This is a genomic window from Streptomyces sp. NPDC085927 (assembly GCF_044540975.1).
Lineage (GTDB): Bacteria > Actinomycetota > Actinomycetes > Streptomycetales > Streptomycetaceae > Streptomyces > Streptomyces hirsutus.
In genome coordinates, this window is the sequence record NZ_JBITSN010000001.1 from 111665 (window position 1) to 223713 (window position 112049).

105 protein-coding genes, 4 pseudogenes and 1 riboswitch (2 of these 110 running past the window's edge) are annotated in these 112049 nt (G+C 70.8%); of the genes and pseudogenes, 60 read left to right on the top strand and 49 right to left on the bottom strand.

The genetic code is table 11. The features are described from left to right. Positions 1–116, top strand: partial view of a GntR family transcriptional regulator gene (locus ACIF80_RS00560; protein ID WP_399797548.1) — the 3' portion only. 625 nt of this gene lie to the left of the window's left edge; only the last 116 of its 741 coding nucleotides appear in the window; its start codon lies beyond the left edge, outside the window; the stop codon is at positions 114–116. Between the two features lie 359 nt (positions 117–475). Here ACIF80_RS00560 and ACIF80_RS00565 read toward each other — a convergent pair whose 3' ends face one another. The 4 genes from ACIF80_RS00565 to ACIF80_RS00580 all read right to left on the bottom strand — a co-directional run bounded on the left by ACIF80_RS00565 (position 476) and on the right by ACIF80_RS00580 (position 5085). Then, positions 476–1570: a toll/interleukin-1 receptor domain-containing protein gene (locus ACIF80_RS00565; RefSeq protein WP_399797551.1), complete on the bottom strand. Its 1095-nt coding sequence runs from the start codon at positions 1568–1570 to the stop codon at positions 476–478. Positions 1571–2143: 573 nt separating this feature from the next. Beyond that, positions 2144–3268: an ATP-binding protein gene (locus tag ACIF80_RS00570; RefSeq protein ID WP_399797554.1), complete on the bottom strand. Its 1125-nt coding sequence runs from the start codon at positions 3266–3268 to the stop codon at positions 2144–2146. 246 nt (positions 3269–3514) lie between these two features. Continuing rightward, complete coding sequence (locus ACIF80_RS00575) at positions 3515–4264, bottom strand: transposase family protein (protein ID WP_399797556.1); 750 nt, start codon at positions 4262–4264, stop codon at positions 3515–3517. A gap of 21 nt (positions 4265–4285) precedes the next feature. Next, positions 4286–5085 (bottom strand): IS5 family transposase gene (locus ACIF80_RS00580; protein WP_399799339.1). Its coding sequence is split into 2 segments (ribosomal slippage): positions 4286–4737 and positions 4737–5085, totalling 801 coding nucleotides; the frame shifts between segments, so codons are not numbered across the junction. A gap of 328 nt (positions 5086–5413) precedes the next feature. On the opposite strand from ACIF80_RS00580, the gene ACIF80_RS00585 reads away from it, so the two are divergent. Both ACIF80_RS00585 and ACIF80_RS00590 read left to right on the top strand, forming a co-directional pair. After that, a complete protein-coding gene (locus tag ACIF80_RS00585; protein ID WP_399797559.1) occupies positions 5414–5722 on the top strand; it encodes a hypothetical protein in 309 nt (102 codons plus the stop codon). 632 nt (positions 5723–6354) lie between these two features. Continuing rightward, on the top strand, positions 6355–6795 hold the full coding sequence (locus ACIF80_RS00590) for a DUF6650 family protein (protein WP_399797561.1): 441 nt from the start codon (positions 6355–6357) through the stop codon (positions 6793–6795). Between the two features lie 492 nt (positions 6796–7287). Here the strand turns inward: ACIF80_RS00590 and ACIF80_RS00595 are convergent, their stop codons facing one another. From ACIF80_RS00595 to ACIF80_RS00605, 3 genes are read right to left on the bottom strand one after another with little or no spacing between them, the layout of a single operon-like run. Then, positions 7288–7617, bottom strand: coding sequence for a hypothetical protein (locus tag ACIF80_RS00595; protein ID WP_399797564.1), 330 nt, complete (start codon positions 7615–7617; stop codon positions 7288–7290). A 4-nt stretch (positions 7618–7621) separates the two neighbouring features. Continuing rightward, positions 7622–7933, bottom strand: a complete 312-nt coding sequence (locus tag ACIF80_RS00600) for a hypothetical protein (protein WP_332011114.1) — start codon at positions 7931–7933, stop codon at positions 7622–7624. Continuing rightward, positions 7923–8459, bottom strand: a complete 537-nt coding sequence (locus tag ACIF80_RS00605) for a bifunctional DNA primase/polymerase (protein WP_399797567.1) — start codon at positions 8457–8459, stop codon at positions 7923–7925. The genes ACIF80_RS00600 and ACIF80_RS00605 overlap by 11 nt, the downstream gene beginning before the upstream one ends. Before the next feature lie 427 nt (positions 8460–8886). On the opposite strand from ACIF80_RS00605, the gene ACIF80_RS00610 reads away from it, so the two are divergent. After that, positions 8887–10131 (top strand): hypothetical protein, encoded by a 1245-nt coding sequence (locus ACIF80_RS00610; RefSeq protein WP_399799341.1) that lies wholly within the window; start codon positions 8887–8889, stop codon positions 10129–10131. A gap of 297 nt (positions 10132–10428) precedes the next feature. Here the strand turns inward: ACIF80_RS00610 and ACIF80_RS00615 are convergent, their stop codons facing one another. Next, positions 10429–11358: a phosphotransferase family protein gene (locus ACIF80_RS00615; RefSeq protein ID WP_399797569.1), complete on the bottom strand. Its 930-nt coding sequence runs from the start codon at positions 11356–11358 to the stop codon at positions 10429–10431. Positions 11359–11817: 459 nt separating this feature from the next. On the opposite strand from ACIF80_RS00615, the gene ACIF80_RS00620 reads away from it, so the two are divergent. Further along, on the top strand, positions 11818–12471 hold the full coding sequence (locus ACIF80_RS00620; protein WP_399797571.1) for a hypothetical protein: 654 nt from the start codon (positions 11818–11820) through the stop codon (positions 12469–12471). A gap of 62 nt (positions 12472–12533) precedes the next feature. Here the strand turns inward: ACIF80_RS00620 and ACIF80_RS00625 are convergent. Then, positions 12534–13906 (bottom strand): annotated as a pseudogene (locus tag ACIF80_RS00625) (tyrosine-type recombinase/integrase). Next, a pseudogene (locus ACIF80_RS00630) lies at positions 13903–13986 on the bottom strand (excisionase); the annotation flags it as partial. The pseudogenes ACIF80_RS00630 and ACIF80_RS00625, both read right to left, overlap by 4 nt. Before the next feature lie 165 nt (positions 13987–14151). On the opposite strand from ACIF80_RS00630, the gene ACIF80_RS00635 reads away from it, so the two are divergent. Next, positions 14152–14517, top strand: coding sequence for a hypothetical protein (locus ACIF80_RS00635; RefSeq protein WP_399797574.1), 366 nt, complete (start codon positions 14152–14154; stop codon positions 14515–14517). A gap of 246 nt (positions 14518–14763) precedes the next feature. Here the strand turns inward: ACIF80_RS00635 and ACIF80_RS00640 are convergent. Beyond that, positions 14764–14901: pseudogene (locus ACIF80_RS00640) on the bottom strand (VapC toxin family PIN domain ribonuclease); the annotation flags it as partial. Positions 14902–15056: 155 nt separating this feature from the next. On the opposite strand from ACIF80_RS00640, the gene ACIF80_RS00645 reads away from it, so the two are divergent. Then, positions 15057–15377: a GYD domain-containing protein gene (locus ACIF80_RS00645; RefSeq protein ID WP_399797576.1), complete on the top strand. Its 321-nt coding sequence runs from the start codon at positions 15057–15059 to the stop codon at positions 15375–15377. Between the two features lie 76 nt (positions 15378–15453). Continuing rightward, the gene (locus ACIF80_RS00650; RefSeq protein ID WP_399797578.1) at positions 15454–15618 is read left to right on the top strand and encodes a hypothetical protein; all 165 of its coding nucleotides are present in this window, start codon (positions 15454–15456) and stop codon (positions 15616–15618) included. Between the two features lie 456 nt (positions 15619–16074). On the opposite strand, the gene ACIF80_RS00655 is transcribed toward ACIF80_RS00650, so the two are convergent. Continuing rightward, a complete protein-coding gene (locus tag ACIF80_RS00655) occupies positions 16075–16593 on the bottom strand; it encodes an HAD domain-containing protein (protein ID WP_399797581.1) in 519 nt (172 codons plus the stop codon). Between the two features lie 171 nt (positions 16594–16764). Beyond that, entirely contained in the window at positions 16765–17007 is a 243-nt protein-coding gene (locus ACIF80_RS00660) for a hypothetical protein (protein WP_399797584.1), read from the bottom strand. Between the two features lie 100 nt (positions 17008–17107). On the opposite strand from ACIF80_RS00660, the gene ACIF80_RS00665 reads away from it, so the two are divergent. Together ACIF80_RS00665 and ACIF80_RS00670 are read left to right on the top strand one after the other, a co-directional pair. Continuing rightward, complete coding sequence (locus ACIF80_RS00665; RefSeq protein WP_399797587.1) at positions 17108–17641, top strand: GNAT family N-acetyltransferase; 534 nt, start codon at positions 17108–17110, stop codon at positions 17639–17641. A gap of 46 nt (positions 17642–17687) precedes the next feature. Next, positions 17688–17912, top strand: a pseudogene (locus ACIF80_RS00670) (hypothetical protein); the annotation flags it as partial. Here the strand turns inward: ACIF80_RS00670 and ACIF80_RS00675 are convergent. Next, the gene (locus ACIF80_RS00675) at positions 17902–18927 is read right to left on the bottom strand and encodes a saccharopine dehydrogenase family protein (RefSeq protein ID WP_399797590.1); all 1026 of its coding nucleotides are present in this window, start codon (positions 18925–18927) and stop codon (positions 17902–17904) included. The pseudogene ACIF80_RS00670 and the gene ACIF80_RS00675 overlap by 11 nt on opposite strands. Positions 18928–19033: 106 nt before the next feature. Between ACIF80_RS00675 and ACIF80_RS00680 the strand changes: the two genes are divergently transcribed. Next, positions 19034–20056, top strand: a complete 1023-nt coding sequence (locus ACIF80_RS00680; protein WP_399797593.1) for a helix-turn-helix domain-containing protein — start codon at positions 19034–19036, stop codon at positions 20054–20056. A gap of 111 nt (positions 20057–20167) precedes the next feature. Continuing rightward, entirely contained in the window at positions 20168–20458 is a 291-nt protein-coding gene (locus tag ACIF80_RS00685; RefSeq protein WP_399797596.1) for a hypothetical protein, read from the top strand. A gap of 127 nt (positions 20459–20585) precedes the next feature. Here ACIF80_RS00685 and ACIF80_RS00690 read toward each other — a convergent pair whose 3' ends face one another. The 3 genes from ACIF80_RS00690 to ACIF80_RS00700 all read right to left on the bottom strand — a co-directional run bounded on the left by ACIF80_RS00690 (position 20586) and on the right by ACIF80_RS00700 (position 23298). Further along, on the bottom strand, positions 20586–21578 hold the full coding sequence (locus ACIF80_RS00690) for an NAD(P)-dependent alcohol dehydrogenase (protein ID WP_399797598.1): 993 nt from the start codon (positions 21576–21578) through the stop codon (positions 20586–20588). Between the two features lie 297 nt (positions 21579–21875). Continuing rightward, on the bottom strand, positions 21876–22589 hold the full coding sequence (locus tag ACIF80_RS00695) for a TetR/AcrR family transcriptional regulator (protein ID WP_399797600.1): 714 nt from the start codon (positions 22587–22589) through the stop codon (positions 21876–21878). A gap of 211 nt (positions 22590–22800) precedes the next feature. After that, a complete protein-coding gene (locus ACIF80_RS00700; RefSeq protein ID WP_399797602.1) occupies positions 22801–23298 on the bottom strand; it encodes a MarR family winged helix-turn-helix transcriptional regulator in 498 nt (165 codons plus the stop codon). A gap of 93 nt (positions 23299–23391) precedes the next feature. On the opposite strand from ACIF80_RS00700, the gene ACIF80_RS00705 reads away from it, so the two are divergent. From ACIF80_RS00705 to ACIF80_RS00745, 9 genes are all read left to right on the top strand, one after another. Beyond that, positions 23392–25596, top strand: a complete 2205-nt coding sequence (locus tag ACIF80_RS00705) for an MMPL family transporter (protein ID WP_399797604.1) — start codon at positions 23392–23394, stop codon at positions 25594–25596. A 100-nt stretch (positions 25597–25696) separates the two neighbouring features. Then, positions 25697–27316 (top strand): SDR family oxidoreductase, encoded by a 1620-nt coding sequence (locus ACIF80_RS00710; RefSeq protein ID WP_399799344.1) that lies wholly within the window; start codon positions 25697–25699, stop codon positions 27314–27316. Between the two features lie 202 nt (positions 27317–27518). Beyond that, entirely contained in the window at positions 27519–28892 is a 1374-nt protein-coding gene (locus ACIF80_RS00715) for a cryptochrome/photolyase family protein (protein WP_399797607.1), read from the top strand. 150 nt (positions 28893–29042) lie between these two features. Continuing rightward, positions 29043–29777 carry a GntR family transcriptional regulator gene (locus ACIF80_RS00720; protein WP_399797610.1) on the top strand — a complete coding sequence of 245 codons (735 nt, stop codon included), beginning with the start codon at positions 29043–29045 and terminating at the stop codon, positions 29775–29777. A 109-nt stretch (positions 29778–29886) separates the two neighbouring features. Continuing rightward, entirely contained in the window at positions 29887–33495 is a 3609-nt protein-coding gene (gene uca, locus ACIF80_RS00725; protein WP_399797612.1) for an urea carboxylase, read from the top strand. Beyond that, the gene (atzF, locus tag ACIF80_RS00730; protein ID WP_399797614.1) at positions 33492–35216 is read left to right on the top strand and encodes an allophanate hydrolase; all 1725 of its coding nucleotides are present in this window, start codon (positions 33492–33494) and stop codon (positions 35214–35216) included. The genes uca and atzF overlap by 4 nt, the downstream gene beginning before the upstream one ends. Positions 35217–35620: 404 nt before the next feature. Further along, complete coding sequence (locus ACIF80_RS00735) at positions 35621–36973, top strand: extracellular solute-binding protein (RefSeq protein WP_399797617.1); 1353 nt, start codon at positions 35621–35623, stop codon at positions 36971–36973. Further along, on the top strand, positions 36970–37908 hold the full coding sequence (locus tag ACIF80_RS00740) for a carbohydrate ABC transporter permease (RefSeq protein WP_399797620.1): 939 nt from the start codon (positions 36970–36972) through the stop codon (positions 37906–37908). Before ACIF80_RS00735 ends, ACIF80_RS00740 begins: the two co-directional genes overlap by 4 nt. Further along, complete coding sequence (locus ACIF80_RS00745) at positions 37905–38765, top strand: carbohydrate ABC transporter permease (protein ID WP_399797623.1); 861 nt, start codon at positions 37905–37907, stop codon at positions 38763–38765. Before ACIF80_RS00740 ends, ACIF80_RS00745 begins: the two co-directional genes overlap by 4 nt. Positions 38766–38915: 150 nt before the next feature. Here ACIF80_RS00745 and ACIF80_RS00750 read toward each other — a convergent pair whose 3' ends face one another. The 3 genes from ACIF80_RS00750 to ACIF80_RS00760 all read right to left on the bottom strand — a co-directional run bounded on the left by ACIF80_RS00750 (position 38916) and on the right by ACIF80_RS00760 (position 41190). Continuing rightward, entirely contained in the window at positions 38916–39674 is a 759-nt protein-coding gene (locus ACIF80_RS00750) for a hypothetical protein (protein ID WP_399797626.1), read from the bottom strand. Further along, complete coding sequence (locus ACIF80_RS00755; RefSeq protein ID WP_399797628.1) at positions 39664–40179, bottom strand: SigE family RNA polymerase sigma factor; 516 nt, start codon at positions 40177–40179, stop codon at positions 39664–39666. Before ACIF80_RS00755 ends, ACIF80_RS00750 begins: the two co-directional genes overlap by 11 nt. A gap of 207 nt (positions 40180–40386) precedes the next feature. Further along, positions 40387–41190 carry a nuclease-related domain-containing protein gene (locus ACIF80_RS00760; RefSeq protein ID WP_399797630.1) on the bottom strand — a complete coding sequence of 268 codons (804 nt, stop codon included), beginning with the start codon at positions 41188–41190 and terminating at the stop codon, positions 40387–40389. 100 nt (positions 41191–41290) lie between these two features. Between ACIF80_RS00760 and ACIF80_RS00765 the strand changes: the two genes are divergently transcribed. From ACIF80_RS00765 to ACIF80_RS00785, 5 genes are all read left to right on the top strand, one after another. Beyond that, positions 41291–41800 carry a dual specificity protein phosphatase family protein gene (locus ACIF80_RS00765; RefSeq protein WP_399797633.1) on the top strand — a complete coding sequence of 170 codons (510 nt, stop codon included), beginning with the start codon at positions 41291–41293 and terminating at the stop codon, positions 41798–41800. 192 nt (positions 41801–41992) lie between these two features. Continuing rightward, positions 41993–43294: a hypothetical protein gene (locus ACIF80_RS00770; RefSeq protein WP_399797635.1), complete on the top strand. Its 1302-nt coding sequence runs from the start codon at positions 41993–41995 to the stop codon at positions 43292–43294. 43 nt (positions 43295–43337) lie between these two features. After that, a complete protein-coding gene (locus ACIF80_RS00775) occupies positions 43338–44726 on the top strand; it encodes an FtsW/RodA/SpoVE family cell cycle protein (protein ID WP_399797638.1) in 1389 nt (462 codons plus the stop codon). After that, complete coding sequence (locus ACIF80_RS00780) at positions 44723–46180, top strand: penicillin-binding transpeptidase domain-containing protein (protein WP_399797640.1); 1458 nt, start codon at positions 44723–44725, stop codon at positions 46178–46180. Before ACIF80_RS00775 ends, ACIF80_RS00780 begins: the two co-directional genes overlap by 4 nt. Positions 46181–46251: 71 nt before the next feature. Beyond that, the gene (locus ACIF80_RS00785) at positions 46252–46761 is read left to right on the top strand and encodes a DUF3291 domain-containing protein (protein ID WP_399797643.1); all 510 of its coding nucleotides are present in this window, start codon (positions 46252–46254) and stop codon (positions 46759–46761) included. Here ACIF80_RS00785 and ACIF80_RS00790 read toward each other — a convergent pair. Next, entirely contained in the window at positions 46758–47357 is a 600-nt protein-coding gene (locus ACIF80_RS00790) for a Uma2 family endonuclease (RefSeq protein WP_399797646.1), read from the bottom strand. The genes ACIF80_RS00785 and ACIF80_RS00790 overlap by 4 nt on opposite strands. Before the next feature lie 225 nt (positions 47358–47582). Here ACIF80_RS00790 and ACIF80_RS00795 point away from each other — a divergent pair, with 225 nt between their 5' ends. The 4 genes from ACIF80_RS00795 to ACIF80_RS00810 all read left to right on the top strand — a co-directional run bounded on the left by ACIF80_RS00795 (position 47583) and on the right by ACIF80_RS00810 (position 51308). After that, positions 47583–48527: a diiron oxygenase gene (locus tag ACIF80_RS00795; protein ID WP_399797648.1), complete on the top strand. Its 945-nt coding sequence runs from the start codon at positions 47583–47585 to the stop codon at positions 48525–48527. A gap of 326 nt (positions 48528–48853) precedes the next feature. Next, positions 48854–49507: a TetR/AcrR family transcriptional regulator gene (locus ACIF80_RS00800; protein ID WP_399797650.1), complete on the top strand. Its 654-nt coding sequence runs from the start codon at positions 48854–48856 to the stop codon at positions 49505–49507. A gap of 58 nt (positions 49508–49565) precedes the next feature. After that, the gene (locus ACIF80_RS00805; RefSeq protein ID WP_399797652.1) at positions 49566–49895 is read left to right on the top strand and encodes a hypothetical protein; all 330 of its coding nucleotides are present in this window, start codon (positions 49566–49568) and stop codon (positions 49893–49895) included. A gap of 102 nt (positions 49896–49997) precedes the next feature. After that, the gene (locus tag ACIF80_RS00810) at positions 49998–51308 is read left to right on the top strand and encodes an NlpC/P60 family protein (protein ID WP_399797655.1); all 1311 of its coding nucleotides are present in this window, start codon (positions 49998–50000) and stop codon (positions 51306–51308) included. Here the strand turns inward: ACIF80_RS00810 and ACIF80_RS00815 are convergent. From ACIF80_RS00815 to ACIF80_RS00835, 5 genes are read right to left on the bottom strand one after another with little or no spacing between them, the layout of a single operon-like run. After that, positions 51272–52534 (bottom strand): styrene monooxygenase/indole monooxygenase family protein, encoded by a 1263-nt coding sequence (locus tag ACIF80_RS00815; protein WP_399797658.1) that lies wholly within the window; start codon positions 52532–52534, stop codon positions 51272–51274. The two genes, ACIF80_RS00810 and ACIF80_RS00815, sit on opposite strands and share 37 nt — an antisense overlap. A gap of 55 nt (positions 52535–52589) precedes the next feature. Beyond that, a complete protein-coding gene (locus tag ACIF80_RS00820; RefSeq protein WP_399797659.1) occupies positions 52590–53228 on the bottom strand; it encodes a GTP-binding protein in 639 nt (212 codons plus the stop codon). Continuing rightward, a complete protein-coding gene (locus ACIF80_RS00825) occupies positions 53209–53631 on the bottom strand; it encodes a DUF742 domain-containing protein (protein WP_399797662.1) in 423 nt (140 codons plus the stop codon). The genes ACIF80_RS00820 and ACIF80_RS00825 overlap by 20 nt, the downstream gene beginning before the upstream one ends. After that, a complete protein-coding gene (locus ACIF80_RS00830) occupies positions 53628–54182 on the bottom strand; it encodes a roadblock/LC7 domain-containing protein (protein WP_399797665.1) in 555 nt (184 codons plus the stop codon). The genes ACIF80_RS00825 and ACIF80_RS00830 overlap by 4 nt, the downstream gene beginning before the upstream one ends. Beyond that, complete coding sequence (locus ACIF80_RS00835) at positions 54179–57382, bottom strand: nitrate- and nitrite sensing domain-containing protein (RefSeq protein ID WP_399797668.1); 3204 nt, start codon at positions 57380–57382, stop codon at positions 54179–54181. The genes ACIF80_RS00830 and ACIF80_RS00835 overlap by 4 nt, the downstream gene beginning before the upstream one ends. 430 nt (positions 57383–57812) lie before the next feature. Here ACIF80_RS00835 and ACIF80_RS00840 point away from each other — a divergent pair, with 430 nt between their 5' ends. After that, positions 57813–58598: a protein phosphatase 2C domain-containing protein gene (locus tag ACIF80_RS00840; RefSeq protein ID WP_399797670.1), complete on the top strand. Its 786-nt coding sequence runs from the start codon at positions 57813–57815 to the stop codon at positions 58596–58598. 100 nt (positions 58599–58698) lie between these two features. On the opposite strand, the gene ACIF80_RS00845 is transcribed toward ACIF80_RS00840, so the two are convergent. After that, positions 58699–59193, bottom strand: a complete 495-nt coding sequence (locus ACIF80_RS00845; protein WP_399797673.1) for a MarR family winged helix-turn-helix transcriptional regulator — start codon at positions 59191–59193, stop codon at positions 58699–58701. Between the two features lie 205 nt (positions 59194–59398). On the opposite strand from ACIF80_RS00845, the gene ACIF80_RS00850 reads away from it, so the two are divergent. Continuing rightward, the gene (locus ACIF80_RS00850; RefSeq protein ID WP_399797675.1) at positions 59399–60235 is read left to right on the top strand and encodes a lysozyme; all 837 of its coding nucleotides are present in this window, start codon (positions 59399–59401) and stop codon (positions 60233–60235) included. Positions 60236–60329: 94 nt separating this feature from the next. Here ACIF80_RS00850 and lon read toward each other — a convergent pair whose 3' ends face one another. Continuing rightward, the gene (gene lon / locus ACIF80_RS00855) at positions 60330–62783 is read right to left on the bottom strand and encodes an endopeptidase La (protein WP_399797677.1); all 2454 of its coding nucleotides are present in this window, start codon (positions 62781–62783) and stop codon (positions 60330–60332) included. A gap of 214 nt (positions 62784–62997) precedes the next feature. Here lon and ACIF80_RS00860 point away from each other — a divergent pair, with 214 nt between their 5' ends. The 5 genes from ACIF80_RS00860 (at position 62998) to ACIF80_RS00880 (ending at position 70172) form a co-directional block, all read left to right on the top strand. Next, positions 62998–63702 (top strand): spermidine synthase, encoded by a 705-nt coding sequence (locus tag ACIF80_RS00860; protein WP_399797679.1) that lies wholly within the window; start codon positions 62998–63000, stop codon positions 63700–63702. A gap of 124 nt (positions 63703–63826) precedes the next feature. Further along, positions 63827–64567: a response regulator transcription factor gene (locus tag ACIF80_RS00865; RefSeq protein WP_055574061.1), complete on the top strand. Its 741-nt coding sequence runs from the start codon at positions 63827–63829 to the stop codon at positions 64565–64567. Continuing rightward, the gene (locus ACIF80_RS00870; RefSeq protein ID WP_399797682.1) at positions 64564–65676 is read left to right on the top strand and encodes an ATP-binding protein; all 1113 of its coding nucleotides are present in this window, start codon (positions 64564–64566) and stop codon (positions 65674–65676) included. Before ACIF80_RS00865 ends, ACIF80_RS00870 begins: the two co-directional genes overlap by 4 nt. Positions 65677–65979: 303 nt before the next feature. Continuing rightward, entirely contained in the window at positions 65980–69804 is a 3825-nt protein-coding gene (locus tag ACIF80_RS00875; RefSeq protein WP_399797684.1) for a multifunctional oxoglutarate decarboxylase/oxoglutarate dehydrogenase thiamine pyrophosphate-binding subunit/dihydrolipoyllysine-residue succinyltransferase subunit, read from the top strand. Positions 69805–69983: 179 nt separating this feature from the next. Next, positions 69984–70172 carry a DUF6104 family protein gene (locus ACIF80_RS00880; RefSeq protein WP_381368496.1) on the top strand — a complete coding sequence of 63 codons (189 nt, stop codon included), beginning with the start codon at positions 69984–69986 and terminating at the stop codon, positions 70170–70172. 75 nt (positions 70173–70247) lie between these two features. On the opposite strand, the gene ACIF80_RS00885 is transcribed toward ACIF80_RS00880, so the two are convergent. Next, the gene (locus ACIF80_RS00885) at positions 70248–71204 is read right to left on the bottom strand and encodes a hypothetical protein (protein WP_399797687.1); all 957 of its coding nucleotides are present in this window, start codon (positions 71202–71204) and stop codon (positions 70248–70250) included. A gap of 235 nt (positions 71205–71439) precedes the next feature. On the opposite strand from ACIF80_RS00885, the gene ACIF80_RS00890 reads away from it, so the two are divergent. After that, a complete protein-coding gene (locus tag ACIF80_RS00890) occupies positions 71440–72462 on the top strand; it encodes a DUF4097 family beta strand repeat-containing protein (RefSeq protein WP_399797689.1) in 1023 nt (340 codons plus the stop codon). A 1-nt stretch (position 72463) separates the two neighbouring features. Then, positions 72464–73516, top strand: a complete 1053-nt coding sequence (locus tag ACIF80_RS00895; protein ID WP_399797691.1) for a helix-turn-helix transcriptional regulator — start codon at positions 72464–72466, stop codon at positions 73514–73516. 92 nt (positions 73517–73608) lie between these two features. On the opposite strand, the gene ACIF80_RS00900 is transcribed toward ACIF80_RS00895, so the two are convergent. From ACIF80_RS00900 to ACIF80_RS00915, 4 genes are all read right to left on the bottom strand, one after another. Then, entirely contained in the window at positions 73609–74175 is a 567-nt protein-coding gene (locus ACIF80_RS00900; RefSeq protein WP_399797693.1) for a Clp protease N-terminal domain-containing protein, read from the bottom strand. Continuing rightward, positions 74175–74384, bottom strand: a complete 210-nt coding sequence (locus ACIF80_RS00905; protein WP_055598204.1) for an HTH domain-containing protein — start codon at positions 74382–74384, stop codon at positions 74175–74177. Before ACIF80_RS00905 ends, ACIF80_RS00900 begins: the two co-directional genes overlap by 1 nt. Before the next feature lie 131 nt (positions 74385–74515). Further along, positions 74516–75481 carry a zinc-binding dehydrogenase gene (locus ACIF80_RS00910; RefSeq protein WP_399797696.1) on the bottom strand — a complete coding sequence of 322 codons (966 nt, stop codon included), beginning with the start codon at positions 75479–75481 and terminating at the stop codon, positions 74516–74518. Between the two features lie 201 nt (positions 75482–75682). Next, positions 75683–76921, bottom strand: coding sequence for an NADP-dependent malic enzyme (locus ACIF80_RS00915; RefSeq protein ID WP_399797698.1), 1239 nt, complete (start codon positions 76919–76921; stop codon positions 75683–75685). Positions 76922–77504: 583 nt separating this feature from the next. Here ACIF80_RS00915 and ACIF80_RS00920 point away from each other — a divergent pair. Genes ACIF80_RS00920 through ACIF80_RS00930 form a run of 3 tightly spaced genes read left to right on the top strand, consistent with a single transcriptional unit; the run spans position 77505 to position 80219 of the window. Further along, a complete protein-coding gene (locus ACIF80_RS00920) occupies positions 77505–78473 on the top strand; it encodes an ABC transporter substrate-binding protein (RefSeq protein ID WP_399797701.1) in 969 nt (322 codons plus the stop codon). Positions 78474–78510: 37 nt separating this feature from the next. Further along, positions 78511–79449 carry an amino acid ABC transporter permease gene (locus ACIF80_RS00925; RefSeq protein WP_399797704.1) on the top strand — a complete coding sequence of 313 codons (939 nt, stop codon included), beginning with the start codon at positions 78511–78513 and terminating at the stop codon, positions 79447–79449. Next, entirely contained in the window at positions 79446–80219 is a 774-nt protein-coding gene (locus tag ACIF80_RS00930; protein WP_399797706.1) for an amino acid ABC transporter ATP-binding protein, read from the top strand. The genes ACIF80_RS00925 and ACIF80_RS00930 overlap by 4 nt, the downstream gene beginning before the upstream one ends. An 86-nt stretch (positions 80220–80305) precedes the next feature. Here ACIF80_RS00930 and ACIF80_RS00935 read toward each other — a convergent pair whose 3' ends face one another. Beyond that, the gene (locus ACIF80_RS00935) at positions 80306–81073 is read right to left on the bottom strand and encodes a class I SAM-dependent methyltransferase (RefSeq protein WP_399797709.1); all 768 of its coding nucleotides are present in this window, start codon (positions 81071–81073) and stop codon (positions 80306–80308) included. Positions 81074–81175: 102 nt separating this feature from the next. Here ACIF80_RS00935 and ACIF80_RS00940 point away from each other — a divergent pair, with 102 nt between their 5' ends. After that, positions 81176–81805, top strand: a complete 630-nt coding sequence (locus ACIF80_RS00940) for a CGNR zinc finger domain-containing protein (RefSeq protein WP_399797712.1) — start codon at positions 81176–81178, stop codon at positions 81803–81805. Here ACIF80_RS00940 and sodX read toward each other — a convergent pair. Next, positions 81709–82140: a nickel-type superoxide dismutase maturation protease gene (sodX, locus tag ACIF80_RS00945; RefSeq protein WP_399799346.1), complete on the bottom strand. Its 432-nt coding sequence runs from the start codon at positions 82138–82140 to the stop codon at positions 81709–81711. The genes ACIF80_RS00940 and sodX overlap by 97 nt on opposite strands. Positions 82141–82284: 144 nt before the next feature. On the opposite strand from sodX, the gene sodN reads away from it, so the two are divergent. After that, positions 82285–82680: a superoxide dismutase, Ni gene (gene sodN / locus ACIF80_RS00950; RefSeq protein WP_004983535.1), complete on the top strand. Its 396-nt coding sequence runs from the start codon at positions 82285–82287 to the stop codon at positions 82678–82680. A gap of 324 nt (positions 82681–83004) precedes the next feature. Here sodN and ACIF80_RS00955 read toward each other — a convergent pair whose 3' ends face one another. The 3 genes from ACIF80_RS00955 to ACIF80_RS00965 form a co-directional block, all read right to left on the bottom strand. Then, positions 83005–83550 (bottom strand): GNAT family N-acetyltransferase, encoded by a 546-nt coding sequence (locus ACIF80_RS00955; RefSeq protein WP_399797714.1) that lies wholly within the window; start codon positions 83548–83550, stop codon positions 83005–83007. A 169-nt stretch (positions 83551–83719) separates the two neighbouring features. After that, positions 83720–83935 (bottom strand): hypothetical protein, encoded by a 216-nt coding sequence (locus tag ACIF80_RS00960; protein WP_399797717.1) that lies wholly within the window; start codon positions 83933–83935, stop codon positions 83720–83722. Between the two features lie 27 nt (positions 83936–83962). After that, entirely contained in the window at positions 83963–84547 is a 585-nt protein-coding gene (locus ACIF80_RS00965; protein ID WP_399797719.1) for a dihydrofolate reductase family protein, read from the bottom strand. A 126-nt stretch (positions 84548–84673) separates the two neighbouring features. On the opposite strand from ACIF80_RS00965, the gene ACIF80_RS00970 reads away from it, so the two are divergent. Further along, positions 84674–85315, top strand: coding sequence for a TetR/AcrR family transcriptional regulator (locus ACIF80_RS00970; RefSeq protein WP_399797720.1), 642 nt, complete (start codon positions 84674–84676; stop codon positions 85313–85315). Here the strand turns inward: ACIF80_RS00970 and ACIF80_RS00975 are convergent. The 4 genes from ACIF80_RS00975 to ACIF80_RS00990 all read right to left on the bottom strand — a co-directional run bounded on the left by ACIF80_RS00975 (position 85306) and on the right by ACIF80_RS00990 (position 89589). After that, positions 85306–85935, bottom strand: coding sequence for a hypothetical protein (locus ACIF80_RS00975; RefSeq protein ID WP_399797723.1), 630 nt, complete (start codon positions 85933–85935; stop codon positions 85306–85308). The two genes, ACIF80_RS00970 and ACIF80_RS00975, sit on opposite strands and share 10 nt — an antisense overlap. A gap of 165 nt (positions 85936–86100) precedes the next feature. Then, entirely contained in the window at positions 86101–86709 is a 609-nt protein-coding gene (locus ACIF80_RS00980) for a GNAT family N-acetyltransferase (protein ID WP_399797726.1), read from the bottom strand. 262 nt (positions 86710–86971) lie between these two features. Continuing rightward, positions 86972–88051, bottom strand: a complete 1080-nt coding sequence (locus ACIF80_RS00985; protein WP_399797728.1) for a family 2 encapsulin nanocompartment cargo protein polyprenyl transferase — start codon at positions 88049–88051, stop codon at positions 86972–86974. Positions 88052–88182: 131 nt separating this feature from the next. After that, positions 88183–89589 (bottom strand): family 2B encapsulin nanocompartment shell protein, encoded by a 1407-nt coding sequence (locus ACIF80_RS00990; protein ID WP_399797730.1) that lies wholly within the window; start codon positions 89587–89589, stop codon positions 88183–88185. A 308-nt stretch (positions 89590–89897) separates the two neighbouring features. Between ACIF80_RS00990 and ACIF80_RS00995 the strand changes: the two genes are divergently transcribed. The 5 genes from ACIF80_RS00995 to ACIF80_RS01015 all read left to right on the top strand — a co-directional run bounded on the left by ACIF80_RS00995 (position 89898) and on the right by ACIF80_RS01015 (position 94193). Continuing rightward, positions 89898–90476 carry an N-acetylmuramoyl-L-alanine amidase gene (locus ACIF80_RS00995; RefSeq protein ID WP_388437251.1) on the top strand — a complete coding sequence of 193 codons (579 nt, stop codon included), beginning with the start codon at positions 89898–89900 and terminating at the stop codon, positions 90474–90476. A 173-nt stretch (positions 90477–90649) separates the two neighbouring features. Beyond that, positions 90650–91132, top strand: coding sequence for a DUF6010 family protein (locus ACIF80_RS01000; RefSeq protein WP_399797733.1), 483 nt, complete (start codon positions 90650–90652; stop codon positions 91130–91132). Positions 91133–91379: 247 nt separating this feature from the next. Next, a complete protein-coding gene (locus tag ACIF80_RS01005) occupies positions 91380–92318 on the top strand; it encodes a 1-aminocyclopropane-1-carboxylate deaminase/D-cysteine desulfhydrase (protein WP_399799348.1) in 939 nt (312 codons plus the stop codon). Positions 92319–92619: 301 nt separating this feature from the next. Then, positions 92620–93033, top strand: coding sequence for an anti-sigma regulatory factor (locus ACIF80_RS01010; RefSeq protein WP_004925829.1), 414 nt, complete (start codon positions 92620–92622; stop codon positions 93031–93033). 17 nt (positions 93034–93050) lie between these two features. Then, complete coding sequence (locus ACIF80_RS01015) at positions 93051–94193, top strand: RNA polymerase sigma factor SigF (protein ID WP_399797736.1); 1143 nt, start codon at positions 93051–93053, stop codon at positions 94191–94193. 49 nt (positions 94194–94242) lie between these two features. Here ACIF80_RS01015 and ACIF80_RS01020 read toward each other — a convergent pair whose 3' ends face one another. Continuing rightward, on the bottom strand, positions 94243–94686 hold the full coding sequence (locus tag ACIF80_RS01020) for a hypothetical protein (RefSeq protein WP_399797739.1): 444 nt from the start codon (positions 94684–94686) through the stop codon (positions 94243–94245). Positions 94687–94745: 59 nt separating this feature from the next. Between ACIF80_RS01020 and ACIF80_RS01025 the strand changes: the two genes are divergently transcribed. Continuing rightward, positions 94746–95714, top strand: a complete 969-nt coding sequence (locus tag ACIF80_RS01025; protein WP_399797741.1) for a diacylglycerol/lipid kinase family protein — start codon at positions 94746–94748, stop codon at positions 95712–95714. Positions 95715–96033: 319 nt separating this feature from the next. Continuing rightward, on the top strand, positions 96034–96291 hold the full coding sequence (locus tag ACIF80_RS01030; RefSeq protein ID WP_030219886.1) for a WhiB family transcriptional regulator: 258 nt from the start codon (positions 96034–96036) through the stop codon (positions 96289–96291). Between the two features lie 245 nt (positions 96292–96536). On the opposite strand, the gene ACIF80_RS01035 is transcribed toward ACIF80_RS01030, so the two are convergent. Continuing rightward, positions 96537–98012, bottom strand: a complete 1476-nt coding sequence (locus ACIF80_RS01035; protein WP_399797744.1) for a PAS domain-containing sensor histidine kinase — start codon at positions 98010–98012, stop codon at positions 96537–96539. A gap of 634 nt (positions 98013–98646) precedes the next feature. Between ACIF80_RS01035 and nagB the strand changes: the two genes are divergently transcribed. From nagB to ACIF80_RS01070, 7 genes are all read left to right on the top strand, one after another. Further along, complete coding sequence (gene nagB, locus ACIF80_RS01040) at positions 98647–99432, top strand: glucosamine-6-phosphate deaminase (protein ID WP_399799351.1); 786 nt, start codon at positions 98647–98649, stop codon at positions 99430–99432. 237 nt (positions 99433–99669) lie between these two features. Further along, positions 99670–100434 carry a GntR family transcriptional regulator gene (locus ACIF80_RS01045; protein ID WP_399797747.1) on the top strand — a complete coding sequence of 255 codons (765 nt, stop codon included), beginning with the start codon at positions 99670–99672 and terminating at the stop codon, positions 100432–100434. A gap of 266 nt (positions 100435–100700) precedes the next feature. After that, positions 100701–100967, top strand: a complete 267-nt coding sequence (locus ACIF80_RS01050; RefSeq protein WP_399797749.1) for a DUF3311 domain-containing protein — start codon at positions 100701–100703, stop codon at positions 100965–100967. Next, on the top strand, positions 100964–102613 hold the full coding sequence (gene mctP, locus ACIF80_RS01055) for a monocarboxylate uptake permease MctP (RefSeq protein WP_399797751.1): 1650 nt from the start codon (positions 100964–100966) through the stop codon (positions 102611–102613). Before ACIF80_RS01050 ends, mctP begins: the two co-directional genes overlap by 4 nt. Positions 102614–102693: 80 nt before the next feature. Then, entirely contained in the window at positions 102694–103239 is a 546-nt protein-coding gene (locus tag ACIF80_RS01060; protein WP_399797753.1) for a GNAT family N-acetyltransferase, read from the top strand. A gap of 102 nt (positions 103240–103341) precedes the next feature. Continuing rightward, positions 103342–103435: riboswitch (cobalamin riboswitch) on the top strand. Positions 103436–103581: 146 nt separating this feature from the next. Further along, positions 103582–106026 carry a ribonucleoside-diphosphate reductase subunit alpha gene (locus ACIF80_RS01065; protein WP_399797755.1) on the top strand — a complete coding sequence of 815 codons (2445 nt, stop codon included), beginning with the start codon at positions 103582–103584 and terminating at the stop codon, positions 106024–106026. Beyond that, positions 106026–107045 (top strand): ribonucleotide-diphosphate reductase subunit beta, encoded by a 1020-nt coding sequence (locus tag ACIF80_RS01070; protein ID WP_399797757.1) that lies wholly within the window; start codon positions 106026–106028, stop codon positions 107043–107045. Before ACIF80_RS01065 ends, ACIF80_RS01070 begins: the two co-directional genes overlap by 1 nt. Positions 107046–107117: 72 nt before the next feature. Here the strand turns inward: ACIF80_RS01070 and ACIF80_RS01075 are convergent, their stop codons facing one another. Further along, a complete protein-coding gene (locus tag ACIF80_RS01075) occupies positions 107118–107369 on the bottom strand; it encodes a hypothetical protein (protein ID WP_399797759.1) in 252 nt (83 codons plus the stop codon). A gap of 94 nt (positions 107370–107463) precedes the next feature. On the opposite strand from ACIF80_RS01075, the gene ACIF80_RS01080 reads away from it, so the two are divergent. Continuing rightward, positions 107464–108426, top strand: a complete 963-nt coding sequence (locus tag ACIF80_RS01080; RefSeq protein ID WP_399797762.1) for a GlxA family transcriptional regulator — start codon at positions 107464–107466, stop codon at positions 108424–108426. Between the two features lie 19 nt (positions 108427–108445). Here the strand turns inward: ACIF80_RS01080 and ACIF80_RS01085 are convergent, their stop codons facing one another. From ACIF80_RS01085 to ACIF80_RS01100, 4 genes are all read right to left on the bottom strand, one after another. Continuing rightward, positions 108446–109816: a cytochrome P450 gene (locus ACIF80_RS01085; protein WP_399797764.1), complete on the bottom strand. Its 1371-nt coding sequence runs from the start codon at positions 109814–109816 to the stop codon at positions 108446–108448. Continuing rightward, positions 109813–110898, bottom strand: coding sequence for an epi-isozizaene synthase (gene cyc1, locus ACIF80_RS01090; RefSeq protein ID WP_399799353.1), 1086 nt, complete (start codon positions 110896–110898; stop codon positions 109813–109815). The genes ACIF80_RS01085 and cyc1 overlap by 4 nt, the downstream gene beginning before the upstream one ends. A 311-nt stretch (positions 110899–111209) precedes the next feature. After that, entirely contained in the window at positions 111210–111860 is a 651-nt protein-coding gene (gene def / locus ACIF80_RS01095; protein ID WP_399797766.1) for a peptide deformylase, read from the bottom strand. A gap of 114 nt (positions 111861–111974) precedes the next feature. After that, positions 111975–112049: the 3' end of a tetratricopeptide repeat protein gene (locus ACIF80_RS01100; RefSeq protein WP_381366514.1), read on the bottom strand. 906 nt of this gene lie beyond the right edge of the window; only the last 75 of its 981 coding nucleotides appear in the window; its start codon lies beyond the right edge, outside the window — the gene reads right to left on this strand; it ends in the stop codon at positions 111975–111977.

Genomic DNA, 112049 nt, shown 5'->3' on the forward strand with positions numbered 1-112049 from the left:
ACGGGGTCCCGATGCTCCACGTCATCCGCGTGACCCTCACCGAGTCAGACAAGCCCCTCGCCCTGGAGGAGTTCCACCTTCCAGGCGACGAGCTGGAGCTGTCGTTCAGGCTTTAGCACACCCGAGTTGGCTCAGATTTTCTCTACGTCATCAAGGCCCGCGCACGGCGCGGGCGCGCGCCGCCTTGTCGGCGGGGCCACCGCCCTGTCTTCGCCAGCGGCGGCCCCGCCCGGCGGCGCGCTAGCGGCAGCGGGCTCGAAGTGGGAGACACCCTCTGTGGCTGGGGCGGTCGGCTCCACGGCTTTAGGCAGCCACTTTGGGGCGAGCCTCTAAGATCATGGCCCCAACGTCGTGCTTTAACGGGCAGGTCCACAGACTGCCCGACGCGCCGGAAGCTTACGGGGCCATGATCACTCGCCCCAAAGCAGCTCCCGCCCAAAGCCGCTCCGCCGGCCTAGGGATTCATCTATAGGAGTTACTGGCCCCAGCGGTCCACAATTCGAACAGCATCTTGAATCTTCGTGATGCCGATCCTGGCAGGCTTCAGGGACTTCCTTAGTGCGGAACTCATTACCTCGACTGACGTCATGTTATTGAGGAGAGTGGCCATGGACTCCACTACTTCGCGGAGATCCTCTGTTCCCTGCGACGGAGTCACAATCTTCATCAGTGCTTCTCTTTGCTCTTGGTCCTGGAATTGAGAAATCTGATCCTTGATGGAATTAATCAAGGCGTCGGCCTGCTCCACTGACTCTGCGAGCTTAACGCCTGAAGCTTGCAGGGACTCCGATGGGGATTTCAATTTTTCGGCAACTGAGATGGAAGTGACACGCATTTGCTGCGCTGACAAGCCAGGATTAAATCGGGATGTGTTGTCCTGAACAGCTTCGCTCCAAGACGTCAGGTCTGCGAGAACTTGCACGGTTTCTTGTTCGATGTGCGGGAACATTTCCTCTAGTTCCGCCACGTCGGCAAGGAAGTCCGCATCTTCGTCGGGTTCGCTACCTGGACTGTCGCCCGACCTCTCCCTGTGGGCGGGTTCAGGGGCGGCTAGCTCCGCCCTGGAGATCACGGAGATCAGTTCGTCGGCTAGCCCATTGACTGCCCTTCGCCACTCTTGTGTCCCTGGGCCAGCCAAGAAAGCTTCCTCTAGGTTCCGATACTGCAGAGACTCGATGGTCGCAACTTCCGGGATTGGATGGCCTTCCCTTATCAAGTTGGAGCCAGCGATAACGACAGGCAAGATGAGATACTGCGCCCCGATCCTCTTTGCGCTTTGATTGAAGGCGTTAAGTTCATCTCTGCATGCCGGTCGATTGAAGTACTGCATTGTGATTACCGGCATGAAGATACCGGCATTCTCTAGCTCGCCGTCAATCTGTGATCTCCAGTTATCGCCCCAGCCGATACTTTCGCGATCAAAAAAAGCGATAAGTTCATTCCCTGTCTTCATCGAGTAGAAGCCCTTCAGGTCGTCCACTAACGACTTTACGGCATCATTGAATAGATTGTTATCCGCGTGTGCGTAGCTAATGAAGAGTCTGTTTGCTTGAAAGATTTCAGTGCTCATTTTTTCATCAATCGTTTCTGCTCATTCGGGATCTAGCGGGTCAGTGCATGGACACTAGCTCAAGCGGTAGGTCGATTTTTCTGTTTTGGGGAAAGATCTTGAAGGCCCCGCCTGATGAGCAATCGAACGAAGGCGGCAGCACCCTGGTGATCGCGACCGCTCATTATTCTGGGCCGTCCCTGGGCCGTCCGAGGATGACCAACGCTGACAGACGGCACCCACGGGTGACCGCCCCCACCCCGCTCCGGCCTGGGCCACCGGAGTCGATCTGCGACGCTGGTAGCGCCATGCCTAAGCCCGGAGAACTGACAGTAGCTGGGCAGCGAAAAGCCCCCTACCAGCGCGTTTGGCGCGGATAGGGGGGTTCGGGTCACTGGGCCGTCTCTGGGCCGTTAGGCTCGTACGGGGCCGGCAGGAGCACTCGATCCACGGCTTTTCTCGTACGCTCCTAGCTCGACGGCAGGTCCACAGACTGCCCGACGCGCCGGAAGCTTACGGGGCCATGATCACTCGCCCCAAAGCAGCTCCCGCCCAAAGCCGCTCCGCCGACCTCACTAGCCAGTGCACCTACTACTAGCCGATGTGTTTACGGTGCAATATTGAACGCCCGGCGGCCAGCATGCTGTGAATGGCTGGCCCCGTAATTGGAATGGAAGCCTCGCCTCGCCGTCTGACGATCGAAATGAAAGCTCCTTCCACCTTTCCGCCGACAATCGCGCCGTGGACCAGGAACGGCTTATTTTCCTCTGCTTGCGATGGGACGAGCACGGTCAGTACCCACCCTCCATTATGCGGAGAAGCTCGGATTTTGAGCCCATCAATTGGCGGGAATACGCGACTGTCGATGACAGCCCTGTAGCGCGCAACCTGTGCCAATCTTTCGGGAATGGGGCTGCACTTGGAGATTGACTCGCCTTCTCGGTTTTTCTTGGTCCTGTAACCGATGGCGAGAATTCCCCCTGTCTCGCTATTGGCGAAGCGTGAAACATCCTGGGCAAGCTCGATCTTGTCTTTGATGCTTTCCAGGTCATAGCCCTGCGACTTCACTTCCAGCCAATCCGACTCGTCAAGTCCAACAAGTGAGTCGGGTGCACCGCCATGGCAAAGGCCCTCCACGAAATCGGGCCGTATGGGGACGCCGGGTGCCATAATTGCTGACCTAGCGAGCACTAAGGCCAAGTCACGAACGCTCGAAAGTAGACCTCTGGCGTGAGGGAGAAGGATTTCAAATTCCCATCCAGGCGGTATTTTTGGGCCGGGGTCCTCCCAGTATTTGCATTGGATGAGGCGTGCCCCTCGAATTGCAAGGTGAGGAGAAAAGGTTTCGGTTGCGTAAGATGGATCGTCTGTCTCGCAAGGAATGAAAAAAGAGGCAATAAGGTCTCCCGAGTTGTTTACGTCAATTGTGATGAACTCTGGCCAGACGTTGCCGCGCATGCAGAATGTCAAATTTCCGGTCGTACCCTCTAGTAGCTCAGCCGCCTGTTCGGGAGTGATGGTGCCTTCCCTGGGGGCTGTCGACTTGGCATCGAATGGCGGTATCTTTTTCCCTTCCAGTTTGGCAATTGCCCGCCGGAGGCCGGGGAGGTTGATTTCCTTGCAGTCTTCGTACTCGTACATGTATCCGAGGCCGCAAGGTTCGATTTCGGTACCGTCAACTCGAAGTGTTCGAGTTGATTCGTTTATTTTGATCGCCATTGCATGATTGTGGCATATCCGTCGCGCGAATGTAGTCGAATTTATGTGGCTGCTACCCCTGCCGTGGCGGAGGTAAGCAGACTCTCGAGGCCCCGGAACGCCGGAGTCGTCGGCTGAGGCGCACGCGGGTGGGTCGAGGTGCCTGCTGCTGACCGGTCATGAGTCCTGTACGGATCAAGGCTGGGCCGTCGCTGGGCCGTCCGGCGCTCCCCGAGGCCACTCGACGACGACCGACAGTGAGGGTTTTCAGCAGTGCCGCTCCAGGGTGAGGACGGCCTTGGTGATTGACGTCATGCGATTTGGGCTGCATCGGGCTCTGCGGAAGATTCGCCAGGATTTCAGGCGGGCGATTCCTCGTTCGACGGGCACGCGGGCGGCGGACAAGGCCCGGTTGACCGTCTGCTCGGTCGGGGTGAGTTCGCCCTGGGGCGGCCGGCGTTTGGGGGTGGTGACCCACTCGCCCGCGCCGATGTAGGCCATGTCGGCGAGGACGGGGACGCCCTGGCGCTCGCAGATCCTGATGATCTTGTGGGTGCGGGCGGCGGTCAGGTCGTGCGTTCGGCCGGGCAGGGCGGGTGAGAGCCACAGGGTGCGACCGGCCGGATCCGCGATGAACTGCACGTTCACCCCGTGCCGCTTGTGCTTCGTCGAATAGTCCGCGCGTCCGTCGCCGACCCGGTCGCACTCGGCGAGCGTGCCGTCCAGGAGAACGTAGTCGGGGTCTGTCTCGCGTAGGACCTTCAGCAGGCCCGGCGCTTTGTCGGCCAGGTGCTCGACGACCGTGGTGACGTAGGCGTGGGCGGTGCCGACGGAAATACGGAAACCCGCGGCGAGTTGAGCCAGGGGGTCGTGCCGGCGCAGGTATGCCAGAGCGATCACCGCACGCTCGGACGGCCGGAGTTTGCAGCGTCGGTCACCCTCACGGGTGACGATCAGCATCGTCACCCACTCCACGAGTGCGTGCGGCAGGTCGAGTGCGGTAGGATACGGGACCAACAGGGCTCCTAAGAAGTCATCTCATTTGGTGAGTCTGCGGTAGCAGATCAGGGTGCAGGCGATGCTGGTGAAGGCCAGGAAGTGGTCGGCCTTGCGCTCGTAGCGGCGGTGCAGACGGCGGCAGCCGGCGAGCCAGGCCATGGTGCGTTCGATGGTCCACCGGTGCCGTCCGAGCCGCTGCGAGGTCTCGACGCCCTTGCGGGCGATGCGGTGCCGGATGCCCCGGCGGGAGAGCCATTGCCGCAGGTGGCGGTAGTCGTAGCCCTTGTCGGCGTGGAGCTTGCCGGGCCTGCGGCGGCGTCGGCCGCGGCGGGAGCGGATCGGGGGTATGCCCTTCACCAGCGGAATCAGGGCCTGGCTGTCGTGGAGGTTGGCGCCGGAGATTCCGACGGAGATGGGCAGACCGGTCCGCTCGGTGATCAGGTGGATCTTCGACCCGTACTTGCCCCGGTCGACAGGATTCGGACCCGTCAGGTCCCCCTTTTCAGGGCCCGCATGTTCACCGAGTCGATCGCACAACGGGACCAGTCCAGCTCGCCCCGGGAGCCGAGCTCGTCGAGGACCAGGCGGTGCAGCTTGGCCCACACCCGGGCCTTGGTCCACTCGGTGAACCGGCGGTGGGCCGTGGCCCCGGAGGGCCCGAACGACGCGGCGGGCAGCTGCTGCCACGTGCACCCGGAGGTCGTCACGAACACGATCGCGGCCAGCACCTCACGGTCACCGTGCCGGCGCCGGCCGCCGCCCTGGGGCCGCGAAGGCGCCTCCGGCACCACGCGCTGGAACAGTTCCCACAACTCATCCGGCACCAGCCGCTCAACGATCCCTGCCACGGCCGACAGCCTACCGAGCCAAATGAGATGCCCTCTAAGTTGGAGAGTTGAGACCTAGACACCTCTCTCAACGGCACGGGAGCCCTGTCCGTTGCCTACGGTCCCGCCGTCACCCGTCCGGGGGCCACCCTGAAAACCCTCAGTGACAGTCGCGAGTCAGCTGTCAGCGACGAAAACCCAGGTCAGAGCCCTGCGACCGCACGGGTTTCCCCCTGGGGGTGGCGGTCGGGCAAGATGGGGTGTTTCTTCCGCCAGGTCAACTCGGGTTGGTTTTCCCAGGAAGGTCCACGGGGCCAACCGCCTTCAGTAGGCTCCGTCCATGGAGCAGCACGTTGAACTCATCAACGGCCAGTGGATTCGTACCCAGCAGATCCTCTACGGCAGCGATGCAGACCTTGCTGCGGCCGGCATCAGGACGCGCGACGTCATCTCGATGAATTGGTACCGCATCCTGGACATGGATCGCGCGCCCTCCTGTGACGTGAAGGGCTGTAACGAACAGCCTGACTATCGGGTGACCAAGCGTGTGGGGCTCTTCAAGCGACCCAAGCAGTACTTCGGTTGCTCTGAGCACCTCGACACCTGCCGCGCAGCCATGGCCTTCGGACACAGTGGCGACCCCGCCTAACCGAACGAGTTCGGGTGAGTGTCTAACTGCGTGACAACGCCGACGCACAGCGGCGGACAAGCACGGACGCCTGCGGACCATGACAGCAGGTGAGAAGCACACCAGCCCAAGGTCGAGCGCTTGCCCAAGTTGCTTCGGGACGAAGAGGTCATCGCCCAAGGTCTCGCCGCCGCGCTTCCGACAGCGCAACTTGCTCTGGTCGACGACATGGCAGCGTGGCTGAGGCCGGTGGAGGTGCGGCGAGGCACACGCGTGCGTGATCGGTCGGCGCACCCACCGTCCTGGCTGACTGTCTTCGGCTGAGCATCAGACACTCCCGGCGCAGCTCCGCTAAGGGGCGTACGAGGCGAAGGGGCCCGTGCCATTCGCGTGCCAGATCCTGTGGGGAACCACGGGGAACAGCGGGAACTCGCCCCGGGTCCGACCAGGATTCCAACACCACTCCGCCGCACGTCAGCGTCGAAACCGCCGCCAGGAAAACCGAGCTTCCCAAGCTGAGAGCGCGAGCACCCCTGCTCAGGTCGTCCTCGGGCAGATGGCCTCGCCAACTGCGTCGGCTGATGGCGATCGTATTCGTGCCACACCGACCATCCATGGCTGATAGACATGAGTCGTCAACGGGAGGGGAACCGATGGGCATCCGACCAACTTCGTTCAGCGCCTTTGGTTTCGGCGTGAACTGGGAGTTCACGAAGTCGGACAAGGACATCGCGCAGGAGGTGATGGACTTCCTGGCCGACAAACGTGTGTTGACGATCGGGTACGCGCGCCCCCAAGCCGAGGCTGCTGCCTGCCTCGCGTCTGCCGCCGAGTGCCGCGCTCGCTTGTCCGAGTACCTAGACCAGCTGAAGAAGCCGGGAGGTGACCTGCGCATCTGGCTACGCGCTATGCGTCAGGCATTCGTGGACTTCATCGAAGCTGGCGGTCTTCACGGCAGGCGCTTCGGTCCGGAGGCCTACGACGCGTTCAACGAGGCCTTGGCCCAACTGCGGAACCAGGTCCAGCAGCAGGCAGACGAGGTCTCCGGGCGTTACAAGCTCACCGGCCTCAACCTTCCTGGGGCTGAGTTGTAGTCCGCGGATTGATGACCTAGCTCGGAACGAGGCCGGCCGAAACCGCCCCGAGAGGCCCCCGGCCGCCACGTGCCACAACCGTGCCAGATGCAGGGGTCAGCAGCGGTCAACAAGGGTGGCTAGCGGGTACATCCGTGCCCGCTAGCTCGACCAGCGAAGCCGCAGGTCATCCCCCGTACGTCCCAGCCTCTCTCCTAAAGCGGGTGTCACTCAGGAGCGCACCTTCAAATCCTGGCGGCTGACGTCCTGCTGTGCAGGGCCTGATACGAGGCCCGCATCCATCCTCGAAGCAAGGTTGGTCTGCCGTTCGTCCGGGCTGCGGCGCTGGGGCGCCGGTCCCGGCCGAGCGGCAGACCAACGACGAGGGACATGCTGTCCAGTAGAAGGCCCCGCACGTTGTCCGCCTGGGAACGGCAACGCACGGGGCCGGGCCGACCGGGTGCGGGAGCATGCTCGTACCGCAGCCGGACGGGGTTTCTCGGGTTGAGGCGGTCAGGCAGCCGGAGAATTGTGGCGAGCACTCCCCGCCTCAGGCGTCAACGTCTCGGCATCCATCGGCATCTCCGCCGAGAGGCCCGACACGATCAGTTCCGCGAGCAACAGGGCCGCTTCGGGGAGGACGATGCCCAGGCGTACCAGGCCGTCGCCGGAGACGTTCACGTCTGCCGTGAGGCCGGGGAAGTCCGGCTCCAGGCCGAGGGCGGTCAGTTGTGCGGCCAGGGCGCCGGCTCCGCGGCGTGCCTGCGCCCAGCCGCGGACGTAGGGGATGCCGGGCATCAGGTTCTCGGCGCGCTTGGCGACGACTCCGCGTCGGTCGGTCATGACGTCAGTCCTCTCCTGCTCGGTATTCGGCGGCTCCTTCGCTGTTCTCCTCGAGACGCCGCAGTCCCGCAGCAAGCGCCAGCCGCAGCAGTTCCGCCAGGCGTTCCGCGGTGGCCGGCGAGACCCGGCCCAGTTCGACCAGGCCATGGCCGAATGCGTTCAGGTCGGCCCGTAGGTAGGGGAAGTCCTTCTCCAGACCAGCACGAACCAGAGCGTCCCGGAGGGCGGTAGTGGCGTTGCGCGCGGCGTACCAGTCGTCGCTCTCCAGGGGCGACCACGTGGCCGCGTCGCGCCGGTGGGTGGTGTCATCCCGCATCGATCGGAGTCCCTCCGAAGAAGGGAGCCGCGAGGGCAGCCGCGGACGGGTAGCGCTCGCTGTACCGGTCCACACGAGCGAGCAGTTCGGTGGAGGCGACCAGCAGGGTGGCCAGAGCGACCGGGCGCAGCGGGTTGGCGATGGGACGCCGGGCCGGCGCCCGGAGCCACTGGTAGCGGTCACCGCTCAAGGGCATGGGTCCCGGAACGACGACCACCGACCCGCGGCTCAGGTAGCGGAACGTGGGTGGAGTCCCCTCTTCCTGGGCGAGGTAGTGAGCGAAGGATTCCTGACTCCGCGAGCCGAGGAAGAAGCCCACTCGTTGGGCCTTGTGGTCCAGTGCCACCGGGCCGAAGGGCAGACCTTGGCGCAAGAGTTGATCGAAGGTCTCCATTCCGAGCCGCTGTTCGACCGTCACCACGTCGAAGAAGCGGCCGGCCGGCAGGGCGTACGGTGCGCGGGGGTCGTCCGCCCAGACCGCCCGGCATGCGGCCGGGTCGTCCGCCGCCGCGGAAAGCCATTCCATGCCCCTCGTGGTCATCCTCTGCACGGCATCTCACCTCGGTCAGACTCGGTCGCGGCCTCGATGCCGCCCTGTGTCCAGACTCAAGGCCAGCCCCCTGGCCTGGGCAGATGACGAGAGGTGACGGGGGATGACACGTCACGCCTGTGCGTGTCATCCCCCGTCATGAGTCAACCGCTCCCGATCTCCGGTTACTTGCAGCGGTCGGCGCTGAACCGCGCGTACATTCGGAGGTGGGGCGCGGAGTCATGGGTCCCAGCGGTCACATCAGTGCACGCGCGGGGAAGGAAGGGCCACGTCTTCCATGCAATCGACCGGCGTTCGTTTACGGGAGGTCCGGACGGACCGGGGCTGGAGTCAGCCGCGGTTGGTGCGCGAACTGCGTCAGGTCGCGGCTCGACGCGGGCACCAGCTCCCGGCAGATGCCAGCGTGAAACGACGCATCGCCAGTTGGGAGAACGGACACAGCGTTCCGGACGACTTCTACGGTCCGCTCCTCTGCGAGGTGTTCGGGCTGAGTGCCGTAGAACTCGGGTTGAACCACGAGAGCGGGCGGGATGCGTCGCTCATGGATGTCAGCTATCCGGCGAGTCCTGATGATGCGATCGAAGCAGTCGGTCGGCTGTGGCGTGCCGATCTCAACCGGTACGAACCCCTTCTGCAGGCCGAGCCGTCCGAGCCCGCCTGGAACGAAGCGTCTCTCCGGTGGCTGGTGGCGCCCGAGCCGGCGATCCCACGGCAGCGCCAGGCTGGTACGCGCGTCGGTCTCGGGGACGTGGCCGCCATCAAGACCACCGCGGACATGTTCGCCGAGTTGGACGACCGTTTCGGCGGCGACCATGCGAGGCATGCGGCCATCCAGTACCTCAGTACCGAAGTGACGCCGGTCCTGCACGGGAAGTACACCGAGCAGGTCGGCCGTGCCCTGTTCTCCACCGTGGCGGAAGCGACGCTCCTCGCCGGTTGGATGTCGTACGACGCCTGCCGCCACGGCTTGGCGCAGCGGTACTTCCTCCAGGCTCTGCGGCTGGCCCAGGACGCCAACGACCGCCGGCTCGCAGGAAGCATCCTGTCGGCCATGAGCCATCAGGCGACGTTCCTCGGTCGCTACACGCAGGCCGCCACGCTCGCCCGCGCCGCACTCATGGGGATCTCTCCCGTGGCCACGCCGACGCTACGCGCCCAGTTCCACGCCATGGAGGCCCGCGCTCTTGCCCGGACCGGCGACGTCCGGGCCTGCGAGGCCGCCTTGACCGCGGCCACGAAAGCGTTGGAGAGCCGGAACACGGACGACGAGCCGGAGTGGATCAGCTACTTCGACGAAGCCGAGCTTGCCGCCGAGGCCGCCCACTGCTTCCGCGACGTCAACAGTGCCCGCCAGGCCGTCGCCCACGCCGAGAACGCCATGAGCGGTAGCCATGTGCGGAGCGACTTCTTCGCGACCATGGTCCTCGCCGACGCCCACCTACGAGCCGGGGACATCGAAGAGGCGTGCCGCGTGGCCCTCGATGCACTTGACCTGGGGGAACAGCTCAAGTCGGCCCGGTGCGTCAGCTATCTCGCCGAGTTCGGGCAGAACCTCTCCCGGGTGGGAAACACCGCCGCCCAGGACTTCCGCGAGCGAGCGGCGGAGCACCGGCTGTGGCAGGCGGCGGACAGAGTGTCCAGCGTCTGAAGAGGCACTGGACAGCGGGCAGGCAGTCACCCGGACACAGGACTACGCCTTGCACGTCTGGCAGTGCTTGAGCCCCTGTGCTTCCGCGTCCTCCCGGGACATCTGCTCAATCCCTCCGAACGTCTCCGGCTTGCCGTTCAGAGCAGGGCAGGAAGTGTCGGTGTGGTACCTGTTGCGATGGATACCGATCCGTACGTGCACTTCGTTCATGGGAGATCCGTTCTGCTCGCGTGAGTTCATGTCACCGTCGATGCGGTCGACTTCGTCAACGAGCGCGAGTGGCCACGGCAACGACTCTCAGAAGGGCCGCCAGTCCTTCCGGCTTCCGCCCGTCCGCAGAGCGCGCAAGCGCCGGCCGAACTCATCCGCGGAGCGCTCACTGGTAGCGACCTGGTGGCCGATCCAGGCGACCATCATCAGCTCTCGCAGGTCGGCCAAGGTCTCGTATCCGGGCCAGTTCATCAGGTCGAAGCCGTACCGGTGGACGAACTCCGCGTACTCCGCCTTCGAGTGCCAGCCGTAGCGGTCGTAGTAGAGCGCCGTCAGGATCAGGTCCCACTCGCGTGGGGCGAGGGCGAAGCCGTCCAGGTCGATGAAGACCGCGTGGCCGTTCCGGTGGCGGAGGACGTTCCCGATGTTGGCGTCTCCGTGGATCATCCCGAAGGGGAGGACGAAGTCCAGGCGGTCGTAATCCTTGGCGAGCCCGGCCGCCCGAGCTTCCAGGAACTCCCGGTCCTCCCCCGCGATGGCGTCCAGTCCTTCGAGGGACGCCGTCAGTTTGGCCAGCGGATCGAAGTACGGCAGGCCGAGGGACTCCGGCTCTTCGAGCCAGTGGAGGCGGCACAGCAGGTCGGCCAGTTCGCCGACGGTGGCGTACTCCTCGTTCTCCTGGACGCTCTCCCAGAAGGTCACCACCAGGCCGCCGACGACGAGCGGCTGAGCAACCCGCGCCGGCACGCGCGTGGCCGGGAAGTGCTCCGTCTCCAGCCACCGTGCCACCTTCACCGCCCGGTCCATCTCGGCGCGAACCGACGGATCACGTGCGATACGCACGATGACGGGTGACGAGGGCAGGCGGTACACCGCGTTCGACCCCAGGCGCAGCAACTCGGCCCCGCTGGAGTCGAGTCCGGCCGACGAACAGGCCTCTCGAAGGACGGGGGCCAGAGCCTCCGCGGTGAACTCCGCGCCGTTGCCGTCCGCTCCCCCGCCGCTGCCCGAGATCATGCTTCGACGATACGGCCCGGACCCACCGCCCGACAGGCCGCCCGCGTAATAGGGACGTGATGATCTTGCTCAGGCTTCTGCCGCAAGGAGGCTCCGTCGCAGTTCAGGGCACCAATCGCCTCTCACTCTCACCCGGGCTCCGGAGCCGTGTGCGCAGGTTCGAATCCTGCCGGGGGCACTTCGTATGAGGTGCCCAAAGACCCCGTCACCAGCGGAAACGCTGAGGCCGGGGTCTTCGCGTATGTACAGGCGTATGTCGCCCGGAGCGGCCGTATGTCGGGGTCTGTGGACGAGGCATGGACGGGATCTTGGGGCATCGCCGCAGGTGGTGACCCTCGTGGGAGCCGAGCAGAGCCACCCCTCGTTATCGTCGTCCTGGCCTACATCTGCACCGCGGGTGGGTATGAGGCCGGCGAAGGATGAGCTGTCGTCGCCACCAGTCGCCGGACGGGCAGACGAATGGACGAGTTGGGGGATCTCGTGGATGTGACCACGCTTACCGTCGCGCTCATCGGCGTCGTAGGAACGCTGGGCGGAACACTGGGCGGGGCAGCGCTCAGCCAGCGCGCGAGCCGAGAGCAGAACGAGCGTGCCGATCGTCAGCGGACGGAAGACCGCCAAGACCAAGCACAGCAAGCCAGACGTGAGCTCTATGCCCGCCTGAACACCACGGCTCGCGCTTACCGGGTCGCCGCCCGAGACGCGATCCGGGCAGCCGAACGCGGCGAAGATGTCGAGCCGACAATTCTCGACGCCGCTAAAGAGGCCTGGTCAGAGGAATATTCTCAGGCACAAATGGCTCTGCCCAAGGATGTTCTCGAAACCGCCTCGACCCTTAACAGGGCGCTCGGAGTCGGGTACTCCGTGGTCAAGCAGTTGCCGAGCAGCCCCAACCTGGACGAGGCATACAGTCGTGCGAAGGCGTGGTTCAGTGGCCCGCTCTCCGACGGCGTGTACTTGCTGCGGGTCACCTTGCGACATGACCTCGGCGTCGAGGTCGAGCCCGACTTCGAACGAACCCGCATCCAGATGCTCGCTGCGCTCGACAGCGAGCGGAGAAACCTTGAACGCCTGCTCTCCTCCGAACAGGCCCAGGCCGCCAGGCCTGCTTAGCGCCCCGCGCAGACGACGAGGCCCCTGGGGGCACCAGGGGCCTCGGACACGGTCAAGGGCAGTCACTCGTACTCGCGCAAGAGGTCCTCGATACGCCGGTTGGTGACGTCCTGCCGTCCGTCGAGGCACTTCGCGTACCGGGTCAGCAGGGCCTCAACACTGTTGCCGGCACGCTCGGCCACCTCGGTCGGGTCGACACCCGCGTTGAGCCACGTCGACAGTGCCGAGTGCCGGAGGTCATACGGGCGGCTCGCGAGCGGCGAGGCAGCGACGGCAGGCGGAAGCGCAAGTAGCCGGGCCTCCTGCCACACGCGGTAGTACGTCGAGGACGGGACGACCGAGCCCTTCTCACTGAAGAACAGCCGCCCGTCGTCGGCAGTGCCGAAGGTGGCCAGGTGCTCTCGGAGCACGGCGACGAGGTGGGGCGGGATCGGCACCCGCCTCACGTCCTCGGTCGGTCGGTTCTTCAGCCCGCGGTCGTCGTGGGTCTCCCCCGAGTCGGTCCACTGCTTGCCGACGGACGGACGGGTCCGGTGGAGCAGCGCCGAGCCTCAACCTGCTCGGGAAGGTTCAGGTCCGTCTCGGCAAGGCCGACCGCTTCAGCCGGCCGGAGGCCACCGAAGTACATGGCGGCGAACAGACCCACGAGGCGCCGACCACGGGCACGCCGATACCCGCCCACGTAGGAAACCGCCGCCAGGAGGTTCCGCGCCTGCTCCGGGTTGGCGACGACCCGCGGATCGACCTGGTTGGACACCTTCGGCTTCTGCCAGCGGACAGCCGTGATGGGGTTCTCTCGCAGCTCTCCCAAGTCGACGGCGTAATTCGCGGCGTTGACGAGCGTCCGACGCTTACGCCGCACGGTTTCCGCCGCTGCCGCCGTGTCGTCGAGCTTGAGCTTCAGCGAGTCGAGGACCGCGCGGGCCGTGGCGGGTTCAGCGAGATCGGCGAGCGGCCGGGACACCTTGGACACCCAGTGGAGAACGTTTCGCACGTCGTCCGGGACTTCCCGGTCATCGGGTCCCGGCAGCACAAAGGCCCAGTTGCGCAGTGCTTCGCGGATCGCCTCGTCAGACGGCCGTCCGGCGCGCTCGTCGAGGAGTTCCAGCGTCACGCTGGTGAGGGCTTCGTTGATGCCGTCCCGTGTGTTGGGTGCGGCATGGGGCCACTTCATGGCGAGGTATCTGAGAGCGAAGGCGTACCACGACACGGCCGACTTCTTTTCTTCCATCGAGGCCGGAAGGCCTGACTTCGTGTCGAATTCCTCGCCGTCGCGCATCGCGCGCATGAGCTTTGTGCGGTAGTGGTCGGCAAGCGCCTTGGTGCGGAAAGACTCCGAAAAGACGTTGTCCGCAACAGTCCAGCGGACCCCGTACGAGGACGTCTTGGTGTCCCGCTTGCGAACGCCCCAGACCTTTACGTCGAGAGACTTCACGCCGCCGCCTCCAACTGTCGCAACCACGTGGTGAAGTCGCTCCGCCACACCCGAAGTTCTCCGTTAGGCAGTTTGAAGGCAGGCAACGCCGAGCGGTCCTCGGACGGAATCCGTGGCCGTTCGTGGACAGGATCTTGGAACGTCGGCCCTGTTCGGTGCCCTTGTTCACCAGGGCGGGCGACAGCGTCGGCTCTGGCGTAAATGCGGAACCGTCTGCTCCCTCGGGCCTGGGGCACGAGATGCTCATGACACTTGCGCGCGCATTTCCCGATGATCCCACCGGATGGTGGATCTTCCTGGGCACCTTCGTTCTCTACGTGGTCGCCCGCTGGTTCTTCGCCTGGCGGCAGGCCCGGCGCGAGGGCGACGGCCACCCCGTGCGCGCCGCGTTCGCCGAGGAGGATGATCCCGGCACGGCAGTGGGGGGCGGGTTCCGCTCCTACCGCCAGTTCTTCGGCTTCGTCGGCAGCGCCGTCGCAGTAGTCCTGGTCGCCGCGCTGACAGAGGGCCGACTCCGCCTCGTGCTGTTGTGGATCATTATTCCGCTGCTGGTCATTGCGCTGTCGTACCTCGACTTCCGTCAGGCCCGAAAAGCGCGCTCAAGAGCTTGACAGGGGCAAGGATCAACACGGGACGCCGCCCAGCCCCACTCGTACTCGCGCAACGTTTCCTCGATAAGTGGCTGAGCGAGAGCGCCGGACCCTCCGTCACACCGCAAGCGCACCAGAACCGGCGAGGGAGACCGGGGAATCATGGTGAACGCATCCGAGCGCCAGGAGGCCACACTTCGGCCGTTGGCCCAGGTCAACCCCGAACCGGCCCCGCATGATCGCAGCTTCCCAAGCTGAGAGCGCGAGTTCGAGTTCAGCCAGCAGGAGCAGGGACATGATCAGGAGACCGGCCGTCATGATCGCCTCATTAGCCGCCCCGTGATCCGGGTGCGTCCAGTCGAGAGCGGCCAGAAGGCCGGACGTGCCCGCGACAACGACGATCACGCGGCAGTTCCGGAGTCCGCCTCCACGGTCTCCCGCCATCGGGGGGAAAGAGGCTCGGGTTCCAACGAGTGAATTTAGCCGTCCGCGAGTAGCGGCCGATGTGACAGCGGGAAGTCCCTTGCACACCCGACAAGCGATGGGCAGGAAGCCTCCCTATGCCGAAGTTCCTCATTCAAGCCACCTACACACCCGAGGGCACCAAGGGGCTGCTCAGGGAAGGTGCGAGCGGCCGTCGCGCCGCTGTCGACCAGGTCGTCACCGGCCTCGGCGGGCAGGTCGAGGCCATGTACTTCGCCTTTGGGGAAGACGACATCGTGCTCATCGTCGACTTCCCCGACCCGGTCTCCATGGCCGCCGTCAGCCTCACCGTCAAGGCCAGCGGAGCCCTCCACACCCGGGCCACCCCTCTCCTCACCCTCGACGAGATCGATGAGGCCGCCCGCCGGCAGGTCACCTTTCGCGCCCCCGGCACGTGAACCCCGGGGGCGGGGGCACATCTGGTCTTCGTAGCTGAACACCCCTGAAGCCGACCGCGCATCCAAGACCCTGGCCATGAGCGCTGACAGTGCACTCGACCTCCATGGCCCGACGACTCGCGCGATGCTCGCCCCGCACCACAGCCGCACCGGATCGAGCGGGGAACAGCAGGGAATCACGGTGGCAGCAAGCGATGCCGACGAGGCCGCAGCTCAGCGATTTTCCCAGGTCAGCGTCTGATCCGGTCGCAAGTGCTCGCAGCTTCCCAAGCTGAGAGCGTCGCTCCGAGTCTGAGCCCACGCGTGGTCTCTCCACGTGCCACCTTCTGTGGGATGATCACGCTGCGCGGGAAGGGGTCGGTGCATGCCTCAGGGCCGGGAGCGATCCCTCGTTGAAAGCCCCGGTTGGATGGTGCTGTGCCTCGTCTGGTCTGGGTGGTCGGCCGTCAGTACAGCTAGTCCGCTGTGGGTTCGCCTTGGGTGGCTGGTGTTCTTCGTTGCCCTTGGTGCGCTCCTGCTGCGTCATGTGGTCAGACACCGCCGGAGACGCAAGTCCCGCCCCTCCTGACATCCACGACTGACATCAACGTCGTCGTACAGCGGCGGATCGAACGGGTCTTCAGCGGGTCGGAGAGCAGCCTCTGTTCATTGTTCCGGCGGATCGCTGGGAGTCGGTATCGAACTCCTGATGCGGTGTTCATCTCGGCGCAACGGTGCGGAGCCAATCGGCGAGCGCGGAGAAGTCCGCGTCCACGAGGCCTCTGGCCGGTTCCACACGATGGAGGAGCGACGGCCCAGGATGTCGGGCAGTGACCCAGAGACGGTCCATGGGGCTGATCTCGTCGTCGACCCAAATGAACGGCCGGCCGTCCGCCCACTCGACAAGGGGACGGGTCTTCCAGTGCAGGCCGTGCGGACCTTCCTCGGCACAGCTGTCCGGCCACTCCACCACGGGCAGCTTCGGCAGTCCGATGCGTGGGGCAACAGCCTCGTTCGCCTCCTCCATCCAGGTCGTGGCCCATACGAGACGGCAGCCCAAGGTCATGAGACGCTCCCCGATCCCGGGGTCGAGCCGCTTCAGCAGTGGGTTCCCCTGGTCGACAGGCGTCGAGGCGTCGGCAAGAGCGGCCTGTGGGTGGCCGGACGACGACCCGAACGGGATGAGTGGGCCGTCGACGTCGAGGAAGAGGAGGGGGCGCTCCGCTGCGCGTGTCACGGCGGCACGATAGCCCGGCGCGGCAGGGAAGCGGCGCCCCGGGCCGGGCGCCTGTAGGCCGCGCGAGGGCGTCCGAGGTCGATCAGGTCATGCCCGAATGCGTTCGAGTCGGCCCGTAGGTAAAGGCCGGCCCGTAACCTGCGTGGCCGTTGGGGCGGTGGTGGATGTGGGTCAGGTGATCTCACGAGGATCCAACGAACTTGGAGATGAGCCCCGATTTGGGTGGAGGTACCGCACCATCACCTGCCCGTGCCGTCGCAGGGCTGAGCGACTGACCGAGATCTCCTCCTGGAGTTCCCGGCGGAGCTCGTCGGTCCAGCCCTCCTCGATGTCGCACTGCCGCAAGGGTTGCTTGAGTGCGGCCACCGCTTCGTCGAGCAGGGTGAGCAGGTCCATGGTCCCTCCGACTTCCACGGGGTATGTGTTCTTCGCGGCAGGAGAAGAGCCGGGGCGCTGTCCGCGCAGGTGAAAGTGGGTTGCCGGCTGGGAAGTCGCGTGGGTAGCGTCGCCGTCCATGACTCCTGCCCTGCGCACCGAGCGGCTGCTCCTGGAGCCGTACGTACCCGAGGACGAAGAGGGCTTCGTCGCGCTGTTCCAGGACACGAGGGTGTCGCGGTGGATGGGGGACGGTCCTGCTTCCGAGGCGGCGGACCGGGCGTTGTTCGGGCGGATCTTCACGGAAGTCTATGCACGGGATCTGTTCGATGTCTGGGCCGTTCGTCGTGACGGGCTCCTGGTCGGGCATGCCGAGATCAAGCCGACGGACGCCGTCGCGGGCCACGAGATCATCTACGCTCTGACGCCCTCGGCATGGGGGTCCGGTCTGGGGACCGAGGTGGCGGAGGCGGTCGTCGCCCATGGCTTCGACACCCTCGGACTGACCGAGGTGCATGCCACCGTGGCCGCGCCGAACGAGTCCTCCCTGATGCTGCTGGACAGGATCGGTTTCGAGCATGTCCGGGACATCGAAGAGGAGGACGGCAGCACCACTCGCGTGCTGGCCCGCCGTCGTACCGCGACGGCCGGCAAGTCGCCCTCGGTCCGGTAGGGGCGAGCAGGCACCCGGATCGCGACCTGCGGACGCGTGCCACGGACACGGCGGATTGATTCCCACGGACTGTGGTCTCCACGGTCACAGGTGCGCCATCGACGCCATGTTCGGCGCCACGGCACTGGCCGCGTCCGGGCGCGGGTGCGGGCCCGGGCGCGGACGCGGGCCCGTCGCGGTCCTCACCTCCGGTGCCGAGAGCCTCACCGCGCTGTGCGGTGGGCGGGTCACTGTCATGAAGGTCTGGGCACGGGGGCCCTTCAGCGGGTGACCGTGAGGTGTGCGGACAGTGCGTTCAGGAAGTCCGGGGCGTCGAAGAGGGCGCCGGCCGAGGCGACGCCGGTCGTCCGCGTACGGCCGGTGAGGATGCGGTGGACCGCTTCCACCGCGAGGGGTGCGGTGACGGCGTAGATGTCGCGGCCGCTCGCCACGGCGCGGCGTTGTTCGCCGCCGGAGCGTACGACGGCGTCGACGAGGAAGGTCTGGGCGGACCGGCCGCTCCCGTCGGAGGCGGTCGGCGCGGGGGTGTCGGGGGACGCGAGGTCCCCGGCCGCCTCGACCGTCATGTAGGTGCGTACGTCGGGGACGGTCAGGTGGCTGGGGACGGTGACGACGTCGGCCATGGTGAACTCCCCGATCACGGACCGGACTCCGAGTGGTTCGGGGAAGGTCCATTTCAGGGTGGGCGGGGCGTCGTCGCGGTATTCCAGCGCGCCGTTCCGGTAGGTGACGCGCCGGCCTTCCCTGCGCCGGTGGGAGACCGCGCCCGCGGCGCGGGTTCCGGGTGTGGGGTGCCAGCTGTTCAGGCCGTACGCGACGTGTGCCTCGTCGGCCGTCGTCCAGTCGCCCATCGCCGTGGTGACCAGGAGGTCGCCGAGGCCGCCGTAGAAGGCCATCGCGGGAAGCACCACCGTGTCCGCGGCGCGGGCGCGGTCCGTGTAGTGCGTGAACGTGTCGAGATTCGCTTCGACCTCGGCCGCCACGTCCACGTACGGGATCCCGGCGCGCAGTGCCGCCTCGATCAGCGGGGCGGCGGTGGAGGCGAAGGGGCCGGCGCAGTTGATGACGGCGGCCGCGCCGGACAGGGCGCGGTCGAGCGAGGCCGGGTCGTCGGCCGAGGCCCGACGGGTGTCGAGTCCCGGGCAGGACTCCGTGAGCGCCCCCAGTCTGTCCGTGTCGCGGCCGGACGGGAGCGGGACGTATCCCCGGTCCCGCAGCTCCGCCACCACGAAGCGCCCGGTGTGCCCGTAGGCGCCGAAGACCGCCACCGTGTGATCCGATCCCATCGGTTCCCCCTCGTTCTCGTTCCGGATTGACCGTCCGTCAGCATCCTTGCTCCGGTGGCCGGTCGGCACGAGTGTCCGGAACGACACGGGCCGTACACTTCCGGACATGGGCACTGTGGGCACGGTGGGTACTGTCGCGCTCGCCGTCACCGACGGGATGCTGCACTTCGAACTGTCCGTGGCCCACGAGGTGTTCGGCGCCGATCTGTCCGGTGTGGTCGACCCCTGGTACCGCCTTGTCGTCTGCGGGCCGGGTGCCGTGCGGGTCGGACGGTTCCGGCTGGAGCCGGACTGCGGGCTCGACCGGCTTCCGTACGCCGGCACGGTGATCGTCCCCGGGTGGGCCGACGTCGACGTGGAGCCGCCCGCGGAGCTGGTCGACGCGGTGCGCGCGGCCCATGAGGCGGGCGCGCGGGTGGCCTCCCTGTGCACGGGCGCGTTCGTGCTGGCGGCCGCCGGTCTGCTGGACGGCCGGCGCGCGACCACGCACTGGGCGCACACCGGGGCGCTGGCCGCCCGTTGTCCCGGGACGGAGGTCGATCCGGACGTGCTCTACGTCGACAACGGCAGCGTGCTCACCTCCGCGGGCAAGGCCGCCGCGATGGACCTGTGCCTGCACCTGGTCCGCCGTGACCACGGTTCGGCGGTCGCCAACACGGTCGCCCGCCGCCTGGTCGTGCCCCCGCACCGGGCGGGCGGCCAGGCCCAGTTTGTCACCGCGCCGGTGCCCGACCGGGACGACCACGCGCTGGCCGGGCTGTTCCCCTGGGTGCTCGAACGGCTCGACCGGCCTCTGACCGTGGAGGACCTGGCCCGCCGGGCGAGCATGAGCTCGCGCCATCTGGGCCGCCGGTTCAGGGCGGTGACCGGCACCACCCCGCTGCAGTGGCTGCTGACCCAGCGGATCCGGCGGGCCCAGGAGTTGCTGGAGACCACCGGCGACAGCGTCGACGCCATCGCGGCGGCCACCGGCATGGGCACCGCGACGACGCTGCGCCGGCACTTCAACCGCGCCCTCGGGGTCCCCCCGGACACCTACCGCCGCACCTTCCGCAGTTCACGGTCCGGCGGGGAACACGACAGTGGGGAACACGGCAGCCGGGAACATTTCGGCTCCGCGTCGCGCTGACCGTGGTGTCCCGCCGGACATCACGGACAGGCAGGACACACCCACCGGGCACAGCGGACAGGACACCAGCCGGAGTTACCGGGCCGGCCGGCGTGAAGGAGTGTGAGACGGATGACGACGACAGGGCGTGACCTGCCTACCGCGACCGAGAGCCCTTCGCTCGTGACAGCCTGCGGGCGCAGGATCGCGGTGCGGTGTCTGCGGCTCGCACCCGCGGACCGGCCCATCAGCAGGGTCACTCTGGACGTCGGCCAGGAGCGGGGAGGCGAGCCGGGGACGTGGGCGGCGCTCACTGCCGACGAGGCGCGTGCCCTGGCCCGTCTGCTTCTCCTGCACGCCGGACTCGCCGAAGGGGACAACGGCCCCGGGGAGCCGTCGCGGCAGGGCCTCGCCTCCTTCTGATCCCAGGACACCGGCTGGTCCCAGGACACCGGCTGGTCCCAGGACACCGGCTCCCGGGACGTCGCCTCCCGGGAACCAACGGTGCGCGCACGCGGTCCGGTGGTCGGCGCGGGACGGGTGGACGTGCTCACGCCACGGTGATCACGGCTTTGCCGCGGGCGTGGCCCCGCTCCACATGGCGCACGCCCTCGGCCGCGTCGGCCAGGGCGTAGCTCCGGTCGACCACCGGGGTGAGCGTGCCGGCCTCGATGAGCGCGGTGACGGCGAGCAGGTCCTCCCGGGTCGGCCCGGCCGGGGCCGCCGGAAGGATCGGGCGCAGCCGCTGCCGGACGACCGCGTCGACCGCGCTCACGTGCAGCAGGGCGCCGACGGCTCCGAACACGCGGCCGGGGGAGCCTCCTCCGTTGGCCACCAGGGTCCCCGTCGGGGTGAGCGTTCGGCGCAGGCGGCTCAGCGGGCGGTTGCCCACGTTGTCCAGGATCACGTCGTAGCGTGCGCGGGCATCGGTGAAGTCCTCACGGGTGTGGTCGACGACGTGTGCGGCTCCCAGTGAGCGCACCAGCTCGACATTGTGGGTGCCGCACACCCCCGTGACCTCCGCGCCCAGAGCCGCGGCGATCTGTACGGCGAACGTGCCCACGCCGCCGGCGGCCCCGTTGACCAGGACCCGCTGCCCCGGCCGCGTCCGGCCCACGGTCCGGATGCCGCGCAGGGCGGTCACCGCGCCCATGGGCACGGCCGCGGCCTGCTCGAAGGTCAGGTTCGCCGGTTTGGGCACCAGCAGGTCCGCCGTGGTGCGCGCGTACTCGGCGAAGGAGCCCACGCAGAAGCCCAGGACCTCGTCGCCGGGCCGGAGTCCGCGCACGTCGGCGCCGACCGCCTCCACCTGCCCGGCCGCGTCGACCCCGGCCACCCGGGACTTCGGGCGGGTCAGCCCCACGCCTCCCGACAGCCGCGCCACGTACGGGTCGCCGCGCATCATGTGCCAGTCGTAGGGGTTGAGCGCGGCCGCGCGGACGCGCACCAGCACCTGTCCGGCCGCGTCGATCCCGGGCCGGTCGGTCTCCGCCAGCCGCAGGATGTCCGGTGGGCCGAACCGCTCCTGAACGATCGCCTTCATCGGGTCTCCCCCGTCCCCTGGTGATCGATGGCGGCTCACCGTTCCCGTCGGAACCGCCCCCGGTCGACCGGCGGTGGACACATTCACGGTGGCGCCATTGGTGTACGGCGTACACCTTGGGCGCACCATAGGTGTACGTCGTACACCCGTCAAGGGGTACGGGAAGAGCCGGCGGGGCGCACCGGACGGGCGGCAATCGACGCGGACGAGCCTGCGGGCAGGCGAGGACGGCGCCGGAGGGGCCTGCCGGCCCGGAGGGACCTGCTGAGAGGTGCCGCTGGGCCCTTCAGCGGTGGGTCAGGGAGTGTCCCGGAGCCGGAGTCTGAGCCGTTCGAGACCGTCCAGCGTCAGGTCCAGAGCGAACTCGAACTCGAACTGGTCGTCGCAGCCGGAGCCGACGACGGACTCCGGGTCGTGGGCGACCGCCGTGGCCAGTGCCGTGATGTGGGGGTAACGCGTGGCCATGTCCTCGGGCGGCATCGCGTCCGGATCCGGCTCGCGGCCGGGGGTGTCCTCGAACAGCTCCTGGGAGAAGCCCAGCAGGCGGCTGCCCATGACGTGCATCGCGTGATGGACCAGGTCGATCGGGAACCCCCCGGACCGGAAGATCCCGATCATCGAGTCCAGGTACTCCATCACCGCCGGGGTGGGGGTGGCCCGCGCCTTCGTCCGTGACTCGATGACCCCGGGCGCCCAGGGGTGACGCAGCAGCATGCGGCGGGCCGACAGCACCCGGCGGCGGACGGTGGTCCTCCAGTCGGCGTGACCGGCCGGCGGGTCGATCTCGCCGACGACGACGTCGATCATTCCGTCCAGCAGCTCGTTCTTGTTGGCCACGTGCTTGTACAGCGCCATGGGCACGACGCCGAGCGCCTGCGCGATCCTGCGCATGCTGAGCGCGTCGACCCCGCCCTCGTCGGCGAGGGTGACGGCGGTGCCCAGAATCCGCTCCCTGTTCAAGGGGGTGCGGGGCTGTGCGGGGGCGTCGGCCTGCGTGCTCGTCTCCACCATTCCCTCTCGTGCGGGCAAGGCCCGGAGCCGGGCCGTCCTCCCCGTGGGACGGGTACGGCGGACGGCGCGCGGCCATGGTAGCTCCCGGCCGCCACGACGAAGCCCGGCAGCCGCACGCCGTCCCGTCACCGTCGGGGGGCGTGTCGTCCCGCCAAGAGGCGTGTCGTCTCGCCAGGAGGTGTGGCGGCCCGCCAGGAGGTGTGGCGTCTCGTCAGGAGGTGTGGCGGCCGAGGAGGACGAGTTCCCGGTTCAGTTCGGCGAGGAAGCAGGTCACCGTCGTCAGTTCCTCGCGGGTGAAGCGGGAGCGGGCGGTTTCGGTGCCCCGGGCCAGGGGACGGAAGAAGTCGGCGGCGACGGCCCTGGCCGCCTCCTCGTAGTGCAGGTGGACCACGCGGCGGTCGCCCAGGGCGCGTACGCGGCGGATGTGGCCCGCTCTCTCCAGGCGGTCGATGCAGGCCGTCACCGCGCCCGAGGTGAGGTCGAGCTGGTCGCGCAGCCGGCCGGGAGTCATCGGGCCGTCGGCCGTGTCGGCGTCCAGGATCGCGACCAGGGCCTGTACATCGGTGAGGTGCAGACCCTGCGCCTGGGCGAACTCGTGGGCGATGCGGTTGAACTCGGTGTTCATCCGGCGCAGCAGCACCGCGAACGTCTGCATCCCTACGGGGTCGTCCCCCGGAAGGGAGGACGAGGGGGTTTCGGTGCCGGACATGTGGTCAGTATATATTGATTCAATCATTGAGATACTTGATGATTGAGATTTACTGTCCTGCTCCTTTCCGTTCCGATGTCGCTTGGGGATCCGATGAGAACCACACCGCGCTGGGGCCGGTGGCTCGTGCCGCTCGTCCTGCTGATCGTCTGGCTGGGTGTGGGCGGCATGCTCGGCCCCTACGCGGGCAAGCTGGGCGAGGTCTCCACCAACGACCAGGCCGCGTTCCTGCCGCAGAGTGCCGAGTCGACCAAGGTCCTCGAAGCGGGTGAGGCGTTCGAGGAGGCCGGGGCGGCCCGTACGGTTCCCGCCATCGTGGTGTGGACGGTCGACAAGGGCGGGGACGCCACGGTCACCGAGGCGCAGCAGAAGGCGGCCACCCGGGCGGTCGGCGGGCTCGCCGGGCGGCCCGGAGTCGTCGGCACTCCGTCGCCCGCCCTCGTCTCCGACGACAAGCAGGCCATGCAGGCCGTCGTCCCGCTGAAGCCCGACCTCGACGACGACCTGTCCAAGGTCCTGGACGAGATCCGGGAGACGGCGAAGAGCGTGCCGGGGACCACGGCGCAGATCGCGGGACCGGCGGCGAGCCAGGCCGATCTGTCGGACGCGTTCGCCGGGATCGACGGACTGCTGCTGGGCGTGGCGCTCGCCGCGGTGCTGGTGATCCTCCTGCTGGTCTACCGGAGCGTCCTGCTGCCGTTCCTGATCATCCTCGGGTCCGTCTTCGCCCTCGGCCTCGCCTGCGCGGTCGTGTACGCGCTGGCCGACCGGGACGTCGTCCGGGTGGACGGCCAGGTGCAGGGCATTCTCTCCATCCTCGTGATCGGCGCCGCCACGGACTACGCGCTGCTGCTGACCGCGCGCTTCCGCGAGGAACTCACCGCGCGCGGGGACCGGGTCGCGGCCGCGACGGCCGCGGTGCGCCGCTCGTTCGGGGCGATCACGGCCAGCGCCGCGACCGTGGCGCTCGGCCTGCTGGCCCTGCTCGCCAGCGACCTCACGAACAACCGCGCTCTCGGGCCGGTCGGCGCCATCGGCATCGTGTGCTCCGTGCTCTCCACCCTCACCTTCCTGCCGGCCGTGCTGGCCCTGCTGGGACGCAGTGCCTTCTGGCCCTCCCGGCCGAAGGAGGCCGAAAGCGCGCCCTCCCCGGACGGCTCCGGGGAGAAGCACGGTGTGTGGCAGCGGGTCGCCGCGACCGTGGACCGGCGGCCGCGCGCGACGTGGGTGGTGACCGCTCTGGTGCTCGCCGTCTTCGCGGCCTTCTCCCCGGCCCTCTCCTCGAAGGGCGTCCCGCTCGACGAGATCTTCGTCGGCGAGGCCTCCTCGGTCTCCGCCCAGGAGGCGCTCGGCGAGCACTTCCCCGGCGGCTCCGGCAACCCCGCCGTCATCGTCGCCGACGCCGGCCGTGCCGCTCAGGTGACGGCCGCGGCCGAGAAGACCGACGGCGTGGCGTCGGCCGCCACGATCTCCCCCTCGGGACGTCCCGGGGGTGAGCCGCTCGTCGCCGACGGCCGCGTCCAGATCTCCGCCACCCTCGAGGCCGGGGCCGACAGCGACGCCGCCAAGGAGACCGTCGAACGGCTCCGCCAGAACGTGCACGCGGTCCCCGGGGCCGACGCGCTGGTCGGCGGCTACACGGCGCAGCAGTACGACACCCAGGAGACCGCCGCCCGGGACCGTACGGTGATCGTGCCCGTCGTCCTGTGCATCATCCTGCTGATCCTCGTCCTGCTGCTGCGCTCGCTGCTCGTACCGGTGCTGCTGGTGGCGACCGTGGGGCTCAACTTCCTGGCGACCCTCGGGGTCTCGGCACTCGTCTTCGAGCATCTCCTCGGGTTCTCGGGCACGGACGCCTCGGTACCGCTGTACGGGTTCGTGTTCCTGGTGGCGCTGGGCGTCGACTACAACATCTTCCTGATGTCCCGGGTCCGGGAGGAGGCGCTCACGCACGGCAGCCGGCAGGGCGTGCTGCGCGGGCTCACCACCACCGGCGGGGTCATCACCTCGGCCGGTGTCGTCCTCGCGGCGACGTTCGCGGCCCTGATGGTGATTCCCCTGGCCTTCCTGGTCCAGATCGCGTTCATCGTGGCCTTCGGCGTCCTGCTCGACACCCTCGTGGTCCGCTCGCTCCTGGTGCCCGCGCTCGTGATCGACATCGGCCCGCGGGCGTGGTGGCCGAGCGTCCTGGCCCGCAAGGGCGACACGGGGGCCGATGCCGGTTCCGGGACCGGAGCCGGATCCGGGGCCGGCGCCGGTCCCGCCTCCGACGCCGGATCCGGTTCCCGGTCCGGCTGAACGGGCGCGGGCACCGCGCTGCCGCCATGATCGGACGAGAGGAAGAGGAAAGCAGCCTCGGGCGAGCGCGGAGGAGACGGACGTGGGCACCGACGCGGGGATGAACGCGGGGACGGACACCGGCCCGGACGGGCAGCGGGACGAGGGCGGCGCCGAGCGGCTGCACTGCCTGGTCACCGGTGCCTCCGGATACATCGGAGGGCGTCTCGTGCCGGAGCTGCTGCGGGCCGGGCACCGGGTGCGGTGCCTCGCCCGCTCTCCCGGCAAGCTCCGCGACCATCCCTGGGCGGGCGACGTCGAGACCGTCCGGGGCGACGTCACCGACCCCGGTTCGGTCGCCGGGGCCCTGCGCGGGATCGACGTCGCCTACTACCTGGTGCACGCCCTCGGGAGCGGCTCCGGGTTCGAGGAGACCGACCGGCAGGCGGCCCGGACCTTCGCGGAGGAGGCCCGGGCCGCCGGCGTACGGCGCATCGTCTACCTGGGCGGGCTGACCCCGCGCGGTGTCCCGGAGCAGTCCCTGTCCCCGCATCTGCGCTCCCGCGCCGAGGTCGGGCGGATCTTCCTCGACGGGCCGGTGCCCGCCACCGTGCTGCGGGCCGCGGTCGTCATCGGCTCGGGGTCGGCGTCGTTCGAGATGCTGCGCTACCTGACCGAGCGGCTGCCGGTCATGGTGACCCCCAGCTGGGTGCACACCCGGATCCAGCCGGTCGCGGTACGCGATGTGCTGCGGTACCTCGTCGGCTCGGCCGGCATGCCCGCGGACGTCGACCGGGCGTTCGACATCGGGGGGCCGGACGTCCTCACCTACCGCGAGATGATGCGGCGGTACGCCGTCGTGGCCGGACTGCGGCGGCGGCTCGTCGTGACGGTGCCGGTGCTCACCCCGAGCCTGTCCAGCCACTGGATCGGGCTCGTCACCCCCGTACCCGCCTCCCTGGCCCGGCCGTTGACGGAATCGCTGCGCCACGAGGTCGTCTGCCACGAGCACGACATCGCCCGGTACGTGCCCGACGCGCCGGGCCGTCCGCTGCCGTTCGACGAGGCGCTGGCCCTCGCGCTGCGGAGGGTGCGGGAGGCGCAGGTCGCCACGCGCTGGTCGTCCGCGAGCGTGCCGGGGGCGCCCAGTGATCCGCTGCCCACCGACCCCGACTGGGCCGGCGGGAGTCTCTACCAGGACGAGCGCCGGATGCCGGTCGAGGCGTCCGTGGAGTCGCTGTGGAAGGTGATCGAGGGCATCGGCGGGGACAACGGCTGGTACTCCTTCCCCCTGGCCTGGGCGGTGCGGGGCTGGCTGGACCGGTTCGTCGGCGGTGTCGGCCTGCGGCGCGGGCGGCGTGACGCCGAACGGCTGCGGGTCGGGGACTCGCTGGACTTCTGGCGGGTCGAGGAGATCGAGCCCGGCCGGCTGCTGCGGCTGCGGGCCGAGATGCGGCTGCCGGGCCTGGCGTGGCTGGAGATGTACGCCGACACGGACGACGAGGGCCGTACTCGTTACCGGCAGCGCGCCCTGTTCCACCCGCGTGGACTGCTGGGCCACGCCTACTGGTGGTCCGTCGCCCCGTTCCACGCCGTCGTTTTCGGCGGCATGGCCCGCAACATCACCCAGGCGGCCGCGAAGGGCATGAGCGCGCACGGGGCCGAGGCGCGCACGGGCCGCCGCGGAAGCCAGGGGCCCGCACGACGCGCACGGCCCGCACGACGCCTGCGGCGCGGATGACGCAGATGACGCCTGCGGCGCGGGTGACGCGGGTGACCCGTGGGGATCAGCCACCGGGACATGGAGGAGTTCCTGCGGCGCGGGTGACGTGGGTGACCCTTCCGGCGGCAGCGCGCTCGGCTCCGCATCCGCGTGCCGGGAACAGCCCGAAGAGACGGCGGGAAAGCAAGCAAGGCCTCATGCACGACCAGGAGCAGCCCTCATGACCGTCGCGGTCGTCCTGTTCACCTCGGACCTGCGTCTGCACGACCATCCGCCGCTGCGCGCCGCCCTCGCCGCGGCCGACGAGGTGGTGCCGCTCTTCGTGCGCGACCCCGGTGTCCACGCGGCCGGCTTCGACGCGCCGAACCGTGCCGCCTTCCTCGCCGACTGCCTGCGGGACCTCGACGCCTCGCTGCGCCGGCGCGGCGGCCGGCTCGTCGTCCGTACGGGGCCGGTGGTCCGGGAGGCCGGCGCGGTCGCCGCGGAGTGCGGGGCCGCGGAGGTGCACATGGCGGCGGGCGTCAGCGGCTACGCCCAGCGGCGGGAGGAGCGGCTGCGGGAGGACCTCGGCCGGCGCGGGGTGGCGCTGCGCGTGCACGACGCCGTGACCACCGCCGTCGCCGCCGGGGCCGTGACGCCCGCCGGGTCCGACCACTACGCCGTGTTCACCCCCTACTTCCGCCGTTGGTCGCAGGAGCGGCTGCGGGGAATCTGCCCGGCGCCGCGCACCGTGCGGGTCCCCGACGCGGTGCGCGGCGAGCCGCTGCCCTCCCGTGACGGCCTGCCCGGCCTCTCGCCCGGCCTCCCCGCCGGGGGCGAGACGCGAGGGCGCGAACGGTTCGCCCGGTGGGCGCGGTCCCGGATGCCGGCGTACGAGGAGGGGCACGACGACATGGCGGGCGACGCGACCTCCCGGCTCTCGCCCTACCTCCACTTCGGGGCCCTCTCGCCGGTGGAACTCGTCCAGCGGGCCCGCTCGCGGGGTGGCGCCGGGGCGGAGGCCTTCGTACGCCAGTTGTGCTGGCGCGACTTCCACCACCAGGTGCTGGCGGCGCGGCCCGAGGCGTCCCGGCGGGACTACCGCCCCCGGCACGACCGGTGGCGGACCGAGGCCGAGGCGGCCGAGGACGTCGCCGCGTGGCGGGAGGGCCGTACCGGTTATCCGGTCGTCGACGCGGCGATGCGCCAACTGCTCCACGAGGGCTGGATGCACAACCGGGCACGGCTGCTGACGGCGAGCTTCCTGGCCAAGACTCTGTACGTGGACTGGCGGGTCGGCGCCCGGCACTTCCTGGACCTGCTCGTGGACGGCGACCTCGTCAACAACCAGCTCAACTGGCAGTGGGTCGCCGGGACCGGCACCGACTCCCGCCCGAACCGCGTCCTCAACCCCGTGCGCCAGGGCCTGCGTTACGACCCGGGCGGCGCCTACGTACGGCGCTGGGTGCCCGAACTGAAGGACGTGGACGGGCGGAACGTGCACGAGCCCTGGCGGCTGCCGGCGGAACGACGTGCCGCCCTGGGCTACCCCGCCCCGTTGCTCGATCTCGCCGACGGGCTGGCCCGCTTCCAGCACGCCCGCGGCCTCGACTGAGCCCGGGACCCGCGCTCCGCGCTCCGGGCTCCGGGCTCCGGGCTCCAGGCTCCGGGCTCCGGGGCGAGGACTCCGGGGTGAGGACTCGGAAACGAGGCGTTCACGGCGCGAAGTCTCCTGGGAAACAAGGGGTTCCTAGCGTCTGCACGCATGGATTCGATGCTGTATACACCGCTGGACACGGGCCCGGTCGGGCCGCTGTCCACGGGTTCGCTGCGCGACCGGGTGTACACGGAGTTGCGGGCCGCCGTGCTCGACGGTGGGTTCGGGGCGCGTGAGCGGCTGAGCGACGTACGGCTGGCCACTCGCTTCGGGGTGTCCCGGACGCCCGTGCGGGAGGCGCTGGCGCGGCTGCTGGCGGACGGGCTGATCGAGCGGGGCGACGGCGGTTACTTCGTCACGGTCCTCGGCCTCGCCCAGCTGAAGGACCTCTACGAACTCCGGATCACCCTGGAGCTGCGCGGTGTCTCCCGCGCGATCGAGGATCCCTCCGTACGGCACGATCCGGCGGTCGTCGCCGCCGAACTGGAGCGCTGGTACGCGATGCGCGAGCGGCCGCCGGCGCCGGATCCGCGTTTCGTGGTCCAGGACGAGCGGTTCCACGCCGAGTTGTCCCGCGCCTCGGGCAATCCGGCCCTCACGGACGCGCTCGTGGCGGTCGGTGAGCGCATCCGCCGGGTGCGGATGTACGACTTCCTCACCGAGGACCGGGTCCGGGCGACCGTCACCGAACACATCGAGATCATGGAACTCGTCCGCGACGGACGGCTCGACGAGGCCTACCGCGCCCTGCACGCCCATGTCGGCGACTCGATGGACGTGGTGCTGGAACGCGCCCGGCGCGCCATGACCCAGATGGCGCTGCACGCCGACGACCACCGCTGAATCCCCGCCGGGCCCAGGGCCCCGCCCTCTCACCTCTGCCAGGCCCGCCGCCCGTGCCACCCGTGCCGCCCCCGCCGTCCCTGCCGTCCGTTCCGGAGGAGCTGCCGTCATGTTCGACACCCTGCTCGTCGCCAACCGCGGAGAGATCGCCTGCCGCATCATCCGCAGCGCCCGCGCGCTGGGGCTGCGTACCGTCGCGGTGTACTCGGACGCCGACGGCGCCGCCCCGCACGTCCGGATGGCCGACGAGGCCGTACGGCTCGGCCCGGCACCCGCCGCCGAGAGCTATCTGCGGGCCGACCTGGTCCTGGAGGCGGCGCTGGCCACCGGCGCCGGAGCGGTCCACCCCGGGTACGGCTTCCTGTCGGAGAGCGCCGCCTTCGCCACCGCCGTGGAGGACGCCGGCCTGGTCTTCGTCGGCCCCGCCCCGGCCCAGCTGGAGGTCTTCGGCGCCAAGCACACCGCCCGGACCGCCGCGCACACGGTCGGTGTGCCGCTGCTGCCCGGCAGCGGACTGCTCGCCGACGAGGACGCGGCGCTGCGCGCGGCGCAGGAGACCGGCTACCCGGTGATGCTCAAGGCGACGGGCGGCGGGGGCGGCATCGGCATGCAGGCGTGCGCCGGGCCGGAGGAGCTGCGGGAGGCGTTCGGCCGGGTGACGCGGCTCGCCCGGGGCAGCTTCGGGGACGGCGGCGTGTTCCTGGAGCGGTACGTCGGCCGGGCCCGCCACGTCGAGGTGCAGGTCTTCGGCGACGGGGCGGGGGAGGTCGTGGTCCTCGGTGACCGCGACTGTTCGCTGCAGCGCCGCAACCAGAAGGTCCTCGAGGAGGCCCCGGCGCCCGGTCTGCCGCCACGGTTGCGCGCCCGACTGCACTCCGCCGCACGGGACTTGTGCGCCTCGGTCGCCTACCGTTCCGCCGGCACCGTCGAGTTCGTGTACGACGCGGAGCGCGAGGAGGCGTACTTCCTGGAGGTCAACACCCGTCTCCAGGTGGAACATCCGGTCACCGAGGAGATCACCGGCGTCGACCTCGTCGCCTGGATGCTGCGCCTGGCCCGCGGCGAGTCGGACTTCCTGACCGTCCCCGGGCCCGGCAGCGGTCCCGGGCCCGGCAGCACCCCCGGCGCGGCCCACATCCACGCGGTCGAGGCGCGCGTCTACGCCGAGGACCCGTCCCGCGACCACCGGCCCAGTTCCGGGCTGCTGACCCGCGTCCACTTCCCCGAGGGCGTACGCGTGGACGGCTGGGCGGAGACCGGGCAGCAGGTGTCCACGGCGTACGACCCGATGCTCGCCAAGGTCGTCGCGACCGGCAGGGACCGCGCGGAGGCGTTCGCCCGGCTCGCGGCGGCGCTGGACGAGACCCGCGTGGACGGTGTGGAGACCAACCTCGGGCTGCTGCGCGCCGCGTGCCGTACGCCGGACGTGCTGGAGGTGCGGCACACCACCGCGACCCTCGCGGGGATCACCGACCCGCGCCCGCGCGTCGACGTCGTCCGCGGGGGCACCCAGACCACCGTGCAGGACTGGCCCGGCCGTACCGGCTACTGGGAGGTGGGCGTCCCGCCCGGCGGTCCGATGGACGACCTCTCCTTCCGGCTCGGCAACACCGCCGTCGGCAACCCCGTGGGAGCCCCGGGTCTGGAGTGCACCCTGGAGGGTCCGGCGCTGCGGTTCTCGCACCCGGCGGTCGTCTGCGTCACGGGCGCCCCCGCCGGGATCAGCGTCGACGGGCGGCCCGCCGCCCAGTGGCAGCCGGTCGAGCTGGCCGCCGGGCAGCTGCTGGACGTCGGCACGCCCCAGGGCCCCGGCATGCGGACGTACGTGCTGGTCCGCGGCGGCCTCGACGTGCCCGGCCATCTCGGCAGCGCGGCCACCTTCACCCTGGGCGGCTTCGGCGGGCACGCCGGCCGTGCCCTGCGCACCGGGGACGTCCTGCACCCGGCCGATCCGGCCGACGGCGCCCCCGCGCCCGCGCCCGTCCCCGTGGCCGACCGCCCTCACTTCACCGCCCACTGGCGGATCGCGGTGAGCGAAGGCCCGCACCCCGCACCGGACTTCCTCACCCGCGACGGACTGAGGACGGTGTACGCCGCCGACTGGAAGGTGTCCGCCCAGTCCGCCCGCACCGGTGTCCGGCTCATCGGCCCGCGCCCCGAGTGGGCCCGCCCGGACGGCGGCGAGGCGGGGCTCCACCCCTCCAACGTGCACGACACCGCGTACTCGGTCGGCGCGGTCAACTTCACCGGCGACATCCCGGCGATCCTCGGCCCGGACGGGCCCAGCCTCGGCGGCTTCGCCTGCCCGGTCACCGTGGTGCGCGGCGAGCGCTGGAAGAGCGGGCAGCTGCGCCCCGGCGACACCGTACGGTTCGTGCCGGTCGGCGAGGACGTCGCCGACCAGCTGCGCCGTACGCCCGCCCTGCTCACGGCGGGCGGCCCGGACGGTGACGACGGTGTCCTCGCCCGCCGCCCGGCCACCGACACCGCTCCCGAGGTCACCTACCGGCGCGGCGCGGACGACAACATCCTCGTCGAGTACGGCCCGATGACCCTCGACCTGGCCCTGCGGATGCGGGTCCACGCCCTCGCCCGGCACCTGGGCGCCCTCGCTCCCCGCGGCCTGGTCGACTCCACTCCCGGCGTCCGTTCCCTGCACCTGCACACCGACCCCGACGTCCTGCCGCTGCGCAGACTGCTCGCGATGCTCCGGGAGGCCGAGGACGAGCTGCCCGCGACCGCCGATCTGACCGTCCCCAGCAGGGAGGTCCACCTCCCGATGTCCTGGAACGACCCGACGGTCGACGAGGCCGTCTCCCGCTACGGCGCCTCCATCCGGGACGACGCGCCGTGGAACCCGTCCAACATCGAGTTCATCCGCCGGATCAACGGCCTGGACAGCGTGGACGACGTACGCAGGACGGTCTTCGACGCCGCGTACCTGGTCCTCGGTCTCGGTGACGTCTACCTCGGCGCCCCGGCCGCGACCCCGCTCGACCCGCGGCACCGCCTGGTCACCACCAAGTACAACCCGGCCCGCACCTGGACCGCCGAGGCCGGCGTCGGGATCGGCGGCGCCTATCTGTGCATCTACGGCATGGAGAGCCCCGGCGGCTACCAGCTGATCGGGCGGACCGTGCCGATCTGGGGCGGGCTGCGGCCACCACGCTCCTTCGCCGACGGCACCCCGTGGCTGCTGCGGTTCTTCGACCGCATCGTCTGGCACCCCGTCGAGGCCGGCGAACTCCTCGACATCCGGGCCGACCTGGCCGCCGGCCGCAGGAGCCTCGACATCCGGCCCGGCACCTTCTCCCTCGCCGAGCACGAGGCGTTCCTGCGTGAGAACGCCGCGGACATCACCGCGTTCCGTACCCGCCAGGCCGCCGCCTTCGAGGCCGAGCGGCAGGCGTGGGAGGCGGCGGGCGAGTTCGCCGACCGCCCCCTGCCCGAGCCGGGCGCCGGCACCGCCCCGGTCGCCGTTCCGCCCGGCGGGAGCCTCGTGGAGGCGCCGCTCAGCTCCACCGTGTGGAAGGTCGAGGCCGGGCCCGGCACCACCGTCGAGCCCGGCCAGCCCCTGGTCGTCCTGGAGGCCATGAAGATGGAGGTGGTGGTCCGGGCGCCCGGACACGGCACCGTGACCGACGTACTCGTCTCCACCGGACAGCACATCGACGCCGGCACCCCGCTGGCCGTCGTCGTACGAGAGGAAGCAGCGTGACCCTCGACCCGACCCCGAGCTGCGTGGAACGCGTCGCCGCCGCGTACCGGCGCATCGCCGGGACCGACCGTCCGGAGATCTGGATCACCCTGCGGGACGAGCAGGACGTGCTGGCCGAGGCACGGGCGCTCGACGAGCGGGTGGCGGCGGGCTCGCCCGGCACGTCGCTGCCGTTGGCGGGCGTGCTGGTGGCGGTCAAGGACAACATCGACGTTGCCGGGCTGCCCACCACGGCCGGCTGCCCCGCGTACGCCTATACGCCGGAGGTCTCCGCGCCGGCCGTGCGGCGGCTGGTGACATCGGGGGCGATCGTGCTGGGCAAGACGAACCTGGACCAGTTCGCCACCGGTCTCGTAGGCACTCGCAGCCCGTACGGCGCGGTCCGCGGGGCGCTGCGCCCCGAGAAGGTCTCCGGCGGTTCGAGTTCCGGCTCGGCGGTCGCGGTCGCGCTGGGCATCGCCGACATCGCGCTCGGCACCGACACCGCGGGGTCCGGCCGGGTGCCCGCCGCCTTCAACGGCATCGTGGGCATCAAGCCCACCCTGGGCCTGGTCCCCTCCGCGGGGGTGGTGCCGGCCGCACGTTCCTACGACGCGGTCACCGTGCTCGCCCGTACTCTGACGGAGGCGCAGCAGGCCATGGCCCGCATGGTGGGCCCGGACGCCGGCGATCCGCGCGGACGCGACTGGCCGGACGACGTACGGCTGGCCGCGCCCGAGCGCCCGCGCGTCGCGGTGCCCCGGGACGAGGACCTGGCCCCGCTGTCACCGGCGGCCCGGGCCGCCTTCCGCGGCGCCGTCGAACGACTGGAGGCGGCCGGGGCGGAGACGGCCGTCATCGACGTCTCCCCGCTGCTGCGGGCCGCGCGGCTGCTGTACGACGGCGCCCTGGTCGCCGAACGCTACGCGGCCGTGGGCGAGTTCATCGCGCGTGACCCGTCGGTGGCGGACCCGACGGTGGCCGGGATCATCCTGGCTGCCGGGGAGATCCCCGCCCATGCGCTGGCGGCGGACCAGGAGCGGCTGGACCGGCACAAGGTGGAGGCCGGCCGGCTGCTGGCCGGCTTCGACGCCCTGCTGCTGCCGACCACGACCGGGCATCCCGACATCGCCGAGGTCCTGGCCGACCCGGTCGGGGTGAACAAGCGGCTGGGCACCTACACCAACTTCGTCAACCTGCTGGACATGGCCGCCGTGGCGGTCCCGGCCGGGGAGGCGGACGGCAGTCCGTTCGGCGTCAGCATCATCACCCGTGCCTTCGAGGACCAGCCGGCGCTCGACGTCGCGGCCCTGCTGACCGGGGAGCAGGCGCCGACTCCGCTGCCCGGTACGGGAGTCGGGCTCGCCGTGTTCGGCGCCCACCTGCGCGGCCAGCCCTTGAACCACCAGCTCACCGGCTTGGGGGCGCGGTTCGCGGGTGAGGTCGTCACCGCCCCGCACTACCGGCTCGCCGCCCTGGACACCGTCCCCGCCAAGCCGGGCCTGGTCCGGGTCGCCCCGGGGGCCGGGGCCGGGATCACCGGAGAGCTCTGGACCCTCTCCCCCGCCGCCCTCGGGCGGTTCCTCGCCGCGCTGCCCGCGCCCATGTCCCTCGGGCGCGTCGAACTCGGCGACGGGACATGGGTCCTCGGTTTCCAGTGCGACCCTGAGTCGGCCGCGGCCGGCACCGACATCACCCGTCTCGGCGGCTGGCGCGCCCACTTGGCGGCCGGGGCCCCCTGAACGGGGCTTGCCCTCCCCGCTCCGCCCCTGCCCTGGTCCGCCCCACTGCCGGACGAAGGCCCCGGGGGTCCTTGAGACCCCGGGGCCTTCGGATTCTCCGGCTCCTGCGGCGCACCCTGCCGGGCGGCGGTCACCGGCCGAGGGCCGCGAGGATCGCCGGCCGGTCCGTCCGGCGATCCGGTGGTCGCCAGTGGTGCCGCACAGGGCTTCCGGCCGGACCGTGCGGCCCCGTCCCGGTGACACCACCGTTCGCACCCCGCTCGCACCCCGCAGGCACGACCGATCGCTCTCCGCCCACACCCTTGCTGTTCACGTATATAAATGCTGTTCACTGTCTTGATGGGGCGGGCCGTCTGTGCGTAGAGTCCGGACACCTCGCCCGTACGCACTGGACGGAGCCACTCGTGTCCAAGCAACTCCGCAAGCCAAGAGGAGGGCGGCAGGCCGGCGTTCTCGCCGCCGTTCTCGCCGTGACCGCTGCCACCGCCACCGCCTGCTCCTCGGGGGGCACAGCTCAGCAGGACGAGTCCCAGCCGCTGGAGGTCTGGATCCGGCAGGACGCCGGGAGTCCCGCCGCGGAGTCGGCCGAGGCCCTCACCAAGGCCTTCAGCAAGGAGAGCGGCATCGAGGCGAAGCTGGTCGCCGTCGGTGTGACGGACTTCGAGACCAAACTTCAGCAGCGCACCGCGCAGAAGAACCTGCCGGACATCGTCATCAACGACACGGGCCAGCTGGGCAACCTGGTGACCCAGGGACTGGTCCGCGAGGTCGACCGCGACGGCGTGGCCGGGAGCGCCGATCTCGCCGACCGCGCCTGGGAGGCCGCGCGGGGTTACGACGGCAAGTACTACGGCGTGCCCTTCAACTCGCAGACCTTCGCCCTGCTGGTGCGCAAGGACTGGCGGGAGGCCGTGGGCGCCGACGTTCCCGAAACCTGGGACGAACTCACCGAACTGGCCGTGAAGTTCACCGAGGACGACCCGGACGGCAACGGCAGGAACGACACCGCCGGCATGGTGATACCCGGGAGCACCACCCGCGGCTACCTGACCTGGTGGTTCTCGACCATGCTGTGGTCCGAGGGCGGCGACTTCGTCAAGGAGCGGGGCGAGGGCTACGCGGCCGCGATCGACGAGCCCGCGTCGGTGAAGGCGGTCGAGAAGCTCCAGGCGATGTTCTGCGACTCCAAGGTCGCGCAGCCGGGCGCCAGCACCGCCGACTCCTCGGCCACCCACACCTTCTTCGAGAGCGGCAGGGGCGGCATCTACCTGACCGGCCCGTACATGCTGCCGCGCTTCGACGGATCGCTCGGCAAGGACAAGTACGAGGTGATCGCGCCGCCGCCGGGTGCCGGCGGCGAGACCGTCCTGGCGGAGGGCGAGAACGTCTACCTGATGGCCGGCTCCGGCAATGAGAAGGGCCAGCAGGCGTACGCCGAGTTCGCCGCCTCCCCGGCAGGCCAGAAGATCGGTCTCGGCGTCGACAACGGCGGCATCATCGTCCGGCTGCCGGTCAACACGACGGTCGACGGGGCCGCCGAGCGCAAGGACCCGCGCTGGGAGACCTTCCAGGAGGTCTACGACAAGTCCGGCCGCAACGCGCCGGCCCTGCCCAACTGGTCCACCGTTCGGCAGATGTCGTCCGAGGGTCTGAACGGCGTCGTCTCCGCATGCTCGCGCGACGCGGGCAAGGCGATGGGTGAGCTGGCGGACGAGCTGGACGCCGAGCTCGAGAAGCAGGGGGCCAAGGGCGCATGACGGTGACCGAGGCACGGACGTCACCGGGCCCGGACACCCGGCGTCCGCTCCGCGCGGGCCCGCCGGCGAAGGTGCGGCTGCGACGGGCCGCGACACCGTGGCTCTTCCTGGCCCCGGCCCTGCTGCTCTTCCTGTACTTCAAGTTCATCCCCATGGCCCAGGCCGTGCGGATGAGCTTCGAGGAGGTCCGTCCGTTCCTCGGCAACACCTATGTCGGCGGCGCGAACTACGCCGAGATCGCGGGAAGTTCCGACTTCGGCGCGGCGGTGTGGCACACCGTGGTCCTGGCCGTGGCGACCACCGCCGGGTCGATCGTGCTCGGTCTCGCGCTGGCGCTGCTGCTGGAGGGGCAGACCCGGAGCCTGTGGTTCGTCCGGTCGGCGATCTTCCTGCCGGTGGTCACGGCCATGGCGGTGGTGGCCGAGGTGTGGCGGGTCATGTACTACCCGGCCGAGGGCGGGGCGCTGAACTCGGTGCTGTCCGTCTTCGGTCTGGGGCCGAGCGAGTTCCTGAACTCGCCGGACAGCTCACTGGCGTCCATCGCCTTCGTCGGCATCTGGCGGGGCGCCCCCTACGACATGATGATCTTCCTGGCCGGGCTGGCCGGCGTGGACCGGGTGCTGTACGAGGCGTCGGCGGTCGACGGCGCCTCGCGCTTCCGCCGGATCTGGCACGTCACGCTGCCCGGTCTGCGGCCGGTGTTCGCGATCCTGCTGACCCTGGCGGCGATCCGGGGCCTGCGGATCTTCACCGAGGTGTTCCTGCTCACCAACGGCGGGCCGGACGGCTCGACGGAGGTGCTGCTGACGCTCACGTACAAGCTCGGACTCGAACGCAACGAGCTGGGTGTGGCGGCGGCCGGAACCGTCCTGCTGTTCCTGGTTCTGCTGGTGCTGACCGTCGCGTCGCGACTGCGCAGGAGGGAGGCCCGATGAGGAACGAGACCGCGCTCGGCCTGCAGGAGGCGCGCGGGCCATGGGCCCGGGCCGCCCGGTTCGTCCTGTACACCGTCCTTTTCGCGATCTTCGCGGGGCCGCTGCTGGCGCTGATGGTCGGCGCCTTCACGCCGACCGTGGACCCGACGCAGTTCACCCTGTTCCCCGACCGGCTGTCACTCGACAACCTGGAACGGGCGATCGACCGCAACGTCCTGGACTACCTCCTCAACTCCTTCATCGTGGTCGGCGTCGGCCTGGCCCTGCAGGTCCTGGTCAGCGTCTTCGCCGGCTACGCCCTGGCCCGTAAGCGCTTCCGCGGTTCGGCGACGGTGCTGGTGGTCGTCCTGGCGACGATGATGCTGCCGGAGGAGGTGCTGGCCGTACCGCTGTCGGTACTGCTGGCGGATCTGCCGGTGGTGCACATCAGCCTGGTCGGCTCGCTGGCCGGCATGATCGTGCCGGTGGCGGCGTGGGGTTTCTCCATCCTGGTCATGACCGAGTTCATGAAGGAGATCCCCAAGGAGCTGGAGGAGTCGGCGAAGCTGGACGGCGCGGGCGAGTTCCGCATCTTCTGGCAGGTCGTGCTGCCCCTGTGCCGTCCCGCCCTGGGCGTCATCGGCATCTTCGGCTTCACCATGATCTGGGACCAGTACATGCTCCCCCTGCTGGTCGCCACGGACCCGGCGCAGTACACCCTGCCGCTGGCCCTGCGTTCCATGCGCTCGGACGACCAGGTGGGCATCGGCGTGCTGCTCGTGGGCGCGTTCCTGGCCATGCTGCCGTCGGTACTCGCCTTCCTGGCCCTCCAGCGCTCGTTCATCCGGGGACTGACGTCGGGGGCGGTCAAAGGGTAGCGGGAGGGGCGGCCGGGGGACCGTCCACCGCTCCCCCGCGCAGGGCGTGCCGATGCGCTCCCGCTCCAGGCCGACGCGGGCGCTCCGGGGCCGGGCAGGACCCGGTCCGGTCGGCTTCCCGGCCGGTCGGCTTGGCGGCTTCGCGGCCGGTCAGCTTGGCGGTCGGGAGGTCGCGGTTCCGGTTTCGGGTTCGGGGTCCGGTCCGTCGGCCGGGTTCGGCGTCGGTGCGGACGGGGCCGGGGTGGCCGTGGAGGTGATCTCGACGTGTTCGCCCTGCCGGACGCGGGTGTAGAACCACCGCGCGTCGTTGACGCTCAGGCCCAGCCAGCCCGTCCTGGCGTCGAGGGCACCGAGGGATCGGGTGTCGAAGGCGAGGGCGCCCGCGTAGACCGGCGGCCGGTCGCCGGTGCGCAGCTCCACCACGTACGGGACCTTGGCCTCGTAGCGGTTCCCGGTCCTCTCGTCGTCCCGCAGCAGCATGACCTCGTGCTTGGCCCTCACGGTCAGTTCGCGGCCGGGCGACAGGAGCGTGCCGAAGAAGTGCGAGTCGACGCGCATGACACGGCCGTCGAACGTGAGGGTGTGCCGGCCCAGATCGAGGACGGCCTCCTCGGTGTCGGCCGGCCGGGCGGTCACCGCCTCGGGTGCCCGGGGGCTGGACGTCGGCGTGCCGATCGTCGCGGACTCGGCCGAGGCGCGCGGGTCGCGGCCGGGCTCCTCGGCGTGCACGGTGAGTCCGATCGTCGTCAGCATGCCGGCCACCGAGGTCGCCAGGCCGAGACGGACGGTGGTCCGGCGACGGCGGGAGCGGCGTCGCGCCCGGGTGCGGACCTCGGCGGCCGGCAGGGGCGGGGGTGCTTGGTTCGCCTCCGCCAACTCGCGCAACGCAGTGGCGAGTTCATCCGACACGGCCGCCCTCCCTCCAGGCCGGCTCCTCGGCCTCGTCCACCGCCAGCTGTTTGGCCAGTGCCGCCCGCCCCCGGGACAGCCGGGCCTTGACCGTTCCCACGGGTGCGCCGGTCTCGGAGGCTACCTGCTCGACGCTGAGGTCGCACAGATGGTGAAGGACGACCGCCATACGCTGGTGCTCGGGCAGTTCGCGCAACGCGGCGACCAGCGCGGCGCGTTCGGGACCGGGGCCGGGGGTCGTTTCCGGCAGCGCGGAATGGCGCACCAGCTCCAGCCAGCGTCGCGCGCGGCGCCAGCGGCTGACCGCGAGACGCATGGCGACCGTACGCACCCACGCCTCGGGTGCCCCGTCGGCCTGAAGCTTGTGACGCCGGTCCCAGGCCCGTACGAACGCCTCCTGGACCACGTCCTGGGCCTCGCCCAGATCCCCCGTGAAGGCGAAGAGCTGACCGGTCAGGCGGGGAAACGCGGCCGCGTAGAAAGCGTCGAACTCGTCCTCGGTCATGCCCTCCACCGGTGTCCGGGAATGTGCGTACGACCGGCCGTCCCTGACATGCACACAGGTTCAACAGATCCCGCACATGGAAGCACAGCCCTGGAGGAAGACGCGGAACACGGGTCCTGGGATCCATCAACCGCCATACGGGTGAATGTCGTTTCGCTGTCCCGCGACCGCCCGCTCAGTCCGTCCGGCCGGCCGGTCCCGCCCCGCTCAGAACCGGGTCCATGTGTTCCGGTCCCGGGCCATCGCGTGCAGGGCCTCCACGTCGGCCGGTTTCAGTACGCCCCCGAGGTCGCCCAGACGTTCCACCTCGCCGTCCGTCAGGACGCGCACCTCGCGCGGCGGGGTCCTCACCGTCACGTGCGACGCTCCGACCAGGACGAGCACCGGGCGGACCTCCGCGGTCAGGACGTACGAGACCCGGTCGGCGTCGGCACGGACGCGGCGCAGCACGGGGTCCGGCTCGCGACGGCCGAGAGTGACCAGCGGGTCGGCGACCGTCACCCGCTGCCTGCGGGCGTACACGGTGTGTACGGTGTACAGCCCGCCGGGGCCGATCACCAGGTGGTGGACGCGGTCGCCGCCGGGGAGCGGGATCGAGTGCAGGACGCGTACCCCCAGGCCGTCCATGCGGTCCAGGGCCTCGCCCACCGTCCGCTCCGCCTCGAGTGCCCGGTGACGCGGGTCGGGGCGGAGGCGGTGGGACGGGCCGGAGTCGCGGTCGAGCGCGACCAGGAGGGCCTCGCCGGGACGGTTCGGGGCGAGGTCGTCGTCGGGATGGAGGGTGAGTCGTGCCAGCTCGGCGGGGGTGGGGACCGGGGGCGGGCCGACCGTGACCGGGCCGGTGAGGAAGGGGCCGAGCGCTTCGAGCACCTCCGCCTCGCGGTCCTCGCCGAGCAGGTTGACCCTGGCCGCGTCACGGTCGTACCAGGCGATGTTCCCGCCGTCCGGGAGACAGACGTACAGCCGCTCCCGGCCGTGCCGCCAGGCCGGTACGACGCGCAGACCGTTCATGCACCATCACCCCGCCCTCCATGGGAACAGGCGGGGTGCTCCGGGGGCAAGAACCCGGCTACCTTGAGAAGACTCGAGCGGTGATGCCGGGGAGGCGCCGTTGCGTACCCGAAGGAAGCAACCCGACGTACCCGCACCGGACACTCCGTGGGACGAGATCGTGCCCGGCCTGTGGATGGGCGGGCACGAGTTCAGGTGCCGGACCGGGCAGCTGGAGTTCGCGGCGGTGCGCCAGGAGTTCGATCTTGTGCAGACGCTGCTGCGGCTGCCGGGACACGGACCGGCCCCCGGGGTCGAGCACCATGTGTGGCCGATCCCGGACGGGCCGCTCGACGGGACCCAGCTCCTGGGGGTCATCCGGCTCGCCGAGGCGGCGTGCGAGGCGCTGGACGACGGCCGCAAGGTCCTCGTGCGCTGCTATCACGGGTACAACCGCTCCGGGCTGGTCGTCGCGCACGCGCTGGTGCACCGGGGCAGCTCCGCCGAGGAGGCGATTCGGCTGATCCGGGCCCGCCGCTCGGGCTGGGCCCTGCACAACGAACTGTTCGTCGACTACCTGCGGGCCGGGCTGACGACGGCCCGGCTGCTGGAGGAGCTGACGGAGCAATAGGGGCGGGACACCGTGGGGTGTGTGCGTCGGCCGTCCTGACGCTTCCTCAGCGCGAGGCTGTCACCAGCGACGACGCGAGGTGATCCGGACGGCCGTCTCCGATGGCGCACCAAGGCGGGCGGGGGTGGAGGGTGGCTCCTAATGTGGCGATTGGTCACTTTGTAACCCTTCGCCCCTATATGGAGGTACTTCATGTCACGGCACTCCCTGCGCTCACCGCTCACCTCGCGCTCCCGTCGCCTCCGCCGTCTGCCGATGACGCTGGCTGTCGGCACCCTGGCCCTCGCGGCCGCCGTCGTCCCCGCCATCGCGAGCGACACACTGGGCGATGGCGACGAGTCGGGCTGGAACCAGCAGGGCGGCAACGGCGACAACGGTGACTGGAACCAGCAGACCGGCGACGGCGGAACGTCCGACCAACAGGGCGGCGACGGCGACTGGAACCAGCAGAGCGGCGGCGGCAACAGCGGGGGCGGCAACGGCGGGGGCAACGGCGACTGGGGCAACGGCAACAACGGCGGAGGCGGCAACGGCGGGGGCAACGGCGGCGGAGGAGGGGGCGGCGGCGGCGGCGATGGCAGCCACGGCAACAACAACGGCGGCAACGGCGGCGGCGGAGGCAACGGCAACAACGGCGGCGGAGGCGGCGACAACGGCGGAGGCGGCGGGGGTAACGGAGGAGGAGGGGGCGGCAACGGCGGCGGGGGCGATGGCGGCCACGGCAACAACGGCGGCGGGGGCGGCGGCAACGGCGGAGGCGGAGGCAACGGGGGCAACGGCGGAGGCGGCGATGGCGGCCACGGCAACAACAACGGCGGCGGAGGCGGGGGCGGGGGCAACGGCGGCGGAGGAGGCGGCAACGGCGGCGGGGGCGGCGACAACGGCGGAGGAGGAGGGGGCGGCGGCAACGGCGGAGGCGATGGCGGCCACGGCAACAACAACGGCGGCGGAGGCGGGGGCGGAGGCAACGGCGGAGGCGGAGGCGGCAACGGCGGAGGCGGAGGCGGCAACGGCGGAGGCGATGGCGGCCACGGCAACAACAACGGCGGCGGCGGCGGAGGCGGGGGCAACGGCGGAGGCGGAGGCAACGGGGGCAACGGCGGAGGCGGCGATGGCGGCCACGGCAACAACAACGGCGGCGGAGGCGGGGGCGGAGGCAACGGCGGAGGCGGAGGCAACGGCGGAGGCGGAGGCGATGGCGGCCACGGCAACAACAACGGCGGCAACAGCGGGGGCGGCGGCAACCACGGCGACCATGGCCGGTACAAGGGTGTCATCACGGCGCCCTCGCTCGCCCTGCGCACCTCGCCGGACCGCGGCGCAAAGGTCATCCGGTACGCCCACAAGGGCGAGACCGTCTCGATCTACTGCAAGGTCGGCGGGGACAACGTCCAGGGCAACCCGCTCTGGTACCTGGTCACCGACGGCAGAACCTGGTCCTGGGGCGCCGCCCGCCACATCAACAACATCGGGCCCGCGCCACGCTGGTGCTGACCGGCACAACACATAAGGGGACACATATAGGTAGGTTCCGGACATGAGCAAGGCCGGAATCTCCCTGGCGACGGCTGATCCGCCCACGCCCACCGCTCCCCTCCCCCGGCGCCGCGGCGTCGAACTCGCCCTCATCGTCCTGGCCGTCCTGCTGTCGGTGTACGGCTACTGCGCCGTCGGCTTCGCCAGGAACGGCTCCGTCCCGCCCGGCGCCGCCGGTTACGGCGCCGGGCTCGGCGTGCTCGCGCTGGTCGCGCATCTGGCGGTGCGTTTCCGGGCACCCCGGGCCGACCCGCTCCTGCTCCCCATCGCCGTCCTGCTCAACGGGCTCGGCCTGGTGCTGATCTACCGGCTCGACCTGGAGACACCGGGCGACGAGGCCGCCCCGACCCAGTTGGTGTGGTCGACGCTGGGCGTGGCGCTGTTCATCGCGGTCGTCCTGCTGCTGCGCGACCACCGGGTGCTGCGGCGCTTCACCCGCGTGTGCGCCGCCTCGGCGCTCGTCCTGCTCACGGTGCCGATCCTCTTCCCCGCGGTGAACGGCGCCCGTATCTGGATCCGGGTCGCGGGATTCTCCATCCAGCCGGGAGAGTTTGCGAAGGTGCTGCTCGCGGTGTTCTTCGCGGCGTACCTGGCGGAGAACCGCGGCGCGCTCACCTACGCCGGCCGCCGGTTCTGGCGGCTGCAACTGCCCACCGGGCGGGTGCTCGGCCCGATCGTCGCCGTGTGGCTGGTGAGCGTGGGCGTGCTGGTCCTGGAACGGGACCTCGGCACGTCGCTGCTGTTCTTCGGCCTGTTCGTCGTCGTGCTGTACGTCGCCACCGGCCGTACCGGCTGGCTCGCCGTCGGCCTGCTGCTGGCGTCACTGGGCGCGGTGGCCGTGGGCCGGCTGGAACCGCATGTGCACAGCAGGATCGAGACCTGGCTGAATCCGTTCGCCTCGATCGAGGCGGGCGAGGGCCCGAACCAGCTGGCGCAGTCGCTGTTCGCCTTCGCGGAGGGCGGACTGCTCGGCACCGGACTGGGGCGCGGGCATTCCGTGCTCATCGGCTTCGCGGTCAAGTCCGACTTCATCCTGGCCACGGCCGGTGAGGAGCTGGGGCTCGTCGGGCTCTCCGCGATCTTCCTGCTGTACGGGCTGCTGGTGGAGCGCGGCTACCGGGCCGGCCTCGCGCTGCGCGACCCGTTCGGCCGGCTGCTCGCCGTGGGACTGGCCGCGATCGTGGCCCTCCAGGTGTTCGTGATCGCGGGCGGGGTGACGGGGCTGATCCCGCTGACCGGGATGGCGATGCCGTTCCTGGCGCAGGGGGGTTCGTCGGTGGTCACCAACTGGGCGATCGTGGCGCTGCTGGTCCGGCTGAGCGATTCTGCGGGCCGCCAGGGGGACGGACGCCCTCCGCCCGTCGGGACGGACGGAGGTGCGGGCTCATGACGCGGTACATCCGGCGGGCCGCCGTGTTCTGTGCGCTGCTGCTGTTCGCCCTGCTGGTGAACGCCACCCGCGTCCAGGTGCTGCATGCCGACGCCTACGACGACAACCCGGCCAACCGCCGTGACACCATCGCCCGTTACCACCAGCCGCGGGGCGACATCCTGGTCGCCGGCCGCCCGGTCACCGGCTCGCGGGACACCGGGGAGCACCTGCGCTACGAACGGACCTACGCCGACGGCCCGTTGTACGCGCCGGTGACCGGCTTCGCCTCTCAGGAGTACGGGACGACCCTGCTGGAGCACACGGAGGACGGACTGCTGGCGGGCACAGACCCGCTGCTCCAGCCGCTGCCGCTGTGGAACGACTTCACCCGCTCCCGCAACGCGGGCGGCGACGTCGTCACGACGATCCACCCGGCCGCTCAGCGGGCCGCGTACGAAGGGCTGCGCTCGCGCAAGGGCGCGGTGGCGGCGGTGGAGCCGTCGACCGGGCGGATCCTGGCTCTGGTGTCCGTCCCGTCGTACGACCCGGAGCTGCTGTCCGGGAACGGGACGGCGGCACGGCAGGCCTGGGCCCGGCTGAACGCCGACCCGGACAGGCCGATGCTGAACCGGGCCGCGCGGCAGACATATCCGCCGGGTTCGACGTTCAAGGTGGTCACCGCGGCGGCGGCGCTGGACGCGGGCGTGGTCACCGACCTCGACGAGCCGACGGACTCCCCCGACCCGTACACCCTGCCGGGAACGACGACACGGCTGACGAACGGGTCCCGGGGCTGCGCGGACGCCTCGGTGCGAGAGGCGTTCACCTGGTCCTGCAACACCGTGTTCGCCAAGGTGGGGGTGGCCACGGGCCTGGCGGACCTGGCGGCCACGGCGGAGGGCTTCGGATTCAACGAGGAGGGGCTGCGAGTGCCGTTCCCGGTGGCGCGCAGCACCTTCGACACCACGATGGACCGGGCGCAGCTCGCCCTGTCGTCGATCGGCCAGTACAACACGCGGGCCACTCCCCTGCAGATGGCGATGGTCGCGGCGGCCGTCGCCAACGACGGGCACGTGCGGGAGCCGTATCTGGTGGAGCGGACGACCCGGGCGGGCGGCGGCACGGTGTCGGCGGCCGGCCCGGGGCCGTCCCGGCGGGCCATGTACCCGTCGACGGCGCTGCGGATGCGGGAACTGATGCGCGGGGTGGTGGAGGAGGGCACGGGCACGAATGCCGCGATCCGCGGTGCCGTGGTCGGCGGCAAGACCGGCACCGCCCAGCACGGCATCGGCAACTCCGGTACCCCGTACGCCTGGTTCGTGTCCTGGGCGCAGAGCGACGGGGACGCGGAGGCGAAGGTCGCGGTGGCGGTCGTGGTGGAGGACGCGGCGGCCGGCCGCCGGGAGATCAGCGGCGGCGGCACTGCGGCACCGATCGCCAGGGCGGTGATGGAGGCCGTGCTGCGGCCGTAGGCATCGCCGTGCGGATCACCTGCTGAGACGGGGGCTGCCGAACCCCGCCCTCCGGACCTACGGTTCGGCCCATGACGGAAGCCGCCCCCGCGCACGAACTCGCCCAGGTCAACATCGCCCGCCTCAAGGCCCCTCTGGATTCCCCGCAGTTGAAGGACTTCGTCGACAGCCTCGACCCGGTGAACGCGGACGCCGAAGCCGCCGACGGCTTCGTCTGGCGACTGCTCAGCGAGAACGGGAACGCCACCGACGTGTCCGTCTTCGGCGACCCGTGGTTAATCGTGAACATGTCAGTGTGGCGGGACACCGACGCCCTGACCGCGTACATGTACCAGGGGCGGCACCGGGAGATGCTGGCCCGGCGCAGGGAGTGGTTCGAGCAGGTGCGGGAGGCAATGGTGACCCTGTGGTGGGTCCCGAAGGGCCACTGCCCCACGGTCGCGGAGGCCGAGGCGCGGCTGCTGCACCTGCGCGCCCACGGCCCGACGCCCTACGCGTTCACGCTCCGGACGTCGTTCCCGCAGGGGAGCGCGGAGCCCGTCCCGGGCGAGGTGCCGAACGGGCTGGGCTGCTCGGCCTAGCGACGGCGGTCGACGGCGGTGAGGTCGATGTCGATGGGGAAGGGCACGGCCAGCTTGAGGCGGTTGTGGAAGATGCCCATGGGCACGTACGACTTGGTCGCGTCGTCCAGTTCGTAGACGTAGACCACGGGGAGTCCCCCGTTTTCCTCGACGCGCCAGAAGTGCGCGATACCCGCGGCCGCGTATTTACGGGGCTTGGCCTCACGGTCCCGCTCCACCGAGTCCTTGGAGACGACCTCGATGGCGATCACGACGTCCTCCGGCCGGTACCAAGTCTGACTCGGGCCGGTGTCGGCGTCTGCCCGGAACACCAGAACATCGGGCTCCGGCCGATTGCGCTGGTTGAGCTTGATGGTCATCTCCCGGATGACGTCAAGCTCGTCCGGCACCTGAGCCAGCAGGGCGTTGTCCAGCAGGCGGATGACACGTGAGTGGAAATTGGTCTGCGGACTCACGAAGACAAGGCTCCCGTCGATCAGCTCCGTGTGCGGAGGCAGGTTGGGAAGCGTGTCGAGGTCGTCCGCCGTCCAGCCGTCCTGCGGCGGACGGGGCCACTCGTAGTCGTCGTCCAGTTCGGAGTCACGTGCGGCGCTCATGATTGCCCCCATGCGCTGGAGTCTGACCGGCACCGTCAGCCTACCCAGGGCGAACGCCGATTCGCCGCTCCATGAGGTGATCCGGAGAGCGCGCCGTTGACGCCCGCGCCAGGTCGACCGTCCGCCGACAAGTCGCGCGCAGGGGATTGACGAGCTTGCTGACAGGCAGTCTCATAAGTGAGGTGACCCACCGGTGACCCGCGACGCCCACGAGGTGGAACCGCCATGACGACCCAGCCGCTGACGGATGCCGACGCCCTCGACGGGCTGCGCGACGCGCTCGGCCTGCTCAAGGGCCGGGAGCAGGTGGCCGAGCGGCTGCTCGACGCCTCCGCCAAGCACTCCTTCGACCCGGACAAGGAGCTGGACTGGGACGCGCCCTTCGAGGAGGGCCTGTGGTTCTGGCCGCCGGAGCTGGTCTCGCTGTACGGCACCCCGCTGTGGAAGCGGATGAGCGAGGAGCAGCGCCTCCTGCTGTCGCAGCACGAGGCGGCGGCGCTCGCCTCGCTCGGCATCTGGTTCGAGCTGATCCTGATGCAGCTGCTGGTGCGGCACATCTACGACAAGGCGGCCACGAGCGCGCACGTGCGGTACGCGCTCACCGAGATCGAGGACGAGTGCCGGCACTCCAAGATGTTCGCCCGGCTGATCACTCGCGGCGGCACCCCTTGGTACCCGGTGAGCCCGGTGCACCAGCACCTCGGACGGCTGTTCAAGACCATCTCCACCACGCCCGGCTCCTTCACGGCGACCCTGCTCGGCGAGGAGGTCCTGGACTGGATGCAGCGGCTGACCTTCCCGGACGAGCGCGTCCAGCCGCTGATCCGGGGCGTCACGCGCATCCATGTCGTCGAGGAGGCCCGGCATGTGCGCTACGCCCGTGAGGAGCTGCGGCGCCAGATGGTGACCGCGCCGAAGTGGTCGCAGGAGTTCACCCGGGTCACCTCCGGCGAGTTCGCCCGCGTCTTCTCGGTGGCGTTCATCAACCCGGACGTCTACACGAACGTCGGGCTGGACAAGCGTGAGGCCGCCGCCCAGGTCAGGGCCAGCGCGCACCGGCGGGACGTGATGCAGCAGGGCTCGAAGCGGCTCACGGACTTCCTGGACGACATCGGGGTGCTGCGCGGGGCCGGGCGGCGGCTGTGGAAGTCGTCCGGACTGCTGGCCTGAGCACTGCCGCCCCGGCACCCGCCAAGCGGCTCACGGCCACGCGGCGGAGCCGCACATCGACACAGCCTGGACGACATCGGGGTGCTGCGCGGGGCCGGGCGGCGGCTGTGGAAGCCGTCCGGACTGCCGGCCTGAGCACTGCCGCCCCGGCACCCGCCAAGCGGCTCACGGCCACGCGGCGGAGCCGCACATCGACACGGCCCGGACGACATCGGGGTGCTGCGCGGGGCCGGGCGGCGGCTGTGGAAGCCGTCCGGACTGCCGGCGCAGGCACCGGGCGGGCGCCGGAGAGCAGCCGTCGGGGGCGGGCAGTTACGCTGCGGGGCATGACCCCGTCGGCTCCCACCCCCGCCTACCGGCGCCTCGGCGTCGAGGAGCGGCGCAGACAGCTGCTCGACGCCGCGCTGTCCCTCTTCGCCCACCGCGCGCCCGACGAGGTGTCGCTGGACGACGTGGCGGAGGCCGCCGGGGTGTCGCGGCCGCTGGTCTACCGGTACTTCCCGGGTGGCAAGCAGCAGCTGTACGAGGCGGCGCTCCGGTCCGCCGCCGACGAGCTGCGGGACTGCTTCGACGAGCCCCGCGAAGGTCCGATGCTGCCCCGGCTGGCCAGGGCGCTCGACCGGTACCTCGCCTTCGTCGAGGGGCACGGCACCGGGTTCAGCGCGCTGCTGCAGGGCGGGAGCGTGGTGGAGACCTCCCGCACGACCGCCATCGTCGACGGGGTGCGCCGGGCTGCCGCCGAGCACATCCTCAGCCACCTCGGGGCCGCCGAGCCGGGGCCCCGGCTGCGGATGACCATCCGGATGTGGATCACCGCCGTGGAGGCGGCCTCGCTGATCTGGCTCGACGAGGACAGGCAGCTGCCCGTCGGCGAGCTGCGGGACTGGCTCGTGGAGCAGTTCCTGGCCGCCCTGGAGGTGACCGCGCGGCGCGACGCGGAGACCGGGGTCGTCGTCCGGGCACTGTCGGGGGACGGCTGACCCGTCGGACGGCCGGCCGGTGGACACCCGGCGTAGGAGCATGGCCGACACTGGTGCCGTGAAAAGTCAGGACACCCCCTTCGAGGGCGGACCCATGGACGGGCGCGTCCTGCCCGTGCTGCTGGGCATCACCGGGCACCCGCCCAAGACGTACCGCATCCCCGTCCCGGCCCCGGACGGCGGCCCGCCCACGGTGCTGGTCTACCGGCGCGTGCCCCGGGGGCAGAGCGGCCGGATCGGGCTGACCCAGGGGTGGACGTACCGGTACGACCCGGACGGGCCGGCTACGGCCGACCGCCCGAGGTGGCCGTGGTCCGGGCGCACCCGCGATCCGGCCGCCGAGCCAGACGCCACGCCGCGCGGCAAGCCGGACGACGCCGACGGGTGACACCGTTGCGCCGAACCGCGCACACCCGGCGAGCGGACCCGGCCGGACCGCCGGATGCTCGCGATGCGGAGCGGAGGAGCCGCCCGCGTCGGAGGTGATGACATGTCAGGAATGCTTCTGCGTCTGGCGTGTACGGCGGCGGTCGCGGTCGGCACCGTTCTCGTACCGGGGCCCGCGACGGCCCTTCCGGAACCGCCGGGGAGCACCGCGACGGACCTTTCCGGGGACAGTGCGGCCGCCACGGGGACGGCACTGCCCGACGACCGGTCCGTCGCCGAGCTGCTGACGGATCTTCAGCGGCTGTACCGCGAGGCCGGGAAGGCCACCGAGGCCTACAACGCCGCCGAGGAGCGGCTGGCGAAGCAGCGCGCCGAGACACGGCGGCTGGACCGTGCCCTCGCCGTCGCCCGGCTCTCCCTGCACGACAGCCGGGGCGCGGCCGGGCGGCTGGTCCGGCAGCAGTACCAGAGCAGCACCGGGATCTCCCCGTACGTACGGCTGCTGCTGGCCCGCGATCCGCAGCGCGCGCTCGACCAGGGGCATGTGATCGGGCGGCTGGCACGCAACCGCGCGGACACGGTGGGGCGGCTGACCGGCAGCGAGCAGCGGGCCGAGGTGCTCGCCCGGCGGGCCCGCAAGGCGCTCGACGACCAGCTCGCCCTCGCCGAGCAGCGCGGGAAGCAGCGTGACGCGGTGCGCGAGCGGCTCGACGAGGTCGAGGAGCTGCTCGCCTCGCTCACCCCGGACCGACTGGCGGCGCTCGCCGAGCTGGAGCGGACCGAAGAGGCCGAGAAGCAGGCGGAGTTCCTGGCTTCCGGATCCCTCGGCACGCCGGGCACGCCGGGCGCTCCGGGCGCTCCGGGTGCTCCGGGCGCGTCGAGTGCTCCGGACGCCCCGGGCGCTCTCGGTGCCCCGGGTGTTCCCGGTGCCGGGCGCACGCCCTCCGCGGCGGGCGACCGGGCCCTGCGGTACGCGGTGGAGCAGATCGGGAAGCCGTACGAGTGGGGCGCCGAGGGCCCCGAGGCGTACGACTGCTCGGGGCTGACCTCCGAGGCGTGGAGGGCGGCCGGGACGCCGGTGCCCCGGACCAGTCAGGAGCAGTGGGCGCGGCTGGACCGGGTACCGCTGGACGAACTGCGGCCGGGCGACCTCGTCGTGTACTTCCCCGACGCCACGCATGTCGCCGTCTACCTCGGCGACGGCATGGTGGTGCAGGCGCCGCGGCCCGGCGCGCGGGTGAAGGTCTCCCCGATCGCGGCCAACCCGGTTCTGGGCGCCGTACGCCCCGACCCGGACCGGGAGCCCTTGCGGCACTATGTGCCGCCCGGGCTCCCCGAGGGGGCGACGGAGGGGCCCGACCAGGGGTACGCGCCCGGCTACGCCCCTGCGGCCCCCGAGGCCTCCGCCAGGTAGGCGCCGGCCTTCTCCGGGTCGTAGAAGAAGTTCTCGAGGTCCGCCGGGTCGTCGAAGCAGTTGACGAACCGGTCGGCGACGGGCTGGAGGCCACCGGCGGCACCGAGGACGTCGAGGACGTGCGGGGGCGGCGGGGCCAGCATGGCGTTGGTCCACTTGGTGACGTGCTGGGCGGTGGCCCAGTAGCGGTCGAAGGTCTGCCGCATCCACGCCTCGTCGAACGGCGCCTCGCCGTGCTCGAGGATGGAGGCCAGGTAGGAGGCGGCGCACTTGGACGCGGAGTTGGAGCCCTGGCCGGTGATCGGGTCGTTGGCCACGACCACGTCGGCGACGCCGAGGACCAGGCCGCCGCCGGGCAGTGTGCCGACGGGGTTGCGGACGGTCGGGGCGTAGCGGCCGGCGAGGGTGCCGCCGGCGTCGGTCAGTTCGACCTTGGTGGCCCGCGCGTACTCCCAGGGGAGGAACTTCTCCATGAGTTCCAGGGTCAGGGAGAGGTGCTCCGCCGGGTCCTTGACGTCCTTGAAGACGTCCAGCGGGCCGCCGGGTATGCCCTCCCAGAACAGGATGTCGGCGCGGCCCGAGGTGGTCAGCGTCGGCATGATGAACATCTCGCCGACCCCGGGGACGATGTTGCAGCGGACCGCTTCCGTGTCCGGGTGCTCCGGACGCGGGGCGAGCCCGTGGACGTAGGCCACCGCGAGGGCGCGCTGCGGCTCGGCGTACGGGGAGCGCGACGCGTCGCGGCCGAACATCTGCACGAGCTCGCCCTTGCCGGCGGAGACGAGCACGAGGTCGTACGTACGGGAGAAGTAGTCGAGGTCGCCGACGGCCGCGCCGTGGATGACCAGCTGGCCGCCGCGCTGGGCGAACGTCTCCATCCAGCCCGCCATCTTCACCCGCTGGTCGACCGACTGCGCGAACCCGTCGAGCCTGCCCAGCCAGTCGATCGCGCGCTGTGTCGGGCCCGGGTCGTGCGAGCCGGGAGCCGCGACCGAGACGCCGAGCCCCTGGATCTTCGGGGCCTGGGACTCCCAGAAGTTCAGCTGGAGATCGCGCTCGTGCTGCAGGGCCGTGTGGAACATGCACTGCGTCGACATCACCCGTCCGGTGCGGATCTCGTCCGCGGTCCGGTTGGACATCAGGGTGACCTCGTACCCGTGCGACTGAAGGCCGAGGGCGAGCTGGAGGCCGGACTGGCCGGCTCCGACGACGAGTATCTTCCGCATGCGGGGTTCTCCTGGGTGGACGAGGGCTTCCGGCGGCTGAACAAGCGCTTCCGGGTTACTCCGGGGTTTCCTCGAGCGCGTGACCCACCAGGGACAGGAGGGTCTCGACGACCGAGATCCGGTGTCGCGCGTCCATGATCATGACAGGTATGCGGGAGGGGATGGTGAGCGCCTCCCGCACGTCGTCCGGCTCGAACAGCTCGGTGTCGTCGAAGTGGTTGACCGCGACGACGTACGGCAGTCCGCAGCTCTCGAAGTAGTCGAGCGCCGGGAAGCAGTCCTTGAGCCGGCGGGTGTCGGCCATGACGACCGCGCCGATCGCACCGCGCACCAGGTCGTCCCACATGAACCAGAACCGCTGCTGACCGGGGGTGCCGAAGACGTAGAGCACCAGGTCGTCGTCGAGCGTGATGCGGCCGAAGTCCATCGCCACGGTGGTGGTGAGCTTGTCCGGCGTGGCCGTGAGGTCGTCGGTCCCGGCGCTCGCCTCGGTCATCAGCGCCTCGGTCTCCAGCGGCCTGATCTCGGAGACGGTGCTGACCAGCGTGGTCTTGCCGACGCCGAAACCGCCGGCCACCACTATCTTCGTGGCGATCGGGGCGCGGGTACGGTCCGTCTGCCAGGGCAGCAACGGCTCGTCGTCCTCGTCGAGCGGGGTGACGCCTTGAACGGCCTCAGAGACGGCGGAGTCCACTCAGCACCCTTTCCAGCAGCACGCGGTCCGGGCGGCCCGTGCCGTGGCCGGTTCCCGTTCCGTAGACACGGATCTTTCCCTGGTCCGCGAGGTCGCTCAGGAGAACGCGGACCACGCCGAGCGGCATCTTCAGCAGCGCGGCGATCTCGGCCACCGTTCGCATGCGGCGGCACAGTTCGACGATGGCCCGCAGCTCCGGCATCAACGTCGACTTCAGCGAGCCCTTCGGCAGCTCCTTGCGCTCCTCGGCGGCCTCCAGCTCGGCGGTGCTCGCCACGAACGTCTCGACGAGGAGCACATGCCCGAAGCGGGTACGGCCGCCGGTGAGCGAGTAGGGGCGGACCCTGGCGGGTTTGCGGTCGCCGCCACGGACCGGGAGGTCCTTCCTGGTCTTACCGCTCAACGGGGACTCCCGGTGGACTCGTTCTCCAGGGCTGTGTTCTCCACGGACATGCGCAGCTCGCTGCGGAGTTCGGGGGTCAGGACGTGGCCGGCCCTGCCCACGAACAGCGCCATGTGGTACGCCACCACGCTCATGTCGACGTCCGCGGAGCCGTGCACACCGAGCAGCGAGCCGTCACTGATCGACATCACGAACAGACTGCCCTCGTCCATCGCCACCATGGTGTGCCGGACCTGGCCGTACTCCATCAGCTTGGCGGCGCCGGCGGTGAGGCTGCCGATGCCCGAGACGACGGTGGCCAGATCGGCGGCGGAGCCGCGCGGACCGGCGCGCTTCCCGGCCCGCACCCCCGGCGCCCCGGCGGTGCGGGCGCCCCCGCCCGAGTCCGTCCGGGCCTTCGCGAGATCGGGGTCCGAGGACAGCAGGAGCAGTCCGTCGGAGGAGACCACCGCGACCGAGAGGATGCCGGGCACCTCCTCGACGAGATTGGTCAGCAACCAGTGCAGATTGCGGGCTTCACTGCTCAGTCCGAAGGTACTCGGCGCGGTCAACTGGTTGCCTCCTCGACGGTGCCCCCCGTGGCTTCTTCGGATGTGGCGGTGGCCGTGGCGGACGGCGGTCGGTGCGGTCCCGTCTCCTCGGCGATCTCCACCTCGACGTCCCGGCGTCCGGCTTCCGCCCCCCGACGGAAGCCGCCGAGGCGGCGGCGCAGGGTTTCGGCGTCCACCGAGCCGCTGCGCTGCCGGGGTGTCTCGACGGGTGTGGTGATCTTCGGTGTGCGCTTGGGCAGCCCCTTGGCGGTGACCGGCTCCGGGGCCTCCGGCTCCGGTTCCGGCTGTGCCGCTCGCCCCGGCTCCGGGCCGTCGGGCACGCGCGCGTGCTCGGCGGCGGGGGCCGGGGCGGGGGCGGGGGCGGGGGCGGAGTCCTGCACGGGTACCGGTGCCGGTGCGGGCCTGGCCGGCGGCACGGGCGCGGGCCGGGACCCGGGTTCCGGCGTGGCCTCCGGCCGGGCGGCGGGAGCGGGGACGGCCGCGGCCTGTGGGTCGGCCGTGAGGTCGACGGCCGCCGGGGCGTCGTCGACCGGGTGGCCGGGGTGGGCGGCCGGGGTGTCGGCGCCGGGAGCCCCGGCAGGCCTGGAGGTCCCGGCGGAGGCCGGCCGTGCGGGCTGCTCGTCGGCCGCCTGCGCGGGCGCCGGGATCAGCAGCTCCATGGTGGTCTCGGCGGGCCGCTCGTGCGTCGTGTCCAGACCCTCGGCCGCACCGTCGACGGCGCCGGTCGCTTCGGCCTCGTCGGCCGTCCCGGAGGTGGTCCCAGGGGTGGTCCCGGAGGTGGCCCGGGAGGGCGTCGGTTCCGTGGTGTCGTCCGTCGCGGGCTCCGCGGACCGCTCCCCAGCGGGCTCGTCCACGTGCTCGTCCGCGGCGGTTTCCTTCGCGTCGGATTCCTTCGCCTCGGGTTCCCGTGAGTCGGGCCGCTCCTCCGCGGCGGGTTCCTCCGCCGCGGACTCCTCCTGCCGCCGTACCGTCTGCTCCGCCAGGGCGACCAGCGGGTCGTCGCCCTCCGTGCGGCCGTGCAGCACGTTGGAATTGGCCTCGGCGTCCGCGCCGGGCAGGGAGACACGGGGTGAACCGCCGGCGACGGGACCGGAGGCGGGTACGGCGCCCGGGGTGGCGGCGGCCAGCAGGGGCATGGGCAGGACCACGACCGCGGCGACACCGCCCTGCTTCTGCTTCCGCAGCTGTACCCGTACTCCGTGCCGCCTGGCGAGCCGGGCGACGACGTACAGGCCGAGCCCGAGGCCGTCCTCGCCCTCCTGCTCGTAGGGTGCCTCCGGGTCGAAGTCGGACAGGCGGGCGTTGAGCCGCTCCAGCCGCTCCCCGGTCATGCCGATGCCCTCGTCCTGCACGGAGAGCATGACCTCGCCGCTCTCCAGGAGCCAGCCGGAGATCTCGACGGGCAGGTCGGGCGGGCAGAACGAGGTCGCGTTCTCCAGGAGTTCGGCGAGCAGGTGGCTGACGTCGTCGGCGGCGAACCCGGCGATGTGCGCGTGCGGCGGCAGCGCCGCGATGCGGACCCGCTCGTAGCGCTCGATCTCGCTGACCGCGGCCCGTACGACGTCGACGAGCGGCACCGGGCCGGCCGAGTGCTGGACGTGTTCGGTACCGGCGAGGACGAGGAGGTTCTCGCTGTGCCGGCGCATCACCGTGGCGAAGTGGTCGAGCTTGAACAGGGTGGCCAGGCGGTCCGGGTCGTCCTCGCGCTCCTCCAGGCCCTCGATGACGCCGAGTTGCCGTTCGACCAGGCCGAGGGTGCGCAGCGCCAGGCTGACGAAGGTGCCGCCGATGCTGCTGCGCAGCTGCTCCAGGTGGGCGGCGGACTCGGTGACCTGGGTGCGCAGTTCCTCGCGGGCGTCGGCCATCCGCTGCCGCTGCGCGACGAGGTGCTTGCGGTCGGCCTCCAGCGTGGTGATCCGCCCGGTGAGCTGTGCGGCGTGCGCGTGCAGGGCGTTGACGGAGCGGACGACCTGGGCGAACTCGTCGTTGCGCCCGGTGAACGCGACCGGTTCCTCCCCGGCGGGGTTCTCCGCGCCGGCGAGCCGGGCGGAACCGCGGCGCAGCACGGACAGCGGACGGGTGAGGGTGCGGGCCATGGCGGTGGCGACGCCGACCGTGAGCAGCATGAGGGCGCCCAGGAGGGCGACGCGGATCTCGAGCGCGGTGACGTCGTCGTCGCGCAGCTGGGCGAGGTCCTTGGTGCGCTGGTCGAAGAGGGCGGACTCGACTCCGCGCATCGCCTCGACGCGGGCGGTGAGCGCGGCCGCCAGCTTCTTGGAGCCGGTGGCGAGTTCCTCGTCGGAGAGGGTCGGCTCGTCGGTGAGGTTCTCGAGGTACTTCTCGGCGGCGTCGACCTCGGGGCCGGTGACCGTGGAGTCGTACGAGGCGCGGGCGGTCTTGGGCGCCGTCTCGCGGAAGTCGGCGAGCGCGGCGTCGGAGCGCACGCGGGCCTGGAGGGCGGCCGCGGTCAGCGCGTCGCGCCGCCCGGCGTCGGCGTCCGACGTGGAGGTGGACGTGGTGGGCAGACCGGTGATGGGGTCGATCACGGTCTGGGTGGTGCTCGGCACGCTGAGCGCGGCGAGCAGCAGCCCGCGGGTGGCGGCGGCCTGCTGGACGGCGGTGTCCAGCTCGGCGAGCGCGTAGGAGCCGGAGCCGGCCCGGGGCGGGGTCTCCTCCGCGAGCTGCTCGGCGAGCCGGTGCAGCTGGGTGATGGCGGTGGAGTACGCCTGGTGCGCCTCGATCGCGCTGCTCTTGCCGGTGAGCGCGGCCCTGCGCAGGGCCGCGATGGCCTCGAGGTCGTCGCGCATCTCGGCCGAGGTGCCGGAGTCGGCGCGCAGTTCCTCGACCTGCCGGTCGACGCGGGCGCTGTGCTGCTCGGCGGGCGCCTTGGCCTTGGGGCGGCCGGCCGCGATGTAGGACGTCACGTCGTCCCGCTCGTCGGCGAGCGAGTGCGCGAGGGCGAGGGCGTCCTGGGTCTGCTCGGCCCGGGTCACCAGGTTCTGGGAGTCGCTCAGCTGCCCGGAAGCGGTGAGCAGGGAGGGCGCCCCGGCGCCGGCGATCGCCGCGGCCACGACCGCGACGGCCACGATGAGCCGGTTGCGCACATGGGTGGGACGGCCCCGGCCGACGGTGGGCTTCTGCTCAGCGTCCCCCGCGGAGGGCGTCTGCTTGCCTGTGCGACGAGGCCGCGTCTTCTGCACCGGTGCTCGCATTCCTGACTCGTGTACCCGTGGGTCGGGGTGACGTTCCGTCAGCAGGCGCCTGCGCCCTGCCCGTGTCGAGGGCGTACGCCCCGGCGGACGGCCGGTCGCGCTCGGGCAGCGAGACGCCCCCGTCGCTCCCCGACCCTCCCAGTGCCCACGGGCACCGCACGCGCATCACCTGACCCGCCACTCGAAGGAGTGAACATCGGAGGTGAGTTGGGGGGCAAGTCGCGCGGCCTCCCGCAGCGGCCCGTCGCGGCACGCCGGTTGGACGTCTGCGGCGGCCGGTGGCAGGATTCGCCGCCACGCGCTTGCGGAGCACTGCAATCCCACCCAAACGCGGCGCCTGACCTGCGCGACTGCCGGTATTCGGCGAGCGGTGGGGGTCTTCGGGAGCCCTTGTGGAGGGGTCGTGCAGACTGGCCGGATGCGTACGGAACTTGTCTCGGAGCCCGGGGACGCGGCCCACCCCAACGAGGACTTCGCGAGCATCGGGCTTCCGGCCTCCGGGCAGGGCGGTTCGCTGGTCCTGCTGGACGGGGTCACGCCGCCGCGGGACGGCACGGGGTGCCGGCATTCGGTCCCCTGGTTCACCGCGCGTCTCGGCGGGGCACTGGCCGAACTGACCGTTTCCCTCCAGGATGTCCCCCTGGCGGACCTGCTGTCCCGGGCCGTTTCCCGTACCGCCGGGGCGCACGCGAAAACCTGTGACCTTTCTCACCCCCGTACGCCCCAGGCGACGGTGGTGCTGGCGCGCTGGTCACCGGAGTCGGTCGAGTACCTGGTCCTTTCCGACTCGGCCCTGCTCGTCGAGTCCCCGGGCGGCACGGTCACCGCGCTGCTGGACGACCGGCTGGCCCGGCTGCCCCGCTCGGCGCTGGCCACGGACGCGCTGGTGGACTCCACCGTGCGCAACAGGGAGGGCGGCTTCTTCACCGCGGCGGCCGATCCGTCGGTCGCGGTGCGCGCGGTCACCGGGACGCTGCCGCGCGCCGAGGTGCGCGCCCTGGCCGCGCTGACGGACGGGGCCACCCGTTGGGTGGAGAGGTTCCGCGAGGGCGGCTGGGCGGACTGTCTCGCCCTCGTCCGCAAGGAGGGACCGCAGGCGCTGGTGGACCGCGTCCGGACCCTGGAGCGGGCGGACACGGACCGGGTGCTGCTCGGCCGGAGCAAGACGCACGACGACGCGACGGTCGTGTACGTGGAGTTCTGAGCCCCGGCGGACGGGCGGCCCCGGCGGACGGATGGACCGGGCGGCCCGCGGGCGGCCGAGCGCCCCGCGGGTGGCCGAGCGGCCACCCGCGGGGCTCCCGCTACTTCTCCATCCCCCGGTTCAGCTGGTGCAGCAGCCGCGCGAGTTCCGTGACCTCGTCGGGGTCCCAGTCGGCGAGGCTGCCGGCGTAGCGCGCGCGGCGGGCCTCGCGGACCCTGCCCATCCGGCTCCGGCCCTCCGGGGTGAGGTCGACCAGCCAGGCGCGGCCGTCGGCGGGGTCCGGTTCGCGGGTGACGAGCCCGAGTTCCTCCAGGGCGTGCAGCTGGCGCGACATGGTCGCCTTGCCGACGCCGATGAAGGCGGCGAGTTCGGTGGCCCGCTGCTTGCCGCACTCATCCAGACGGACGAGCAGCCCGTACGCGGACGGTTCCAGGTCGGGATGGACCGCGCGGGACATCTCGCCCTGGCTGGCCCTGGCGCGGCGCAGCAGCACCGTCAACTCCCTTTCCAATGCGAGGAATCCGGGCTGGTCCACACCACTGTCGGGCGCCTGGGACGAGGTGTCCTCAGCGCCGCCGTTTCCGCCTTCGTCCACGTCAGTCCCTGCCTCGGTTTCACCGGTCGTCCGTGTTTCCGCCAAGTGGCGACGCCGCTGGGGCTCCACAAGTATTTCGCAGGCATGGCCCGACAACGGCTTCCGGCCCCGGCATCTCGCCCGTGGCCTGTCCCGCATCGCGGTCCGTGTGCGTCGCGTTCCTGCTTCCCGTGGGTTCCCCACCGAGTACCTCCGGAGATCCGTCATGCCCGTGCACAGATCCGGTTCCACCCGTCTCCGCGCGTTCACGACCGTCGCGGCGGTCCTGCTCGCGGTCCTCTCCCTTCCCCGTACGACTCCCCCGGCCGGGGCGGCCGGGGGCGCGCCCGGTGTCCCGCCGCGCGGTTCCGCCCACATGGGCATGGGCGTCGCCGCCCATGACGGCGTCGGCCGCGGCACACCCACCGGCCGCGCCACCCGCACCGAGGGTGTCGACGTCTCCAGCCACCAGGGCGACGTGGCCTGGCCGGCCCTGTGGAGCAGCGGGGTCAAGTGGGCCTACGTGAAGGCCACGGAGGGGACGTACTACAGCAACCCCTACTACACGCAGCAGTACAACGGCTCGTACGACACCGGCATGATCCGCGGCGCGTACCACTTCGCGACCCCCGACAGCGCGAGCGGCGCCGCCCAGGCCGACTACTTCGTCGACCGCGGCGGCGCCTGGTCGCCCGACGGCAGGACGCTGCCGGGCGTGCTCGACATCGAGTGGAACCCCTACGGGGACGCCTGCTACGGCAAGTCGCAGAGCGCGATGGTGAGCTGGATCCGTGACTTCCTGGACCGGTACCGGGCGCGCACCGGCCGCGACGCCGTGATCTACACGGCGACCAGCTGGTGGCAGCAGTGCACCGGGAACCACGCCGGGTTCGGCACCACCAACCCGCTGTGGGTCGCCCGGTACGCCGCGACCGTGGGCGAGCTGCCCGCGGGCTGGGCGTCCTACACGATGTGGCAGTACACCTCCACCGGCCCGGTGGTCGGGGACCACGACCTCTTCGACGGCACCGTCGACCGGGTGCGGGCCCTGGCCCTCGGCTGACGTCGCCGGCCCGCGCCGCCGGTCCCGGCGCCGTGCGGCGGCGGCCCGGATCTCCCTCACGGGATTCCGGGCCGCCGCCCGTCCGGTGACGCCGTCACACCGCCACCGGAACCTCCGGCGCCGCGCCGTTCGTCGCGGGCGCGAGCGCCAGCTCCAGGACCTGACGGACGTCGGTCACGGCGTGGACGTCGAGCCCGTCCAGCACGTGGGCGGGGACGTCGTCCAGGTCGGGCTCGTTGCGCTTGGGGATGATCACGGTGGTGATCCCCGCCCGGTGCGCCGCGAGCAGCTTCTGCTTCACCCCGCCGATCGGCAGCACCCGGCCGGTCAGCGAGACCTCACCGGTCATCGCCACGTCCGTACGGACCAGGCGCCCGGAGAGCAGGGAGGCCAGGGCGGTGGTCATCGTGACGCCGGCGCTCGGGCCGTCCTTGGGCACCGCGCCCGCCGGGAAGTGGATGTGCGCGCCCCGCTCCTTCAGGTCGCCGACCGGAAGCTCCAGTTCGGCGCCGTGGGACCGCAGGAAGCTCAGCGCGATCTGCGCCGACTCCTTCATCACGTCGCCCAGCTGACCGGTCAGGGTCAGTCCGGCGGCGCCCGTCTCCGGGTCGGCCAGGGACGCCTCCACATAGAGGACGTCACCGCCGGCACCGGTCACCGCGAGCCCGGTGGCGACACCGGGGACGGCGGTGCGGCGCTCGGCCGGTTCCTGGGCGGACTCGGGCACGTGGTGCGGCCGTCCGATCAGACCGCGCAGATCTCCCTCCCCGACCGTCAGGGGCAGCTCCCGCTCGCCCAGTTCGTGCTGGGCCGCGACCTTGCGCAGCAGCCGTGCGATGGCCCGCTCCAGGGTGCGGACCCCCGCCTCGCGGGTGTACTCGCCGGCCAGCTTGCGCAGCGCGCCCTCGTCGAGGGTGACCTCGTCGGCGGCGAGCCCGGCGCGCTCCAGCTGGCGCGGGAGCAGGTGGTCGCGGGCGATGACGACCTTCTCGTCCTCGGTGTAGCCGTCCAGGCGGACGATGTCCATCCGGTCCGCCAGCGCCTCCGGGACGGCCTCCAGGACGTTGGCGGTGGCGAGGAAGACGACGTCCGAGAGGTCCAGCTCGACCTCCAGGTAGTGGTCGCGGAAGGTGTGGTTCTGCGCCGGGTCCAGCACTTCGAGGAGGGCGGCGGACGGGTCGCCCCGGAAGTCCGACCCCACCTTGTCGATCTCGTCGAGCAGCACCACCGGGTTCATCGACCCGGCCTCCTTGACGGCCCGCACGATCCGGCCGGGCAGCGCGCCGACGTACGTACGCCGGTGGCCGCGGATCTCGGCCTCGTCGCGGACGCCGCCGAGGGCGACCCGGACGAACTTGCGGCCCATCGCGTGGGCGACGGACTCGCCGAGGCTCGTCTTGCCGACGCCGGGCGGGCCGACGAGGGCGAGCACGGCACCGCCGCGGCGGCCGCCGACGACCCCGAGCCCGCGCTCGGCACGCCGCTTGCGCACCGCCAGGTACTCGGTGATGCGTTCCTTCACGTCCGTCAGGCCCGCGTGCTCGGCGTCGAGCACGGCCCGGGCGCCCTGGATGTCGTACGCGTCCTCGGTGCGCTCGTTCCACGGCATCTCCAGCACCGTGTCGAGCCAGGTGCGGATCCACGAGCCCTCGGGCGACTGGTCGGAGGAGCGCTCCAGCTTGTCGACCTCCTTGAGCGCGGCCTCACGCACCTTCTCCGGCAGGTCCGCGGCCTCGACGCGGCTCCGGTAGTCGTCGGAGTCCTCGCCCTCCTGCTCGCCGTTCAGCTCGCGCAGTTCCTTGCGTACGGCTTCCAGCTGACGGCGCAGCAGGAACTCGCGCTGCTGTTTGTCGACGCCATCCTGGACGTCCTTGGCGATGGACTCGGCGACGTCCTGCTCGGCGAGGTGGTCGCGCAGCTGCTGGGTGGCGAGCTTCAGCCGGGCCACCGGGTCGGCGGTCTCCAGCAGGGCCAGCTTCTGTTCGATGGACAGGAACGGTGAGTAACCGGAGTTGTCGGCGAGGGCGGAGACGTCGTCGATGGCCTGGACGCGGTCGACGACCTGCCAGGCGCCGCGCTTGCGCAGCCAGGCGGTGGCGAGCGCCTTGTACTCGGTGACCAGCTCGGCCACCTGGCCGGGATAGGGGTCTCCCTTGCCCGAACGGAGCGGGGAGCCCGGGGAGCGCTCCGGCACGGTCTCCTCGATCCGGGTGCCCTCCACCCACAGCGCGGCACCCGGCCCGGTCGTCCCGGCGCCGATCCGCACCCGGTCCCGGCCCCGGATCAGGGCGCCCGGGTCGCCGTCGGCCAGCCTGCCGACCTGCTCGACCGTGCCCAGGACGCCGGTGGCGGCGTAGGTCCCGTCGATGCGTGGCACCAGCAGGACCCTGGGCTTCCCGGGCTCCGACGTGGCGGCGGCCTGGGCGGCCTCCACCGCGGCGCGCACCTCGGAATCGCTCAGGTCCAGCGGGACCACCATCCCGGGCAGCACGACCTCGTCGTCGAGCGGCAGCACGGGCAGGGCGAGCGGTGTGGACTCAGCAGCCATGATCTCCCCTTCGGCAGTCAAGTTGAGTTACACCGGCTCAATGCTCCTGAGCCCTTGATTGTTCCCGGGTTGCGTGCGGCTGCGTTCGCTCTCAGCGATCATCCGGCGGCCGGGGGAGTGAAGGGCGCTCCTTCGGAGTGCCGGGCGCCGCCCGGGACGCCCCGGAACGATGGGGGACGCCCTGCCGGACGGGGAGTGCTGCCAGGATGAACGCATGTCCACCCCCTACGACATTCCCGAAGTCCTGGACCGCCGCGAGGGCCCGTACGGGGAGGTGGTGCTCCGCCGGCACGGCAGCCTGCTGCAGATCATCGCGAACGGCTGCTTCCTGATGGACACCTCCGACGGCCGCTCGGAGCGCCGGCTGGTCGACGCCGCCCTGGCCGCGCTCGACGCCGCCGACATCCGTGCGGGGCACGGTCCGCGGCAGGACCCGCACGTCCTCATCGGCGGGCTCGGCGTCGGCTTCTCCCTCGCGCACGCCGCCGCCGCGCCCCGCTGGGGCCGCATCACGGTGGTGGAGCGCGAACCCGCCGTCATCGAGTGGCACCGCGCGGGTCCCCTGGCCGAACTCTCCGCGCGTGCCCTCGCCGACCCCCGCGCGAAGATCGTCGAGGCCGATCTGGTGGCGTACGTCCATGAGACGTCCGACACGTTCGACGTGCTGTGCCTCGACATCGACAACGGGCCCGACTGGACCGTCACCGAGGGCAACGACGGGCTCTACTCCCCCACCGGACTCCAGGACTGCGCAAAGGCGTTGACCCCCGGCGGAGTACTCGCGGTGTGGTCCGCCCAGCCGTCCGCGGTTTTCGAGGGAACCTTGCGGAATGCCGGGTTCCAACAGGTGCGTACCGAAGAGATCCCCGTTACCCGGGGCGTTCCTGACGTCGTGCACCTCGCCGTCCGCCCTGGATAGCAAAGCCGCGGTGACTCCCCGTACGCTGCTGCACGGACGCGGATCATTCAAGCGTCAATCGCAGTCATGCGCAGAGACGGATTCACCCCACGGATTCCGGAAAAGCACACTTCAGGGGCGGGCGATGGAGCAGACACACACCTCCCACAACGGCACGGCGGCGGCCACCCCGGGCGCACAGCGCCGGGTCCTGGTGGTCGAGGACGACGCGACGATCGTGGACGCCATCGCGACCCGCCTTCGTGCCGAGGGATTCCTGGTGCAGACGGCGGGCGACGGTCCGTCCGCCGTCGACACGGCGGAGGCCTGGCAGCCCGACCTGCTGATCCTCGACATCATGCTGCCGGGCTTCGACGGCCTGGAGGTCTGCCGGCGCGTGCAGGCCCAGCGGCCGGTGCCGGTGATGATGCTGACCGCGCGCGACGACGAGACCGACATGCTGGTCGGGCTGGGCGTCGGCGCCGACGACTACATGACCAAGCCGTTCTCCATGCGGGAACTCGCGGCACGCGTGCATGTGCTGCTGCGCCGCATGGAGCGGGCGGCCCTGGCGGCCTCCACCCCGCGCAGCGGCATCCTGCGCCTGGGCGAGCTGGAGATCGACCACGCGCAGCGCAGGGTGCGGGTGCGCAGCGAGGACGTCCATCTGACGCCCACCGAGTTCGACCTCCTGGTGTGCCTGGCGAACACGCCCCGCGCGGTGCTCTCCCGGGAGCAGCTGCTGGCCGAGGTCTGGGACTGGGCGGACGCCTCCGGCACCCGGACCGTCGACAGCCACATCAAGGCGCTGCGCCGGAAGATCGGCGCCGAGCGCATCCGTACCGTGCACGGCGTGGGCTACGCCCTGGAGACGCCGACGCCATGAGCGACGGGCCGGCCGCACGGAGAGGCCCCGGGGACCCCGGTCCCTGGGGCGACGTCCGCCCGTTCTCCATCAAGACCAAGCTGGGTGCGCTGGTCGTCATCTCGGTGCTGATCACCACCGGGTTGTCGATGATCGCGGTGCACACCAAGACGGAGCTGCGCTTCATCACGGTCTTCTCGACGATCGCCACCCTGCTCATCACGCAGTTCGTGGCGCACTCCCTCACCGCACCGCTGGACGACATGAACGCGGTGGCCCGGTCCATCTCGCACGGCGACTACACCCGCCGGGTGCGCGAGAACCGCCGGGACGAGCTGGGCGACCTGGCCCAGACCATCAACGTCATGGCCGACGAGCTGGAGGCCCAGGACCATCAGCGCAAGGAGCTGGTGGCCAACGTCTCGCACGAGCTGCGCACCCCCATCGCGGGTCTGCGCGCGGTGCTGGAGAACATCGTCGACGGCGTCACCGAGGCCGACCCCGAGACCATGCGCACGGCGCTGAAGCAGACCGAGCGGCTGGGGCGTCTCGTGGAGACGCTCCTCGACCTGTCCCGCCTGGACAACGGGGTCGTCCCGCTGCGGCGGCAGCGGTTCGAGGTGTGGCCGTATCTGTCCGGCGTGCTCAAGGAGGCCAACATGGTCGCCTCCGCGCGCGCGGGCATGACCACCGGCTCCGGCGGCCACACGCGCACGGACGTCCACCTGAGCCTCGACGTCAGGCCGCCGGAGCTCACCGCGTACGTCGACCCGGAGCGCATCCACCAGGTCGTCGCCAACCTCATCGACAACGCGGTCAAGCACAGCCCGCCGCACGGCCGGGTGACGGTCAGGGCGCGGCCCGGCCCGCAGCCGGACTCGCTCCGGCTGGAGATCCTGGACGAGGGGCCCGGCATTCCGCGGACCGAGTGGCACCGTGTCTTCGAGCGGTTCAACCGCGGCAGCGTCAATCAGCCGCACGGTCCGGGCAGTGACGGGGGCACCGGTCTCGGCCTGGCGATCGCCCGCTGGGCCGTCGATCTCCACGGTGGACGGATCGGGGTGGCCGAATCCGAGCGGGGTTGCCGAATTCTTATCACCCTTCCGGGAGCTTCTTCCTCGTCAGGTTGACGTAGGGTGCCAAGCGGAGCCGCAAGATCCATCTGCGTTCGTGCTGATGGACACGTGTGATCAGGCCCGGATGCGAACACAGGCCCGTGGAGCGAGTGCTCCGGGTCGCGGCCGACCCGTCCCCGATGCACCCCGACAGCGCGGAACCACGCTTGTTTCCCGCCATTTCCTGCGCCGAAACACCCTCAGAGATGTGACTTACGCGACGTTGAACGGGCCCGGCCTGACCTTCTCGGTCGGGGAGGCGTAGCCTTAATTTCCGCTGTCCATCATCTTGTGAAGCGGAAGAGGGCGGTTGACGCCGTGTCGCCACAGTCCCCCAGTAACTCGAGCATTTCGACCGACACCGACCAAGCGGGCAAGAACCCTGCCGCGGCCTTCGGTGCCAACGAATGGCTCGTCGACGAGATCTACCAGCAGTACCTCCAGGACCCGAACTCGGTCGACCGGGCCTGGTGGGACTTCTTCGCCGACTACAAGCCGGGCGCCCCTCAGGCCTCGGCTCCGGTGAACAACGCGGCGCCGGGGACCGCTGGCACGACGACGGCCGCGCCGGTCACTCCGGCCCAGCCCGCCGCCACGCCCGCGCCCGCCGCCCCGCAGCAGCCCGCCGCCGCACCGCCGGCTGCCCAGCCGGCCGCGAAGGCCCCGGCGCCCGCTCCGGCGAAGGCCGCTCCGGCCCCCGCCAAGCCGGCCGCCGCGAAGCCGGCCGCCGCGAAGTCCCAGGCCCCCAAGGCGCAGCCCGCCGACGGGACCAAGCAGGGCATCGAACAGGTGACGCTGCGCGGCCCGTCCGCGGCCGTCGCGAAGAACATGGACGCCTCCCTGGAGGTGCCCACGGCCACGTCCGTGCGCGCGCTCCCGGTGAAGCTCCTGTTCGACAACCGCATCGTCATCAACAACCACCTCAAGCGTGCCCGCGGCGGGAAGATCTCCTTCACGCACCTCATCGGCTACGCGATGGTCCAGGCCATCAAGGCGATGCCGTCGATGAACTGGCACTACGCGAAGGTGGACGGCAAGCCCACGCTGGTGAAGCCGGAGCACATCAAGTTCGGCCTCGCCATCGACCTGGTCAAGCCGAACGGCGACCGCCAGCTGGTCGTCGCGGGCATCAAGAAGGCCGAGACGCTGAACTTCTTCGAGTTCTGGCAGGCCTACGAGGACATCGTCCGTCGCGCCCGCGACAACAAGCTGACGATGGACGACTTCACGGGCGTCACCGTCTCGCTGACCAACCCCGGCGGCCTCGGCACCGTCCACTCCGTGCCGCGCCTGATGCCGAACCAGTCGGTGATCCTGGGCGTCGGCTCCATGGACTACCCGGCGGAGTTCCAGGGCACCAGCCAGGACACCCTGAACAAGCTCGGCATCTCGAAGGTCATGACGCTCACGTCGACCTACGACCACCGGGTGATCCAGGGCGCCGCCTCCGGCGAGTTCCTGCGCGCCGTGGCGAACCTGCTGCTCGGCGAGAACGGCTTCTACGACGACATCTTCGAGGCGCTGCGCATCCCCTACGAGCCGGTCCGCTGGCTCAAGGACATCGACGCGTCCCACGACGACGACGTCACCAAGGCCGCCCGCGTCTTCGAGCTGATCCACTCCTACCGGGTCCGCGGCCACGTCATGGCCGACACCGACCCGCTGGAGTACCGCCAGCGCAAGCACCCCGACCTGGACATCACCGAGCACGGGCTCACCCTGTGGGACCTGGAGCGCGAGTTCGCGGTCGGCGGCTTCTCGGGCAAGAGCCTGATGAAGCTGCGCGACATCCTCGGTGTGCTCCGCGACTCGTACTGCCGCACCACCGGCATCGAGTTCATGCACATCCAGGACCCGAAGCAGCGCAAGTGGATCCAGGACCGCGTGGAGCGCTCGCACTCCAACCTGGAGCGCGAGGAGCAGCTGCGCATCCTGCGCCGGCTGAACGCGGCGGAGGCCTTCGAGACCTTCCTGCAGACCAAGTACGTCGGTCAGAAGCGCTTCTCCCTGGAGGGCGGCGAGTCCGTCATCCCGCTGCTCGACGCCGTGCTGGACTCGGCCGCCGAGTCCCGTCTCGACGAGGTCGTCATCGGCATGGCCCACCGCGGCCGGCTGAACGTGCTGGCCAACGTCGTGGGCAAGTCGTACGCGCAGATCTTCCGCGAGTTCGAGGGCAATCTCGACCCGAAGTCGATGCACGGCTCCGGTGACGTGAAGTACCACCTGGGCGCCGAGGGCACCTTCACCGGTCTCGACGGCGAGCAGATCAAGGTCTCCCTGGTCGCCAACCCCTCCCACCTGGAGGCGGTGGACCCGGTCCTGGAGGGCGTCGCGCGCGCCAAGCAGGACATCATCAACAAGGGCGGCACGGACTTCACCGTCCTGCCCGTGGCGATCCACGGCGACGCGGCCTTCGCGGGCCAGGGCGTGGTGGCCGAGACCCTGAACATGTCGCAGCTGCGCGGCTACCGCACCGGCGGCACGGTCCACGTCGTCATCAACAACCAGGTCGGCTTCACCGCCGCGCCCGAGTCCTCGCGCTCGTCGATGTACGCGACGGACGTGGCCCGCATGATCGAGGCCCCGATCTTCCACGTGAACGGCGACGACCCGGAGGCCGTGGTCCGCGTCGCGCGGCTGGCCTTCGAGTTCCGCCAGGCGTTCAACAAGGACGTGGTGATCGACCTCATCTGCTACCGCCGCCGCGGTCACAACGAGTCGGACAACCCGGCGTTCACGCAGCCGCTGATGTACGACCTGATCGACAAGAAGCGCTCGGTGCGCAAGCTGTACACCGAGTCCCTCATCGGTCGCGGCGACATCACCCTGGAAGAGGCCGAGCAGGCGCTGCAGGACTACCAGGGCCAGCTGGAGAAGGTCTTCACCGAGGTCCGCGAGGCGGCGTCGCAGCCGACGGCCGTCGAGCCCTCGGAGCCGCAGGCCCAGTTCCCGGTGGCCGTGAACACGGCGGTCACCTCGGAGGTCGTCAAGCGGATCGCCGAGTCGCAGGTCAACATCCCCGACCACGTCACGATCCACCCGCGTCTGCTGCCGCAGCTGCAGCGCCGGGCGGCGATGGTCGAGGACGGCACGATCGACTGGGGCATGGGCGAGACCCTCGCGGTCGGCTCGCTGCTCCTGGAGGGCGTGCCGGTCCGGCTGGCCGGCCAGGACTCGCAGCGCGGTACCTTCGGCCAGCGTCACGCGGTCGTCATCGACCGTGAGACGGGCGACGAGTTCACTCCGCTGCTGTACCTGTCCGAGGACCAGTCGCGGTACAACGTCTACAACTCCCTGCTCTCCGAGTACGCGGCGATGGGCTTCGAGTACGGCTACTCGCTGGCCCGCCCCGACGCGCTGGTGATGTGGGAGGCGCAGTTCGGCGACTTCGTCAACGGTGCGCAGACGGTCGTGGACGAGTTCATCTCGTCGGCCGAGCAGAAGTGGAACCAGACCTCCGGTGTGACCCTGCTCCTGCCGCACGGCTACGAGGGCCAGGGCCCGGACCACTCCTCGGCCCGCCCGGAGCGGTTCCTGCAGCTCTGCGCGCAGAACAACATGACGGTCGCGATGCCGACCCTCCCGTCGAACTACTTCCACCTCCTGCGGTGGCAGGTGCACAACCCGCACCACAAGCCGCTGGTCGTCTTCACCCCGAAGTCGATGCTGCGCCTGAAGGCCGCGGCCTCGAAGGCGGAGGAGTTCACCACGGGCCAGTTCCGCCCGGTCATCGGCGACGACTCGGTCGACCCGGCCGCGGTCAAGAAGGTCGTCTTCTGCGCCGGCAAGGTCTACTACGACCTCGAGGGCGAGCGGAAGAAGCGCGGCGTGACGGACACGGCGATCCTCCGCATCGAGCGTCTGTACCCGCTGCCGGGTACCGAGCTCCAGGCGGAGATCAAGAAGTACCCGAACGCCGAGAAGTACCTGTGGGCCCAGGAGGAGCCGGCGAACCAGGGTGCCTGGCCGTTCATCGCGCTCAACCTGATCGACCACCTCGACCTGGCGGTCGGCGCCGACGTCCCGCACGGCGAGCGTCTGCGCCGCATCTCGCGCCCGCACGGCTCGTCCCCGGCCGTCGGTTCCGCGAAGCGGCACCAGGCCGAGCAGGAGCAGCTGGTGCGTGAGGTGTTCGAAGCCTGACGGGCTTTCCCCGACGGGCTTCCGAGCGACGCCGTCACGGGCCGTACGTGGACGCCGTCACGGGCCGTACGTGACCGGGCCGCACCCCCACTCCGGGGGTGCGGCCCGGTCACGTTTTCGCGGTTCGGCGCGATTCCGTGCGGTTCGGCGCAGTGCGGCGCGCACATATTCTTGTCCTCATGTACTTCACGGACCGTGGCATCGAGGAACTGGAGAAGCGGCGCGGTGAGGAGGAGGTCACCTTCGAGTGGCTCGCCGAGCAGCTGCGGACGTTCGTCGACCTCAACCCCGACTTCGAGGTGCCGGTGGAGCGCCTGGCGACATGGCTGGCCCGACTGGACGACGACGAGGACGAGGACGAGGAGTAGGAGTAGGACCGGCTGACCGGCCCGGCCCGCCCCGTCGCGCGAGCGTGTCCTGCCGGCCGGTTCGGTCGCGCGGGTTCAGTCGCGCGGGTGGGTGAGGGCGTGGCTCGCCAGTGTGAGGGCGCCGTGGGCCAGCAGGAGCGTCCCCGCGACGATCCAGCCGCCGCTGCGGTGCCGTAGGCCCCAGACGGCCAGCGGCAGGCCCGCGGCCATCTGGGCGAGGGCCAGGGTGGGCACGGCGGTCACGGACGACGGGCCGCCCGCGCGGGAGGGCCGCAGCACGGGAGACCCGGCACCGGCGGTGTCGTCCTCCGACCGGGCCGTCTCCCGCGTTTCGTACGCCCTCTGCTGCTTCTGTTCCTGGGCCTGGGCCTGCTCCTGGTCCCGGGCCCTGCGCTCGTCCCCGCCCGTCGCGCTCCTCTCGCCGCTCCCGTCCGCCTCGATCCGGCGGGCGTCCGGCTGGAGCCGGGCCGCTTCGAGCAGTGCGTCGGCGTGGTCACCGGGGACGAGTCCCGGAGGAAGGGATACGCCCGCGCGAGTGAGGACGGCGAGCACTCCGCTCAGCCGCGCGGAGGCGTCGGCGGCGGGATCGGGCTCGGTCAGCTCCTCCAGGACCTGCATGTCCAGGACCGGGTCGAGGCCGAGCCGGTCCGCGAAGGTGCGCATGGCCTCCTCCATGCCGGCCGGCGTGCCGTCGGCCAGCCACACGTAGCCGACCGGGCGGCGGAAGCCGGCGGCGAGCGTGAACCCGGCCCGCTCCCCGTCCCACCACAGGGCCAGCACCGGCCAGGAGACGCCGACGGTGAGCGCGATGGCCCAGCCGTTGACCACCCGGTCCACCGGGTCCGTGCCGGTCCGCCAGGGCCCGCCCTCGGGGACGAGCACGCTCCACTCGTCGCCGGCTCGGGCGAGCAGCATGCGTTCGTGCAGCAGCCGGGCGGTGGGGACGACGGAGCCGGGCTCCGCGCGGCACAGCAGCAGGGCTCCCGATACGGGACGGGCCCGGCCGGTGACCTGGGATGGTTCCGTCGACATGGTCATACCGTAGGACAATTCACCCGCCTCGCACGGTGACTGATCACCGGAACGAGCGTCTTGACTTTCATCGTCCGCGATATATCGTGAATTACGTGAGACGCGATATGGCGCGTCGGGGCGCGTCTGTGGCCATGCACCGCATTCCTCATTCCCCCTCCCGCCGTTTCGCCCTCCGGCAGTCAGACAGTCCGACACCCCGGCAGCCCGACAGCCCGGCCCAGGAGGTTCCACCATGTTCGAAAGGTCCGTCTCGGGGCCCGAGAAGCTCACTTTCGACGACCCAGTGGCCGAGCTCCACGTCCGCATCGTCAACGGAACGGTGAACGTGGTGGGCACGGACGAGGGTTCCGCCCGGCTGGAGGTCTCCGAGATCGAGGGACCGCCCCTGGTGGTGACCCAGCGGGACGGCGTCCTGACCGTGGCCTACGAGGACCTGCCCTGGAAAGGCTTCCTCAAGTGGCTGGACCGCAAGGGCTGGCGCCGCAGCGCGGTGGTCTCCCTGGCCGTCCCGGCGCAGACGCGGGTCGAGGTGGGCGTGGTCGGCGCCGGTGCCGTCGTCTCCGGGGTCAAGGGGCCGGCCGTGGTGAAGGGCGTCACGGGCGACGCGACCCTGGTCGCCCTCTCCGGCCCGGTCCGCGCGGACACGGTGGCCGGGAACGTCGAGGCCCAGTCCGTCACCGGCGACCTCCGGTTCAACTCCGTCTCCGGCGACCTCACCGTGGTCGACGGCTCCGGCTCCACCGTGCGCGCGGACTCGGTCAGCGGCTCCATGATCGTGGACCTCGCTCCCGACGGCCCCACCGACATCCGGCTGACCAGCGTCTCCGGTGAGATCGCGATCCGGCTGCCCGATCCGGCGGATGCCGAGGTCGAGGCCAACACGGCGAGCGGCGCCGTCTCCAACGCCTTCGACGGCCTGCGGGTGCACGGCCAGTGGGGCGCCCACAAGATCACCGGCCGGCTGGGCGCGGGCACCGGCAAGCTGCGGGCCACCACCGTCTCCGGCTCCATCGCCCTGCTGCGCCGCCCACCCCACGAGGAGGAGAGCGAGCCGTGGGACATGCCGCCCGCCGCCGGAGGCGGACCGGACGCACCTGCGGACACGCCCACGGGCGGGCCTGCGGACCCGGGCGGCCCCGGGAGAGGGCCGCAGGACGGCTCGGGGGGCAGTTCCGTCCCCGCTCCGGACCCCGGTTCCCCCGATGCCACACCCGGCGGCCCCACCGACGGCCCCACCGACAAGAAGGTGCTCTGACATGCCTCCCGTCTTCGCCCACGGACGCCTCCGCCTGTACCTGCTGAAGCTGCTGGACGAGGCCCCGCGCCACGGCTACGAGGTGATCCGTCTGCTCGAGGAGCGCTTCCAGGGGCTGTACGCGCCGTCGGCGGGCACGGTCTACCCCCGCCTGGCCAAGCTGGAGGCGGAGGGTCTGGTCACCCACACCACCGAGGGCGGCCGCAAGGTGTACTCGATCACGGACGCCGGCCGTGCCGAACTGGCCGACCGCAGCGGTGAACTGATCGACCTGGAGCTGGAGATCCGGGAGTCGGTCGCCGAGCTGGCCGCCGAGATCCAGGCCGACGTCCGTGGTGCGGCGGGCGACCTGCGCCGCGAGATGCGCGCCGCCGCGGGCCAGGCCCGCAAGGGCGGTCATGACGCGGGGGCGCCGGGCGAAGCCGATGCGGGGACAGGCGATTCCACCGGCCCCGGTGAGAAGGAGGCCTGGCGCGCCGCGAAGGAGGAGATGCGCCGCGCCAAACAGGAGTGGAAGGAGCAGGCCCGGCGCGCGAAGGACGAGAGCCGCCGCGCCCGCGACGAGGCGCAGCGTGCCCGCCGTCAGGCCAAGGAGGCCCAGGACCGGGCCGCCGCCCAGGCCCAGGAGGAGGTGCAGCGCATCGCCCGGCGGGTCCAGGAGCAGGTGCAGGACCACTTCTCACGGGGCGACTGGCCGACGGGCCTGCGCGAGGGCCTGGGTGAGCTGGTCAAGGAGGTGGGCGAGTTCGGCAAGGACTTCGGTTTCGGCCGTACCGGCACGGAGAGTGCCGCCCCGGGCCCCGGACCGTCGTACTCCCGGACCCCGGAGGACTTCCCCGCCGACTACACCCCGGCCTGGGCGCACGAGACCGCCACAAACTCCACCGGCGACCCCGCACGCGACCTGGACCGCCTGCTGGACCGCTTCCGGGACGACATCCGCGACGCGACCCGCGACCACGGCATCACCCCGGACCAGCTCCGCGAAGCCCGCCGCCACCTGTCCACGGCCGCGGCCCGGATCGGAGCCCTCCTGCACACCCCGAAGCCCTGACGGGCGGCCGGGACCCGACCGGACGCCCGCCCCGGGCCGCGTCCCGCCCTTGGCCGGCCGCCCCACTCCCGGCCGTCGGCCCCGACGGTGGCTCAGCCCGCCCTGGCCTCCCCGTCGCCGTACAGGACCCTCGTCAGGGACTCGTACGTGACGCCGTGATCCGCGAGGACCTCTGCCGGAACGCCGGGGCGGACGGTCAGGGCCAGCAGGAGGTGTTCGTCGCCGATGTGGCGGTCGCGGCGGTCGGTGGCGACACGCAGGGCGCCCACCAGGACGTCCTTGGCCTCCCGGGCGAAGGGCCGGTGCCCCGAACGCCACCGGCCGGCGCTCCTTTCGTCGCGGGACATGGCTCCAAGGCCGTGCACGTCCTCCACCCTGGCGACGATCTCCGTGACATTGATACCGAGCCCGGCCAGCGCGTCGGTCTCGGCCTGGGTCAGCCCGGCCCTCCGCCGCGCCTCCCCCACCGCGGCCCGCACCGAGCCCCGTCGCCCGGCGAGTCCGAGAGCCGCCAGCGCGAACGAGCCCCGGCTGCCCTCCCGGTCGATCAGGGCCAGCAGGAGATGGTCGGCGCCGACATACCGCGCTCCCGCCTCCCCGGCCTGCTCGACCGCCCCCTTCACCACGGCGCGGGCATCCTTCGTGAACCGCTCGAACATCAATGCCTCCCGTACTTCTTGTGCACGGCCTGCCTGCTCACTCCGAGCTCGTTGGCGATCTCCTGCCACGACCAGCCGTGGTTGCGCGCGTTGCGCACCTGCACGGCCTCCAACTGCTCCAGCAGCCTGCGCAGCGCGGCGACGGCCCGCAGGCCGACCCGCGGATCGCGGTCACCCGCCCGCTCGGCAAGATCGGTTGCCTCAGTCATGCTGTCAACGTACGTTGACAGTAGGGCGTATGTCAACCCCAGTTGACATGCGGGCGGCCGGCCCGGAAACCGGACCGGCCGTGAAAACCCCCGCCAGAGGCGGCAGAACCAGGCGGTGTACCGCCGCGCGGTTACGGGGCGGTGAGCACGATCTTCCCGAACTGCCCGCCCGTCTCCATCCGCTCGAACCCTTCCCGGGCCCGGTCCATGGGCAGCACCTCGTCGATGACGGGACGCACCCCGGCGGCGGCGCAGAAGGCGAGCAGGTCCTCCAGTTCGTCCTTGCTGCCCATCGTCGACCCGACCACCTTGAGCTCCAGGAAGAAGATCCGGGTCAGCTCGGCGTGCGAGGGCCGGTCGCCGCTGGTGGCACCGGAGATCACCAGCGTGCCGCCGGGCCGCAGCGACTTCACCGAGTGGGACCAGGTCGCGGCCCCCACCGTCTCGATGACCGCGTCGACCCGCTGCGGCAGCCGCGCCCCGGGTTCCAGCGCCTCCACGGCCCCCAGTTCCAGGGCCCGCTTCCGCTTCGCCCCGTCCCGGCTGGTGGCGAACACCCGCAGGCCCGCGGCCCTGCCCAGCACGATCGCGGCGGTGGCGACGCCCCCGCCGGCGCCCTGCACCAGGACGGAGTCGCCGGGCCGCACCCCGGCGTTGGTGAACAGCATCCGATACGCGGTCAGCCAGGCCGTGGGCAGGCAGGCCGCCTCCTCGAAGGACAGCTCCTTCGGTTTGGGCAGGACGTTCCAGGTGGGCACGGCGACCTGCTCGGCGAACGTGCCGGGGTAGCGCTCCGTCAGGATCGACCGGGGCTCCCCGGGGCCCACCCCGTGGCCGGTCTGTCCGATCACGGAGTGCAGGACGACCTCGTTGCCGTCCTCGTCGATTCCGGCGGCGTCGCAGCCGAGGATCATCGGCAGCCGGTCCTCCGGGAGGCCGACGCCCCGCAGGGACCACAGGTCATGGTGATTGAGGGAGGCGGCCTTCACGGTCACGGTGCTCCAGCCGGGACGGGCCTCGGGAGCCGGACGCTCCCCCAGCTCCAGACCGGAAAGCGGCTGGTCACGGTCGATTCGGGCGGCGTAGACAGCGAACATGACCTTGACGATAGGTCGCCCGCCCCGCTGACGGAACAACGCGCCGCTGTGAGACACGCCTTCTTGCCACCGCGCCCCGGCACGGTCCGCCCCGGCGCTCCGGCCACCGGCCCCCGTCCGCAGGCCCTCCCCGGAGAGCGACCCCCGCAAGAGAATCGGCCCCGTCCACCCGAGGACGGGGCCGACACACCGTCGCGCGCCTCAGCGGCGGGCGACGCCCTCCGCACGGGCCGCCGCGGCGACCGCCGCGGTCACCGCCGGCGCGACCCGCTCGTCGAACGGGGACGGGATGACGTAGTCGGGTGCGAGATCGTCCCCGACCACCGCCGCCAGCGCCTCGGCCGCCGCCAGCTTCATCCCCTCGGTGATCCGCGAGGCCCGCACCTGCAGCGCCCCGGCGAAGATCCCGGGGAACGCCAGCACGTTGTTGATCTGGTTCGGGAAGTCCGACCGCCCGGTGGCCACGACCGCCGCGTACTTGTGCGCGATCTCCGGGTGCACCTCGGGCTCGGGGTTGGCCATGGCGAAGACGAAGGCGCCCTTGGCCATCGACGCCACCGCCGGCTCCGGGACCGTACCGCCGGAGACGCCGATGAAGACGTCGGCCCCGGCCAGCGCGTCCTCGAGCGATCCGGACAGGCCCGCCTTGTTGGTGAACGCCGCCAGTTCGCGCTTGATCGGCGTGAGGTCCTCCCGCTCCCGCGAGACGACGCCCTTGCGGTCGGCCACCGCGACATCGCCGATGCCGGCCTCGACCAGCATCTTCGCGATGGCGACACCGGCCGCGCCCGCGCCCGAGATCACGGCCCGCAGCTCGCCCAGCGTCCGTCCGCTCAGCCGCGCCGCGTTCCGCAGCGCCGCCAGCGACACGATCGCGGTGCCGTGCTGGTCGTCGTGGAAGACCGGGATGTCCAGCTGCTCCTGGAGCCGCTGCTCGATCTCGAAGCACCGGGGCGCCGAGATGTCCTCCAGGTTCACGCCGCCGAAGGACGGGGCGAGCCGGACCACGGTCTCGATGATCTCGTCCACGTCGGTGCAGTTCAGGGCGAGCGGAACCGCGTCCACGCCGCCGAACTGCTTGAAGAGGATGGCCTTGCCCTCCATCACCGGGAGGGACGCCTCGGGACCGATGTCACCGAGTCCCAGCACGGCCGTACCGTCGGTGACGACGGCGACGACCGAGGACTTCCAGGTGTAGTCGTGGACGAGGTCCGGCTGCTCGGCGATCGCGCTGCACACTTTCGCGACGCCGGGCGTGTACGCCAGGGACAGGTCGTCCCGGTCACGGAGCGGCACGGTGGCCTGCACAGCCATCTTGCCGCCGCGGTGCAGCGCGAATGCCGGGTCGAAGGACTCGAGGGGCTCCGCCCCGCCGTCCTGCTCGCTATGACCGGTCCGGCCTTCACTGTCGCTGCGAGGATTCACAATCTCCGCTGCCACTTGGTTGTACCCCTTAATCGATCATGGTTTGAGGGTTGCCGCTCCGGGTGAGGAGCGGGCGGGACCGCGCAGAGCCCGGTGGGTTGATGCGTCGGGCTCGGACGCGACGGGCGCGCCGCACACGCGCCCTGATCCCCGGATGAGGGGTGTAAAGCACCTTCTTACCGGACCGACGCCTTCGGCGACGAGTCCATAACGCAAAGGTCACATGCGGGTGCCAGGACCCATCGACCAATTTCAGGACAAGCCCTGGACAAACACTCGGCAAGTGCTCGAGATCCGACAAGTCCGGCGGCCGACCGCTCCATATCCCGCCAAGGGCCGGAGATCTTCCGGCCGCAATGGCCTACTCCCGCAGACTGTCCGGCCATGTGGGAGCGGATGAGTGCGCTTCGCGCGTCACCTGTTATCCGATTTTGACATGGCTGGCCCACTGGACGGCGCAGTCCGAATGGCAAGATGCGGTAATCACACGAGGTCGCGACACTCGAAGACGTGTGCTTCCGTCGACCTGCGGCACTGCCGACCCCATCGGCAGTGGCCGACCCCATCGGCATCCCACCCTTCCGCCGGAGGAACCACCATGACCGCACGTATCACCCGTCGCTCCCTCGCCGCCAAGTCCCGACTGGCAGCGGTAGGCGCGATCGCGGTCGCAGGCTCCCTGCTCGTCACCGGTTGCGGTGACCAGACCAAGGACAACGGCTCGGACAGCAGTGACACCGCGGCCGGCAGCACCGCCCCGCTGGCCGACAAGCTGCCCAAGTCGATACGCGACAAGGGCGTCATCAAGGTCGGTTCGGACATCGCGTACGCCCCGGTCGAGTTCAAGGACGACTCCGGCAAGACGGTCGGTATCGACCCGGACCTCGCGAACGCCATGGGCAAGGAGCTCGGCGTGAAGTTCGAGTTCCAGAACGGCACGTTCGACACCCTCATAGGCGGTCTCGCGTCCAAGCGCTACGACGTCGCGATGTCGGCCATGACCGACACCAAGGAGCGGCAGGAGGGCATCGACTCCGACACCGGCAAGAAGGTCGGCACCGGTGTCGACTTCGTCGACTACTTCACCGCGGGCGTCTCGCTCTACACCAACAAGGGCAACGACCAGGGCATCAAGACCTGGGACGACCTGTGCGGCAAGACCATGGCGGTCCAGCGCAACACCTTCTCCCACGACCTCGCCAAGGACCAGGCGAAGAAGTGCGCGGAGGACGGCAAGAAGACGCTGAAGATCGAGGACTTCGCGACCAACCCCGAGGCCGAGACCCGGATGCGTTCCAAGGGCGCGAACGTCGTCTCCGCCGACTTCCCGATCGCCGCGTACTCCGTGAAGAACTCCGGCGGCGGCGAGTACTTCGAGATCGTCGGCGACCAGGTCGAGGCGGGCCCGTACGGCATCGCCGTCGCCAAGGACAACACCGAGCTGCGCGACGCCCTGCAGGCGGCCCTCCAGGCGGTCATCGACAGCGGTGAGTACAAGAAGATCGTCGAGAAGTGGGGCGTCGAAGACGGCGCGATCACCGAGGCCAAGATCAACGGCGGCTCCTGAACCGGCCCGTTCGACGCGGCTCTGAAAGGCTCCATTCGTGACTGCTGACGTCAACAAGACGGCCGGTCCCGACGCGACGCCCCCCGCCGGGCCGGAGGCCATCAAGGCCGTTCCGGTCCGGCACCCGGGGCGGTACGTGTCCGCGGCCGTCGCGCTCGCCCTTCTGGGCTCGGTCATCTACGCCTTCGCGCAAGGCAAGATCAACTGGGATGCGATCCCCGAATACTTCTTCGACGACCGCATCATCGACGGTGTTCTGAACACCCTGCTGCTCACGGTGCTGTCGATGGTGATCGGCATCGCCGGCGGCATCCTGCTCGCCGTGATGCGCCTGTCGAAGAACCCGGTGACGTCGTCGATCGCGTGGTTCTACATCTGGTTCTTCCGCGGCACACCGGTCCTGGTCCAGCTCTTCGTCTGGTTCAACCTGGGCCTGGTGTTCGAGTACATCAACCTGGGCCCGGTCTACAAGGACTACTGGTCGTCCTTCATGACGCCGCTGCTGGCGGCGCTGCTCGGCCTGGGGCTCAACGAGGCCGCCTACATGGCCGAGATCTGCCGCGCCGGCCTGCTCTCGGTCGACGAGGGACAGACCGAGGCGTCGCACGCCCTGGGCATGAGCCACACGAAGACGCTCCGCCGGATCGTCATCCCGCAGGCCATGCGCGTCATCGTGCCGCCGACCGGCAATGAAGTGATCAACATGCTGAAGACGACCTCACTCGTCTCGGCGGTGCAGTTCTACGATCTCTTCAAGGAGGCGCAGGACATCGGCCAGAACGCGGGCTCGCCGGTCGAGATGTACTTCCTGGCCGCCGCCTGGTACCTGATCATGACCTCGATCCTGAGCGTCGGGCAGTACTACGTCGAGCGGTACTACGCCCGCGGTTCGAGCCGTTCCCTGCCTCCGACACCGCTGCAGCGCTTCAGGGCCGCGGTCCTTCCCACGCGCCGCCCGAAGGGAGTCGCGGCATGAACCAGTCCTCCCCCGCCATGGTCAAGGCCGAGGGCGTCCACAAGTCCTTCGGCCCCCTGGAGGTCCTCAAGGGCATCGACCTGGAGGTGAAGTCCGGCGAGGTGTTCTGCCTCATCGGCCCCTCCGGCTCCGGCAAGTCCACCTTCCTGAGGTGTATCAACCACCTCGAGAAGGTCAACGCGGGACGTCTGTACGTCGACGGGGAGCTGGTCGGCTACCGCCAGAAGGGCGACAAGCTGTACGAGCTCAAGGACGGCGAGGTCGCGCTGAAGCGCCGGGACATCGGCATGGTCTTCCAGCGCTTCAACCTGTTCCCGCACATGACGGCCCTCGAGAACGTCATGGAAGCACCGGTGCAGGTCAAGGGCGTGAGCAAGGCTCAGGCCCGGGAGCGCGCGGGGCAGCTGCTGGAGCGCGTGGGCCTGGCCGACAAGGCCAGGAGCTACCCCTCGCAGCTCTCCGGCGGCCAGCAGCAGCGGGTGGCGATCGCGCGGGCGCTCGCCATGGACCCGAAGCTGATGCTGTTCGACGAGCCGACCTCGGCCCTCGACCCGGAGCTGGTCGGTGACGTCCTCGACGTCATGCGCGACCTGGCCGAGTCGGGCATGACGATGGTCGTCGTCACCCACGAGATGGGCTTCGCCCGCGAGGTGGGCGACAGCCTGGTCTTCATGGACGGCGGCGTGGTGGTCGAGTCCGGCCTCCCGCGGGACGTGCTGACCGACCCGCAGCACGAGCGGACGAAGTCGTTCCTGTCCAAGGTGCTCTGACACCGCACGGGACACAACAGCGCACGCAGGGGCAGGGGCGGCACGGAGGTCATCCGTGCCGCCCCTGCCCCTGCGTGCGGCCGGTCTCACTTCAGCGCGAGCAGTAGGGTGTCCGAGGGTGAGCACCACACGGGGCGGGCCTCGGCGAACCCCTTCTCGCGCAGCACTCGGGCCTGCCACGTGGCGGACGGCATGTCGCCGTCGGCGTGCTCGCCGTAGATCTCGAAGCGGCGGGCGGTGGGCTCGGCGAGGACGGGGTCCGCGGCCGCGGTCCTCCACCATTCGGCCCAGTCGAGGACGCCGTCCCGCCTGGCCCGGTCCATGCGCGCGTGGCGCCGGGCGCGCTCGGCCGCGTTGATCCGGGGGGTCGTCTCGTCGATCATGTGGTCCGCGTTCATGAAGACACCGCCGGGGCGGACCAGCCGCGCGACCTGGCCGTAGAGGTCCGCGAGGGGTTCGCTGTGCAGCCAGTGGAGGGCGGTCGCGGTCAGTACGGCGTCGTAGGAGTCGTGGGGAAGCCCGGTGGGCCAGTCGGGGCCCTTGAGGTCGGCCGTGACGAAGGAGACCCGCTCGTCACCCGCGAAGGTGCCCTCGGCGATGGTGAGCAGCGCCGGGTCCAGGTCGACTCCGGTGCTGGTGGCGTCCGGGAACCGGGCGAGCAGCCGGGCGGTGACGGTCCCCGTGCCGCAGGCGAGGTCCAGGACGCGCGGGGAGGTGCCGACGACGGCCTCCACCATGTCGAGCATGACCCGGAACCGCTCCTCGCGGTCGGGCATGTACCACTCCTGCTGCCGGTCCCAGCTCTCCTGCCAGTTCTGCCAGTCGACCGTGGGCGTACTGGTGTGCGCGGCCATCGTGAAGCCCCTCCCGCATCGCGAAACGTAATACCCTTTAACCGTGATCGCCTGTTACTTGATCGCGGGTACGACCATAGACTTCCGAAGTAAGGACTGCAAGTGGAACTGGCCTATTACTCGGACTACGCCGTGCGCCTCGTCAACACCGAGGAACCGGCCCGGGGCACGGACACCCTGACCTCGGTGGAGGCCGTCCGCGGTCTGTTCGGCGCCAACCAGTCCGCGGCGCGGCGCGCGACCGAGGCGGACGTGACCCGGTTCCGTTCCGTCCGGGCCCGGCTGCGCGCGGTCTTCGAAGCGGCGGACGCGGGCGACGAGACGCTCGGCGTCGACCTGCTGAACTCGCTGCTGCTGGAGTTCCCGGTGAGCCCGCAGATCTCCGGGCACGACTTCCGTGACGACGACGGCCGCCCGCTGTGGCACATGCACCTGGCCGACCACCCGTCCAACGCGACCGCCGGTTACGCCGCCATCGCCGCGATGGGCCTGGCCTTCCACCTCACCGAGTACGGCGTGGACCGCCTCGGCCTGTGCGAGGCGCCGCCCTGCCGCAACGCCTATCTCGACACGTCGACCAACCGCTCCCGGCGCTACTGCTCGGACCGCTGCGCCACCCGCGCCAACGTGGCCGCCTACCGCGCCCGCAAACGCCTGGAGGCCGAGCGGACGGAGAGCACCGGCCGGGCCGCCGACAGCGCCCAGCCCACCACGGCCAGCGGCGACCGCTGATCCGGTGTGCGCGGCCGGTAGCGCAGGCGGACCCGGCCGAGCACCAGTTCGTCGGGAACCACCCCGTAGTCGGTGCTGTCACCGCCGGCGTACCGGTTGTCCCCCAGCACCCACCAGCCGCCCTCGCGCCGCTCGGCGGCCCGTTTGACCACCAGCAGATCCTGCTGGAACGGGTGCCGCAGCACGATGACGCACCCCGGCCTGATCCGGGCCCCGTAGTGCACCAGGAGCCGGTCCCCGTGGTGCAGCGTGGGCACCATGGAGGGCCCCGTCACCTCGGCCACCCCGAAGGGCAGCGCCCCCACCCGCTCGGCATCCTGCGACAGCTCCGGCATCACCTGGTACCTCCCCGGTTCTTCCTCCACCAGTCCCAGTCTGACCCCGGACTTTTGTCCTAAGCCCCCGGGGGCACTCGCGAAATCACCTCCTCCACGGAGTAATGTCCCCTGTGAGAAGACGATCACGAGGAAGGATGCTCCATGCTTTCCCGCCTGTTTGCCCCCAAGGTCAAGGTCAGTGCCCACTGCGACCTGCCCTGCGGCGTGTACGACCCGGCCCAGGCCCGCATCGAGGCAGAGTCGGTGAAGGCCGTCCAGGAGAAGATGGCCGGCAACGACGACCCCCACTTCCAGGCCCGCGCCACGGTCATCAAGGAGCAGCGCGCCGAACTGGCGAAGCACCACGTCTCCGTCCTGTGGAGCGACTACTTCAAGCCCCCGCACTTCGAGAAGTACCCGGAGCTGCACCAGCTGGTCAACGACACCCTGAAGGCCCTGTCGGCCGCCAAGGCATCGACCGACCCGGCCACCGGCCAGAAGGCGCTGGACTACATCGCCCAGATCGACAAGATCTTCTGGGAGACCAAGAAGGCCTGATCTTCGATCATGCCGCTCGACCTGCGATTTCATTGGTCGCCTGGTCCACCTGTCCGCACCCGGACCGTCGACTGCCGAACACGGCGTCCATGACGGCCCGGGTGCGGTCTTCTTCGCCCGGCCCAGGCCCAGGTACGCGCAGATCCGCGGCGGGATGACGGCGAACGCGTGACCGAGAACGAACCGAGAACGAACCGCACCGGCCTGCCGCTCGCTCCGCCGGGATGAGGGCGGAGACCATGCGTCCGACGCCTACGGACGCCTCGGCAGCCTGCTGGTCGTTCGGTCCGACCATGGGCCTTTCCGGCATTCCGTGGGCTTCGGTCACTGCTGTGTTGGCAGGCCGCGAGACCCTCCGTCCTGCAGGGCCGAGGTCTGGTCCAGGGCAGCCGGGACCTGGGCAGCAAGTTCCCTGAGGGGCCCGCCGCTCAGTCGGCATACCGTCCACTCCTCCAGGAACTCCACGCCGAGCGACGTGTAGAAGTCGATCGTCGGCTCGTTCCAGGCCAGGACCCACCACTCGAAGCGCTCGTAACCCCTCTGCTCGCAGAGCGCGGCCAGGGAGGCGAGCAGCGCCTTGCCGTGTCCCCCGCCACGGGCGGCCGGGCGGACGTAAAGGTCCTCCAGGTGCATGCCGCGCGTGCCGGTCCACGTCGAGAAGTGGGGGAACCACAGGGCATAGCCCACGACCCGGCCCGTCCCGTCGTCCTCGGCGATCAGCGCGAAGGCGGCGGGATGTTCTCCGAACAGCGCCTCGCGGAGTTGCTCCTCGGTCGCCCGGGCCTGTTCAACAGCCCGTTCGTATGCGGCGAGTTCGCGGATCATCGCGCGGATCTCCGCAACGTCTTTCGCAGTGGCGGCCCGGATCATGCCGGAGATCATCGGTCACGGTACCGGGCCGTGTCCATCCCATTCCGCGCCTCCCCGGCGGAGTGACCTCCATCGCCCGGGCCCGCACTCGCCGCCGGCCTTCCCGAGAACTGGTACGGGAACAGCTCGCGCGTTCCGCGTGATCGGGGGCCGTCCCGCCCGGTGGAGGTCAGCCAGGCTCCGCTTCCGGTGCGGGGGCCGTGCTTCCGGGGTGCTCGGGCCGGGGGGAATCGGCGGGTTCGCGGCCGGGGGCCCTGTCGCAGTCCGGGTTGCCGCATGGTCCTGGGACCCAGGTCGGGACCCATGCGCCCGGCGTCTTGTGACGCCGGACGACCGTCTCCACCGGCTGTCCGCAGGAGGGACAGATCGGTTCGTCGCTGCCCATGACCCCCCGGGCAGGCCCGGCTCCGGTTCAGCGCTTCCTGCTGTACGTGCGCACCAGCACCCCGTTCTTGAACGTACGCACCGACTCGAGGGCGAACTCCGTCACCGAGAAGCCCGCCCCGAACATCGGCATGCCGGCGCCCTGCACGATCGGGTACGTCTTGATGACCAGCTCGTCGATCTCGTCGAGCAGCTCACCGGCGAGCACGGAGCCGCCGCACAGGTAGATGCCGAGCCCGCCGTCCTCGGCCTTCAGCTCCCGGACCCGGCCCACCGGATCGTCGGCGATGATCTCGACGTTCGGGTCGGGCGACTCCTTCAGCGTGCGCGAGGCGACGTACTCGCGCAGGTGGGCGTACGGGCTGGTGATGCCCTCCTTCAGCGCGAGGCCGTAGCTGGCGCGGCCCTGGACGATCGTGTCGAACCGCCGGTTCGGCAGGTCGTCGATGCCGAGCGGGCGGCGGCCGTGGGTCGGGAGGGTCTCCGGGTATTCCGTTTTGAGGAACGCGAAGAACTCCTCGTCGACGAAGCGCATCATCGCCGACGCGTCGCCCTCCGGGTCCCCGATGAAGCCGTCGATGGAGCAGGCGATGAAGTAGGTGAGCTTTCGCAACGCGGTCTCTTTCCGTAGGCTGCCCCGTCCGTGAACCACTCCAGTTGTAGTACTTCACTTGTAGTGGTTGCAAGAGATTTACGGACACGGACCGGAGACCGAGACAAGTGAGGAAAGGGATTCCGCATGGTCGCCAACCCTGAACGCCGTACGGCCCTGGTCGACGCCGGGGTCGAGGTGCTCGCCCGTGAAGGGGCCCGGGGACTGACGTTCCGCGCGGTGGACGCCCAGGCCGGGGTGCCGGTGGGCACCGCCTCCAACTACTTCGGCGGACGGGACGACCTGCTGCGCCAGATCGACTCCCGGCTGCACATACGGCTCGCACCCGACCCCGCGGTCGTCGCCGAGCTGCTGACCCGGCCGCGGGACCGCTCGCTCGTCGCCGCGTTCATGCACGACCTGATGGCGCGTGCGACCGGTGACCGCACTGGCTGGCTGGCCTTGCTGGAGATGCGGCTGGAGGCCACCCGGCGCCCCGGGCTGCTCGCCTCCTACACCGCCTCGGTCCGCGGCGACCTCGTGGAGGGCATGGAGTTCCAGCGGGCCGCCGGGCTTCCGGGCGGCGACGAGACGGTGGCGGTGCTGTACCTGGCCATGCTCGGGCTGATCCTGGAGCACCTGACGCTGCCGGGCGTCCTGGACGGTGTACTGCCCGGGGTGAGCGTGCCGGACGGGCTCGTGGACCGGATCGTGGCGACGATCGTGCCGGAGACGGCCGGGACGCCCGAGACCGCGGAGGAACGGGGTGAGGAGCGGACTCAGGAGTAGCGCGCGCCGGGCGGTTCCGCGGGCCCTCCGGCCGGGAGCGCGGCGGAGGGGGCAGGCGTGGTCTCTCCCGTCCCCCGTTCGGCTCCCGCGGGCCACACGATCTCCACGGGGATGCCCCGGGCTCGGGCGTACGTCACCAAGTGGGCGGTGGCGTCAAGGCCGTTGGAAGGGGAACCGTCCCAGGCCGCCAGGAGCAGGCCGCTGGTGGCGATCATCCGCTCGTCCGCGCCGACGCAGGAGTCCCGGTGGTTCGGGTCGTACGGCAGGAGCCGCGCCTGGTCGGTGAGGTTCAGCAGCTCACCGGCGGCCACCCGGTCGCGCCGGGGCGGCATGGCGGGGACGCCGTTGTGCGTGGGGATGAGCACGATCAGGCGGCGGCCCGACACGCTCGCCGCCCGGCCGAACGCCAGCGGTGCTCCCGCACCGCAGCGCACCATGACCGGCCCCGGCTCGACACGCTTCCCCAGTCGCTCCAGCCGCTCCTGGAACGCGGACTCCACCAGCGCGAGTGTGCGCGGGGTCAGATCGGCATGTCCGACCGCCGCGACCTCCCTGCCCGCCGCCCCGCCGCCCGGCACCTGGCCGCCTGCCGCCCCGTTGTCGCGCGCCGTTGTGCTCATCTCGCCCCTGACAGTCCTCGCCGACCGGTCCTCGCGAGGGCCAGTGAAGCGGGGACGCACGCCGGCGGCCAGGGCCGAACGTCCCTGATGGGACGGGAAACCGGTCCGAGCGGGCGCGGGCGGGCCCATCCGGCCCCGGTCGGGCGCGGGCGGGGCGCCGGCCGGTCACGGGGTGCGGGGTTCGCGCCACATCGGCCACATGCGGGGGCCGTCCGGGAGTTGCAGAGGCTCGCCGGCCGGGGCGAAACCGAGGCGTTCGTACAGCAGGCGGCTGCGCACACTGCTCGCCTCCAGATAGGCGGGCAGTCCCTCGCGGTCGCAGCGGTCGAGGACCGAACCGATGAGCGCGGTGCCGAGACCCTCGCCCTGCCGGCCGGGCGCCACGCCGATCATCCACAGGTACTCGTGGGCCCGCCCGGTGGGGTGGGCACCCGCCGTCAGCCGGCCGATCACCTCCACCCGCTCGTTCTCCGGGTCGACGGCCTGGCGTACCTGCACCGGGCCCTCGTCGTCCGCCGGGTCCCCTGCGTCGTGGTCGTCCGCCGGCACCGACATCCACAGCGCGCACGCCGAACCGTCCTCCGTGACGTCGATGCGTCCCACGGCGAGCACGATGTCGGTGAAGGCTCCCATCAGCCTGTGGTGCGTCGTCCGGCGGTACTCCGTGCCCGGGAAGACCCAGCCACTGACCGGGTCGTCCTGGAACGCCTCGTCCAGGAGCCGGACCAACAGCTCCCGGTCCCCGTCCCCAGCCGTCCGGATCGCCACGCCCATGTCCGTCCCTCCGTCTCAACCCTCGCCTACCGTACGAGGGTTGACCTTATCGGGACGACGATGACCGACGGGGGAACGACTACGGCCGCTCGTCGAAAGCCCTCCTGTCCCTGCCACGACAGGGGCAGGGACAGGAGACGCCGCAGAGCGGACGGGCCCCGCACACCCTGGGGAGATGCGGGGCCCGCCGGGCCGGAACCACGGTGGCCGCACGGGGTCGGGGTTCCGCACGCCTCCGGCCCGACGGCCCGGGCCGCTCCGCCTAGGTGGTGCGCCGGGTCACGAACTCGGCGAGGGCCAGCAGGCCGCCCGCCGCCTCCGGGTCCGGCACCGCGCGGGCGAGTTCCTGCATCGCCCGGGCCATGCGGTCGGCGGCCTGGGCCTGCGCCCAGTCGCGGCCGCCCGCCCGTTCCACGGTCAGGGCGATGTGCTCCAGGTCCTCCCCCGCGGGCGGGGCCGCGTACAGCGCGGCGAGTTCGGACGCCGCCGGGGTGCCGGAGGTGAGCGCGGCGACCACCGGCAGGGACTTCTTGCGGGCGGCCAGATCCGCGCCGGCGGGCTTGCCGGTACGGCGCGGATCTCCCCATATGCCGATCACGTCGTCGATCAGCTGGAAGGCCAGCCCCGCCTCACGGCCGAACGCGTCCAGTGCCGCCACGTCCGCCGCCCCGGCGTCCGCGTACAGCGCGCCGAGCGCGCAGGCGCAGCCGAGCAGCGCGCCCGTTTTCGCCTCGGCCATGGACAGCGTCTCCTCGAGGGCGACCTCGCCGGGAGCGCGTCCTTCCATGGCCGTGTCCACCTGCTGCCCCGCGCACAGTTCCACGACGCAGTCCGCGAGCCGGGCCACCGCGGCCGGGGCCGACGGGTGCGTGTCCTCCGCGAGCAGCCGCAGGGCGAGGGCGTGGAGAGCGTCCCCCGCGAGGATCGCGTCGGCATCGCCGAAGACGGTCCATGCGGTGGGCCGGTGGCGCCGGGTGGCGTCCCGGTCCATCACGTCGTCGTGCAGCAACGTGAAGTTGTGCACCAGTTCCACCGCGGCGGCTGCCCGGACGGCCGTCGCCCGTGCCGCGGGTCCGCCGAGGGCGGAGGCCGCGGCGAGAACCAGTGCGGGACGGATCGCCTTGCCGGAACCGCCGGCGGCCGGGGTCCCGTCCGCGTGCTCCCAGCCGAAGTGGTAGCGGGCGATCCGGCGCAGCGGGCCGGGCAGCGAGCCGATGGCGGCCCGGAGCACCGGGTCGACCTCGGCCCGCGCCCGCTCGAGCAGAACGGTCGCCTCATGGCCCTCGGCGGGAGGGTGCTCGTCCTCCGTCTCCGTCGTGAGCCCGGCCATGGACTCCGTCATGAACTCACCTCTGGACCCGTCTCGGAGGATGACCGGAGGTGACGCTTCCGCCGGTGTCGCGCGCGTACCCCCGGGGTGTACCCGCCCAGGTGGGCGGGGACACGGCGTGCGGGCCGAGAGATCCCGGAAGGTCACCGCCAGCGACCGATCTCGACGTTCTCCAGGACGCCGAGCGCGTCCGGCACCAGGACCGCAGCCGAGTAGTAGGCCGTGACCAGGTACTTGATGATGGCCTGTTCGTTGACGCCCATGAACCGCACGGAGAGGCTCGGCTCGATCTCGTCGGGGATGCCGGAGGCCCGCAGACCGATGACGCCCTGGTCCTCCTCGCCGGTGCGCAGGGCGATGATGGAGGTCGTACGCTCTTCGGTGACCGGGATCTTGTTGCACGGGAAGATGGGCACGCCCCGCCAGGTGGGAATGCGGTTGCCGGCCATGTCGATGGTCTCCGGGACCAGCCCCCGCTTGTTGAGCTCGCGGCCGATGGCGGAGATCGCGCGCGGATGGGCGAGGAGCAGCTTGGTGCCGCGCCGCCTGCTGAGCAGTTCGTCCAGGTCGTCGGGGCCGGGTACGCCGTCGTGCGGCTGGATCCGCTGGTCGTACTCGCAGTTGTGCAGCAGGCCGAAGCTGCGGTTGTTGACGAGTTCGTGCTCCTGGCGCTCCTTCAGCGCCTCGACGGTCAGCCTGATCTGCTGCTCCGTCTGGTTCATGGGCTGGTTGTAGAGGTCGGCCACGCGTGAGTGGATGCGCAGCACGGTCTGGGCGACGCTCAGTTCGTACTCGCGGGGCCTGGCCTCGTAGTCGACGAAGGTGTGCGGGATGTCCGGCTCCCCGCTGTGGTCGGCCGCGAGGGCGATCTCCTTCTCGCCGTACTTGTTGGTGCGCTGGATGGGGATGGACCGCTGCTGCTGGAGGTGCCCACGCAGCGTCTCGGACCGCTCGGCGACCTGCTCGACGGCGTCGCGCGGCAGCACGAGCACGGTGCAGGCGGTCAGGGTGCGGGTGGTGTATTCCCAGATGGCGCCCTCGTCCAGCAGAGCCTGGTCGCCGAAGTAGGCGCCGTCGGCGAGGACTCCGAGGGATTCGTCGGCGCCGTAGGGACCGGTGCCGACCTTCTCGACCCTGCCGTGCGCCAGCAGGAACACCTCGTCGGCCGGACTGCCGAACGAGGTGATCACCTGGCCGGCCTCGATCTCCCGCTGCCGGCAGCGGGAGGCCAGCTCCGAGAGCACCTCCTCGTCCTCGTACGACCGCAGGGCCGGCAGCTCGCCCAGTTCGGCCGGGATGACCTCGACGCGGTCGCCGGTCTTCACGAACGTCACGCGTCCGTCGCCGACGGCGTACGTCAGCCGCCGGTTCACCCGGTACGTGCCTCCCTGCACGTCCACCCAGGGCAGCATGCGCAGCAGCCAGCGCGAGCTGATCTCCTGCATCTGCGGTACGGACTTGGTGGTGGTGGCCAGGTTCCGCGCCGCGGCCGTGCCGAGGCTCTGCTGCTGCCGGGTCTGCTCGGTGCGGACCTCTTCGCCTACCGACATAAAGAATTGCCCTCCCAGTTGTGACCGGCGCCCATCCGTGCCGGGCGTCGGTCTCCGCGACAAAGCCTTCCTCACGGAACGTGGCTGCGGTATTACCCGAATGAGCGGGAATGGATCTTCAATTGCGTGGGCATTCATGGGGATTCCGTTCGGCGGCGGTCCCGGGGTCGAACATTGTCCGGATCGGCCCGTACGGGGACCGAACGATTGGTTGCGTTCGCTCCGTTTAGGTACAAGCACCGGTACGAGACGGCTGCGACCGGCAGCCGTCGCGCTGCGAGAAGGAGGCGCGGCCCATGGCCCCACCCATGTCCGCGAGCGCGTTCCTGAGCTCTCTGAAGGCGGAGGGCCTCACGGTCGTCGAGGTCGGCGACTGGCGCGATCACAACCGCAACCACAAGGGCCCCTGGGGGCCGGTGCACGGCGTGATGATCCATCACACGGTCACCCGGGGCAGCGCCCGGACCGTGGACCTGTGCCGCAAGGGCTACTCGGGGCTGCCGGGCCCTCTGTGCCACGGCGTCATCACCAAGGACGGCAAGGTCCACCTCGTCGGCTACGGCCGCGCCAACCACGCCGGCCTGGGCGACGACGACGTGCTGCGTGCGGTGATCGCGGAGAAGGGGCTGCCCGCGGACAACGAGCAGAACACCGACGGCAACCGGCACTTCTACGGCTTCGAGTGCGAGAACCTGGGCGACGGGAAGGATCCCTGGCCCGCGGCGCAGCTGGAGGCCATCGAGAGAGCCGCCGCCGCGGTCTGCCGCCGCCACGGCTGGAACGAGCGGTCGGTGATCGGGCACCTGGAGTGGCAGCCCGGAAAGGTGGACCCGCGCGGGTTCACGATGGCGTCGATGCGGAAGCGGATCCGCGACCGGCTCAAGTGAGGCACGCGGGCACACGCGCGTGCGGGAGGACGGGCGGGAGGGAGAGCGGGAGGAGGGCCGGGGCCGGCCTGGCGACAATCCGTCGGAAGCTGTCGCCCGGCCCCCTGGGGGCGCGGCACACGCGCTTCTAGCGTGGTGAGTCACCGCAGGTCGTCCCAGGTAAAGGCCCCGCCATGCAATACGTCGCACCCGTAGCCATCGGTGTTCTCTACGCACTGCTGATGTCCTTCGTCCGCGAGCCGCACCGGCGGCGCCTGAACGCCGTCATGCTCGCCGGTGCGGGTGCCGCCTATCTCAGCGGGGGCGGCCTGGGCGGCTGGGAGTTCGCCTTCACCGCGCTGCTCGCCTACGTCGCGTTCCGCGGCCTGGATTCGTGGACGTTCATCGGCGTCGGCTGGCTGCTGCACACCGCGTGGGACGTCGTCCACCACCTCAAGGGCAGCCCCATCATCCCGTTCGCCCCCACCTCGTCGATGGGCTGCGCGATCTGCGACCCGGTGATCGCCCTGTGGTGTCTCCGGGGAGGCCCGTCCCTGATCGACCTCGTCCGCCGTCGACGACGCGGGCACCGCTCCGGCACCGGGGGATCCACGCCCGTCGAACCCGCCGGACACCCCGGCACGGGGGCACCGGCCCCGAGCGGCAGTTCGGGCTGACGGCGCACCTCGGCCGCGCGTTCGCCCGGAGCCCGGTCGGCAACGGCGAAATCCAGCCATGCTCACTCCACGGCCCGACCCGGCCGACCCGCCCGGCGCCCCGTGCCCCCCGCCGGGCGACAATGGCCCCGTGACCAGCCCGGACACCCCCGAACCCGACACCGGCCCGACGACAGGCGCCCGTCCCGGCCCCGATTCCGCGGTATCCACCCCCGTGGCCTCCACTCCCGTGGCCTCCACCACCGCGATCTCCACCGCCCCGGCCTCCGCAGCCTTCGCCGCCCCCGCCGGTCACGGAGGTCTCGCGGGTCTGCGCCCGCGGCTGCCCTCACCGGTGCAGGACATCGTGGACGAACGGTTCGAGCGGCGCGGGGTCCGGCTGGTACTGAAGCGGGACGATCTGATCCATCCGGAGCTGATCGGAAACAAGTGGCGCAAACTCGTGCCGAACCTGTCGGCGGCGGCCGGACGGACGGTGCTCACCTTCGGCGGCGCCTACTCCAACCATCTGCGGGCCACCGCCGCCGCCGGACGGCTGCTGGGACTGCCCACGGTCGGCGTGGTGCGCGGCCAGGAACTCGCCGGCCGCCCCCTCAACGCCTCGCTGGCCCGGTGCGTGGCCGACGGCATGCGGCTGCACTTCGTCGACCGGGCGACCTACCGCGGCAAGACCGCGCCGGCGACCCTCGCGGCCGTGCTGCGCGAGGCGGGCGCCGAGGACGCGTACGTCGTCCCCGAGGGCGGAAGCAACGCTCTCGCCGTGCACGGCTGCCAGGTGCTCGGGGAGGAGCTGGCCGGCCGGGCGGACGTGGTCGCGACGGCGTGCGGCACCGGCGGGACGCTCGCCGGGCTGGCCTCCGGCCTCGGCCCGGGCGGGCGTGCGCTGGGCGTTCCGGTGCTCAAGGGCGGTTTCCTGGCCGGCGGGATACGGGCACTGCAGGCCGAGGCGTTCGGCGGTCCGCGCGGCGACTGGAGCCTGGACGACCGCTTCCACTTCGGCGGTTACGCCCGGACCACCCCGGAACTCGACGCGTTCGCCGCGGACTTCGAGCGCCGGCACGGCGTACCCGTCGAACGTGTCTATGTCGCCAAGTTGCTTTACGCTCTTGTCGTCCTGGCGGAAGAAAACGCGTTCCCGCGCGGGAGCACGGTCGCGGCCGTCGTCACCGGGCGCCCTTTCCCGTGAGCGGGCGGGCCTGTGGGCAAGGGCTTCCGGGCGCCTCCGGACACGTCCCCGAGAGGACTCCGGTACGGACGGTTCGACCGTCTGACGTCTGGGTACGTCAATCCGGCGCGCGCTCTTCCCATTCGGGCCCGCAGACCCCTATCCACGGAGCGTATCCGTGGCTTTACTATGAGTGACAGCATGAGGTCGGGGTCCCGGGGACAGGACCATCCGGAGCGCGGTAGCGTCACCGCTGAACCACGTATCGCGTTATCCGGGGGCGACCCCGATCCTGAATGCTTGTACCACCTTGGAGGTGAGGGTGTCCCAGATCGCAGGCGAGCCCGCGACCCAGGACTTCGTGGAAGTCCGGCTGCCGGCCGCGGGTGCCTACCTGTCGGTGCTGCGTACGGCCACGGCCGGCCTCGCGGCCCGTTTGGACTTCACCCTCGACGAGATCGAGGACCTGCGCATCGCGGTCGACGAGGCCTGCGCGATCCTGCTTCAGCAGGCCGTGCCGGGTTCGGTGCTCAGTTGTGTCTTCCGCCTCGTCGACGACTCACTCGAAGTCACCGTCTCGGCGCCCACCACGGACGGCCACGCCCCTTCGCGCGACACCTTCGCGTGGACCGTGCTGTCCGCTCTCGCGGGCAAGGTCTCCTCCGCCGTGGACGAGGACAAAACCGTTTCGATCAGCCTCTACAAACAGCGCGGCGCGGGACCCGGGCCGGCGTGAGGAACGAGGACGGGCCGGTGCGGGACGAAGAACGCGGCACACGCGAACTGCCGGCCGAGCGGATCTCCGGCGGCATCGAGGGCATCGACGCCATCCCGGAACAGGCCCGGCCGCATCCGGAGGACGACTCCGCGGTGGCCGGTGCTCCGGACGGCGGGCAGCACGACCCCGCCGCGCGGAGCATGCCTGAGGCCGGCCGGCCCGGTGCCTCCTCCGGCCACGGGGGAGAGCGGGCGCGTGGTGAGCCGACGGCGGGGGACGAGGCGAGCGCTCGGGGAAGGGCGACGGGCGGGACGATGAACGAGCACGAGCGACACGCCGAGAGCGAGGTGCCGCGGGCGCCGGGCGCGCAGGGCGCCCGGCGCACCCCGGACACCCCGGGCACGCACGGCGCGCAGCGCGACCCGCAGGATCGCAGCGGGGCGCGTGCCTTGTTCCTCGAGCTGCGCACCCTGCAGGACGGCACTCCGGAGTACGCGGAGTTGCGCAACCGGCTGGTCCGCATGCATCTGCCGCTCGTCGAGCACCTCGCGCGCCGCTTCCGCAACCGCGGGGAGCCGCTGGACGACCTGACCCAGGTCGCCACCATCGGTCTGATCAAGTCGGTCGACCGCTTCGACCCGGACCGTGGCGTGGAGTTCTCGACGTACGCGACCCCGACGGTCGTCGGCGAGATCAAGCGGCACTTCCGCGACAAGGGCTGGGCGGTACGCGTCCCCCGCAGGCTGCAGGAGCTGCGGCTGGCGCTGACGACGGCGACGGCCGAGCTCTCGCAGCAGCACGGCCGCTCCCCCACCGTCCACGAACTCGCCGAGAAGCTGGCGATCTCGGAGGAGGAGGTCCTGGAGGGCCTGGAGTCCGCCAACGCGTACTCCACGCTGTCCCTGGACGTCCCCGACACCGACGACGAGTCCCCGGCCGTCGCGGACACCCTGGGCGCGGAGGACGAGGCGCTGGAGGGCGTGGAGTACCGCGAGTCGCTGAAGCCGCTGCTCGAGGACCTGCCTCCGCGCGAGAAGCGGATTCTGCTGCTGCGCTTCTTCGGCAACATGACCCAGTCGCAGATCGCCCAGGAGGTGGGCATCTCCCAGATGCACGTCTCCCGGCTGCTGGCCCGCACGCTGGCCCAGTTGCGGGAGAAGCTGCTCGTGGAGGAGTGAGCCCCGAAAGGCGGTCCGGGCCGTGACCCGCGCCCCGGGTCGCGGGGTTTTACTTCTCGGTGTTTCCGGGCCCCCGGATACCGAGGGCCCGGGTCGTCTCGGGGTTCAGCAGCAGGACCAGGGCCGTGACGGCCACCACCGCGAGCACGATCCCCGCCGGGATGGCCACGCTGTCGGACTGCAGCAGGTTGTAGGCCACCGGCAGGGCCAGGAGCTGGGTGATGACGGCCGGGCCGCGGCTCCAGCCGCGGCGTCCGAGCAGCCCGCGCGCGGCGAGCAGCGGCAGCAGGGCGAGGACCGCGAGCGTCACTCCGCCGGTGACGGCCTGCTGCCGGTCGTCCGGCTGTCCTGTGAGCCCGAGGACCAGCATCCAGACCCCGCCGACCAGCAGAGCCAGCCCTTCCAGGGCGGCGAGCCCCGCGGCGTACGTCAGGCGGCGCGGGCGGGGGCCGGCGGGGGCCGGGGCGGTGGTGGGGGTCTGCTCGCTGCTCACCCTTGAAGGGTAGCCCTCGGCCTGGGCCCCGGTACCACCCAGTAGGTACCCTGCAACGCATGCGTGCACTTCTCGTGGTCAATCCGGCGGCAACCACCACAAGTGCGCGTACGCGCGATGTGCTGATCCACGCCCTCGCCAGCGAGATGAAGCTGGAGGCGGTCACCACCGAGTACCGCGGCCACGCGCGCGACCTGGGCCGGCAGGCGGCGGAGAGCGACGACATCGACCTGGTGGTGGCCCTCGGCGGCGACGGCACGGTCAACGAGGTCGTCAACGGCCTGCTGCACGCCGGCCCCGATCCGGAGCACCTGCCCGGTTTCGCCGTGGTCCCCGGCGGCTCCACCAACGTCTTCGCCCGCGCCCTGGACCTGCCCAACCATCCCGTGGAGGCCACCGGCGCCCTGCTGGACGCCCTGCGCGAGGGCCGCGAACGCACCGTCGGCCTGGGCCTGACGTCGGGCACACCGGGAACGGACGACGAAGGCGTGCCGCCCCGCTGGTTCACCTTCAACGCGGGGCTGGGCTTCGACGCCGGTGTGGTCGGCCGGGTGGAACAGCACCGGGAGCGCGGGAAGAAGTCCACTCACGCGCTGTACATGCGTCAGGTCGTGCGTCAGCTGATCGGTGAACCGCACCGCCGGAACGGCGTGATAACGCTCGAGCAGCCGGGCGAGGACCCGGTCAGGGATCTGGCGCTCTCCATAGTCTCGAACGCCTCCCCGTGGACGTTTCTCGGCAATCGCCCGATCTACGCGTCACCTAAGGCCTCGTTCGATACCGGCCTCGACATCTTCGGTCTGAAGCGGCTGTCCGCCTCCGCCCTTGCCCGGTATGGCACCCAGTTGCTCACTTCGTCCCCCGAGCGCGGACCCCGGGGCAGGCATGTGACCGCGAGGCACGACCTGACCCAGTTCACCTTGCATTCGAAGGTGCCACTGCCCCTCCAGATGGACGGCGACCACCTCGGACTGCGAACCAGCGTGACGTTCACAGGCGTTCGCCGTGCACTGCGTGTGATTGTGTGAGCGGAAAAGGCCAAAGTCCTTTCACTCGAACGTTTAGGCCAGGATCCACCCCATGGAAGTACGGCTGTGACCTAGTCGACACCGATGAATCAAAAAAAACTTTCCGGAAGGGGTTGTATCCGCCGCCGAGGTTTGCGAGTCTCTACATGGCGATCGGGACGGCCCGCAACACCGGCCTCCACAGATCACCGGAACCCCTCTTCAAACCCAAGGACCACGCCAGGGAACCTGGCGTTCGGCCCTTCACTTGTTGGGGGATTCGTGAAAGCGTTCACATTCACAAGCCACATGTAGTTCATACCAAGGAGAGGTAGCAGCCATGGACTGGCGTCACAACGCCGTTTGCCGCGAGGAAGACCCCGAGCTCTTCTTCCCCATCGGCAACACCGGTCCTGCGCTGCTGCAGATCGAGGAAGCCAAGGCCGTCTGCCGTCGCTGCCCGGTGATCGAGAGCTGCCTTCAGTGGGCACTCGAGTCCGGTCAGGACTCCGGCGTCTGGGGTGGTCTCAGCGAGGACGAGCGCCGCGCAATGAAGCGCCGCGCCGCCCGCAACCGGGCCCGTCAGGCCTCCGCCTGACAACCCACCCCTGCTGACAGCCTGAGCTTGGCGGCGCGTACAGCGCGTACGCTTCTCCCGCCCCCGAGCCGCAGCACGCAGTTCCCCGGTGCTCCCCCGAGTCCCGGCTCATCTCGAGCCGGAGGGGAACCCATCAGTCAAGCAAGAGCCCCGGACGGGGTAACCGTCCGGGGCTTTTCGCTGCGCTCCCACATCAGGGGCCGGCCACGTCACCGGCCCGCGTCACCGGCGCACGTCACTCGTCGTCACTTGTCCATGGCCACCGGCACGTCCAGGATCACCCGCGTCCCCCCGTCCGGGGCCGGCACCATGTCGAAAGTGCCGCCCAACTCGCCCTCCACCAGGGTCCGTACGATGTGCAGCCCCAGGTTGCCGCCGGTGTGCGGGTCGAAGTCCTCGGGCAGGCCGACGCCGTCGTCCTGGACGGTGACCAGCAGGCGGGCCTCCTTGGTGGTGCCGCCGCGGACCGCGGTCACCTCGACCGTGCCGATGTCACCCTCGCGGAAGCCGTGCTCCAGGGCGTTCTGCAGGACCTCCGTCAGCACCATCGACAGCGGGGTGGCGACCTCCGCGTCGAGTATGCCGAAGCGGCCGGTGCGCCGGCCGGTGACCTTGCCCGGCGAGATCTCGGCGACCATCGCCAGGACACGGTCGGCGATCTCGTCGAACTCCACCCGCTCGTCCAGGTTCTGGGAGAGCGTCTCGTGCACGATCGCGATGGAACCGACCCGGCGCACCGCCTCCTCCAGCGCTGCGCGGCCGCGCTCGGAGCCGATCCGCCGGGCCTGGAGGCGCAATAGTGCCGCCACCGTCTGGAGGTTGTTCTTCACCCGGTGGTGGATCTCCCGGATGGTCGCGTCCTTGGTGATCAGCTCCCGTTCACGGCGGCGAAGTTCGGTGACGTCCCGGAGCAGGACCAGCGAACCGATGCGGGTTCCCTTCGGCTTGAGCGGGATCGCCCGGAACTGGATCACCCCGCCCGGCGCCTCGATCTCGAACTCGCGCGGCGCCCAGCCGCTGGCGACCTTCGCCAGCGCCTCGTCCACCGGCCCGCGGGAAGGTGCCAGTTCGGCGGTGGTCCGGCCGAGGTGGTGGCCGACCAGGTCGGACGCCAGGCCCATCCGGTGGTAGGCGGACAGGGCGTTCGGGGAGGCGTACTGGACGATCCCCTCGGCGTCGAGCCGGATCAGCCCGTCCCCCACCCGGGGCAGCGCGTCCATGTCGAGCTGCTGGTTCGCGAACGGGAAGGCACCGGCCGCGATCATCTGGGCGAGGTCGGAGGCGCTCTGGAGGTAGGTGAGCTCCAGCCGGCTGGGAGTACGCACGGTGAGCAGGTTGGTGTTGCGCGCGATGACCCCGAGTACGCGGCCCTCCCGCCGTACGGGAATGGACTCGACGCGGACCGGGACCTCCTCGCGCCACTCCGGGTCGCCCTCGCGCACGATCCGCCCCTCGTCCAGGGCCGCGTCCAGCATGGGGCGGCGGCCGCGCGGGACGAGATGGCCGACCATGTCGTCCTGGTACGAGGTCGGGCCGGTGTTGGGCCGCATCTGCGCGACGGAGACATAGCGGGTGCCGTCGCGGGTGGGGACCCACAGGACCAGGTCGGCGAAGGAGAGGTCGGAGAGCAGCTGCCACTCCGAGACCAGCAGATGAAGCCACTCGAGATCGGAGTCGTCGAGAGCGGTGTGCTGGTGTACGAGTTCGTTCATGGAGGGCACGTCAGCGAGCGTACCGGGACGTCGCGCCCTCCCCCGGAAGCACCCGCGGGCCGCGGCGCCTGAGAGGGACCCTCAGCCCTCCCGGCACCGCAGCCCGGAGCGACATCGGCCACGGGGTGTGCGGTCCCGTTCGGCCGAGGGATGAGGATCCGGGGCAGTCAGGGCAGAGAGCTCCGGGTCCTCGGTCCGCCTTCCTGTGCGGGGAAGGCAGGCTTGCGTGCGCTGCACTGTTACGCATTGTGGACTAGACCACTACCCGTGTCCATGTGTCGGAGACTGTTCATTGTTGTCTTTTTCGCGAGCACGCGATCGCGTGCTCACGCGACCGCCGGGACGACGGCCGAGCGGGACAACGGCCGAGCGGACATACGGGCGTCCGCCACGCACCCTATCCCGCAAGCGTGCGTCAGGGAACGGAATTCCATGGTCATTTCGGTTGACGGGCCGCGGCCGTCCCGCACTGGGATGCTGAGGAGAGGACGGGGAGCGGACTCCCGCGGGAAACGCCGCCGCCCTTCGCCTGGGAGCGGACCCCCCGCTCTGTTAGATTGAGATTGGTCTAAACCACATGGCTGCCCCGCTCCCCTCCGGGGCCGGCCCCAGACGAGTCCCCTCCCAGAACGGCAGGCTCAGCGTGGAAGTTGTCATCGTTCCGGACGCCAAGGCCGGCGGCGCGCTCATCGCCGGGGCCATGGCCGATCTCCTGCGGCGCACCCCCGACGCCCTGCTCGGCGTGGCCACCGGCTCGACGCCCCTGCCCGTCTACGAGGCACTGGCGGCCCAGGTGCGCTCCGGTGCCGTGGACACCTCCCGGGCGAGGATCGCCCAGCTCGACGAGTACGTGGGGCTGCCCGCCGACCACCCCGAGTCCTACCGCTCGGTGCTCCGGCGCGAGGTCCTGGAGCCGCTCGGCATCGGTATGGACGCCTTCATGGGCCCCGACGGCACGGCCGAGGACGTACAGGCCGCGTGCGAGGCGTACGACAGGGCGCTGGCCGGGGCCGGCGGCGTCGACCTGCAGCTGCTCGGCATCGGGACGGACGGGCACATCGGGTTCAACGAGCCGTGCTCCTCACTCGTCTCGCGCACCCGGATCAAGACGCTGACCGAGCAGACCCGGGTGGACAACGCGCGCTTCTTCGACGACGACATCGACCAGGTCCCGCACCACGTCATCACCCAGGGCATCGGCACCATCCTGGAGGCCCGCCACCTGGTCCTGCTCGCCACCGGCGAGGGCAAGGCGGACGCGGTCGCCGCGACCGTCGAGGGCCCGGTGGCCGCGGTGTGCCCGGCGTCCGCCCTGCAGCTGCACCCGCACGCCACGGTCGTGGTCGACGAGGCCGCCGCGAGCAAGCTCAAGCTCGCGGACTACTTCCGGCACACCTACGCCAACAAGCCGGACTGGCAGGGGATCTGACCGGAAGCCCCCGGGCGCTCCTCGCTCCGTGCCGCGGCCCCGGGGCCGCCCGGGGTCGCTCCGGGCCGCAGCTGCCCCGGGCGGCCGCGGTGGACTAGACCAACCCCCGGCTCGGCGGTATACAGAGGGGATCACGGAGCGTACGGGGGGAACATCCCCGGCCGCGGTCGTGCCACGATGTGGGCCGGGGCCGATGGGGTGTCGGCCGTTCGGCACTCGGAGCCGGGAAGGCAGAGCATGAGCACCGACGTCAGCAGTACGGAGAACGAGGGCGGGGCCACGGTCCGTACGGCGCGCGTGCCCAAGTACTACCGCTTGAAGAAGCATCTGCTCGACATGACGGAGACGGCTCCTCCCGGTACTCCGGTCCCGCCCGAGCGGACCCTGGCGGCGGAGTTCGACACCTCGCGCACCACCGTGCGCCAGGCGCTCCAGGAGCTGGTGGTCGAGGGGCGTCTGGAGCGCATCCAGGGCAAGGGCACCTTCGTCGCCAAGCCCAAGGTCTCACAGGCGCTGCAACTCACCTCGTACACCGAGGACATGCGTGCGCAGGGCCTGGAGCCCACCTCGCAGCTGCTGGACGTCGGCTACATCACCGCCGACGACGGCCTCGCCTCACTGCTCGACATCGCCGCCGGCGGACGGGTGCTGCGCATCGAGCGGCTGCGCATGGCGAACGGCGAGCCGATGGCCATCGAGACCACCCACCTCAGCGCGAAGCGCTTCCCGGCGCTGCGCCGCAGCCTGGTCAAGTACACCTCCCTCTACACCGCCCTCGCCGAGGTGTACGACGTCCATCTGGCGGAGGCCGAGGAGACCATCGAGACCTCCCTGGCCACTCCGCGCGAGGCCGGCCTGCTCGGCACCGATGTGGGGCTGCCGATGCTGATGCTCTCCCGGCACTCGCTGGACCGGGACGGGCAGCCGGTGGAATGGGTGCGCTCGGTGTACCGGGGCGACCGGTACAAGTTCGTGGCCCGGCTGAAGCGCCCGCAGGACTGAGCCCGAAGCCGGACCCCGCCGCCGGATCCCACCGCCGAGCCTCACAGCCGGACCCCGCGGCCCGGAGCGCCCGGAGGGGCGGTGCCGAGCCGTGCGCGGAACAGCACAAGCCGGACGGTTGACGGAGAATCCACCGCCCTCGAGTCAGCCTTCCGTGGAGTTTAAGTACGCAATCCCCACGAGGGGTTCCGCCCCGCTCCGGCGCTGACCTAGATTTCCTGCGCATTGCGCAGCGCAGGCGATCAGCGAGGGGACGGAGTCGTTCGATGTCGCAAGCCCCAGATTCCAGCAGAGGCCCGGTGGTGACGCCCGCACGCGTCGTCATCGGCGTCTGTCTCGTAGCACCGTTCGTGGCCATGCTGTGGGTCGGCTCGTACGCGAAGACCGACCCCACCTTCATCGGCATCCCGTTCTTCTACTGGTACCAGATGCTCTGGGTGCTGGTCTCCACCGTCCTGACGGTGATCGCGTACAAGCTGTGGCAGCGTGACCAGCGTGCCCGCGCGGCGGCGAAGGGCGGTGCCGGGCGATGAACGACGGCGTGAACGGCGTGGCACTCGCCGTCTTCATCTTCTTCTTCGTCCTCGTCACGGCGATGGGCTTCCTGGCCGCCCGCTGGCGCAAGGCGGCGAACGAGAACAGCCTCGACGAATGGGGCCTGGGCGGACGGTCGTTCGGCACCTGGGTCACCTGGTTCCTGCTCGGCGGCGACCTGTACACGGCGTACACCTTCGTGGCCGTACCGGCGGCGATCTACGCGGCGGGCGCGGCCGGCTTCTTCGCCGTGCCGTACACCATCCTCGTCTACCCGCTGATCTTCACCTTCCTGCCGCGGCTGTGGTCGGTGTCGCACAAGCACGGCTATGTGACGACGTCCGACTTCGTACGCGGCCGGTTCGGCTCGAAGGGGCTGTCGCTGGCGGTGGCGGTCACCGGCATCCTGGCGACGATGCCGTACATCGCGCTCCAGCTGGTCGGCATCCAGGCCGTGCTGGACGTGATGGGCGTCGGCGGCGGCGAGGACACCAACTGGTTCGTCAAGGACCTGCCGCTGCTGATCGCCTTCGGTGTGCTGGCGGCGTACACGTACTCGTCGGGTCTGCGGGCCCCCGCGCTGATCGCGTTCGTGAAGGACACGCTGATCTACCTCGTGATCGCGGTGGCGATCATCTACATCCCGATCAAGCTGGGCGGCTTCGACGACATCTTCGCCAGGGCGAGCGAGGCGTACAGCGAGACCAACCCGGCCACGGGCGCGCCGCGCGGTTCGCTGGTGCCGGGCGAGGCGGGGCAGTGGACTTACGCCACGCTGGCGTTGGGCTCGGCGCTCGCGCTGTTCATGTACCCGCACTCGATCACCGCGACGCTGTCCTCGCGCAGCCGTGAGGTGATCCGTCGCAACACCACGATCCTGCCGCTGTACTCGCTGATGCTGGGCCTGCTGGCGCTGCTCGGCTTCATGGCGATCGCGGCCGGGGTCGATGTCAGCAACGGGCAGCTGGCGATCCCCCAGTTGTTCGAGAACATGTTCCCGGACTGGTTCGCCGGCGTGGCCTTCGCCGCCATCGGCATCGGGGCGCTGGTGCCGGCGGCGATCATGTCGATCGCCGCCGCGAACCTGTTCACCCGCAACATCTACAAGGACTTCATCAAACCGGACGCGACACCCGCGCAGGAGACCAAGGTCTCCAAGGTGGTCTCGCTGCTCGTGAAGGTGGGCGCGCTGGCCTTCGTCCTCACCATGGACAAGACGGTCGCCATCAACTTCCAGCTCCTCGGCGGCATCTGGATCCTGCAGACCTTCCCCGCCCTGGTGGGCGGCCTGTTCACCCGCTGGTTCCACCGCTGGGCACTGCTCGCGGGCTGGGCGGTCGGCATGGTCTACGGCACGGTCGCGGCGTACGGGGTGGCCTCGCCGACGCAGAAGCACTTCGGCGGCTCCTCGGAGGAGATTCCGGGGATCGGCGAGATCGGCTACATCGGCCTCACCGCCTTCGTGATCAACGCCCTGGTCACGATCGCCCTGACCTTCGTCCTGAAGGCCGTCAAGGCGCCCGAGGGCCTCGACGAGACCCGGCCGCAGGACTACACGGCGGACGCGGGCGATCCGGGCGTCAGCACCGAGCTGCCCCTGGACACGGCCGAAACGGCCGACGCGGCCGCCGACGGCAGGCACTGACGCGGTACGCGGGTACGGCAAGGGGCCACCGGACGTCTCCGGCGGCCCCTTGCCGTACCCGCGTGGGGCACACTCGCCCCATGGACATCGTCATCCGGCCGGTGGAGCCGTACGAGTTCGGGGAACTCGGTGAGATCACCGCGCAGGCCTACCTGCGCGACGGACTGCTCGACTTCGGGGAGAGCGACGCGTACCTCGGTGAGCTCAGGGACGTCGCCGGGCGGGCCGCGGCCGCCGAGGTACTGGTCGCCGTGGAGGGCACCGGGGCGCCTGCCGGGGTGGCGGGGGCGGGCGGGGCGGGGCGAGTGCTGGGCGGGGTGACGTTCGTGCCGCGCGGCGGGCCGATGGCCGACATCGCCGGGCCCGGCGAGGCGGAGATCCGGATGCTCGCGGTCGCCCGCGCCGCCCGGCGCCGGGGTGTCGGGGAGGCCCTCGTCCGCGCCTGTGCCGACCGGGCACGGGCCACGGAGGGGTGCGTACGGATCGTGCTGTCGACCCAGCGGACGATGCGTGCGGCCCACCGCGTCTACGAGCGTCTCGGCTTCGTCCGCTCTCCCGGGCGGGACTGGAACCCTGTTCCGCACCTGGACGACATCACGCTGCTCACCTATGAGCTGACGCTCTGACACTCCTGCGGCCCTGCGCCACAGCACCCGCCGGGACACAAGATATGGGGCTGCCGACAGCACCCGGCACAAGATGTATGCTCATGCTCGCTGTCGCCGCAGGGGAATCCGGTGCGAATCCGGAACTGTCCCGCAACGGTGTACTTGTGCGTGTTCGCGTTTTCCGCGTGCCCGCACGGGCTTCAGTCCGAGGACCTGCCGACAGTGCGCCCGGCCGTCCGGTCCGGGTGCCTGACGTCCGGGCCTCGCGGAATGGGCCGGTGGACGCGAGGCCCGTTCGCGTGCCCGTGTGCTGCCCCCTGCCCTCGCCGAGGCCCCGTGCCGAGCGAGGGAGAGCCCCACGTGACCATCGCGCCAGCCGATCCTGCTTCAGCGGTCGACGTGACCGACATGAGCGACGTGAGCGACGGCCCCGGTGCCGCGCTGCTGCGGACCCTGACCGAGCTGACCGCCGACCTCCCCGACGCCGACCCCGGCCGGGTCGCCGCCGCCGCGCTGCGCGGCCGGTCCGCCCGTGCGGACGAGGCCGAACTGCGGGAGCTGGCCACCGAGGCGGCGGCCGGGCTCATCTCCGAGGACCCCGTCTACTCCCGGCTCGCCGCCCGGCTGCTGACCCTCGGCATCCGCGCCGAGGCCGCCTCGCAGGGGGTCACGTCGTTCACCTCGTCGATCGCCGCCGGCCACCGCGAGGGCCTCATCGCGGACCGGACCGCCGAGTTCGTCCTGCTGCACCCGGACCGTCTCGACGCGCTGATCGACCCCCGCGCCGACGACCGCTTCGGCTACTTCGGGCTGCGCACCCTGTACAGCCGCTATCTGCTGCGCCATCCGGTCACCCGCAAGGTCGTCGAGGCGCCGCAGCACTTCCTGCTGCGGGTCGCCGCCGGCCTCGCCGAGGACGGCACTCCCCGCTCGGTGGACGAAGTCGCCGCGCTGTACGGCCTGATGAGCCGCCTGGAGTACCTGCCCTCCTCCCCCACCCTGTTCAACTCCGGCACCCGGCACCCCCAGATGTCCTCCTGCTACCTCCTCGACTCCCCCAAGGACGAGCTGGACTCCCTCTACGACCGCTACCACCAGGTGGCCCGCCTCTCCAAGCACGCCGGCGGCATCGGCCTGGCCTACTCCCGCATCCGCTCCCGGGGTTCGCTGATCCGCGGCACCAACGGGCACTCCAACGGCATCGTCCCGTTCCTGAAGACCCTGGACGCCTCCGTCGCCGCCGTGAACCAGGGCGGCCGGCGCAAGGGCGCGGCGGCGGTCTACCTGGAGACCTGGCACTCGGACATCGAGGAGTTCCTGGAGCTGCGCGACAACACCGGTGAGGACGCCCGCCGTACGCACAACCTGAACCTCGCGCACTGGGTGCCGGACGAGTTCATGCGCCGGGTCAATGCCGACGCCGCCTGGTCGCTGTTCTCCCCGTCCGACGTCCCGGACCTGGTCGACCTGTGGGGCGAGGAGTTCGACGCGGCCTACCGGGCCGCCGAGGCCGCGGGCCTGGCCCGCAAGACCCTCCCCGCCCGGGAGCTGTACGGACGCATGATGCGGACCCTCGCCCAGACCGGCAACGGCTGGATGACGTTCAAGGACGCCGCCAACCGCACCGCCAACCAGACCGCCGAGCCCGGCCACGTCGTCCACTCCTCCAACCTGTGCACGGAGATCCTCGAGGTCACCAGCGACGGGGAGACAGCGGTGTGCAACCTGGGCTCGGTCAACCTCGGCGCGCTCGTCGACCCGGCCGCCGGTGACCTGGACTGGGAGCGGCTGGACGAGACCGTGCGCACGGCCGTCACCTTCCTCGACCGGGTCGTGGACATCAACTTCTACCCGACCGAGCAGGCGGGCCGTTCCAACGCGCGCTGGCGCCCGGTGGGGCTGGGGGTGATGGGCCTCCAGGACGTCTTCTTCGCCCTGCGCCTGCCCTTCGACTCCCCCGGGGCCCGGCGGCTCTCCACCCGGATCGCCGAGCGCATCATGCTCGCCGCGTACGAGACCTCCGCCGACCTCGCCGCGCGCCCCCGGACGCCCGCGACGGGCTCCGGGGCGGCGGAGGCACCCGTCGGCCCCCTGCCGGCCTGGGAGCTGACGCGCACCGCCCGGGGCGTGCTGCATCCCGACCACTACGACACCGAACTCGCCTGGCCCGAGCGCTGGACGGCGCTGCGCGAACGCATCGCCTCCGTCGGCATGCGCAACTCGCTGCTGCTGGCGATCGCGCCGACCGCCACCATCGCGTCCATCGCCGGCGTGTACGAGTGCATCGAGCCGCAGGTGTCCAACCTGTTCAAGCGCGAGACGCTGTCCGGTGAGTTCCTCCAGGTCAACTCGTACCTGGTGAACGACCTGAAGCGGCTGGGCGTGTGGGACGCGCGGACCCGCGAGGCGCTGCGCGAGGCCGGCGGCTCGGTGCAGGACTTCACCTGGATCCCCGAGGAGGTGCGCGGCCTGTACCGGACCGCGTGGGAGATCCCGCAGCGCGTCCTGATCGACATGGCCGCCGACCGCACCCCGTTCCTGGACCAGTCGCAGTCGCTGAACCTGTTCCTGGAGACGCCGACCATCGGCAAGCTCTCCTCGATGTACGCCTACGCCTGGAAGCGGGGCCTGAAGACCACGTACTACCTGCGCTCCCGGCCGGCGACCCGCATCGCCCGCGCGGCCCAGGCGCAGCCCACTGCCGCCACCGGCCCCGTTCCCGTCCCCGCCCCGCAGCCGGCCGCCGACCCCGAAGCCGTCGCCTGCTCCCTTGAGAACCCCGAGTCCTGCGAGGCCTGCCAGTGATGACCACCGCCCCCCGAACCCAGAACCTGCTCGACCCGGGCTTCGAACTCACCCTGCGCCCCATGCGTTACCCCGACTTCTACGAGCGCTACCGGGACGCGATCAAGAACACCTGGACCGTGGAGGAGGTCGACCTCCACTCGGACGTCGCCGACCTCGCGAAGATGAGCCCCGCCGAACAGCATCTGATCGGCCGTCTGGTGGCCTTCTTCGCCACCGGCGACTCGATCGTGGCCAACAACCTGGTGCTCACCCTCTACAAGCACATCAACTCCCCGGAGGCGCGGCTGTACCTGTCGCGGCAGCTCTTCGAGGAGGCGGTGCACGTCCAGTTCTATCTGACCCTGCTGGACACCTACCTGCCCGATCCGGAGGACCGGACGGCCGCGTTCGCGGCGGTGGAGAACATCCCGTCCATCCGGGAGAAGGCGGAGTTCTGCTTCAGGTGGATGGACTCGGTGGAGAAGCTCGACCGGCTGGAGACGCGGGCCGACCGCCGCCGCTTCCTCCTGAACCTGATCTGCTTCGCCGCGTGCATCGAGGGCCTGTTCTTCTACGGGGCGTTCGCCTACGTGTACTGGTTCCGCAGCCGGGGCCTGCTGCACGGTCTCGCGACCGGCACCAACTGGGTGTTCCGGGACGAGACGATGCACATGTCCTTCGCCTTCGACGTGGTCGACACCGTCCGCGAGGAGGAGCCGGACCTGTTCGACGACGAGCTTCAGCAGCAGGTGACGGACATGCTGCGCGAGGCGGTCGAGGCGGAGCTGCAGTTCGGGCGCGACCTGTGCGGTGACGGGCTGCCGGGCATGAACACCGAGTCGATGCGGCAGTACCTGGAGTGCGTGGCCGACCAGCGGCTCACCCGGCTGGGCTTCGCTCCGGTGTACGGCTCGGACAACCCGTTCTCCTTCATGGAGCTCCAGGGGGTCCAGGAGCTGACGAACTTCTTCGAACGGCGTCCGTCCGCGTACCAGGTCGCCGTGGAGGGCACGGTCGACCTGGACGAGGAGTTCTAGAGCCGGCCCGGCCCGGGGAGGTCTCTCCTCCCCGGGCCGCCGGCCCGGGCGCCGCACCGGCGGTGCCGCACCTCACGCCGCGCGTGCGGTGCGGTGCGGGGTGGCACTCCGCGCGGGGCAGGGCCCCGGGGTCCGCTCCGGCCGGGACGGCCCGGCGGGGGCGTGGCCCCGCTCGGCGGCGGCGCGGCCGGTCCCGGCCTGCTTCAGCTGCCGGTCGATCCTCCGCTCGTGCACGATGCCGATGACGGCGGGGAGGACCATCAGGACGAGCAGTCCGAGAACGGTCAGCATTCCGATCAGCGCTTCCACGTGTGTCGTCTCCATGGACACCACTGTCGCGCCGGACACTCCTTACCGAACAGTGGCAGGACTGCCGCACACCCTCGATTTACTGCCAGCGACAGGGCACACTGGGGTCATGCTCCGCAATGTGGCCGCCGTCCTGCTCGACAGCGTGAACCCCTTCGAACTCGGCGTCGTCTGCGAGGTCTTCGGCGTCGACCGCAGTGACGACGGCCTGCCCGTCTACGACTTCGCGGTCGCCTCCGCCGAAGGCCCCTCGCTGCGCAGCAACACGGGCTTCTCGATCCAGGTCGAGCACGGCCTGGACCGGCTGGAGGCGGCGGACCTCATCGCCGTGCCCGCCGGGTCGTGCTACGAGACGCGGGACTTCCCGCCCGAGCTGCTGGACGCGCTGCGCCGGGGCGTGGACCGGGGCGCCCGGGTGCTCAGCGTCTGCTCCGGCGTGTTCGTCCTCGCCGCCGCCGGTCTCCTCGACGGCCGGCGCGCCGCCGCCCACTGGCGGCACGCGGACGCGCTGACCAGGAGGTACCCCCACCTGACCGTCGAACCGGATGTGCTCTACGTCGACGAGGACCCGGTGATCACCTCCGCGGGCACCGCCGCCGGGATCGACGCCTGTCTGCATCTCGTGCGCAAGGAGCAGGGTCCCGAGGTCGCCAACCGGATCGCCCGGCGCATGGTGGTGCCCCCGCACCGCGACGGGGGCCAGGCCCAGTACATCGAGCGCCCGCTGCCGCTGCCCGGCGGCGACACCGTGTCCGAGGTGCTGGTGTGGATGGAGCGGCATCTCGACCAGGAGGTGACCGTCGAGCAGCTCGCGGCCCGCGCCCACATGTCCCCGCGCACGTTCGCCCGCCGCTTCCAGCAGGAGACCGGCACCACGCCGTACCGCTGGATCCTGCGCCAGCGCGTGCTGCTCGCCCAGCGTCTGCTGGAGGGGACCGACGAGACGGTGGACGCGGTCGCGGGCCGTACGGGATTCGGCAACGCGGCCGCGCTGCGCCACCACTTCGTACGCGCCGTGGGGACGACCCCGAACGCCTACCGGCGGACGTTCAGGGGCCCGGAGGCCGCCTGAACGTGCGCCGCACGGCCGGTCAGCGGGGCAGTGCCCGCAGCATCAGCCGGCGCGGCCGGAGAGTGATGCCGATCCGGGGCCGGGTGTCGGAACCGGGCTCGTGCTCGAACCGGTAGGCGGAGGCGACCGCCGCGGTGATGAGCGTGAGCTCGGCCATCGAGAAGTGGTCACTGGGGCATTTCCGGTTGCCCACGCTGAACGGGCTCATCGCGTACCTGGGCACGTCCTGGGCCCTTTCCGGAAGCCAGCGGTCCGGGTCGAACTCCTCGTTCCGCTCGTACGACCGCCCATCGCGCTGGATGGCGTACGGACTGTAGATGAGGTCCGCCCCCCGGGGAATGCGGTATCCGCCGAGTTCCGTGTCGGCCACCGCCCGGCGCGTCAATATCCATACGGCCGGATGCAGCCGCAGGGTCTCGGTGACGACATTCGCGGTGTACGTCAGCTTTCGGACGTCCTCGAATGCGACGGGGCGGTCACCGACGACGGTTTTCACCTCGTCGCGGATCTTGTCGCCGAGTTCCGGGTGCTCGGTGAGAACCAGGAGGAGCGACATGACGGTGGATCCGACGGTTTCGCTGCCGGGGGTGAGGATGGCGATGACCTGATCGTGGATCTCCTGTTCCCCTATGGGCTCTCCATTATCATCCTTCGCCTCCAGCAAAGCCGTCAGCAAATCGTCCGGTTTTTGACCGCTTGCCCGTCGGTCGGCGACGATCTCGTCGACCAGGACGTGCAAATCGGCCAGCGCCCGGTTGAATTCGCGGTTGGCCGGAAGCGGCACCTTATAAAGCGGCCCGAGCGGCACCACCATGCGCTGGTACATACCGCTGAACAGCGTGGCGAGATCGGCGCAGATGCGCTCGGCCCGGGCGTCCATGTAGCTGCCGCGCATCAGGCAGCGGGCAGCGATCCGGACGGCCACGCGGAAGGACTCCGCCGTGACGTCCAGTACCTCGCCGGAGCGCCAGCGCTCCACGAGCGCGTACGACTCCTCCGCCATGATCGGCCCGTACGCGGGGATCGCATCGAGCCGGAACGCGGGCTGGATGGTGCGGCGCTGGCGCCGGTGCAGTGGGCCGTTGGCGGTGGCGACGCCCTCCTCGCCGAGCAGGTCCCCCAGGGACTCCCACACCGGCCCGGCGATGATGTAGTCGGGGCTCAGCGCCACCGCCCCGGTGAGGGCGGGGGTGGTGACGGCGTACACCGTCTTCGGTCCGAGCTTGATGCGCACGACGTCGCCGTGATCGCGCAGTTGGGCCATGAAGGCCAGCGGATCGCGCACCAGCTTCCAGCCGTGGCCCAGGAGCGGGACACCTCCGCCGGCCAAGGGCGGCTCGCGCAGCGCGGTCGCCTCGGACGCTCCGGGTTCCACCGACTCGACGGTCATTTCTCACCTGCCGCTTCGTTGTTGACGTACGGGGGCGTGGACCGGTCGTCCCAGCTGTCGACCATGTACCGGCCGGACTCGTGGTGGAACCAGTAGACGGAACTGAACCAGTTCCGCATGTTGCCGAGGCAGGCCCGCACGGCCGCGCCCCGTTCCTTTCCTCCTACCGTGCCGTCGTCGAGACCGTCGGCGAACCGTAAGGCTTCCTGTTCTGCGTCGAGGAATTCGGTGATGCATTTCTCCACGCGGCGCCTCACATCGACGACCGCCTCTTCGAGGGTCAGCCCTTCGTGGACGATGAGACTGATTCCGAGATTGTGCACCTCATTGCCCGCCAATTCCTTCGGGAGTGAGCAGAGGTCGTTGTACCAGGCGGCGAATTCCTGACTCAGCAGGGCCGCCTTCCGATAGGACGGGTTCTTCCGCACGGCGTCCGGAAGTTCACAGCCCGCGCTCGGCTCCAGGAGATCGGTCCAGATCCAGTGCGCGAAGGTGAGCCGGCGCAGTTCCAGATATTCCTCGACGGTGGGGACGATTCCCTCCGTGCGATTGCGGAATTCCCGGTCGTACGCCTCGATCACCGCGTGGAAGTGCCGGGCGAACCGGGCGTTCCACGTCTCCGGAAGGAACGAGTACAGCCGCCGCACACTGTCCGCGAACCCGGAAACCAGTGCGTCCTCGTGACGCAGGTGGTCCGTGGGGGTGTCGAGGGCCGTGTGCAGGTGGTCCTTCAGCCGCCGCCAGGCCTCGGGGCGGCCGTGCACGATGTCGCGGTCGTGCCGGTCGTCCCAGACGAAGAACCACGCGCTGTAGTCCGCTATCGCCTGGAGGACCTCGTCGGCGGCACCCGTGTAGTAGCCCGCCATGAGGTCCGTGTAGCACAGGCCATCGGCATATTCCTCCACCTTGTCCGCCGGCATGAGCCGCTTTTCGAGCAGCCACGCACGGGTTTCCTCCTGGAGCTTCGGCCAATACGGATGGAGTTGCCGGGGAAACGCCGCCTCGATCACCGGAAGAGACAGCGCCGGTGGAACTGCGATGGTGGTCGGTTTCGATGTGGTGCCGTGTGACAAAGCATGCACGAACAATCCCCTCTCAGCCGCCAGTCGGCGCGCGCCTCTCCCCCGTACCGGGCGCGCGCCCGTGCGTATCCCCACCCCACCATTCAGCACCACAACTGACCGTTCTGGGAACGCATTTGCCTCCTTCACTACCCCACGGTGCCGAGAACCTCCCCTTGCGTGTCCGGTTTCGCGCTGCCGGACCGCCGAAGGATCGAACACCTGTCGAAAAGACGAACGGCGCCCGTTCCGGAGGAGAAACCGGAACAGGCGCCGTGCGTGAGGGAGTTCTGTGAACCAGGAGACCGGGGGACCCCGGGAGGGACGGGAGGTCAGCCGTTGGCGACCACGGGATAGCGCGGCTCGTTCTCGGCCATCTGCCGCAGCGCGTCCTTGCGTTCCCGCTTGGAGAGCCGGTCGATGTACAGGTAGCCGTAGAGATGATCCGTCTCGTGCTGCAAACACCGTGCGAAGTAGCCGGTGCCGCGCACCCTGACCGGGTTGCCCAGTTCGTCCTGGCCGGTCACCTCGGCGTAGTCGGGCCGGGCCAGCGGCGCGTACGCGGTGGGGACCGACAGGCAGCCCTCGTTGGAGTCGTCCAGCCGGCGCTTTTCGGCGGGCAGTTCGACCAGCTTGGGGTTGCAGACCACGCCGACGTGGCGTGCGCCGTCGTCGTCCGGGCAGTCGTAGACGAAGACCTTCAGGTCGACGCCGATCTGGTTGGCGGCCAGGCCCACGCCCTCGGCGGTGCGCTGGCTGGCGAACATGTCCGCGACCAGCTGCTGGAAGTCCGGGCCGAAGTCGGTGACGTCCCGGCACTCCTTGTGCAGCACCGGGTTGCCGACCACGGTGATCGGCCGCGAGGTGCCGCGCTCGACCCAGGCGGCCTCGCGCTCCGCGCAGCCCTCCGTGTCGATGACGTACCCCTCCTCGTCGACGGGGAGCACGCCCGCGTGCTGCTGATCGGTGTCCTGCTGAGCCATGACCGACGTACGCCTTCCTGGAAAACATGGGGTGTGATGCTGGTACAGGGTACGGCGAACGGCCCGCCCGCCGACCGGCCCGCGCCCTGTCCGACGCCCGGGCCGGTGAACGCCCTAGCAGACCTCTTCGAGATCCCGCCAGTCCCGCGAGTCCGGGCTGTCCGCGACCCAGCCGTCCAGCAGACCGCG

Excerpts from the sequence above, each read along its gene's own strand:
- ACIF80_RS00565 (WP_399797551.1), bottom strand. The coding sequence starts at position 1,570 with ATGAGCACTGAAATCTTTCAAGCAAACAGACTCTTCATTAGCTACGCA.
- ACIF80_RS00570 (WP_399797554.1), bottom strand. The coding sequence starts at position 3,268 with ATGGCGATCAAAATAAACGAATCAACTCGAACACTTCGAGTTGACGGT.
- ACIF80_RS00585 (WP_399797559.1), top strand. The coding sequence starts at position 5,414 with ATGGAGCAGCACGTTGAACTCATCAACGGCCAGTGGATTCGTACCCAG.
- ACIF80_RS00590 (WP_399797561.1), top strand. The coding sequence starts at position 6,355 with ATGGGCATCCGACCAACTTCGTTCAGCGCCTTTGGTTTCGGCGTGAAC.
- ACIF80_RS00595 (WP_399797564.1), bottom strand. The coding sequence starts at position 7,617 with ATGACCGACCGACGCGGAGTCGTCGCCAAGCGCGCCGAGAACCTGATG.
- ACIF80_RS00600 (WP_332011114.1), bottom strand. The coding sequence starts at position 7,933 with ATGCGGGATGACACCACCCACCGGCGCGACGCGGCCACGTGGTCGCCC.
- ACIF80_RS00605 (WP_399797567.1), bottom strand. The coding sequence starts at position 8,459 with ATGGAATGGCTTTCCGCGGCGGCGGACGACCCGGCCGCATGCCGGGCG.
- ACIF80_RS00615 (WP_399797569.1), bottom strand. The coding sequence starts at position 11,358 with ATGATCTCGGGCAGCGGCGGGGGAGCGGACGGCAACGGCGCGGAGTTC.
- ACIF80_RS00620 (WP_399797571.1), top strand. The coding sequence starts at position 11,818 with ATGGACGAGTTGGGGGATCTCGTGGATGTGACCACGCTTACCGTCGCG.
- ACIF80_RS00635 (WP_399797574.1), top strand. The coding sequence starts at position 14,152 with ATGACACTTGCGCGCGCATTTCCCGATGATCCCACCGGATGGTGGATC.
- ACIF80_RS00645 (WP_399797576.1), top strand. The coding sequence starts at position 15,057 with ATGCCGAAGTTCCTCATTCAAGCCACCTACACACCCGAGGGCACCAAG.
- ACIF80_RS00650 (WP_399797578.1), top strand. The coding sequence starts at position 15,454 with ATGAGCGCTGACAGTGCACTCGACCTCCATGGCCCGACGACTCGCGCG.
- ACIF80_RS00665 (WP_399797587.1), top strand. The coding sequence starts at position 17,108 with ATGACTCCTGCCCTGCGCACCGAGCGGCTGCTCCTGGAGCCGTACGTA.
- ACIF80_RS00675 (WP_399797590.1), bottom strand. The coding sequence starts at position 18,927 with ATGGGATCGGATCACACGGTGGCGGTCTTCGGCGCCTACGGGCACACC.
- ACIF80_RS00680 (WP_399797593.1), top strand. The coding sequence starts at position 19,034 with ATGGGCACTGTGGGCACGGTGGGTACTGTCGCGCTCGCCGTCACCGAC.
- ACIF80_RS00685 (WP_399797596.1), top strand. The coding sequence starts at position 20,168 with ATGACGACGACAGGGCGTGACCTGCCTACCGCGACCGAGAGCCCTTCG.
- ACIF80_RS00690 (WP_399797598.1), bottom strand. The coding sequence starts at position 21,578 with ATGAAGGCGATCGTTCAGGAGCGGTTCGGCCCACCGGACATCCTGCGG.
- ACIF80_RS00695 (WP_399797600.1), bottom strand. The coding sequence starts at position 22,589 with ATGGTGGAGACGAGCACGCAGGCCGACGCCCCCGCACAGCCCCGCACC.
- ACIF80_RS00700 (WP_399797602.1), bottom strand. The coding sequence starts at position 23,298 with ATGTCCGGCACCGAAACCCCCTCGTCCTCCCTTCCGGGGGACGACCCC.
- ACIF80_RS00705 (WP_399797604.1), top strand. The coding sequence starts at position 23,392 with ATGAGAACCACACCGCGCTGGGGCCGGTGGCTCGTGCCGCTCGTCCTG.
- ACIF80_RS00710 (WP_399799344.1), top strand. The coding sequence starts at position 25,697 with ATGAACGCGGGGACGGACACCGGCCCGGACGGGCAGCGGGACGAGGGC.
- ACIF80_RS00715 (WP_399797607.1), top strand. The coding sequence starts at position 27,519 with ATGACCGTCGCGGTCGTCCTGTTCACCTCGGACCTGCGTCTGCACGAC.
- ACIF80_RS00720 (WP_399797610.1), top strand. The coding sequence starts at position 29,043 with ATGGATTCGATGCTGTATACACCGCTGGACACGGGCCCGGTCGGGCCG.
- uca (WP_399797612.1), top strand. The coding sequence starts at position 29,887 with ATGTTCGACACCCTGCTCGTCGCCAACCGCGGAGAGATCGCCTGCCGC.
- ACIF80_RS00740 (WP_399797620.1), top strand. The coding sequence starts at position 36,970 with ATGACGGTGACCGAGGCACGGACGTCACCGGGCCCGGACACCCGGCGT.
- ACIF80_RS00745 (WP_399797623.1), top strand. The coding sequence starts at position 37,905 with ATGAGGAACGAGACCGCGCTCGGCCTGCAGGAGGCGCGCGGGCCATGG.
- ACIF80_RS00755 (WP_399797628.1), bottom strand. The coding sequence starts at position 40,179 with ATGACCGAGGACGAGTTCGACGCTTTCTACGCGGCCGCGTTTCCCCGC.
- ACIF80_RS00760 (WP_399797630.1), bottom strand. The coding sequence starts at position 41,190 with ATGAACGGTCTGCGCGTCGTACCGGCCTGGCGGCACGGCCGGGAGCGG.
- ACIF80_RS00770 (WP_399797635.1), top strand. The coding sequence starts at position 41,993 with ATGTCACGGCACTCCCTGCGCTCACCGCTCACCTCGCGCTCCCGTCGC.
- ACIF80_RS00775 (WP_399797638.1), top strand. The coding sequence starts at position 43,338 with ATGAGCAAGGCCGGAATCTCCCTGGCGACGGCTGATCCGCCCACGCCC.
- ACIF80_RS00780 (WP_399797640.1), top strand. The coding sequence starts at position 44,723 with ATGACGCGGTACATCCGGCGGGCCGCCGTGTTCTGTGCGCTGCTGCTG.
- ACIF80_RS00785 (WP_399797643.1), top strand. The coding sequence starts at position 46,252 with ATGACGGAAGCCGCCCCCGCGCACGAACTCGCCCAGGTCAACATCGCC.
- ACIF80_RS00790 (WP_399797646.1), bottom strand. The coding sequence starts at position 47,357 with ATGAGCGCCGCACGTGACTCCGAACTGGACGACGACTACGAGTGGCCC.
- ACIF80_RS00795 (WP_399797648.1), top strand. The coding sequence starts at position 47,583 with ATGACGACCCAGCCGCTGACGGATGCCGACGCCCTCGACGGGCTGCGC.
- ACIF80_RS00800 (WP_399797650.1), top strand. The coding sequence starts at position 48,854 with ATGACCCCGTCGGCTCCCACCCCCGCCTACCGGCGCCTCGGCGTCGAG.
- ACIF80_RS00810 (WP_399797655.1), top strand. The coding sequence starts at position 49,998 with ATGTCAGGAATGCTTCTGCGTCTGGCGTGTACGGCGGCGGTCGCGGTC.
- ACIF80_RS00815 (WP_399797658.1), bottom strand. The coding sequence starts at position 52,534 with ATGCGGAAGATACTCGTCGTCGGAGCCGGCCAGTCCGGCCTCCAGCTC.
- ACIF80_RS00840 (WP_399797670.1), top strand. The coding sequence starts at position 57,813 with ATGCGTACGGAACTTGTCTCGGAGCCCGGGGACGCGGCCCACCCCAAC.
- ACIF80_RS00850 (WP_399797675.1), top strand. The coding sequence starts at position 59,399 with ATGCCCGTGCACAGATCCGGTTCCACCCGTCTCCGCGCGTTCACGACC.
- lon (WP_399797677.1), bottom strand. The coding sequence starts at position 62,783 with ATGGCTGCTGAGTCCACACCGCTCGCCCTGCCCGTGCTGCCGCTCGAC.
- ACIF80_RS00860 (WP_399797679.1), top strand. The coding sequence starts at position 62,998 with ATGTCCACCCCCTACGACATTCCCGAAGTCCTGGACCGCCGCGAGGGC.
- ACIF80_RS00865 (WP_055574061.1), top strand. The coding sequence starts at position 63,827 with ATGGAGCAGACACACACCTCCCACAACGGCACGGCGGCGGCCACCCCG.
- ACIF80_RS00870 (WP_399797682.1), top strand. The coding sequence starts at position 64,564 with ATGAGCGACGGGCCGGCCGCACGGAGAGGCCCCGGGGACCCCGGTCCC.
- ACIF80_RS00880 (WP_381368496.1), top strand. The coding sequence starts at position 69,984 with ATGTACTTCACGGACCGTGGCATCGAGGAACTGGAGAAGCGGCGCGGT.
- ACIF80_RS00885 (WP_399797687.1), bottom strand. The coding sequence starts at position 71,204 with ATGTCGACGGAACCATCCCAGGTCACCGGCCGGGCCCGTCCCGTATCG.
- ACIF80_RS00890 (WP_399797689.1), top strand. The coding sequence starts at position 71,440 with ATGTTCGAAAGGTCCGTCTCGGGGCCCGAGAAGCTCACTTTCGACGAC.
- ACIF80_RS00895 (WP_399797691.1), top strand. The coding sequence starts at position 72,464 with ATGCCTCCCGTCTTCGCCCACGGACGCCTCCGCCTGTACCTGCTGAAG.
- ACIF80_RS00900 (WP_399797693.1), bottom strand. The coding sequence starts at position 74,175 with ATGTTCGAGCGGTTCACGAAGGATGCCCGCGCCGTGGTGAAGGGGGCG.
- ACIF80_RS00905 (WP_055598204.1), bottom strand. The coding sequence starts at position 74,384 with ATGACTGAGGCAACCGATCTTGCCGAGCGGGCGGGTGACCGCGATCCG.
- ACIF80_RS00910 (WP_399797696.1), bottom strand. The coding sequence starts at position 75,481 with ATGTTCGCTGTCTACGCCGCCCGAATCGACCGTGACCAGCCGCTTTCC.
- ACIF80_RS00920 (WP_399797701.1), top strand. The coding sequence starts at position 77,505 with ATGACCGCACGTATCACCCGTCGCTCCCTCGCCGCCAAGTCCCGACTG.
- ACIF80_RS00930 (WP_399797706.1), top strand. The coding sequence starts at position 79,446 with ATGAACCAGTCCTCCCCCGCCATGGTCAAGGCCGAGGGCGTCCACAAG.
- ACIF80_RS00935 (WP_399797709.1), bottom strand. The coding sequence starts at position 81,073 with ATGGCCGCGCACACCAGTACGCCCACGGTCGACTGGCAGAACTGGCAG.
- sodX (WP_399799346.1), bottom strand. The coding sequence starts at position 82,140 with ATGCCGGAGCTGTCGCAGGATGCCGAGCGGGTGGGGGCGCTGCCCTTC.
- sodN (WP_004983535.1), top strand. The coding sequence starts at position 82,285 with ATGCTTTCCCGCCTGTTTGCCCCCAAGGTCAAGGTCAGTGCCCACTGC.
- ACIF80_RS00955 (WP_399797714.1), bottom strand. The coding sequence starts at position 83,550 with ATGATCCGGGCCGCCACTGCGAAAGACGTTGCGGAGATCCGCGCGATG.
- ACIF80_RS00960 (WP_399797717.1), bottom strand. The coding sequence starts at position 83,935 with ATGGGCAGCGACGAACCGATCTGTCCCTCCTGCGGACAGCCGGTGGAG.
- ACIF80_RS00970 (WP_399797720.1), top strand. The coding sequence starts at position 84,674 with ATGGTCGCCAACCCTGAACGCCGTACGGCCCTGGTCGACGCCGGGGTC.
- ACIF80_RS00975 (WP_399797723.1), bottom strand. The coding sequence starts at position 85,935 with ATGAGCACAACGGCGCGCGACAACGGGGCGGCAGGCGGCCAGGTGCCG.
- ACIF80_RS00980 (WP_399797726.1), bottom strand. The coding sequence starts at position 86,709 with ATGGGCGTGGCGATCCGGACGGCTGGGGACGGGGACCGGGAGCTGTTG.
- ACIF80_RS00985 (WP_399797728.1), bottom strand. The coding sequence starts at position 88,051 with ATGACGGAGTCCATGGCCGGGCTCACGACGGAGACGGAGGACGAGCAC.
- ACIF80_RS00990 (WP_399797730.1), bottom strand. The coding sequence starts at position 89,589 with ATGTCGGTAGGCGAAGAGGTCCGCACCGAGCAGACCCGGCAGCAGCAG.
- ACIF80_RS00995 (WP_388437251.1), top strand. The coding sequence starts at position 89,898 with ATGTCCGCGAGCGCGTTCCTGAGCTCTCTGAAGGCGGAGGGCCTCACG.
- ACIF80_RS01000 (WP_399797733.1), top strand. The coding sequence starts at position 90,650 with ATGCAATACGTCGCACCCGTAGCCATCGGTGTTCTCTACGCACTGCTG.
- ACIF80_RS01025 (WP_399797741.1), top strand. The coding sequence starts at position 94,746 with ATGCGTGCACTTCTCGTGGTCAATCCGGCGGCAACCACCACAAGTGCG.
- ACIF80_RS01030 (WP_030219886.1), top strand. The coding sequence starts at position 96,034 with ATGGACTGGCGTCACAACGCCGTTTGCCGCGAGGAAGACCCCGAGCTC.
- ACIF80_RS01045 (WP_399797747.1), top strand. The coding sequence starts at position 99,670 with ATGAGCACCGACGTCAGCAGTACGGAGAACGAGGGCGGGGCCACGGTC.
- ACIF80_RS01050 (WP_399797749.1), top strand. The coding sequence starts at position 100,701 with ATGTCGCAAGCCCCAGATTCCAGCAGAGGCCCGGTGGTGACGCCCGCA.
- mctP (WP_399797751.1), top strand. The coding sequence starts at position 100,964 with ATGAACGACGGCGTGAACGGCGTGGCACTCGCCGTCTTCATCTTCTTC.
- ACIF80_RS01060 (WP_399797753.1), top strand. The coding sequence starts at position 102,694 with ATGGACATCGTCATCCGGCCGGTGGAGCCGTACGAGTTCGGGGAACTC.
- ACIF80_RS01070 (WP_399797757.1), top strand. The coding sequence starts at position 106,026 with ATGACCACCGCCCCCCGAACCCAGAACCTGCTCGACCCGGGCTTCGAA.
- ACIF80_RS01075 (WP_399797759.1), bottom strand. The coding sequence starts at position 107,369 with ATGGAGACGACACACGTGGAAGCGCTGATCGGAATGCTGACCGTTCTC.
- ACIF80_RS01080 (WP_399797762.1), top strand. The coding sequence starts at position 107,464 with ATGCTCCGCAATGTGGCCGCCGTCCTGCTCGACAGCGTGAACCCCTTC.
- ACIF80_RS01085 (WP_399797764.1), bottom strand. The coding sequence starts at position 109,816 with ATGACCGTCGAGTCGGTGGAACCCGGAGCGTCCGAGGCGACCGCGCTG.
- def (WP_399797766.1), bottom strand. The coding sequence starts at position 111,860 with ATGGCTCAGCAGGACACCGATCAGCAGCACGCGGGCGTGCTCCCCGTC.